Origin of the sequence: Spirillospora sp. NPDC048911, assembly GCF_043198015.1 — a bacterium.
Lineage (GTDB): Bacteria > Actinomycetota > Actinomycetes > Streptosporangiales > Streptosporangiaceae > Spirillospora.
The window spans coordinates 112784-228126 of record NZ_JBICUD010000013.1; the positions used below are offsets into that span (position 1 = coordinate 112784).

Genomic DNA, 115343 nt, shown 5'->3' on the forward strand with positions numbered 1-115343 from the left:
CGCTGACAAGCCCATGGTGAACTGGGCAGCCGTCACGGCCGGGTACCTGACGCCTTGAGCCGACGCTCGATCCTACGGCGTAGGAGGCATTTCACCGTATCGTCGAACAAGCCCGGACTACCGGCTGGTTCATTCGCCGATCGGCCGGACACCAGACGCACCCACTATGCCAAAGACACCAGGACAGGAGCTAACTACGCCGAATGGCGGCAAACAACCCGGCTAGAGCATCGATGGAAACGGCGAGCACTGGGCCGCCGTCCGGAGTCTTGGAATCCTGGATATAAATGGTCGAGCCGACTGAAGCGAGCTCGACACAGCCTCCGCTTTCACTCGCCGAAGCCTTGATCCATGTGACCTCTTTCAGGTCACCGACGGAACGCAGGGCACCGGCTCTACGGATCGCAGTAGTACCGGATGGCTCTGTCGCAACCACCACGTCCCCCATCGGGCCCTGAGGCCTGCTCTCACACGGCTTTCCACCGACCACGGTCACAGTAGCTCGCATCTCCTGTGACCTAGCCTGCCCAGACGCGGCGACACGGAAAAGACGAGGGGCCTTTTTTACCATACCAAGACGGAGCAAGGGTAGTGGGAATTTGCACCCATTTGATGCCTATTGACCGAAATGGGCCACAAGGGTCCGTCTGCGGTAAGCAGGATGTCAGCGCCATGTCAGGTCGGCGCCGCGTCAGGCCATGGAACCGATGATGTCTTCGATGAAGGCGGTGGCTTCGCCCTCCGAGAGGACCAGGGCACGGAGATTCTCGAACGCGACCCGATAGTCGGTGATCCGAGAGTCACGATCAGTCACCGTGAGGTCGGACGTGCGGGCGTTTTCCAGGAAAAGAACGTCACCCAGCCTGCTGTCGGCGAACTCCAAAATCGTGAATTCCCCCATCATCCCGAAGTGGGCTCCGTTCTTGAACGGAATCACTTCGATCGAGATGTTCGCCTTGTCTGCCATGGTAATCATGTGCTGCAATTGCCGTGGCATGATGCTCGGGTCCACCTGCCCGCCGACCTGACGCCGCAGCGCCGCCTCGTCTATGACCATGATCACCGAGTCGGCCCGATCAAGGACCATCTCCTGGCGCTGCATGCGCACCTCGACCACGATGTCGCGCTGCGCGTGTGATCCGGAGACGAACTCGATGGTGAGCGCATTGGCATAGTCCTCCGTCTGCAGGAGGCCCGGGATCATCAGCGGCTGGAAACTGCGGATGGTCGAGGCGCCCGCCTCGTACCCGATGAACTCGGAATACTCAGATGAGATCTCGTTTCGGTAGAGCGCCCACCACCCTCGCTGCCGTCCGTCGCGGGCAAGCTCGGTCAGTTTGGCCACATGCGGATCAGATTCCTGCAAGCCGTAATAGCGCAGCAGTGCATGGAGATCGGTCGTAGAGATTCCGACCGTGCCGCCCTCGATACGGATGAGCTTGGACGGCGACCAGTCCAGGGCCGCCGCCACCTGGCCCTGGGTCGATCCGTTCGCCAGGCGCAGCCGCTGGAGCTCACTGGTCAGAATCGCACGCTGGACCACCGGACCCGGCCCGGAAGGCATGGCCATGCCAACCCCTTACTCGTCGAGTAAAGATCGAAATCGGCTCTACGGCAGACGGACACGTTGCCGTTAGCCGCCCTTCGAGATGCATTGATTAAATCAGCGAGATAGCAAGGTGCCAACACCCAACAGCAGGATCCGGCAGAATGCGAGCAGGACATGCACGTACGCCGGAACGCAAGATGGCAGATGGCCTGGACGCACCTGGTCACATTGTCTGATAACACCTTTACGCGCTGCCGCAACTCCAGCATCATCGGCCAGAGCAGGCTCTCTCGTTGCGACTACCCGTTGTGACTGGCGGCAGGGAGCCTGGTTTCACTGTGCCATGTATCGAGTTGGCAAAGGGTCAAAGGGAATTCATCTATCTGCGTGTCGGCAGATCAACGTCGGCGGAACGCCGTAAAAAGGTGCCGCATAATGTCAGGCAGACAAGAGAAGCGCCGGCGGGGCCCCCGCTGCCACGGGAACCCCGCCCCTGGAGACCGAAGAAACCCCCGCACAGGAAGGCTCTCGTTCCGTGCTGAGCATACGACTCAACGGTCATCAAAAACCACCCGTAGCAACGATCGGTACACTCTCGCAATCCCCCGACCCCGTCCCGGAGGTCCAGGTATTCGCACCTCGGAGTTACACTTCCCTGCTCGCCCTCGACATCATTTCGTTCGGTGCGGTTCATCGCGATGAGGGGATTCAGCGGCACCTGCGGCGCGTGATGTACGAGGCGATCCAGGAGGCGTTCTCCATCACGCGGCTGTCGTGGTCGGCCGCCCACCATGAGGATCGGGGGGACGGGATCCTGATCGTGCTGCCGCCGGTGGTGCCGACGTTCCTACTTCTCGATCCGCTGGCACACCATCTCAACGCGGTGCTGCGGCGGCACAATCTGATGCTCAGCGAGATGGCGCGGCTGCGGCTTCGGCTCGCGGGGCATGCGGGGTTCGTTTACGTGGATGAGTACGGCGTCGGGGGACGCGCGGTCAATCATCTCTTCCGGATGCTGGAGGCCTCGGATTTCAAGGAGGCGATCGAGCTCGCCGGGACGGATCTCGGCCTCATCGTCTCCGACGAGATGTACCGGGACGTCGCCGGCAATGGGGCCTACATCAACCCGGAGCGGTATCGGTCGCTGCGGGTGAAATGCAAGGAGACCGTGGCCGACGCGTGGCTCTGGCTGCCGTCTCCGGCCCGGTGCGGGTGTGGTTAGGCGACGGGGACGGGAGTGCCGTCGCTTCAGGTGACCGGGTTGAGGGACCAGGAGCTGCTGTGGGTGTCGGGGTCCATGAGGGCCGCGCGTGGGGGGTGGACGCGTTTGAAGCCTCTGGTCAGGACTAGGCCGCTGGTCGATGCGGCGGAAGCCAGGACGTATTCGCCGGGTTCCTGGGTGCTCGGGGTGAGGCGCCAGGGGTAGGGCTTGGCTGTGCCGAAGAGGTCTAGGAGCACCTCGTCGGGGTCGTTGTCGTCGCCTAGGTAGACGCCGGTCGCTACGTTGCGGAAGGTGTAGACGCCCGCGTCGTAGTAGACGTCCCACTGTTGGCGTGCGTCATCCTCGTTGGGGTCGATCAGCACTACGGCGTCCTTCATGGCCAGTGCGCCCGCGCCGACGACGGTGTAGCGGCCGTCAGGTACCAGTTGGTCGGTCATCGTTGCGTCCTTTCGCCTCCTGAAGCGTGCGCCCGGGTTTTCTTGACCGCCATCGGCGCGGCCGGAACAGGTCGTCTCAGGCGGGGACCAGGGTGCCGTCGCGGGCCACCAGGGTCGCGTAGTGGCCGTTCTGGGTCAGGAGGTCGTCGTGGGTGCCGCGTTCGATGATGTGGCCCTTGTCGAGGACGATGATCTGGTCGGCGTCCCGGACGGTGGAGAGGCGGTGCGCGATGGTGATGGTGGTGCGGCCTTCGGCTAGGTGGTCGATGGCCTCCTGGACGGCCTGTTCGGTCTGGGTGTCCAGGGCGCTGGTCGCCTCGTCCAGGACGAGGATCGGCGGGTTGCGCAGGATGGTGCGTGCGATCGCCAGGCGTTGCTTCTCGCCGCCAGAGAACCGGTAGCCGCGTTCACCGACCATCGTGTCGTAGCCGTCGGGGAGGCTGGAGATGTGGTCGTGGATCTGCGCGGCGCGGGCCGCGTTGTGCAGTTCGTCGTCGGTGGCGTCCGGCTTGGCGAAGCGCAGGTTGTCGGCGACGCTGGCGTGGAAGAGGTACGTCTCCTGGGACACCACGCCCACGGCATTGGAGAGGTCTTCGAACGACAGGTCACGGACGTCCACGCCGTCGATCGTGACCCGGCCGGTGGTGGCGTCGTAGAGGCGCGGCACCAGGTAGCCGAGGGTCGTCTTGCCTGAGCCGGTCTCACCTACGACGGCGAGGCTCGTGCCTTGGGGGATGACTATGTCGAGGTCTCGCAGGGCTGGGGTGTCGTCGTAGGAGAAGCTCACGTTCTCGAAGCGAACTTCGCCTTGGGCTTTGAGCGGGGTGGGCTTGGCGGGCTCTTCGATGTCGGGGCGCAGGTCGAGGTACTCGAAGATGCGGCTGAAGAGGGCGAGCGAGCTCTGCACCTCGACGCCGGTCTGCAGGAGGCTGACCATCGGGCGGAACAGGGTGGCCTGGAGCGTCGTGAACGCGACCAGGGTGCCGATGGAGATGAGCGGCCGGTTGCCCGCGGCGGTGAACCCGGCGGCCCAGTAGATGACGGCGGGCATCGCCGACATGACGATGCCGATGGTCGACTGCCGCCAGCGTCCGGCCATGCTCGACCGGATCTCCAGGTCGACCAGCTCGCGGGACTCGGCGGCGAAGTCGTCGGTCAGCGCGCGGGAGCGTCCCATCGTCCGGCCGAGCAGGATGCCGCTGACCGAGAGGGACTCCTCGACGATCGCCGACATCGCGGCGAGCTGTTTCTGGCGCTGGCCGGTGATCCGCTTGCGTTCCTTGCCGACGCGGCGGCTGATCCAGACGAAGAACGGCAGCATGGCCAGGGAGACCAGGGTGAGCCGCCATTCGAGGGCCGCCATGGCGATCACGGTCGCGATGACCGTGGTGAAGTTGGAGACCAGCGAGGTCGCGGTCGAGGTGACCGTCGACTGCATCCCGCCGATGTCGTTGGCGATCCGGGACTGGACCTCACCGGTCCGGGTCTTGGTGAAGAACGAGAGCGGCATCCGCTGCAGGTGCCCGTAGACCGCGGTGCGCAGGTCGTGCATGACCCGCTGGCCTACGCCGGTCGAGATGTAGGTCTGCAGGACGCCGAAGACGCTGGTGGCGATCGCGACGGCGACCATGCCGACGACGAGCAGGGTCAGCAGGCCGGTGCGGCCCTGCGGCAGCGCGACGTCCAGGATCTCGCGGAGCATGAACGGGGACGCCAGGGAGACCAGGGAGGACAGGCCGACGAAGAGGGCGACGACGGCCAGCCTTCCGCGATACGGACGGAACAGGCGGAGGATTCGGCGCTTCTGCGGTGGAGGGGATTCCATGGGCGGCTCCTCAGGTGGGGACGCCCGTATAACTGAGCCAAGCTCACAGTTATTCCGCTGAACAATGAGCTAGGCTCTCATATATGGAGAAAGACCTGGTGGAGCTGTTCGGCCAGGCCGCCCGCAGGATCCGCCGCAACCAGATGGAACGGCTGGCACCGCTGGGGCTCACGCCGTCCCTGTCGAGGGCGCTGCGGGTGATCACGAGCGCCGAGGAGCCGCTGCGCATGGCGGAGCTCGCTGAGCGGCTGGGCGTGGTGCCCCGTTCGGTCACCACCGTGGTGGACGCGCTCGAGAAGGCGGGGCTGGTCACCCGTGCCGCCGATCCCGGCAACCGCCGTTCGACCCTGGTGTCACCGACGGAGAAGGGCCGCGCGGTGCGGACGCGGATGGCCGAGGCCCGCCGCGAGGCCGCCGAGGAGCTCTTCCGGCCGCTGACCGCCGAGCAGCGCGAGCAGCTTCGCGCTCTGCTCGCGCTGCTCGACGAGCACGAGTGAGCTACGCCGGCCAGGCACCGGAGGCCGCGGCGGACTTGACGTAGTCCGCGAAGGGGCGGGGTTCGCGGCCCAGCGCGCGCTGGACGCCGTCGCTCACGTGGTCGCCTGTGCCGTGGCTGATTCCGTCCAGGAGGCCGGCCAGGAATTCGGCGGCCTCGCCAGGGAGACCCACGGACGTGAGGGTCGCGACGAAGTCCGGGACCTGGACGGGGGTGTAGCGGATCTCCCGGCCGGAGGCTTCGGCGATCATCTCGACGGCGGTACGGAACGACAGGGGCTCGGGGCCGGAGAGCTCGTAGATCTGGCCCGTGTGGCCCTCCCCGGTGAGCGCGGCGGCCGCGACGTCGGCGATGTCCTCGGCGTCGATGAACGGCTCGCGCCCCTCGCCCGCCGGGATCGCCAGCTCGCCCGAGAGGAGGGGATCGAGGAAGAAGTCCTCGCTGAAGTTCTGAGCGAACCAGGCCGGGCGGAGGATCGTCCAGGCGACTCCGGACTCGCGCACGGCGCGTTCGGCCTGTTCCTGAGCGGGCTGCACCTCGCCGGCCACGCCTCGGGCGGAGAGAAGAACGATGCGCCGCACGCCGGCCTCGGCCGCCGCGTCGACGAACTCGGCGACGACGGACTGGTCCACCTGCTCGTTCATCGGGACGAGATAGACGGCGGCCGCGCCTTCGAGGGCGGCGTTCCAGGTGGCGCGGTCGGCCAGGTCGAAGCCGGTGGTGCGCGAGGCCGCGCGCACGGTGCGGCCGAGGTCGCCGAGGCGGGCGACGACGCGGCGGCCGGTCTTGCCGCGGGCGCCGAGCACGAGAATGGTCGATTCGGTCATGGCGCCCATGAGATCAGCGGGCCCCGAGACGATCCATGGGCGTCCGTCTCGGTTCCATGTGCGATCGTCCCGAAGATCAGCCTTGGGGATGACGCGTCGTCCGGCCGGCGCCGCTACCTTGCCACCGGGCGATGCAACGGGTTGGACGAGGTGGTCCCATGCACGAGAAGCAGTGGAGCCGTCGGCGCGCGCTCACGCTCGGCGGACGGGCGGCCGCGACGGTCGCTCTGGGCTCACTCATCACCGGCACGCGGGCCGCGGACGCGCTCGCCGCGGACGCCTCCGTGGCCAGGCGGTTCGATATCGCGGCCACCTCCCACTCGCTGCTGTGGAACGAGACGATCCATCCGGGCACCGTGATGCAGTCGTTCGGCTTCGACGACCTGCGAGGCCACCTCTATTTCGTCCAGGTCCTCGACGAGGTCGACGCGGGACCCGCGGGCAGGCTGCGCGTCACCAGGACGAACCTCGCCGGTGACGTGCTCGGCGAGATGATCCTGCGCGACGGCGCGGGCACGGGGTGGGGCCACGGGATGTCGGTCGCCGTCGAGTCGACCCCCGTCGACGTCCGCCTGTGGGTCGAGGTGGACGGCGCGGTGCGGGAGGACGGCCTGGACTGCACCGGCCGGGCGCTCGCCAGGATCCCCTTCGTCGACGGCGCCACGTTGACCCCGTTCTCGGCGGGCGTCGAGAAGCACCGGCTGATCCGGGGCGCGACCGACGTCACCTGCGCGCTCGACCCGGTCAACAACCGGCTGGTGCAGCGGTACGTCGTGGCCGGGACGGCGCGCTACGCCGTCTACTCGCTGGACGACGTGGTCGCGCGCAGGTACCACCCGGTCGCCTGGTTCGCGGAGCCGTCGCTCGCCCGGGACGGCCGCCCGTCCACCGTGTCGTCCGCCTGGCCGAGGCCGACCGCGAGGCCGGCGACGGCGGCAGGACTGATCGTGGAGATCCAGGGGCATGCCGTCTACGACCGGCACCTGTACATCCTCGCCGCGAACCTCCGGGACGAGGCCCACCTCATCGCCGTCGACCTCAGGACCGGACGCGTCGTCCAGCGGCGGAACCTCGATCCCGGCGCCTACCCGCAGGTCCTCCAGAAAGCCGAGGGGATGGCGGTCCAGCGGGCCGGCGGCCCGGCGCGGCTCTGCTACGGCTTCGCCGGCGGCGAACTCGGCGCCCGCACCACGACGATCTCGTATGTGGAATCCGTCATCTGATGTGAGATCGTCTCACCATGGACCTCCTCGACGACCTCCTGTCCGGAGTGCGGGCGCGCGGCGCGACGTTCTGCCGGTCGGTCGCCGAGCCGCCCTGGGCGGTGCACTTCGCCTCGCCGACCCCGCTGGCCCTCGGCACGATGCTCAGCGGGAACGCCTGGATCACGCCGGTCGGCGGGGAGCCGGTGGAGGCGAGGGAGGGCGACATCGTCCTGGTGCGGGGCAATGGCTCGTTCACCGTGGGAGACAGCCCGGGCACCCCGGCCCAGGTGGTCGTCGAGGGCGCCGAACGGTGCTGGCTGACGGCCGAGGGGCCGGGCACGGCGGCGCACAACCTCGCCCTCGGGCCGCGGACGTACGGATTGACGGCCGACGGCTCGGATCTCTTCGTCACGGCCGAGTACGCGATGCGCGGGGACGTCTGCGAGCGGCTGCTCAGGGCACTGCCGGAGCTCGTCGTCGTCCCGTGGGCGCCCGAGTTCGCGCCTTTGCTCGATCTGCTCGCCACGGAGATCGCCCGTGACGACCCCGGCCAGCAGGTCATCCTCGACCGGCTGCTCGACATGCTGCTCGTCCGGGTGCTGCGCTCGTGGTTCGCCCGGCCCGACGCCGAGCCGCCCGCGGGGTATCGCGCCCTCGGCGACCCGCGGATCGGGCGGGCGCTCCGGCTGCTCCACGACGAGCCCGCCCGGCCCTGGACGGTGGCCGGGCTGGCCGGCGAGATCGGCATGTCGCGGGCCGTCTTCGCCCGGCGGTTCAGCGAGCTCGTCGGCCAGCCGCCGCTGACCTACCTGACCGAGTGGCGGATGGCGGTGGCGGCCGATCTGCTGCGCGAGCCGGGTTCGAGCGTCGCGGCGGTGGCGCGCAAGGTCGGCTACTCGGACGGGTTCGCCTTCAGCAACGCGTTCAAGCGCGTACGAGGCGAGAACCCCAGCACAGTGCTACGCGCCACCGCCGGCGCCGGTGGTCAGCCGGCGCCGTAGACGGGCTCAGGTGCTGGTGAACGGGTCAGGAGGTCGGTGACGACCGGGGTGAGCTCGGCGGGATCCCAGCGGGCGCCCTTGTCGATGGTGGGGCCGTGCCGGAAGGCGTCCATCACGCAGATCCTGCCGCCCTCGGCCTCGAACACCCGGCCGGTGATGCCGCGCGACTCCGCCGATCCCAGCCACACGACCAGCGGCGAGACGTTCTCGGGCGCCATCGCGTCGAACTCGCCCTCGGCGGGAGCGGCCATGGTCTGCGCGAAGACCTCCTCGGTCATGCGCGTGCGGGCGGCGGGGGCGATCGCGTTGACCGTCACGCCGTAGCGGCCCAGCTCCGCCGACGCGACCAGGGTCAGCCCGACGATGCCGGCTTTCGCGGCCGAGTAGTTGCCCTGGCCGACGCTGCCCAGCAGACCCGCGCCGGACGAGGTGTTGATGACGCGCGCGTCGACCGGCCGCCCGGCCTTGCTCTCGCCGCGCCAGTACTGCCCGGCGTGCTTGAGCGGCAGGAAGTGGCCCTTGAGATGGACGCGCATCACCGCGTCCCACTCGTCCTCGGACAGGTTGATCAGCATGCGGTCGCGCAGGAAACCCGCGTTGTTGACCAGGACGTCGAGGCGGCCGAAGGCATCGATCGCGGTGGCGACCAGCGCGGCGGCGCCCTCGTCCGTGGCGATGTCGTGAGGGCTGGCGACGGCCTCCCCGCCCAGCTGCTCGATCTCCTTGACCACCTCGTGGGCGGGGCCTTCGGAGGCGTCGCCGGTGCCGTCACGCGCGACGCCGAGGTCGTTGACGACGACCCGGGCGCCCTGCCGGGCGAACTCCAGCGCGTGCGCCCGGCCGAGCCCGCGGCCCGCTCCGGTGACGACGACGACGCGGTCCTTGCAGATCATCGAGTCCTCCCTCTCATGCGGTGCTCCCTCTCGATTCAGTCCTGCTTCGTGTTGACGTTGGCTGCGTCCAGGAAGGCGGGGCGTTCGCCACCGCCGTGCAGCAGCAGCGCGGACCCGCTGATGTAGGCCGCGAGGTCGGAGGCGAGGAACGCGCAGGCCGCGCCGATGTCGTACGGGTCGGCGAGGCGGCCCAGCGGCACCGTGCGGGCCACGGCGGCGATGCCCTCCTCGTCGCCGTAGTGCAAGTGCGACTGCTCGGTGCGGACCATGCCGAGCGTGAGCGAGTTGACCCGGACGCGCGGGGCCCATTCGACGGCCAGCGAGGTGGCGAGGTTGTCCAGGCCCGCCTTGGCGGCGCCGTACGCGGCGGACCCGGGCGAGGGCCGCGTGCCGCTGACGCTGCTGATCATGATGATCGAGCCGCCGCCGTCCTGGACCTGCATGCGCTCGTTGGCGGCCCGCGACATGATCATCGCCGACGTGAGGTTCAGCTCGATGATCTTGGCGTGGGTGCGGATCTCGCCCTCGGCCAGCGGCAGGAACGGGGTGCCGCCCGCGTTGTTGACCAGGACGTCGACCCGGTCGAGACCGTCGAAGAAGGCCTGCGCCGCCGCCGCGTCGCGCACGTCGAACGAGGCGAAGCGGGCCGTGCGGCCACCGGCCGACGGGAGCGACGCCGGCTCGCGCCGGGCGACGGCGACCACGTCGGCCCCGGCCTCCAGGAGGGCCCGGCTGATCCCCAGCCCGACCCCGCGCACGCCGCCGGTGACGACGGCGAGCCTGCCGGTCAGATCCAGCGAAAGAGACATCCGGCCCTCCTCTGCTACGGTCTGTTCTAACAAATGTTTGGTGGAAAGGTAGCGCATGGGAATCTCCACCACGACCCATGAGGGCGGGGTCGCCGAGATCGTCGTCGACGCCCCACCGGTCAACGCGCTGACCGTGCGGGGCTGGTTCGAGCTGGCCGACGCCGTGCTCGCGGCCGGGCGCGACCAGAAGGTCGGCGCCGTCGTGCTCCGCGCCGAGGGCCGCGGCTTCAACGCGGGCGTCGACATCAAGGAGATGCAGAACACCGAGGGCCACAGCGCGCTGGTCGGTGCCAACCGGGGCTGCTACGCGGCCTTCGCCGCCGTCTACGAGTGCGAGGTCCCTGTCGTCGCCGCGGTCAACGGCTTCTGCCTCGGCGGCGGCGTCGGCCTCGCCGGCAACGCGGACATCATCGTCGCCGCCGAGGACGCCTACTTCGGCCTCCCCGAGGTCGACCGGGGAGCGCTCGGCGCCGCAACCCACCTGGCGCGCCTCGTCCCGCAGCACCTCATGCGCGCGATGGTCTACACGTGCCGCAACGTGACAGCGGAAGAGCTGCACCGGCACGGATCGGTGCTGGAGGTCGTCCCGGCCGCGGACCTGCGCGCGAAGGCCCTCGAGGTCGCCGGGAACATCGCCGCCAAGGACCCGTACGTCATCCGGCGTGCCAAGGAGTCCCTCAACGGCATCGACCCGATCGACGTGAAGCGCAGCTACCGCTACGAACAGGGCTTCACCTTCGAGCTCAACCTGGTCGGCGCCGGTGACGCCCACCGCGACGCCTTCGTGCGCAAGGAGGACCGGTGAGCAAGGTCAGCACGATCGACGAGATCGTCTCGTCGCTGGAGAGCGGCATGACGATCGGGATCGGCGGCTGGGGATCGCGCCGCAAGCCGATGGCGCTGGTGCGCGCCATCTGCAACTCCCCGGTGACCGACCTGACGGTCATCGCCTACGGCGGGCCCGACGTCGGCCTGCTCTGCGCGTACGGCAAGGTGCGCAGGCTGGTCACCGCGTTCGTCACCCTCGACTCGATCCCGCTGGAGCCGCACTTCCGGCAGGCGCGCCAGAACGGCGACATCGAGCTGAGCGAGTACGACGAGGGCATGTTCATGTTCGGGCTGTACGCGGCGGCGCACCGGCTGCCGTTCATGCCGACCCCGGCGGGCCTCGGCTCGGACGTCCTCAGGGTCAACCCCGAGCTGAGGACGATCCGCTCGCCGTACGAGGACGGGCAGGAGCTGGTCGCGGTCCCGGCCCTCACGATGGACGTGGCGTTCGTCCACATGAACCGCGCCGACGCACGCGGCAACGCGCAATATCTCGGACCCGACCCGTACATGGACGACCTCTTCGCCAAGGCCGCCGACCGCACCTACGTCTCGTGCGAACGGCTCGTCGACACCGGCGATCTCCTCAAGGAGGGGCCGCTCCAGTCGCTGCTCATCAGCCGTGCGCAGGTCACAGGGGTCGTCGAGACGCCGAATGGGGCGCACTTCACGGCCTGCGAGCCCGACCACGACCGGGACGAGGCGTTCCAGAAGCTCTACGCGAAGGCCGCCGCCGACCCCGAGGCCTGGGCCGCGTTCCGCGCCCGCTTCCTGGCCGGGGACGAGGCCGCCTACCAGGACGCCGTACGCACATGGCAGGAGGAATCATGACCGCGACACGGGCCGAGATCTGCGCCGTGGCCTGCGCCGAACTGTTCCGTGGCGACGGCGAGATCGTGGCCGCGGCGGTCGCGGGCTTCGTCCCGATGCTCGGCTCCCGCCTGGCTCGCGCGACGTTCGAGCCAGACCTCCTGACCACCGACGGAGGCCCGGCGCTGAGCGCGGAGCCCGTCCCGCTCGGCCGCCAGGCCACCGACATCGAGGGCTGGCTTCCCTTCCGCGACCACCTCTGGCTGGTCTTGAACGGACGCCGCCACGTCGTCATGGGTCCCGTCCAGATCGACGCGTTCGGCAATACCAACATCTCGTGCATCGGCGATTGGAAGCAGCCGACCCGTCAGCTCCTAGGAGTACGCGGCGGCCCAGGCAACACCCTCCTCAATACAACGAGCTACTGGGTGCCCAGGCACTCCACCCGGGTCTTCACCGAGAAGGTCGACTTCGTGAGCGGCGTCGGCCACGACCGCGGGGCGCACGAGATCCGCGCCGTCGTCACCAACCTCGCCGTCCTCGACTTCGCCACGCCCACCCGCCGCATGCGGCTCCGCTCGGTCCACCCGGGCGTCTCGATCTCGGACGTGGTCGGCAACACCGGCTTCGAACTCGACATCCCCGCCGACGTCCCCGAGACGCGCCTCCCGACCTCCGACGAGCTGCACGTCATGCGCGAGGTCCTCGACCCCAAGGGCCTGCGTGAACGCGAGGTCCCTTCATGATCGACCAAGTGCTCGACACGCCCCTCACCCGCCTGACCGGCGTACGGCACCCCATCGTCCAGACCGGCATGGGCTGGGTGGCCGGACCGCGCCTGGTCTCTGCCGTGGCCAACGCGGGGGCCCTCGGCATCCTCGCCTCGGCCACCATGACCCTCGATCAGCTGGCCCAGGCGATCCACGAGGTCAAGGAACGCACCGACGCCCCGTTCGGCGTCAACCTCCGCGCCGACGCGACCGACGCGGGCGACCGCATCGACCTGCTCATCAAACAAGAGGTACGCGTCGCGTCGTTCGCCCTGGCCCCCAAACAACAACTGATCGCCAAGCTCAAGGACGCGGGCATCGTCGTGATCCCCTCGGTCGGTGCCCGCCGCCACGCCGAGAAGGTGGCCGCCTGGGGTGCGGACGCGGTGCTCGTCCAGGGCGGCGAAGGCGGCGGCCACACCGGCCCCGTCGCCACCACGCTCCTGCTCCCCCAGGTCGTGGACGCCGTCGACATCCCGGTCATCGCGGCCGGCGGCTTCTTCGACGGCCGTGGTCTCGCCGCCGCGCTCGCGTACGGCGCGGCGGGCGTGGCCATGGGCACGCGCTTCCTGCTGACCGCCGACAGCTCGGTGCCGGACGACGTCAAGAAGGTCTACCTGGACACCGCTGAAACGGTCGTCACCCGCCAGGTGGACGGCATGCCGCACCGTGTTCTGCGCAGCGACCTGGTCGACACCCTCGAACGCTCGAACCGCCTGACCGGCCTGGTCCGCGCCCTGCGCAACGGCGCCCGCTTCAAGAAGATCTCCGGCATGTCCTGGCGCGCCATGATCGCCGACGGCAAGGCCATGAAGCACGGCAAGGACCTCTCCTGGTCGCAGGTGCTCATGGCGGCCAACACCCCCATGCTGCTGAAGGCCGCCATGGTGGATGGCCGTCCCGACCTGGGGGTCATGGCCTCAGGCCAGGTAGTGGCGGTCATCGACGAACTCCCCACCTGCGAGGCCCTCATCGACGCAATCGTCCAGGACGCGGCCAAAGCCATAGCAGCCCAGCAAACCCACCTGCTCCACCCGTAAAGGCATCGCCCTCGTTAACGCTCGGACTGCCTCAATGGGGCTCCGCCCCAACACCCCCACCCCTTCAGTGGTGCGACTCTTCAGCAACCCCTGTGGGCCACCGTCCCGCTACATCCGTTCAGATACAGCAGACCTCGGCATGGGGATGCCGGGGCTCCTTTGAGCCTCTTACAGGTCCAGCTCAGCTCGCTTCACTCGGGTCACAAGCTCGGCGAAGGTCTCAAGTGGCAGGACGAGATGTCCAGCGTCGGGGGCCTTGGAGTCGCGCAGGCCGATCACATGACCGAACCGTGCCAGCTCTACGCAGTCGCTGTTGTCGATCCCGCCGCTGTAGCTGGACTTACGCCACTCGGTCATGAGTTGATCTCCAACTTCCTGGTGATGAGACTTCGGGACGAGCATTCCGGGAGGGCCTTTGCCCCGATTCGGTCATACCACTCCTCGAAGACGCCCACCTCGGAGGCTCCTTGTACCAGTCTTCCACCGCCCATGGCTTCCGTGTATGCGAGGTTTGCCCCAGCAACCTTCATGATCTTGAAGGCTCCGCTGAGCCCGAGATGCGCGCCCGCGGACTTGGGTACCACGCGAAGGACGACGTTGGGCCGCTCGGTGATCTGCAACAGCCGGGCAAGTTGCTTTCGCAGGACGTCCGCCCCTCCGACTTCCCAGTCCAGAACCGGTTCGGCCAGCAGAATCCACAGCAGCGGCGGATCCTCCTTCGTGAGGAGTCGCTGGCGCTCCATCCGCTTGGCCACCTGCCCGTCCACGTCCTTTGATCCTGCCGCCACGAAGAGCGCACGGGCGTACTCCTCGATCTGAAGGAGACCCGGCATCACGCCAAGTTCGTAGATCCTGAGAGCTGATGCTCTGGCCTCGAACTCCAGATGTGCCCGAAACCAGTCGGGATCATGGCCGGTCTTGGCGTGATGAAGGATGAAGCCCAGAAGCCCGCCTGTCCCGTATCGCTGATCCAATGCCTCCACTTGATCTTCGGAAGGCTTCAAGCGACCGGATTCCCAATGAGAGACAGTCTGTCTTGCCGCGCCCGCGACCTCTCCTACCTTGGCGCAGGAGAGCTTGTGCTTTGTCCTCAGAAAGTGCAGGTAGACAGCCAGAAGGTCCCACATTGAGGCATTCGGATCCAGCAACTCCCTGCGTATCATCCGCGACCATCCAGCATTTGATGTTGTCTCCAATGACTCCAGAGCCATGGTCAAGCTAACCCGTAGCCGTCACGCTCGTCAGTGGATGACGGAAATCCACAATCGACAGGTGACGGGGGTTCACTCGATGACCATGGACAAGCCACGGATTAACGACAATTCTCCGGTGCCTCTATCGCCACAGGAGATCACGGAGGCGCTTCGGCGCAAATACCAGGGCACATGGATGATCATGTGGTCGGATTGGGAGAAGCGGTTCCTCGCGTATCCCACCTGGATCGGCGGGGGTGGCTACACGACGAAGGCTGCTTCGGAGGTGGAGCTTGAGCGAAAGATGGCCGAAATCGAACAGTTGTCACGACCTACACAGTCCGGTGATATAAGTCCATTTCATCAGCAGCCCTTCGGGCGGCAGGCGTGATCGTGGAGTGACGGTGATGGCGGGAGAGGCATCGCAGCGGACCATGTTGCTGCTGGCCGTGGAGGTGGTCCGGGCCGCTTATGAGGAGGCTCTCCTCAAGCACGGCCTGCTGCCGTCCACGGTGGCCCTGATCCATTCCTATGCGGAGGAGAATCTCGCCGCGCTGGACGAGCCGACAACCGTCTCGTCGGGCGCCGCGGTGGTCCCCGTCAAGGACGGTCACGAAATCTAGGAGCGTTCATCCGCTTCCTCCGAGTGGGGAAGGCGCGGCCGTCAGGCGAGTGGCGCCCCGGCTCGAAGCAGGGATCGTGCGCTTGCGGATTGTGGTCACCGGGGAAGGCTGGGCCCTGGGTTCGAGAGGAATCGGGCCGCTCCTGTCAGCTCGGCGGTGTCGCCGAGCTGTCCGAGGGTGAAGGTCAATGCCTGGAAGGTCCCGGTGGGCATGTGCCGGCGCAGCTCGTCGCGCAGTCCGTCGATGAGGCTGGCGGCGGCCGGGCCGAGGTTTCCGTCGATGACGACCATCTCCGGGTTGAGCATGACGCAGGCGGGGGCGAGGCTGGTCGCGACGAGGCGGCCGACGTCCTCGAGAACGCGCCGGACGGCCGTGTCTCCCTGTGCGGCCAGGCCGAGAACGTCGTAGATGCTCACTCCCGGCCCGTACAGCGGGCGGGCGGCGTCGAGGATGTGGTCGGCGGTGGCCACGGTCCCGAGACAGCCGCGGGCACCGCAGGCGCACATGGGCCCTGCCGGGTCGACGTGCAGGTGGGAGAGTTCGCCTGCCAGGCCGCTCGCCCCGTGCACGAGCTCACCGTTGACGACCAGGCCGGCGCCCATGCCGATGACGAGATGCAGGTAGATCATGTGCCGGCGCCCTCGGGCCGCGCCGAACGCCAGCTCGCCGAGCGCGCCGAGATTGCACACGTTCTCGACGGTCGCGGGCACGCCGAAGGCCGCGGCCAGTTGCGGCGCGATGTCCTGGAACAGCCAGCGCGTGGCGGGAACGCTCTCCCGTGGGGCACCGTCCGGCGGTTCCTCCAGCAGGGAGATGCCCGAGCCTGCTTTGAGAGGCACCGGGAGGCCGACCACGATGCGCTCGAGCGGGGTCGTGTCGCCGGCGCGCCGCCGTGCCTCGGCGATGAGCCGGCGGCATTCGGCGACGATGTCCGGGCACTGCAGCCAGGCCATGGGCTCTTCCACCCGGCCGGACAGCCTGCCGTCGGCGCTGACGAGCGCCGCGCGGGCGACGCGGTGAGTGATCACCACAGCGCCAGCGAGCGATTTCCGCGGGGTGAGCCGGAGTGCGCTCGCGGGGCGTCCGGGGCGATGCGGAACCGAGGGAGCATCGCGCACTTCTTCGACAACACCTCGCGCGCGAAGCCGCGCCGCGGCTCCCGTGACGGTCGTCAGCGGCAGGCCGCTGTGCCTGGCCAGATCCCGGCGTGTCAGCACTCCGTGCCGGGCGAGCAGTTCGGCGATCTGCCGCTCCGCGCCCCGCAGCGTCCCGGGCGGACCTCCGTTCATGCGAGGCATGATAGCCGCATTTAAACCAAATCGGTTGATATGTGATCGACCTGGGACTGTTAAAACGTTGTTTCGGGGTCGGAGGCGTCCCTACAGTCAGCGGGCAGATTCTCCCGGTTCTCGCCCAAGGAGGGGCCGATGTCTGACTCGCCCGAAAGTGCTGGAGTGAGCCGCCGCCAGGTGCTGATCGCCGGTGCGACCGCCGCGGGAACCGCGGCCGGCACGGCCTTCCTCGGCGCTTCTCCGGCCGCGGCCTCGCCAGCGTCCAGCGGCCCGCACGTCGCGGTGGACCTCACGCGGCCCACTTCGCCCTTCCCTCACACGTGGGAACGCGTGGCCGCCGGCGACTGGGCGAAGCAGGCGCTACGCCGTGACTACCAGGACCAGCTCTTCGAGAGCCACGACGAGCTCGGCATCCAGTCGTTGCGCTTCCACGGCGTGCTCAACACGTCGATGAGCACCTACTTCCCGAAGGTCAACGGCCGGCCGCGCAACCCGGCGCTCTCGGACGACGACTACTCGTTCTTCAACACCTTCCAGGTCTATGACGCACTCGTCGAGCGCGGCATGCACCCCTTCGTCGAGCTGTCCAGCATGCCCGCGAGTCTGCAGGCCGCGCCGCCGCCGTTCAGCGTCCTCCTCTACGACTTCAACCAGATGGAGCCCGGCGACTACGCGCGGTGGGGCAAGGTCGTCGGTGATTTCGCCCGGCACATGGTGGACCGGTACGGTCTCCGCGAAGTCCGCCGGTGGCCGTTCGAAGTGTGGAACGAGCCCAACCTGTTCGTCTTCTTCAACGGGGATCAGCAGGCGTACTTCAAGCTCTACCGGTACGCCGCCGAGGCGATCAAAAATGTCGACGCGAGCCTGCTGGTCGGCGGCCCCGCCACCTCGGCCGGACAGATCAGCTTCGGCCCGCCGCGGGTCCCCGGGGTGCAGTACTACCGCGAGTTCATGCAGTGGGCGACCAGCAACGACGTCCCGGTCGACTTCGGATCGGCCCACGGCTACGAGACCGACATCGGGACGGGTCCGAAGGGCCCGTCGTCGTTCTTCAAGCAGAACCGCGCCGACACCCCCGACGGCCTCCCGCTCTACATCACCGAGACCAACGTCTCGTCGGACCTCGGCGACACGATGCTCGACACCTCCGCCGCCGCCGCGAGCTTCCTGCGCACCATCATCGAGAGCACCGGTGTCGCCGACGCGCTGGCCTTCTGGACGTTCACCGACGTCTACGAGGAAATGGGCCAGGGGGACAAGCCGTTCCACGGCGGCTTCGGCCTGCAGACCATTCACGGCGTCAAGAAGCCCGCCTACCGGCTGCTGCAGATCCTGCACGGGCTCGGCGACCGGCGGGCGATGATGACGCTGTCCGGCCTCCCGGCGACCGTGGGCGGTGTCGCGGTGACCGGCGGCCGGCGCGGCGGCGTCGACCTGCTCTTCTACAACCACGCGCTCGCCACGGGCGACGGCAGCGACCCGAAGCCCGCGCAGCCGGCGACGTTCACCGTCGCCGTGTCGGGCCTGTCCGGCGGGTCGCGCGCCCGGATCCAGCGAATCGACGATGACCACGCCAATCCGCGGCGTGCGTGGACCGAGCTGGGGTCCCCGGAATATCCGACCCGCCGACAGCTACGCCGGATCGCGGCGTCCAGCGAGCTCGAGGCCCAGGCACTCAGCCTCCGGACGGACCGCGGCAGCAAGACCGGCACCTTCACGCTCACACTGCCCGCCGAAGCGGTGGCCGCAGTGCACATCACCTGAGGCCCTGCCCACCTCACGCTGCCGAGGCAGTGGAACACCCGGGTCGCACCACCCCTGAACCGGTGGTGCGGCCCCGCGCTTTCGGTTTTAGAGCTCTTTAGGCGGGGTCATTCTCGGCGGCCTAGGGCGGCGGCGGGGCGGTAGCGCATGACCATGGCGGCGGGGAGAACGCTGACCAGGAGGGTCAGTGCTGCCACGGCTATCAGAATGATGGCGAGGCGGGACGCGGACGGGTGGAGGCTCATGGTGCCGGTGAGGGCGCCGCTTGCGCCTGCCAGGGCCACCAGGCCTATGGCCGCGCCGATGATGGTCCCGATGACCGATGCGATGGCCGTTTCCATGCAGATCGTGCGGACGACCTGGCCGCGTGAGGCGCCTACAAGGCGGAGCAGGGCGAACTCTCTGGCCCGTTCGGCCGTGCCCATGACACAGGTGTTGACGATGGAGATCGCGGTGAATGCCACCAGGAGGCCTAGCACGATGTAGACGTTCGTCGTGCTCTGGGAGAGGCCGCTGCGTGAGAGTTGTGCGTAGGCGGGCGCGTTCAGGGTTTTGACGGTCGGTATGCCTAGGGTGCTCAGGTCTCGGTCGAGGTTGGGCGTGCGGGCTTTGATGAGCACTGCGTCGTCCAGGTTGTCGTGCAGGTGGCCGGTGAGGGCTGAGCGGGCTAGCAGGAAGTCTCCCAGGCCCAGTGAGCGGTCATAGATCGCCACCACTCGGAGGGTCATGGGGGTTCCGTCGCCGAGTGTGCCGTTGATGCGGCTGCCCACCGACCAGCCTCGTTCGCGGGCGTGGGTGCGGCTGACGGCGACGGTGCCCGGCTGGGCGAGAGCTTTCAGGGAACCCGCGCGGATGCCGGGGGCCAGGACTTCGTCGATCGATTCTGGTGCTACGCCCTGCGCGACCATTGATTCCGGGGCGCCCAGGACAGTGGAGATGAATGTGGTCGAGCGCAGGGCCGAGACCGCTTTCACGCTGGGGAGGCGGGCTGCTGTTGATGCCACTGATGCGGGGAGTCCTGATGCGTTGTGGGGTGTCAGGATCCGGTCGGCGACGACGCGTTGGCCGCTCTGCTCGATGGCGGTGGACTCGATCGAGGCGCCCACCAGCAACGCCGTGCTCCCCAGTGCGGTGCTCAGCATCACCGCGGAAGCGGCCGAGGCGACGCGGCGTGGCGCGGTCCGGGAGCCTGCGGCGGCGAGCCACCCCGTGGTCGCGGGGGTGACCGCCGCGCCTACCACGGGGGTGAGCAGCCGGGTCAGCAGGGGTGCCAGGGCCACGGCGGCGATCATGAGGATCATGACGGTGAGGTACTGGAACGCGACGCCGACCTCCCCGCCCACGCGCTGCGAGAGAAGGTGGATCGGGATCGCCCCGGCCAGTGCGGCCAGGCCTAGGAGCAGGCGGGGCAGTGGCATCAGGCGGCGGGGCGCGGCGGCCTCGCGGAGCGCCTCGGTGGCGCGCACACGGGCTGCGTGGTGGGCCGAGAGAGTGACCGCGAGGAGGCTCACGAGCAGGCCGGCGCCGGTCGCCACGAAGAAGGGGAGCGTGCTGACCTGGATCTCGAAGTCGGTCGTCGCGATGTCATTGGCGATCATCAACCGGAGCACGAGGTGCGCCAGCGGCACACCCAGCAGGCAGCCGGGCACGGCCGCGACCAGTGCGACGGAGCAGGCCTCGGCCAGCAGCATCCGCCGGACCTGCCCGGGGGTGGCGCCGATCGCCCGCAGCAGGGCGATCTCCCGGCCGCGCTGGAGGATCGACAGGCCGAACGTGCCCGCGATCACGAAGATCGCGAGGAAGAGGCCGATCCCGCCCATCGGGCCCAGGAACAACGTCGCGTACTCCAGTTGATCGCCGATCTCGGGCGAGCCCGCCCGCGCGGCGTCCCGGCCTGTGAGCACCTCGGCGCCAGTGGGACGCAGTCGCGCCGCCAAGGGCGTTCCGGGCTCGGCCACCACCCCAAGGAATTGGGGCCGTCCGTCGGCAGGGCGGGCGAAGAACAGCGTGGCCTGGCGCGGCAGCCCGGTCCGCCCGCGCGGGGCGGCGACCCCGCTGACACGCATGGTCTGGACGCCCACGTCGGTGACGACGCGCAGCGTGGACCCTGGCCCGGCTTCGGCTCGGCGGGCGAGGTCCGCGTCGAGCACGACCTCGTCCGGGCTCGCGGGTGCCCGTCCGGTCCGCAGGGTGAACGGTGTGAGGGCGGCGGCCGCCCAGCCGTGCCCGACCGAGGGGCCGTCGCCAGGGCCCGCCAGCGGGACGCCCTTCTTGCTGATGACCTGCGCGTAGAACGGCGTGTCCGGGATGACGGCCGTCACGCCCTCGATCGCCCGGACGCGCTCGGCGAACTCCGCGGGCAGGCGCGGCGGCTGGTCGAGGGGAACCTTCTCCTCGTCCTCCGGGCCGGTGCGCACGGTCAGCGCCGGATCCATCCGGACGACCGCCGTGACCGCGCCGAAGCGATCGACGGCCGGGGCGGCGCCCAGCCCGGAGAGCAGCAGGGTGAACCACGCGCACACCAGTGCCACCGCGAGCGTCACCGCGACGAAGGAGCCCGCGAACCCGAACCTGCGGTTGCGGACGGTGCTCAGAGCGAGGCGCAGCACCGGTCACGCCCCCAGCTTCGTCATGCGGCCGGCGATGTCGGCGACACCCGGCCGGTCCATCGCGTCGACGACGCGCCCGTCGGCGAGGAAGAGCACCTGGTCGGCGTACGCGGCGGCGGCCGGGTCGTGCGTGACCATCACCAGGGTCTGCCGCCAGGCGTCGACGGTGGCGCGGAGCAGGGCGAGGATGTCGCGGCCGGTGGACAGGTCGAGGGCGCCCGTCGGCTCGTCCGCGAACACCACCGCGGGCTTGGCGGCCAGCGCCCGCGCGATCGCGACGCGCTGCTGCTGGCCGCCCGACAGCTCGCCGGGACGGTGGTCCAGGCGCCCGGCCAGCCCGACGCGCTCGACGACCTCGGCGACCCACGCCTTGTCCGCGCGCCGCCGCGCGAGCCGGTGCGGCAGCACGATGTTCTGGTGCGCGGTGAGGGAGGGAACGAGGTTGAACGACTGGAACACGAAACCGATCCGGTCGCGGCGCAGCCGGGTCAGCCCTGTCTCGCGCACGCCCGAGAGGTCGGTGCCTTCGAGGAGGACACGCCCGGACGTGGGCCGGTCCAGCCCCGCCGCGCAGTGCAGGAACGTGCTCTTGCCCGACCCTGACGGCCCCATGACCGCGGTGAAGGAACCCGCGCGCAGCTCGACCGACACCCCGCGCAACGCCTCCACGGCCGACTTGCCGCGCCCGTAGCGTTTGGTCACCTCGTCCAGGCGGACGGCCGCCGGACTCTCGATTCCGTGCATGTCCCAACGCTCCCGCCCCCGCCAGACCATGATCAACAGGGCTTGCCCCGAACCCGCTCAGGGTCAGCCCTGAGCGTTAGTCTCTGCGGGATGCGGGTGATGCTGGCCGAGGACGGCGCCCTCTTCCGGCAGGGGCTGACGAGGTTGCTGGAGGAGGCCGGGTTCACCGTCTCGGCGGCGGTGGGCGACGCTCCGGCCCTGCTCGCCGCCGTGAAGGCCGAACCGCCCGACATCGCGATCGTGGACGTGCGGATGCCGCCCGGCTACCGGCTGGAGGGCCTCGACGCCGCGGTGCGCCTGCGGGCCGATCATCCGGACGTGGGCGTGCTCGTGCTCTCCCACCACATCGAGGCCCAGCACGCGGTACGCCTGCTCGGCACCGATCCGCGCGGCGTCGGCTACCTCCTCAAGGACCGCGTCGCCGAGATGCCGGAGCTGAGCGGCGCGCTGGCGCGGATCGCGGCGGGCGGCGCCGTGGTCGACCCGGCCCTCGTCGCGCCGCTGATGGGTCGGCGCGCCGCGGGCGGGCCGCTCGCGCGGCTCAGCGACCGGGAGCTGGAGGTGCTGGCGCTGATGGCCGAGGGCCGCACCAACCAGGCGATCTGCCGGACGCTGACGCTGAGCCCCAAGACGGTGGAGACGCACGTCCGCAACATCTTCCGGCGTCTCCGCCTCCCGGACGGCTCCGACGACCACCGCCGCGTCCTCGCCGTCCTCAGCTACCTGCGCTCCTGAGCGGTAGTTCCGTTGTGACTCGTGTGCCCTCGCCTGGCGGGCTTTCGATGGTCAGGCGGCCGCCTAGGGCGGCTGCGCGGTCGGCTAGGCCTAGTAGGCCTGTTCCGCGTGTCGGGTCGGCGCCGCCCTTGCCATCGTCGGCGACCGCCAACCACAGGAGACCGTCCCGAAACGTGATGTCGATGGTGATCCGCTCGGCGGCGGCGTGCTTGAGCGCGTTGGCCACCGCCTCGGCCGCCACGAAATAGGCCGCCTGCTCCACCGATTCGGAGATCCGCTCGTCCACCGCGCTCCGTACCGTCAGCGGCACCGGGGAGCGGTCGGCGAGCGAGACGAGGGCGGCGGCCAGCCCGGCCTCGCGGAGGATCGGGGGGTGCAGCCCGCGGGCGAGCTCGCGGACCTCGTCGATGACGGCGCGCAGCTCGGCCGACGCCTCGTCGAGGCCGGCGGCCAGCTCGGGGCCCGCGCGGGACCGGACGCGGCCCAGGATGAAGGCGAGGCCGACCAGGCGCTGCTGCGCGCCGTCGTGCAGGTTGCGTTCGATCCGGCTGCGTTCGGCGTCGGCGGCCGCGACGATCCGCGCCCGCGAGGCGCGCACCTCGGCGAGCTGCCCGGCGAGTTCGGCGCGCATGTGCTCGTTCTCGATCGCCAGCCGGGCGACCGCCGCCGCCGACCGGATCAGCTCCGGCTCGGACATGAGCGCGGCGTCGTGCACGAGGGCCGCGGCGGGGCCCGCGCCGGTCTCCAGCCGGGTGACCACCTGCCCGGAGCCCGGCAGCGGCAGGCCGACCCGCCGGCCGTCGCCGTCGACGAACTCCTCCGTCCCGTAGACCAGGCGCAGGCTCGGGTCGTGCAGCACCACGCCCAGCGCGCTCTCCAGTGAGCGCGCCGACGGGCCGATACGGGCTGCGAGCCCGCCGACGGCGGCCTGGTCGAGCCGGGCGCGGACGGATCCGGCGATGAGGCCGAGCGGCCAGAGGACCATCAGGAACAGCGCCGCCGTTCCCAGGATGCTCTGGGCCGGCTCGTGCGGGGCCATGGCGAATCCCTCTCTCGCTCCCATGACCAGGACCGCGGGCACTCCCCCGTACATCACCGGCGCGAAGAGGTGGCGGCGCGGGCCGGGCACTCCCGACAGCCAGCGCCGGACGAGGGTCGAGGCGAGGACGAGGGCGTACGCCCACAGGGCGATCGCTCCAGCCATGAGCAGCGGCTGTCCTTCGCGCAGCGGGAGGACGGTCAGGCAGACGCACTGGCCTTCGTCGGTGCGGCCGAACTGCAGCCAGACGAGGAGCACCAAGGCATGGATCACGTAGGCCAGCACCACGAGAACACGTGACGTCCGCGTGCGGGCCGTGCCTTCCGGGGCGACGAGCACCAGGTGCGCCAGGACGGCGAGCGTCGCCACCCCGAAGGCGTTGCCGACGCCGAGCGCGAGCCTGCCGCCGAGGTACTGGAGCCCTGAGAGGAGGAGCAACATGCCGATGACGACCACGAGCCGTCCGGTCGGGTCGGCTGGACGCGATCTCCAGGCGAGCAGCCCGGCGCCGACGAAGCCGCCCCCGCTCATCAGCCCGACGAGGAGGAGGGTGACCCCCTCGGCGGGCTGGAGGTCCGGGTTCAGGAACAGCCCGAGGCTCGGCGGGACGGCGAGGAGCACGGCCAGCACGATGATGCCCACGCTGGTCCCCGGCCGCATGCCCAAATGATCACATAGCGGCGTCGATGCCGTTCAGGAGGAGGGCCAGGCGCGCGCCGACGGACGCCGCCCGGCCCTTCGAGGGACCCGGCTGCGCCCGGCTGCGCGGCACGGCGTGGCTCGTGCGGGCCGTCAGACCTTGAGCACCAGCTTGCCGGTGGTGGAGCCCGACTCGATGCGGCGGTGCGCCTCGACGGCCTGTTCCAGGGTCAGTTCCTCGACTTGGACGCGCAGGTCGCCGGTCGCCGCGGCCGAGATCGCGCGGCGCAGGGCGCGGCCCGCCTCGGCCGGGAAGGCGCCCGAGAACGTGGCGAGGTTGAAGCCGGACACCGTCTTGTTGGTGAACCACAGCTCGTTGGCCGGGATGCCGAAGTCGTCGCCGCCGGAGGCGTTGCCCATGACGACCATGCGGCCCATCGGCGCGAGCGCGTCCAGGCTGGCGCGGCGGGCGGGCCCGCCGACCATGTCGACGACGATGTCGAAGTCACCGGCGCCCGCGAAGTCGTCGCGGAGGATCACCTCGTCGTAGCCGAACGACTTGGCGGCCTCGACCTTGGCGGGGCTGCCGACCGTTCCGACGACGCGGGCGGCGCCGAGGAGGCGGGCCGCCTGGCCCAGCTGGCTGCCGACTCCCCCGGCGGCGGCGTGGACCAGGACGGACTCGCCGGGCTCGATGCGCGCCACGCGGTCGAGGACCAGGAACGCGGTGGTGCTGTTGGAGGGCACCGCCGCGGCGACGTCCAGGCCGAGCGCCCGGCCGTCGAGGGGGGCGACCAGATCGGCGGACGTGACCACGACCTCGGCGTAGCCGCCGCTGTCGACGATGGTCAGCGCGGCGACCGGCTGGCCGACGGTCAGTCCCTCGACCTCGGGACCGACGGCGCGGACGTGCCCGGCCACCTCGATGCCCGGGACGTACGGCAGGGGGACGTCCACGACACCCTGGCGGTAGAGCACCTCGGCGAAGTTCGCGCCCGCGTAGGTGACGTCGATCGCGACCTGGCCGGGGCCCGGTTCGGGCGTCTTCACGTCGGCGAGCGTCAGGACGCCCGCTTCGCCGAATTCGGGGATGGTGACGGCTTTCATCAGTATCGGTCTCCTACGGCGGCCGGGACGTCGTTCAGCTCGGCCAGGTCGGCCTCGGTGAGGTCGAGGTCGGCGGCGCCGGCGTTCTCGTTCAGGTACTTGGACTTCTTGGTGCCGGGGATCGGGATCACGTGGTCGCCCTGGGCGAGCGTCCAGGCGATGGCGACCTGGGCCGGGGTGGCGCCGTGGCGGGCCGCGACGGCCTTGACGACGTCGACGATCCGCAGGTTGGCCTTGAGCGCCTCCTCCTGGAAGCGCGGGTTGCGGCCACGGTAGTCGGAGCTCTCGAAGTCGGCGGCGGTGACGGCGCCGGTGAGGAACCCGCGGCCGAGGGGCGAGAACGGCACGAACGCCGCGCCGTTGTCCCTGCACCAGCCGACGACGTCGCCCGGCCCCTCACCCGACAGGGCGTCGCCGGAGAACCCGCCGGCGCTGCCGCCCGGGGCGTCCATCGGGTCGCGCGTCCACAGCGACAGCTCCGACTGGATCGCCGCGACCGGGTGGATGCCGTGCGCCTCCCGCGCCTGCGCGACGCTCACCTCGGACAGGCCCAGCCGCCGGACCTTGCCCTCGGCCACCAGTTCGGCCATCGCGCCCCAGGTCTCGGCCAGCGGCACGTCAGGGTCGATCCGGTGCAGGTAGTAGAGGTCGATGACGTCGACGTCCAGGCGGCGCAGGCTGTCCTCCACGGAACCCTTCACGAACTCGGGCGAGCCGTCGCGGGCCATGGAGGTGGTCGCGCGATCCGTGACGCGCAGGCCCGTCTTGGTGGCCAGGACGACCTCGTCACGGCGGCCGGCGAGGGCGCGGCCGACGAGGGCCTCGTTGTCGCCGTCGCCGTAGAGCTGGGCGGTGTCGAGGAAGGTGACGCCGAGGTCGATCGCCTCGTGGATCAGCGCGATCGACGCGGCGTCGTCCCGCTCGGACTCGCCGTAGGCCCAGCTCATGCCCATGCAGCCGAGCCCGACGGCGCCGACCTGCGTGCCTGCGAAGTTACGTGTCCTCATGATTCTCCCTTTCAGCTGGGGACGGCCGCGAGCAGGCCGCCGTCGATGACCAGGTCCTGGCCGTTGATGTACGAGGCTTCGGCGGAGGCCAGGAAGGCGACCGCGTCCGCGACGTCCTGCGAGGTCCCGAGCCGCCCGGCGACCACCTGGGCCACGTAGGCGGCCGCCTCCTGCTCGGTGGGCGCGGCGCCCCGGAACATCGGGGTGTCGATGAAGCCGGGGCTGACGGAGTTGACCCGGATGCGCCGCGGCGCCAGGTCGGCCGCGAGGGTCCGGGCCAGGTTGTGCACGGCCGCCTTGGTCGCCGAGTACACCGAGGCGACCGGCAGGCCGCGGTGCAGCGTCCAGGAGGCGTTGATCACGATGGCGCCGCCGTCGTTCAGCAGCGGCACGGCCTTCTGGACGGTGAAGTAGACGCCCTTGAAGTTGACCGCCACCGTCCGGTCGAAGTCGGCCTCGGTGATCTGGGCGCTCGGCTTGAACGTGCCGACGCCCGCGTTGGCGAAGACCACGTCGAGACGGCCGAGCCGCTCCCCGGCGGTCGCCATCAGGGCCTCCAGTTCGGCCAGGACGGCGGCGTCGGCGCGGACGGCCAGCACCCGGTCGCCCGCGTCCAGCTCCTTGACGGCGGCGTCCAGCCGGGTCTGGTCACGGCCGGTGATGACCACCTGTGCGCCCTCGGCGAGCAGGCGGGCGGCCGTGGCCAGGCCCATCCCGCTCGTACCCCCCGTGATCAGGGCGTTCTTGCCGGTGAAGCGTCCCTCGTTCCTCATGACACCGATCGTGCCGGACGTCCGGGAAGGCAAACAGAGGCGGTTTATCCTGGGTGTGCCACCACCAGGCTCCGGTCCGGAGGCTTCAGCTCGCCTGGACGAGGCGTACCCGGCGCATCAGGCGTTCGAGCCGTTCCTGCGTCTCGGTGCCGGGCACGGGGTTGTGCAAGACCAGATGGTGGCCCGGGATCTCCTCCAGCGGCATCGCCAGCGCCTCGAACGCCATCTCGCCGACCTCGGGATGATCGATGCTCTTGACCGCCGTGGTGTCGGCCGTGACCTCGTGCCGCGCCCAGATCTCGGCGAACTCGGGGCTGATCTCGCTCAGGCCGGCGGCGATCCGGCCGAACTCGGGATCGTCGGGATAGCGGGCGGCGTCGGCGCGGAACCGGCCCGCCACCTTGCCGGCCGCCGCGGCCCACTGGGTGTCGCGGGCCCGGTACCGCTCGTTGGTGAAGAACGTCACCACGCAGTTGTGATCATGAACGTCGTAGCCGAAGACGACCTGCGCGGCCTGGTTGATGGCCGCGAAGTTCCAGTAGCGGTCGCGGACGTAGGCGGGCCGGGGCGACCACGCGTCCAGCACCCGCTGCAACTCCGGGCTGATCTCGGCCGTCGCCGCCGCGTCCGCCTCGGCCGGGGGCGGATTGAGCCCCGCCAGGAGGTAGAGGTGCTGCCGTTCGGCCTCGTCCAGCCGCAGGGCGCGGGCGATGGCGTCGAGCACGTCCCCGGAGACCTTGATGTCGCGGCCCTGTTCGAGCCAGGTGTACCAGGACACCCCGACCCCGGCCAGGACGGCGACCTCCTCGCGCCGCAGGCCCGGCGTCCGGCGCCGGCCCGCCGCGGGCATGCCCACGTCCCGGGGGCCGAGCCGGGCGCGCCGCGTCCGCAGGAAATCCCGCAGCTCGTCGCGGCGGAGACCGTGCGAGGCGCCCTCTGGAACGTTCGCGCTGCTCATGATCCCACGATAACCGCCGGTCCGGCCCCGGCCCGAACCCGGACCTGGCGTTGATCTTCCGCGGCTCTAGGCTGTACCCGTGACCGGTACGGGTACGGCGATGCCGCGGTGCGCGCGGGGCGGCTTCCTCGCCGCCGCGTGCACGCTGCTTGCCCTCGCCGGGCACGCGCTGGCGGGCGGCGGAGCGTGCTGCCTGCCGCCCCTCCCGGCGCTGCTCGGGGTCGGCGCCGTCGTGGGTGTGCTCTGCGTCACGGTCGCGGCGCGGCTGCTCTCGTTCTGGAAGATCTTGGTCGTGGTCGGCTGGGCCCAGCTCGCCTTCCACTTCTCGTTCACGGCGACGGCCTCCGGTCCGGCCCACCACGCGGGGGCCGAACCGCTGCCGGCTCCGGCCGGGGCGGCGTTCGGGCCGTCGATGATCGCCGGTCACCTGGTGGCCGCGATCGCCGCCGCCGCGCTGATGGCCGGTGCCGACCGGGCCCTCTGGTGGCTGCTCACCGCCGTCTTCGCGATCGCGCTTGCCTACGCCTGGCCTATCCCGCGTCCAGTTGAGGCGCACCGCCCGCCGTGGGCCGTGCTGGTCGTCACCGACCCGGCGCCGCTCCTCGGCGTGCTGATCGCCCGTGCCGTGCGGCGTCGCGGGCCTCCGGTGGTCCTGCCGCGCGCCGCCACCTGATCCCATCGCTGCCCGGTGGGACGGGCGTGGCGTGCCTTCGTGCACCCCGACCACCACCGGAAGCAAGGAATCCCCCATGCACGTTCGTACGATGCTGCCCGCCTTCGCCGCCCTGGCCCTCGCGCTCGCGGCGACCGGATGCGGCGGCTCCTCATCTGGAGCCGACACGGTCTCGCCTGGCGCGAATGCCGCCCCGGCCAAGACCAGCTACCCGCTCACGTTCGACAACTGCGGGCAGAAGGTCACCTTCGCCAAGCCGCCGCAGCGCGTCCTCATCCTCAACGGGACGTCGGTCGCGGAGGTCGAGAGCGTCATCCTCCTGGGCCTGCAGAAGCACGTCCTCGCCAACGCCCAGTCGTACGGGGTGTCGGACGAGCCGTCGATGGTCCCGGCGATCAAGGCCCTCCCGACCGGCGGCCTCACGATGAACAAGAACTTCGAGGTGCCCGCCGAACAGGTCCTCGCGGCCAAGCCCGACCTGGTGATCTCGCACTGGTCGGGCGGCTTCGACGCGAAGAAGGGCATGGCGACGCGCGAGCAGCTCGCCGCCGCCGGCATCGCCACCCTCGTCAACCCGGTCAACTGCGCCTTCGGCAAGCCGGTCGCCACGGAGGCGGAGCGCAGGGCGTACAAGAACGCCTCCATCGAGTCGTCGCACGACTTCCTGCGGCTCCTCGGCCGCGTCTTCGACGTCCAGCACAAGGCCGCCCGGGTGAGCGGCGACCTGCGGCGCCGCGTCGAGGCCGTCCGCGCCCGGACCGCCGGGAAGACCCCCAAGAAGATGCTCATCGCCTATCCCGGCATGGCGATGATGAACGCGCACGGCCTCCCCGCCGTCTGGACCGGCGGCGTCGCCGACCAGGTGCTCCAGGCCGCCGGCGGCGTCAACTCCTTCGCGGGCCAGGCCCCCGAGGCGGTCTCGTCGATCAACAAGGAGCAGCTGGCCACCGCGCAGGTGGACGTGCTCATGGTGGGAGCCTTCCAGCCGACGGAGGACCCGGCGGCGGAGGCCCGCAAGCTCTTCGCGCAGTACCCGCAGTGGCAGGCGTCCAAGACCGGCTCGTTCGCGACGGTCGCCGACGGTGTCTTCGTGGGGCCCCTGAACGCCGTGGCCGCCGAGAAGCTCGCCAAGGCGGTGCACGGTGTCGGCTAAGACCTGCAACGGGCCGCATCTGGTCTCGGGGCGGATGATCGGCGTGCTCATCGCCGCGCTGGCCGCCGCCCTCGTCCTCATCACGGTCGCGGCGATCTCGATCGGCTCGGTGAACCTCCCGCTCGGCGCGGTCTGGAAGGTGATCGGCGCGCGCCTGACCGGCTCCGGCGCGGGCGACCCGCTGCGCGACCAGGTGGTCTGGGACATCCGGACGCCGCGCGTCCTGGTGGCCGCCCTCGTCGGCGCCGGGCTCAGCGTCGCCGGGGTGGCGCTCCAGGCCCTGGTCCGCAATCCGCTCGCCGACCCGTACATCCTCGGCATCTCGTCCGGGGCGTCGCTCGGCGCCGTCCTGGTCGTCGCGTTCGGGGCCTCGGCGGCAGGCGGGCTCGGGGTGACGGGCGCGGCGTTCGCCACGTCCATCCTGAGCGTGCTCGCGGTGTACGCGCTGTCGCAGCGCGGCGGGCGGCTGCTGGACTCCCGGCTGGTCCTGATCGGCGTCGCGGTGGGCTACCTGTGCTCGGCCGCGACCACGTACCTGCAACTGCAGGTCAACCCGACCGAGCTGCACGGCCTGATGTTCTGGCTGATGGGCAGCGTCGCGGGCGCCACCTGGTCCGATCTCGGGGTCCCCGCCGCGGTGATCGCCGCGTGCATGCTCTTCCTGCTGCTCCAGGCCCGCAATCTGAACGCGCTGATGGCCGGCGAGGACGCGGCGGCGGGCCTCGGCACCTCGGTGCGGACGCTCCGGATCGCGCTGCTGGTGATCGGCTCGCTGCTGACCGCGACCGCCGTGAGCGTGGTCGGCGGGATCGGGTTCGTCGGGCTGATGGTGCCGCACGCCGCCCGGTTCCTGGTGGGCGGCGACCACCGGCGCGTGCTGCCCGTGGCGCTGCTGATGGGCGCGGTGTTCCTGGTGGCCGTCGACATCGCCTGCCGCACGGTCGACCGGCCGAACGAGCTGCCCGTCGGCATCTTCACCACCGGGCTCGGGGTGCCGTTCTTCGTCTGGCTGCTGCTGCGCCGCCGTACGGGAGGTGCGTGAGAATGCGGCTGGTCATCGAGGGTGTCACGGCCGAGATCGACTCCGTCGCGATCGTGTCCGGTGTCGATCTCGTCGCCGAGCCGGGCCAGTTCGTCGGGCTGATCGGGCCGAACGGGAGCGGCAAGTCGACGCTGCTGCGCACCGTCTACCGGGCGCTCCGGCCCGCCACCGGCGTCGTGTCGCTGGACGGGGCGGACCTGTGGCGGATGCCCGCCAGGCGGGCCGCCCGGCGTCGCGCGGTGGTGACGCAGCACGGCGACCTGGCGGCGGAGTTCTCGGCCGCCGAGGTCGTCGCGATGGGCCGCGCCCCGCACAAGGGCCTGCTCGACCGCGAGGACGCCGCCGACCGCGCCGTGGTCGAGGAGTCGCTCAAGCGGGTGGAGATGGAGTGGGCCGCCGGCCGCCTGTTCTCGACGTTGTCGGGAGGCGAGCGGCAGCGGGTGCTGCTGGCCCGCGCGCTCGCCCAGGAGGCACCGCTCCTCGTGCTCGACGAGCCGACCAACCATCTGGACGTGCGGGCGCAGCTGGGCCTGCTCGACCTGATCCGCTCGCTCGGGCTCACCCTGCTCACGGCCCTGCACGATCTGGATCACGCGGCCGCGTACTGCGACCACGTGGTCGTGCTGAAGGACGGTGCCGTGCGGGCGGCGGGCCCGCCGCTGGAGGTGCTCACGCCGGAGTTCGTGGCGGAGGTGTTCGGGGTGCGGGCCCATGTCGGCCCGCACCCGATCACCGGCCGTCCGCACATCGCGGTCGCGTCGATATGAGTCGATATGATCCGTTCTTCCACGTCCGGCCCCGTGCCGCGAGAAGGAGACACCTGTGTCCCCTGACCCCCCGCCACCGCCATCGGCCCCGCTCCCCGCCGCCACGGCCCCGGTAGCCGCGGTGCCATCGGCCACGGCGCCGGCCACCACAGGGCGCCGCGCCCACGTGGTCATCGCGCTGCTGATGACGTTCATGGCGCTCAACTTCGCCGACAAGGCGGTGCTCGGGCTCCTCGCCGATCCCATCCGCGACGATCTCGATCTCACCGCCACCGAGTTCGGCGCCATCGCGAGCGCCTTCTACCTGCTGTTCAGCCTCTCGGCGGTGCTGGTGGGCTTCCTCGGCAACCGGCTGCGCGCCCGGCCGCTGCTGGCCGGGCTCGTGCTGGTCTGGTCCGTGGCGCAGCTTCCCATCCTGCTGCCCGTGGCCGGGTTCGCGGTGCTGCTGGGGACGCGCGTCCTGCTCGGCGCCGGGGAGGGGCCGAGCCTGCCGCTCGCCAACCACACCGCGTTCGGCTGGTTCCCGCAGGAGCGGCGGTCGCTGCCCGCGGCGCTCATCACGGTGGGCGGCGCGCTCGGCGCGGTCATCGGCGCGCCGCTGGTCCTCGTCATCAACGGCACCCTCGGCTGGCGCGGCTCGTTCGGCATCCTCGGCGCGCTGGGCCTGCTCTGGTTGCTGGCCTGGTGGCGGTGGGGCGGCGACGGCCCGTACGCGTCGTCGGCGGACGGGAAAGCCGAGGAGGCCGGGCCGCGGGTCCGCGTGCCCTACCGGAGCATCTTCCTCACCGGCACCTGGCTCGGCGGCACGTTCTCGATGTTCGCGGTCATGTGGTCGCTCGCGCTGGCCCTCACGTGGCTGCCCACGTGGCTGGAGGACCACGTCCACTTCAGCGACGCCCAGGTCAGCGGGGCCGTCGGGCTGCCCAGCGTGTCGGGGCTCGTCCTCGCGCTGGGCGCGGGCGTCCTCGCGCAGCGCCTCCTCAAACGGGGTGCCTCGGGACGGCTCGCGCAGGGCGTGGTCGGCGCCGTCGCCGCGCTGGCCGCCGGTGTCTGCCTGCTCGGGATGACCCGGGCCGGGCCGACCGCGCTGATGTTGCCGCTGATGGCGATCGGGTTCGCGGCGGGCAACGCGCAGACCCCGCTGACCAACGCGGCGATCGCCCGGATCTGCCCGGCCGGGCAGCGCGCCGCCGCGCTCGCCACCTCGTACGCGATCGCGGCGACGTCCAGCATCCTCGCGCCGTTCGTGTCGGGCCGCCTGATCGACACCGCCGCGAACGAGGCGGCGGGCTTCGACCACGCCTTCGACGTGGCGGGAGGCCTGCTGCTGGCGGGCGGCCTGATCGCGGTGCTGACGGTCCGGCCCGACCGGGACGCTCAGGCGATCGCGCCGGAAGACCGCCAACCGCCGATCGTCCCGGCGTCGTAGCCCAGCTCGGCGAGCACCGCGTCCGTGTGCTCGCCGAGCGCGGGGATCGGCCCCATCCGCGCCTCGGCGTCCGCGAACGTGATCGGCGGCAGGATCGCCCGCAGTTTCCCGACCGGCGAGCCGACCTCACGCCAGCGGTCGCGCTCGGCGAGCTGGGGATGGGCGAGCAGCCCGTGCGTGTCGTTGATGGAGGCGCTGGGCACGCCCGCCTCGTCCAGCCGCCGCACCAGCTCGTCGCGCGTCATCTCCGCGGTCGCCTCGGCGACGAGGGCGTCGACCTCGGCCCGGTTGCGGACGCGGGCCTGGTTCGTGGCGAACTCGGGATCGGACGCCAGGAACCCCCGGTCGAGGACGCGCGTCACCAAGGCCGCCCACTGCCGGTCGTTCTGCACACCGATGACGACGTCCTCGCCGTGCGCGGTCGGGTACGCGTCGTAGGGGCAGATGACCGGATGGCCGAGCGCCGACCGCGCCGGCACCTCCCCGGTGTGCCACGTGGTGTACATCGACTGGCTCATCCACTCGGCGACCGCGTCGAACATCGTGACCTCGACCGACGCGCCCTCGCCGGTGGTGGCCCGTCGCACGAGCGCGGCGAGCGCGCCGGAGAACGCGTACATCCCGGCGGCGATGTCGGCCAGCGGCGAGCCCGCCTTGACCGGCGTCTCGGGCGTGCCCGTCACCGAGACCAGGCCCGCCTCGGCCTGGACGAGCATGTCGTAGGCGCGCTTGTCGCGGTACGGGCCGCGCGAGCCGTACCCGGACATGTCGATCACGATGAGGCGCGGATGGCGGGCCCGCAGATCGGCGGCGCCGAAGCCGAGGCGGGCGGCGGCGCCCGGGGCGAGATTCTGCAGGAAGACGTCCGCCCTGGCGATCAGCCCGGCGAGGATCGCCGCGCCCTCCTCGCCCTTGACGTCGAGCGCGACCGACTCCTTCGACCGGTTGAGCCAGGCGAAGTGCGTGCCCAGCGCGCCGCGGATATTCGCGTCGTAGGCGCGGGCGAAGTCGCCCCCGTCCACCCGTTCCACCTTGATGACGCGGGCCCCGAGGTCTGCGAGCTGGCGGCTGGCGAATGGCGCGGCCACCGCCTGCTCCAGCGCGACGACCGTGATCCCTTCCAGCGGCAGCATCTACGACTCCGCCAGCAGCCGGCGGCCGATGATCATCTTCTGGATGTCGGCGGTGCCCTCGCCGATCAGCAGCATCGGCGCCTCCCGGTAGAGCCGTTCGATCTCGAACTCCTTGGAGTAGGCGTAGCCGCCGTGGATGCGGAACGAGTCCTCGACGACCTCCTTGCAGTACTCGCTGGCCAGGTACTTGGCCATTCCCGCCTCGAGGTCGTTGCGCTCGCCGGAGTCCTTGCGGCGCGCCGCCATGACCATCATCTGGTGCGCGGCCTCGACCTTGGTGGCCATCTCCGCGAGCCGGAACATGACCGCCTGGTGCTCGACGATCGGCTTGCCGAAGGTCTCGCGCTCCTTGGCGTAGGCGAGCGCCAGCTCGTACGCCCGCCGGGCCACCCCGCAGCCGCGCGCCGCCACGTTGACGCGGCCCACCTCGACGCCGTCCATCATCTGGTAGAAGCCCCGGCCCGGCTCGCCGCCGAGGATCTGCGCGGCCGGGACGCGGTACCCCTCGAAGAGCAGCTCGGTGGTGTCGACGCCCTTGTAGCCCATCTTCTCGATCTTGCCGGGCACGGTCAGGCCGGGCGCGACCTCACCGAAGCCGGGTTCCTTGTCGACGAGGAAGGTCGTCATGCCCTTGTGGCCCGCCGCCGGGTCGGTCTTGACGAGCGTGGCGACGAGGTTCGCGGTGGCGCCGTTGGTCAGCCACATCTTCTGGCCGGTGATCGAGTAGGCGCCGGCGCCGCCGGGCACCGCGCGGGTCCGGATCGCCGACACGTCCGAGCCGCAGCCGGGCTCCGACATGGAGAACGCGCCGCGGATCTCGCCGGTGGCCATCCGCGGCAGGTAGTGGGCCCGCTGCTCCGGGGTGCCGTGGTGAGCGATCATCCAGGCCACGATGAAGTGCGTGTTGACGATCCCGGAGACGCTCATCCAGCCGCGCGCCAGCTCCTCGACCACCAGGGCGTAGGTCAGCAGCGACTCGCCGAGGCCGCCGTGCTCCTCGCCGATCATGAGCCCGAAGATCCCGAGCTCCCGCATGCGGTCGACGATCGCCTGCGGATAGGCGTCGGCGTGCTCCAGCTCGGTCGCGACGGGAAGGATCTCCTTGTCGACGAACGCGCGGACGGTCGCCAGGATCTCTCGCTGCTCACCGGTCAGCCCGTATGTCTGCTGCAATCTGCCCACGCCCTGTGACCTCCCTATCGCCGTCCCCCCACCGTATTAGAACCACATTCTGGAAACGGCAGTCGGGGTGAAAGCGCGGAGATCGTCGGCGGGCATGGAAGGGCGCTGCCGGGTTTGACATGATCCGTTCGTGACACGGCCGCCGGCTCGCCTCGCCCGCCTTCCCCTCGCGGTACCGGCCATCGCGCTGGGCACCGCCGCCCTCCTCCTCGCCTTCTCCCCCAGGTACGGCTATCACCGGGACGAGCTCTACTTCCGGCTGCTCGGCACGCGGCCCGCCTGGGGCTACTTCGACACCCCTCCCCTGACGCCGCTGATCGCGCGCGCCTCGACGGAGGTGTTCGGGGACGGCGTGACCGCGATCCGGATCGTGCCCGCGCTGCTCGTCGCGGTCACCGTCGTCCTCGCCGCCCTGATCGCCCGGGAACTCGGGGGCGGGCGCGGCGCCCAGATCCTCGCCGCCGCCGGGGTCGCCACCGGCACGATCGTGCTCATCGGCGGCCACTCCCTCGTCACGCTCGGCGTCGACCTGCCGTTCTGGATGGCGGCGTTCCTGTTCGCCCTGCGCGCCGTCCGCCGGCCGGGCGGCGGCCGTAACTGGGTGTGGTTCGGCGTCACGGCGGGGCTGGCCACCTACAACCGGCTCCTGATCGCCATGCTGGTGATGGCGCTCTTCGCGGCCTTCCTGGTGGTCGGGCCGCGCGCCGTCTTCCGCGACAGATGGTTGTGGATCGGGGGCCTGGTCGCGCTCGCCCTCGCCGCCCCCAACCTCGTCTACCAGGCCACCCATGACTGGCCGCAAACGCAGATGGCGTCGGCCCTGCGGGAGGACGAGGGCGGGGAGAACCGCGCGCTCTTCGTGCCGATGCAGCTGGTGCTGCTGAGCCTGCTGCTGGTGCCGGTCCAGGTCGCCGGGTTCGTCCGGCTGTGGCGTTCACGCGACGTGCGGGCGTTCGCCCTCGCCTATCCGTTCGCCGCCGTCCTCACCCTCGCGAGCGGAGGACGGCCGGACTACACGGCCTACCTGCTCATCCTGCTGTTCGTCGCGGGCTGCGTGCCCACCGCCGCGTGGATGTCGTCGCGGACCCGTAAGGCTCTCGTCGGCGCCGCCGTCGCGGTCGGCGCGGCGTCCGCCATGCTCACGGCGCTGCCGGTTCTCCCGGAGTCCGAGCTGGACGGTTCACTCACGGCCGCGACGAACGAGGTCGTCCGGGAGTCGGTCGGCTGGCCCTCGTTCGTCCGCCAGGTCTCGGGGGCGGCGGTGCGGACGCCCGGCGCCGTGATCGTGACCGACAACTACGGCGAGGCGGGCGCGCTGGCCCGGTGGAAGGACGAGTACTCGCTGCCGCCGATCTACAGCCGCCACAACGAGCTCTGGTGGTGGGGCGGGCCGCCCGCGTCCACGCAGACCGTCACCTTCGTGGGGTTCGGCGAGGGTCTCGGCCGGTTCTTCACCCGCTGCGACACGGTGGCGCGGATCAGCGGCATGATCGGGGAGGAGGACGGCCGGGCCGTCGTCGTCTGCCGGGGGCCGCTCCAGCCCTGGCCTTCGTTCTGGCGAACGATCAGGAGCTACTCCTGAACGTGGGGCGAGTAGAGGACCGCGAGGAAGCGGACGAGCAGCACCTCGCGGGTGGCGGGCGGCAGCGCGTCGAGGATCGCGTTGACCATCGCCATCTCGGGATCGCCGGCGCTGCCGAGCGCGACGCCCACCGACGCGAGCAGCCCGGCGAACCCGGCGTCGTCGATCGTGTCCAGATCGAGCCCCGCCAGGGCGTCCACCAGCTCGGCGGGCACGTCGGGCGGCCCGGACACGCGGGCGGCCTCAGCTGATTCGCGCAGCACCGACACCATCTCCTCGGCCCGGGCGCCGCTCACGCCGGTCAGGGTCAGGTGCAGGTTGGCCGGGCTGCCGCCGGACGAGAGCTGCACCTGGAAGAACCAGCCGCGCATGCGGGCCTCGTCGGCGAGGGTGAAGACGCTCAGGGCGGGGTCGTCGGAGGCGATCGCGACGAGGGGCGCGTCCGGCTCGCCGAGCACGCGCAGCCCGGGCGTCCCGGCGACGCCCGCCACCAGCCGTTCGGTCGCGCGCATGGCGTCGGCGGCGAGGGCGCGGTACCCCTCCGCGCCGAGCGCCTGGAACGTCGCCCAGGCAGCGCCGAGCGGACCGGCGCCGCGGCTGCTCTGGACGGTCGTGTTGATCACCGGGTAGCCGGGCCAGCCCGCCGAGGCGAAGTAGGCGCGCCGCCGCATCGCCTCGTCGGCGAACAGCACGACGGACGCGCCCTTCGGGGCGTAGCCGTACTTGTGCAGGTCACAGGAGATCGACGTCACGCCTGGGACGGACAGGTCGAACGGGGGCACGTCCCGCCCGTTCTCCCGGAGCCACGGCAGCACCCAGCCGCCCACGCAGGCGTCCACGTGGCACGGCACGCCCGCGGCGGCGGCCAGCGCGGCGATGTCGGCGACCGGGTCGATGACGCCGTGCGGGTAGGAGGGGGCGGAGGCCACGACGAGGGCGGTACGCGGCGTCAGCGCGGACGCGATCGCCGCCGGATCGGCCCGGAACGTCACCGGGTCGACCGGCACGGACACCAGCTCCATGCCGAGGTAGTGGGCGGCCTTGGCGAACGCGGGATGCGCGGTCGCCGGAGCCACGACCTGGACGTCACGGGCTTGATGGGCGTCCCGGGCCGCCTTGACAGCCAGCATGATCGACTCGGTGCCGCCGCTGGTGAAGATGCCCGGCGTGCCCGCGTCCCCGCCCAGCCGGCCGGCGACCGCGCCGACGAGCCGCCGCTCCAGCGCGACGATGCTCGGGAACGCCGTCGGGTCCAGGCAGTTGACCTCCAGCATCTCCAGGTGCGCGCGGGCCGCCGCGTCGTGCACCTCGGCGCGGCCGGTGTCGTAGACGTAGGCGGTGACGTTGCCGCCGCGCACGGGCAGGTCGCCGTCCCGGAGGCGGGCCAGCTCGCCGAGCAGGTCCGCGACGGGACGGCCGGTCTCGGGCAGCCCGGCCGTGCGGGTCCGGTTCTCAAGCGGCGGCATGGTCTCCCTCTCTGAACGGTGAACTCGTCACGCGGTGGCGTCGGGCAGGCCGAGCATGTGCCTGACGAGCCCGTGCAGGTGCTTGCGGAACCGCGTCAGCTCTCGCGGATCGTTCACGCCGCCGCGCCGCCCGCCCGCGTCCAGCACGCCGCCGCGCCCGAAGCCGTGCGTGCACCAGATGACCGTCATCAGGGCGTATTCGAGGTCGACCCCGTCGCCGACGGCGGGCCGCACCGTCTCGGCGACCATGTCGAGCATGGGCCGGACGTAGAGGTTCTCCAGGTGGGCGACGTCGGCCGCGTCCGACAGCCAGCGGTGCATCCAGAGCGCGGGGACCTCCGGATGCTCGACGCAGAAGTCGATGTAGCCGTCCACGAGCCGGTGCACGCCCGCCGCGTCCGGGGTGAAGGTGGCGAGGACGGCCTCCAGGGCCGCGCGCTCGGCGCGGTGGGCGCGTTCCATGACGGCCAGGTACAGATCGCGTTTGCCGCCCACGTGGTAGGAGACCGTGGCGATGTTGAGCCCGACGGCCTCGGCGATCATGCGGGTCGAGGTCCCGTCATAGCCGAGCGCGGCGAACAACCGGGTCGCCACGTCCAGCACCCGCTCCGGGCCGGAATCGCTGGTCATGGCAGACACGTTAGGCAGCCCGGGCAGCGTCGGTCAATCGTTTGATGGAGAGCCTCGCCGCGCTCGTGGATCAGAGGCGCTCCAGGATGGTGACGTTGGCCTGGCCGCCTCCCTCGCACATGGTCTGCAGGCCGTAGCGGCCGCCGGTGCGCTCCAGTTCGTGCAGGAGCGTGGTCATGAGGCGGGCGCCGGTGGCGCCGAGCGGGTGGCCGAGCGCGATCGCACCGCCGTTCGGGTTGGTCTTGGCCGGGTCGGCGCCGGTCTCCTTGAGCCAGGCGAGCACGACCGACGCGAACGCCTCGTTGATCTCGATGGCGTCGATGTCGGCCATCGTCATGCCGGTCTTCTTGAACGCGTGGGCCGTGGCGGGGATGGGCGCGGAGAGCATGCGGATCGGGTCCTCGCCGCGCGCGGAGAGGTGGTGGATCCGGGCGCGCGGGGTGAGGCCGTGGTCGCGGACGGCCTGCTCGGACGCGATGAGCAGGGCGGCGGCGCCGTCGGAGATCTGGGAGGAGAGCGCGGCGGTGAGGCGGCCGCCCTCGACCAGCGTCCTGAGCCCGGCCATCTTCTCCCGGGTGGTGTCGCGCCGCGGCCCCTCGTCGGTGGTGACGCCCTCGTACGGGGCGATCTCGCGTTCGAACCGGCCCTCGTCGATGGCGCGGATCGCGCGCTGGTGCGACTCATAGGCGAACGCCTCCATGTCGTCGCGGGAGATGTCCCAGTCGCGGGCGATCTGCTCGGCGCCCGCGAACTGCGAGACCTCGCGGTCGCCGTAGCGGCGCACCCAGCCCTTGGAGCCGGCGAACGGGCCCCTGTCGAAGCCGAGCGGCTCGGCCGCGGTCATCGCGTAGGCGATCGGGATCTGCGACATGTTCTGCACGCCGCCCGCGACCACCAGGTCCGAGGTGCCGGAGAGCACCGCCTGCGCGGCGAAGTGCACGGCCTGCTGGGAGGAGCCGCACTGGCGGTCGACGGTGACGCCGGGGACCTCCTCGGGCAGCCCGGCCGCCAGCCAGCAGGTCCGGGCGATGTCGCCGGCCTGCGGGCCGACGTTGTCGACGCAGCCGAAGACCACGTCCTCGACGGCCGCGGGGTCGGCCTCAGCGCGGTCCATCAGCGTCGACAGGACGTGGGCGCCCAGGTCGGCCGGATGCGCTCTGGCGAACCCGCCGCCGCGGCGCCCGACCGGCGCGCGGACCGCCTCGACGATGTAGGCCTCGGCCATGACGTGTCTCCTAACAGCGAGGGGGACGGCGAAGGTGACTCAGCTCGCCTGGATCCCTTCCAGGACCATGGCGAGGTACTGCTTGGCGATCTCCTCGGCGGACAGCCGCCCGCCCGTGTGGTACCAGGTCGCCGCGACCCACACGGTGTCGCGGATGAACCGGTAGACCAGGGACCGGTCGAGGTCGGGCCGGAACACGCCCTCCTCGATGCCCCGGTCGAGCAGCGCCAGCCACATCTCCTCGAACCGGCGGCGCGATTCGAGCAGGTAGTGGAACCGTTCGCTGGACGCCAGGTGCTTGGACTCGTTCTGGTAGACGACGACGGCGGGCCGGTGCCGGTCGATCGAGCGGAACGACTCGACGACGAGGGCCTCCAGCGTCTCGCGGGCACCGAGCCCGGCGGCGAGGACGCGATCGTAGGCGGCCCACATCTCGTCGAGGAACGTCGACAGGATCTCGTCGGCCATCGACTCCTTGGAGTCGAAGTGGTAGTACAGGCTGCCGCCGAGGATCCCGGCGGCGTCGGCCACCTTGCGGACCGTGGTGGCGCTGTACCCCTGCTCGGCGAACACCTCGGCCGCGGTGGCGAGCAGCTCGGCCCGCCGTTCCGCCCGCGCCGCGGCGGTGCCCTCGGCGTCGCGCCGTCGTGGACTCATGATCGCTGGATACTCATGATCGCTGGATTCCCTAGGGATGTTGAGAGGACACGGAGACGACCTCGCCCGTCATGTAGGACGAATAGTCGCTGGCCAGGAAGACGATAACGTTGGCCACCTCCCAGGGCTCGGCGTAGCGGCCGAAGGCCTCGCGCCGTGTCAGGTCCTCCAGCAGCTCCTCCGACGTGACCTTGACCAGGTGCGGATGCATGGCGAGGGACGGCGACACCGCGTTGATCCGCACACCGAAGCCGGCGGCCTCCAGCGCGGCGCAGCGGGTGAGCGCCATGACCCCGGCCTTGGCGGCGGCGTAGTGCGACTGGCCCTTCTGCGCCCGCCACCCGATGACTGAGGCGTTGTTGACGATGACGCCGGAGCCCTGGTCGCGCATGCGGCGGAGGGCTGCCCGGGTGCAGCGCATGGTGCCGTTGAGCGTGATGTCGAGCACGCGGTCCCACTGGTCGTCCTGCATGTCGACCAGGTCGGCGGTGCCGCCCAGACCGGCGTTGTTGACCGCGACGTCGATACGGCCGAAGCGTTCGACGGCCAGGGCGTAGAGCGCCTGGACCTGCTCCTCGGACGTCACGTCGCAGGACAGGGCCGCGACCCTGTCGGCGCCGAACTCCTTCTCCAGCTCGGCGAGCGACTGCCCGAGCCGCCGCTCGTGCGCGTCGGAGATCAGGACACGGGCGCCCTCCTCCAGGCAGCGCCGCGCGGTCGCGCCGCCGATGCCGGCGCCCGCGGCGGCCGTGATCACCACCGCGCGGCCGGTGAGGAGCCCGTGTCCGGGAACGTAGTCGGGTGGCGTCATGGGCGTGCCTTTCTCGTCTCGGGCCCGGCGGCCTGGGGCGCGGGAGTCCTGGGCTCGGCGATCCGGGGCTCGCGCGGCAGGCCGAGGACGCGCTCGGCGATGATGTTGCGCTGGATCTCGTTCGACCCGGCGTAGATGGTGTCGGACCGGGAGAAGAGGAACAGCCGCTGCCAGTCGTTCAGGTCGTAGGGGGCGGCGTCGGCCACCAGCCCAGCGGCTCCGAGCACGTCCATGGCCAGCTCGCCGAGATCGCGATGCCAGGTGCCCCACACCAGCTTGGAGATCGACGATTCGGGGCCGGGCGCGCCGGACGCGACGCCCGCCATCGTGCGCATCGCGTTCAGGCGCATGATCTCCAGGCCCATCCAGGCCCGGGTGAGGCGGTCGCGCAGCAGCGGATCGTCGATGGCGCCGGTGCGGCGGGCCAGCTCGATGACCCCGTCCAGCTCGCGGCGGAAGCCGACCTGCTGGCCGAGCGTGGCGACGCCGCGCTCGAAGCCGAGCGTGGCCATCGCGATCTTCCAGCCGTCGCCGGGCGCGCCCACGATGTTGCCCGCGTCCGTACGGGCGTTGTCGAAGAACACCTCGTTGAACTCCGAGGTGCCGGTGAGCTGCACGATGGGCCGGACGTCGACGCCGGTCTGCTTCATCGGGACCAGCAGATAGGACAGCCCGTTGTGCCGCACGGAGCCGGGCTCGGTACGGCAGACGACGAAGCACCAGTCGGACTCCATCGCGAGCGAGGTCCACACCTTCTGCCCGTCGATCCGCCAGCCCTCGTCCTCCAGGATCGCGCGGGTCTGGACGTTGGCCAGGTCGGAGCCCGCGTTGGGCTCGGAGTAGCCCTGGCACCAGAGCTCCTCGACCGCGACGATCGGCGGGAGGAACCGGGCGCGCTGCTCGTCGGTGCCGAACGCGATGATCGTCGGCCCGAGGAGGTTCTCGCCGATGTGGTTCACGCGGGCGGGCGCGTCGGCGAGGGCGTACTCCTCGTTGAAGATCACCTGCTGCTCGACGGTCGCCCCGCGCCCGCCGTACTCCTCGGGCCAGCCCACGCACGTCCAGCCCGCCGCGGCCATGTGCCGCTCCCAGGCCAGCCGTTCGGCGAACGCCTCGTGCTCGCGGCCGGGCCCGCCCAGGCCGCGGGCATGCGCGAAGTCACCCGACAGGTGGTGCTCCAGCCAGCCGCGGACCTCGGCCCGGAACGCCCGGTCCGCGGGGGTCTCGTTCTGGTTCACGACCAGAACTCTACCAAACAGTTGTTAGAAAGAATCGGTCCGGCCGGGTGACCGTGCGGTGAGGCGTCAGGTCATGATCGGTACCTCTGCCGTATCGCGGTGGAGGAGGGAGAACAGGCGTTCCCACCGGTCGAGCACCGCGTCCGGGTGGAAGCGCAGCACCGAGTCGCGGGCGCGGGCCCCCATCGCGCGGCGCAGCGCGGCGTCCTCCATCAGCGCGCCGAGCGCCGCGGCGAAGGCCCCGGTGTCCCCCGGGGCGACCAGCGTGCCGTCCACGCCGTCGGTGATCAGCTCGCGGACGCCGGGCGCGCAGTCGAAGGCGACCGTGGGCAGGCCGTACGCCATGGACTCCAGCACCGACATGGGGAAACCCTCGTCCCGGGACGGCAGCGCGAAGATCGACGCCTGCGTGAGCGCCGTCTCGATGTCGCCGGTGACGCCGCGGAACTCGACCGAACCGGTGTTCCCTGCCCGTTCCCGCAGCTCGGCCTCCTGCGGGCCGGCGCCGTACAGCCGCAGCCGCCACCCGGGATGCCGCGGCGCCATCTCCTCCCACGCCTCCAGCATCATGTCCAGGCCCTTCTCGTACGAGAGCCGCCCGGCACAGGCGACGACCGGCTCGTCCAGCGTGGGGAACCGGCCCGGCGACGCGTGGAGGGGATTGGGCATGTGGTCGGCGTTGGTCATGCCGTCCCTGGCCCACGCGTCGGCGTCCTCGGGCGTGAGCGCGAGCATCCTGTCGACGCCGGCGAAGTGCTCCTTGACCCGCGCGTACCGGGACGAGCGCCGGGTCGCCGCGAACGACTCGTGGCTCATCCCGATGACCTTCAGGCCGCGGGTGTCGGCGCGCGCGACCCACTCCATCGCCCAGATCTGCGCGGCGATCACCACGGCTCCCGGACGGGCCTCGGCGAACAACTCCGACAGCCGGTCGGCGCCTCTTTGCAGTTCGGTGTTTCGCCGGCGTTCTCGTCTGTGCGCGGCGACGTTGAGGCGCTGGGGCAACGTCCGCGGGCGCCATTTCAGCGTGGGCGGCCGCCATTCGTCGTGCAGGAGGTCCACGCGGTACGAGCCGTCCAGGCCGTAGTCGTGGGGCTCCGGCGCGCGGGTGATGCCGACGAGGGTGACGAGATGCCCCCGTGCCGTCAGCAGGTGCGCCATATGATGCGCCCACTGCTGGAGACCGCCCATGGCGTCGGTGTTGTTGCAGACGATGAACACGTCACGCGGCTCGGCCACGCGGGCTCCCTTCCCTGAAGAAACGGTCTACTACGGCTCGGGCGGCGGTGCCTTGGTCGTGCTCGCCGAACCGTTGGGCGAAGGCCCTGCGACGGGTGGCGCCCGGGTCGCCGCCTGCGGCGAGCGTGCTCAGCTCGGCGACCAGTTCTCGCTCGGTGCGCGTGATGGGGCCCGGCGCGTGTTTCGTCAGGTCGACGTAGCCGCGCCCGAACTCCACGTCCTCGGGGAGGTGGACGATCATCGGCCGGTCGAGCAGGGCGTAGTCGAACATGATCGAGGACTGGTCGGTGACGAGGGCGTCCGCGAGCAGCAACAGCAGCGTCACGTCGGGGACGTTGCCCACGTTCCGCATCGAGCCCTGAACCGCCGGCGGCAGGTGCACGGTGCTGAGGTAGTGGGGGCGGACGAGCAGCAGGAGGTCTTCGCCCAGCTCCTGGACGAACCGGTCGGGGGCGATGGGCGGGTCGAGGTCGCGGACGGCGCGGCCGTCCGGATTCGAGCGGAACGTCGGCGCGTACAGCACGACCTTGCGCCCGTCGTCGTCCAGGCCGAGCCGGTCGCGCAGCTTGGCGAGCTCGGTGGCGAGTTCGGGGTCGTCCTGCGCCTTGGTGACGAGCGGGTCGTTGCGCGGGTACCCGACGGGCAGGAGCTCTGAGGACACGCCCAGTCCTCTGACGAGGGTGTCGACGTCGTGCTGCGAACGCACCAGAAAGCAGTCGTAGCGCTTCACCATGCGCTGGAGTCGTTCCCGTTGGGCGAGCGTGCCGCTCTTGATGCTGGGCTGGTCGAAGCCCATGGTTTTCAGGGCCGACCCGTGCCAGGTCTGGATGTAGGTGGTCTGCGGGCGTTTCCGGATGCCGTCCGGGAAGCCCTGGTTGTCGACCCAGTACTCGGCCCTGGCGAGTGCAAGGAAATAGCTCCACGAGCCACGCTTGACGAGCGTCGCGTCAGAGGGAAAGCCGCACGTGGACGACTCGTACGACCACACGGCGCGGACGGGGATGCCGGACCGGCGCAGCTCGCGGTAGATGTACTTGGGGTTGTCGGAGTACTGCTTGCCCAGGTGGCTCTCGAAGACCACGGTCCCGGTCCGCACCGGCAGCTTGCTGAGCACGCGGTTGAAGACGGCGATCTTGGACTTGCGGGCGGTGAGCGTACGCAGAACGGATCGTTCGATCCTGCGCACGTGCGCCCAGGCGCCGCGTCCGGCGGAGGTGGCCGCGGCCCGGTGGACCACCGCCATGGTCGCCCGCGTCAGCCTGCCGGAACCTTCCAGCTTGAACGCCAGATGGCCAGAATCCGTGACGTACGAGCGCATTCCGTCGGCGGCGAGCCGGGTCAGGCGCGGCCGTACGGGCAGGACGACCCCGTCGAACGTCTCGCCGTCGCCTTCGCCCTCGTTTCTTCCCTGGTTGATCCCTTCGCCGGGCCGGGTCATGATCTCCTCGCCGTCGACGTCGAGACGGAACCGCACGTCCCAGACGGGATCGGCGAACCCGAACGGGCGCAGCGTCCGCGCCGGATCGAAGTCGGCCTGCCAGCGGAGGCGGGCGCCGTCGTGGACCACGGCGGCGGGGACGCGGCGCACGCGGGTCGGGCGGCGGCGGTCGTTGAGTTCGAGGGTGCCGGTGAGTTCGGCCCTGGCGGAGATGCGGTCCAGCACGTTCAGGACGTGGCCTTCGAGGTGCGCGTGGTCGCCTCGCATGGCCAGGCTCGTGACGGTGTTGGCGGGCGACAGCTCGCGGAGCGGGCGCTGATGGAGGCCGAGCCCGGTGACGTCGAGAACGCTGCGGGCCAGGGCACTGTCGGCGCGCCGCGTCCCCCAGAAGACGCGGCCGTCCTGCTCCCGCAGCTCGTTGCGCAGCTCCGGCCGCCTGCGCCGCCCGTACTCCGCCGCGGCGAGCGCGCCGGGCAGGTCACGTTCGCGGAGCAGGAACGCGGCGATCGCGGGGACCGGATTGGCCTCGGTGAAGACCCGGGGGTCCAGCTCCGCGAGGTAGGCGGCCGCCAGCTCCAGGAAGCCCGCGCGGTAGACGGGGTCGCGGTCGCGCAGCTCGCGCAGGTAGAGGAGCAGGTCGTGGTTGACGAACTTGGCGTCCTTGACGCGCTTCAGGTCGTACGCCCCGCGCAGCCGGAACGTCGCGTCGATCCGGCGGTGGATCTCCAGGCGGTCGGAGAAATTGGCCAGCTCGGCGCGCCGGTTGGAGATCGACGGTGCTGTGGTGGCTGTCGCTGTGGTGGCTGTCGCTGTGGTGGTCGTCGTTGTTGTCGTGGTCGTCGCCGTTTTCGGCTCGACGAACCAGTTGTAGACGCGGTGCGGGATGAGGGCGGTCCTGCCGGCGGCGAGGTACGCCTCGGCGGAGAACAGCAGGTCCTCGTAGTGGAGGCGCTCGACGAAGCGCAGGCCGTGCTCTTCGAGGAAGTCGCGGCGGTAGGCCTTGTTGGTGGCCAGGGTGTCGTAGAGGAGATCGGGCTTGTCACTGAGAGATCCGAAGACCGCTCGGCGGGTGTAGAGCCACGGATACCAACTGCGCTCCTTGAAGGAGTTGGCACCGAGGAGGACGCGCATGCAGAGGCCGGACACCAGGTCGGCCCCCGTCTCCTCCGCCGTGGCGATGAGATTGAGGCAGGCGTGCCGGTCGAGGAGATCGTCGCTGTCCAGGTACATCACGTACCGGCCGCGTGCCTGCTCCGTCCCGGCGTTGCGCGGACGACCGCAGCCACCCGAGTTCTCGGGGAGGCGGACGGACCGGACCCGGTCCGGGTGCTCGGCCGCCAGCCGGTCGGCCACCTCTCCGGTCCCGTCCGTGCTGGCGTCGTCGACCACCACCGCCTCGACCCCGCCGAGCGACTGGCCCAGCACGGAGCCGACGGCGCGCGGCAGCCGCGCGGCGTCGTTGTATCCGATCACGACGACACTGACATCCGGCCGTCCCGGCATGGATGCTCCCCCGTTCCGTCCCATGTGCCGTGTTCCTTTCCAGAAACCTCGGACATGGAGCTAAGTGGGGGCAAAGCGTCTGAATGATTCGCATTACCCCGAGGTCGCGTGAAATGCCGGAAGGCGCCCGGCCGGAGCCGGACGCCTTCAGGGCAGGGAGTTGGGGGCCGTAGGGGGCGGGGGCCCGCGTCAGAGGTGGGGGTGCGTCAGCCGTTCTTTCCGGCTTCCCTCTTGTAGTCGGCGTAGTCGGGGTAGCCGTAGCCGACGACGGACGACTTCGGCCGGACCTTCGCGACCACGGAGCTGCTGATGTTGCCCTCGACCGTGGAGATGGTGCCGTCGCCGTTGTCCTTGACGACCATGCCGACGTGGTCGATGCCCTGGATGCCGCCGGCCGAGCCGTTCTGCCAGTCGAAGAAGACGAGGGCTCCCGGCTTGGCCACCTGGCCCCACCGCTTGCTCTTCTGGAGCCACGCGGCGTGCCGGACGGTGTAGGCGTCCCAGCCCATGCCCTTGACGCCGGTCTGCGCGCCGACCCAGGACACGAACATGTTGCACCAGGCAGCGCCGTTGTACTCGGCGATGTCGCCCCCGTCACGCCTGGCGGTGAGCTTGGCCTCGTTGGTCTTGACGTACCAGTCGTGGAACTTGGTCTGGCCCTTCGGGCCTTCCGTGATGCCGACCTGCTTCATGGCCACCTGGATCGCCTGGGCCGAGCTGACGGCGTGGGCGGCGGTGACCTTCTCGGCCCGCTCGCCCCTGCCGGTGTTCTCGGCCTTCTTGGCGGCCGTGGCCTTCCTGGCCGCCTTGAGGGCCTGAGCGGAGCCGGCCGCGTGGGCGTCGGCGCGGGTCTCGGCGGTGGCGTCATTGCCGAAGGGGTTGATGACGGCGAGCCCGAGGGCGCCGATCATGACGGCGCTGAGGGCGACGCCGACGGCGGTGGCCGGGTCGTCGGACGCCGGCTTCACGATGGTGCGAACGTTGCGAACGAGCATGAAAGAGAACTCCCTGACTCCCATGTCGCCTACCGGGTTAGCTGACGGATTCGGGCATGGAAGAGCCCTACGGCGCCCGCGGTGGAACGCCGATTCACCCCTGGAGAGTGGGTCCCCGGCTCCGCATCCGATGGAGGGGGATGCGGACTCGGCCTGGGGCACCGCCGATGCGGCACCCGGCTATTCGGATGGATCTCGCGATCTCGGAACGAGGGGGCGGAACACACGGCCCGCGAGATTGGACAGAAGGTATCAAACCCTCACGAAATGGCAAATCCCTACCAAGGATTCCCCTACGAAGGTACAGAGAAGCCCAACAGGCGGAGCCTTCCGGACATTCCCGAACGCCCATCTCGTGGTCAAGTCGGCTGTCAGGAACGTCCCACCGTGATGCTCCTCACACGGGCCGCGGCGCCGGCGCCGTTCGATCCGGGCCGACCGCACCGCTGATGCCCCAGGTCATGGGAGGCTTGACCCATGATCGAAGGATGCGGACGGTGAAGCGCACCGTCACCCGGCTGGCCGACGGCCGCGAACTGATCTACTTCGACCGGCGGGACGACGCCGACCGGAGCGCCGTCGACCAGCGGCCGCTGCCCGGCCGCGCCGCGGCGTCGGAGCTCCGGCACGACCCGCTGCTCGACGAATGGGTGGCCGTCGCCGCGCACCGCCAGACCCGGACGTTCCTGCCCTCGGCGGACGACTGCCCCCTCTGTCCCTCCGCGCCGGGGCGGCCGACCGAGATCCCGGCGCCGGACTACGAGGTCGCGGTCTTCGAGAACCGCTTCCCCTCGTACGGCGACGGCACGTCCGGCGGGCGCTGCGAAGTGGTGTGCTTCACGTCCGAGCACGGCAGATCGTTCGCCGAGCTGCCGCCCGAGCAGGTGCAGACCGTGATCGAGGCGTGGGCCGACCGCACCGCCGAGTTGTCGACGTTCCCCGGCGTCGAGCAGGTCTTCTGCTTCGAGAACCGCGGCGAGGCGATCGGCGTCACCCTGCACCACCCGCACGGGCAGATCTACGGCTACCCGTTCGTGCCCCCGCGCACCCGGCGCATGCTGGACGTCGCGCGCCGCCACCCCGGCGATCTCTTCGCGGAGGTGCTGGCGGCCGAACGCGAGGAGGGCGTGCGCGTCGTCACGGCCAACGACCTCTGGACGGCGTTCGTGCCCAAGGCGGCGCGGTACCCGTACGAGGTGCACGTCTATCCGCACCGCCGCGTGCCCGACCTGCCCGCCCTCGACAGCGCCGAGCGCGAGGCCCTCGGCGCGCTCTACCTCGACGTGCTGGGACGGCTCGACCGGCTCTTCGGCTTCCCGCTGCCCTACGTCTCGGCGTGGCACCAGGCCCCCGTCCGTGCGGACCGCGACCTGGCGTGGCTGCACCTGGAGCTCTTCTCGATCCAGCGCGCACCCGGCAAGCTCAAATTTCTGGCGGGTTCTGAGTCGGCCATGGGCGCATTCGTGAACGACGTATCCCCGGAAGACGCGGCCCGCAGCCTTCGCGAAGCCTGAACCCATAGCCTCCGCGAAGCCTGAATCCAGACCACTTCCCAATATTGGACCGCGACACGGTACAAGCACGTTCTCTAGCGTTCATAAGGCGCCCCTCCCGACCCTTAGGAGACCGTCATGGACGCCCGCCTGGCCGAAGACATGGCCCGGATGCCCGAACTGCTAGAGAACGTGCGGGCCCGTGCCGCCGCCCTCCTTTCCGGGCTGAACGACCGTCCCGCCGCGGTTCCCCCTGCCCCGGCCAAGCCGCTTCCCCTCCCACCCGCCGGAATCGGCCTGGACGATGCCCTGGCCGACTTCGCCGAACGCTGGGAACCCGGCTTCTCAGGCAGCGCAGGCCCCCGATACCTCGGCTTCGTCACCGGAGGCGCGACCCCGGCATCCGTAGCCGGAGACTGGCTGACCAGCGTTCTCGACCAGAACGCAGCCCCCGGCCTGGACTCATCCGCACCCGACCTGGAACGGGAGACGATCGCTTGGCTTCGCGAGCTTTTCGGCATCGGCGATGAGCACACCGGCTCGTTCGTCTCAGGCGCGACGATGTCGAACACCGTGGGTCTGGCCTTGGCACGCGAATGGCTAGGCGAACAACAAGGCATCTCAATCGCTGACGCAGGCGTCGGTGCCCTAGCAAACGTGACGGTGCTCTCCGGAACACCGCACTCAAGCATCTACAAGGCCCTTTCCATCCTTGGCATGGGCCGCGACCGCCTCCGCACCATCCCGACCCTCCCTGGCCGCGAAGCCGTAGACGTGGACGCCCTAGCCTCCGCCCTGGCCGACCTACCTGGCCCCGCCATAGTCGTCGCGAACGCAGGCACGGTGAACACGGTCGACTTCGACGATCTGGAAGCCATCGCCGCCCTCCGCGAGCGCCACCCGTTCTGGCTCCACGTCGACGCCGCGTTCGGCGCGTTCGCCGCCCTCTCCCCCGGCCACGCGCATCTCGTCGCCGGCCTCACCCTCGCCGACTCGATCTGCGTGGACCTGCACAAGTGGCTGAACGTCCCGTACGACTCGGCGATCCAGCTCACCCGGCGCCAGGACCTCCAGGTGCGTGTCTTCCAGAACGCGGCCGCCTACCTGGGCCTCCCCACGTCCACCCCGGACTTCGTGCACCTGACCCCGGAGAACTCCAGGCGCCTGCGCGCCCTCCCGGCCTGGTTCACGCTCCGCGCATACGGCCGCGAGGGCCACCGTTCGATCGTCGAACGCAACATCGCCCAGGCCGAGCTCCTGGGCGAGGCGATATCCGCATCATCCTCCTGGCGCCTGCTCGCCCCCGTCCACCTGAACGTGGCGTGCTTCACCCTCGCGGACGACCCCACCCCCGCGGCCATCAACAAGATCACCCAGGACCTGGCCGCCGCCGGCACGACGTTCCTGACCCCCACCGTCTACGCAGGAACCCCGGCCCTCCGCGCCGCGTTCAGCAACTGGCGCACCACCGACGCCGACGTGGAACGGATCGCGAAGGAGCTCGATGCGGGAAACCGTCACCTACCTGGAAATGACCAGCCCTGACGACCTCGACCCGGCCAACGAAATCCCCACCGTCACCCTGGCGCCCGCCACTCCCGAGATTCACCGAGCCCTCAACATCAGGATCGGCGAAAAGTACCTCTGGGAAAGCGTCACCTTCACAGAAGCCCAATGGGCGGAATATCTGACCGACCCCAACACACAAACATGGGTCATCAGGTTCGACCAGCAGAACGCAGGCCTAGCCCGCTACGCCATCACCCCACCCGAAGTGGAGATAACCACATTCGGCCTGGCCCCAGAGTTCGTAGGCCGAGGCATAGGCGCCTACGCCCTCACCCTGACTCTCCAGAAAGCCTGGGAACTCTCCACCACCCGCGTGTGGCTGCACACGTCCACACTCGACCACCCGAACGCGTTGCCGAACTACCAGAAGCGAGGCCTGCGCCCCTTCCGCGTCAGCGCGAAGCCCGATAAAGATCCCGGGTCAGCCGAGTAACCCGCTCACTCGCGGCCTTGAAAGAACTCCCCGCCGGCTGCAGCGTCAGGACCACGAAGATCTTCTGACCGACGATCCCCGTGGTATGCAACACGGGCCGCCCAAGCCCGAGATCAGGCCCGACCACCGGCCGGAACGTCCCTTCCCGGCACCGCACGGCGGGCACGTCCCCGAACCCGGACCACCCCTGCTTGATCGCCCAGGGCTTGGGCACCGCCCGGGGAATCCCGAAGAACTGGTCGAACCCATCGCTTCCACACTGAGTAGCGCGCCCCAACTGCCCGAGAACAAACTCCCGATGCCCCTGAGGAGCCCTCTCCAACAGATACCGATAGGTCTTGAGCACGTCCCCAGCGCTCAGGGCCGTATACCCCCAGAACCCAGGCTTGTCTCCCGGCGGCCCCACCGTCTCCGTCAACCCGGCCTTCCGCGCCATCCGCTGGATGATCTTCCCCTGGCCACCCCGCCGCCAGAAGTACGTGGCCGCCTTGTCGTCGCTGGACCGGAGCATCTTCCCCATCAGCGCCCGGTCCCCACCCCGCTCCAGCTGGTCGAGCGCGATAAGGACCTTCACCACCGAGGCCGACCGCACCGTCTGCCGCACCCGATGCTGCAGCAAGACCTTCCCGCTCCGCCGATCAAAAACGACATAACCAGCGCGAACCCCCGCCGGCACCTTCACAACAGAAGGAGCCTTCGTAGCCCGCCCAGAAGCCCGAACCGGCGCACCACCACTGTCAACGGCCTTCGGGGGCTCCTCACCCGCACACCCACAGACCCCGGCCGCGACCGCCAGCCCCCCGCACACCATCAACGACTTCACCCGGCATGCCTACCAGACATCCGTCCCGCCCTAACTCGGTACGCAGGAGTGCGCAGACTGCGCTAGAGTAATCACGCCCGCTCAGCCGGGCACCGGGACGTAGCGCAGTTTGGCAGCGCACTTGACTGGGGGTCAAGGGGTCGTGGGTTCAAATCCCGCCGTCCCGACACAGAAGTAGCAGGTCACAGGCCGGTTCTCCATCACGGAGCACCGGCCTTTTGATCGTTTGTTAGCCATTCGTTAGTGGACCAGACCCCCTCGCACGACCCTCAGATGGTTCACACGGCACCACGACGGACTCCAGCACGACACTGTGAACCCGAAGCTGTTCACTCAAGCCGATCCGCGTTCGACTTCATTTAGCATTGGCCTGACTTCATGGCCGCGATGTCGGCATCCGACAGTCCTCTGCGACCGAGACTCGCAGCCGGCAGGAAGTTGGGCACGCCACCAGAACTTCCAAACTGGCTACGCGGGTTCGATTCCCGTCGCCCGCTCCACAACCCTCCAGCTCAGAGCCATGATCACCCGTAGATGATCAGGACTCATGATCATTTGCCAGTCATTTGCCATCGGGATCCGACGTGATCAGGTGGACATCCCTGTGACTCGGTCACCCCTCACGGCATCCTCCGGCACCCCGGGATTGGACACTCTTCCAGTCCGCGCGGCGCATCTTCCGATCAGCTTGAAGGTCGAACGGGCGCTATCTTGCTCGCTGCCGTTGATGACCTCGCTCGTCGTCCGTGGCGCGGAAGGAGACGGGACGGCCGCGCCACACCAGTTCGCACTACCTGTCCACGACGGCTGGAACCTGTCCGGCTCGCAGGCCAGCGTCGCCGTTCGTGGTAGTACTGACGCCCGTTGTCCTCGTCCGGCCCCAAAGCACAGGTTGCTCCCCGCACACGGTGGGGCGCTACTGGTCAGGCGACTTCATTCGTGTCCGTATCGCGCGGTCGTAGTCAGCATGCGGGCCGAGGCCGACTTGTGCTCGGCGTGCGTCGAGCCGGTCGGGGTCCTTGATCGGTTCTGGCCCGTCCGAGCTGTCTTGCGTTCCGCACAGTTAGGATCGTCCATCGGGCGACCCGGCACCGGTCGGTGAGGTAGGCCAGTTGCGTGGCGTCGGCTTGGCCGGCGTCGACCGCCGCTTCCACCAGATTGAGGCAGCACCGTTGGAACGCGAGGTCGTGGTCGGCCTGCTGGGCGAGTAGCCAAGCGACGTAGGCGCCGTCGGCGCCGACCAGGTCCCGTCCAGGCGAGCCGTGGGTCTCGATCACCTGTTTAAGAACACCAGGTTGTCGGCATCGACGTGCCGGCACTGCCACACCAGTTCATTGGATCACGGTTGGCTCGATGCTGCTGCTGATCATAAGCCCTGGTCGAGTCCATGCGGCGCAGCAACTCGCCGCGGAGTGCGCTGTCGATCAGTTTTTCCCTTTGCAGGTCGGTATCGGACACCGATATCGCACGGCTCGAGCACGAAGCCAGCCGCGGGTCAGGGTGAGTCCTTGACGACGATGAGGTACACACCGTGCTTGTTGGGGAGTGGGGGGCGCCCCTGAGCCTCGATCATCTTCTAGTCCACACGGCACGAGTCCGGCAGTGAAGACGCGGTGACGTGGCTTTGATCTGCACTGTCATACCGGGTGGGGTGTCGGGGACAGGAGTGCGGGGCCCCAAACGCATAGAAGGGCGTCGCCAGAGAGGCCTTGCCGGGTCAGGTACCGGCCCTGCCAGTGGATCTTCCCGGTGTTATGGATCTCCCAGATTTTTCGAATCTCTGCTGGACGGTCACCGGCCTGCCGTCTGAGAGGGGCACGTCTCGGATGAAGTTACTCTGGGAATTCCCGCAACGGCACCATCGGGAAAACGGTGCAGACCGGGTCGGGTCGTTCGAGCCGGGTGCTGGTGCCCAATCGGGCCGGGCGGGTGTCGGGCGGCTTGGACGACATGGTCATCATTCTGTATGCGCACGGTATGAGCGTCCAGGAGATCGTCCATCACCTCGAGCAGGCGTACGGGACCAGCTGTCGGCGGAGACCGTCTCGCGGATCACCGAGCAGGTGATGGAGGAGGTCCAGGCCTGGCAGCGCCGCCCGCTCGACCCGATCTATGCGGTGGTGTTCCTGGACGCACTGGTGGTGAAGGTCCACGACAACCACCTCGTGCACAACAAGCCCGCCTATCTGACGGTCGGGATCGGCACCGACGGCGGCAAGCACGTGCTGGGCATCTGGGTGCCCAAGGCCGCCGACGGCCCGGTCGGCGAAGGCGCCGGGTTCTGGCACGACGTGGTCACCGACCTGCGCAACCGGGGTGTCACCGACATCCTGATCGCCTGCACCGACGGGCTGGCCGGCTTCGAGGACGCCATTCACCAGGCGTTTCCAGCGACCACGGTTCAGGCCCGCGTGGTGCATCGGACTTGTAAGGAAACAACACAGTGCTTCTTGGTTTCCGGTTCGATGAGCCGGTATGGCCATCCCGGGAGAGATCCGCGATCAGCTGGCGTCGCGGTTCGCGGTGTTGTTGCCGCATCTGAACGAGCGTCAACGGCGTCTGGCGTTGGCGACCGAGGCCCGGCTGCTGGGTCATGGGGGTGTTCGGCTGGTCGCGCGGGTGGCCGGGGTCAGCGAGACCACCGTCCGCAAGGGCGTGTTCGAACTCGAAGCTGGGGCTGATCCGCTGCCCGATGGGCGAGTCCGGCGAACGGGCGGGGGCCAGTTGCGGGCCGAGCGCTTCTGCTGCCAGCGTTGATGGCGCTGGTCGAGCCGGACGAACGCGGAGATCCTGAATCGCCGCTGCGGTGGACGACGAAGTCGCTGCGGCATCTGGCCGCCGAACTCACGCGCCAGGGGCATCGGGTGGCCGCGCAGACGGTGGGCTGGCTCCTGAAAGACAGCGGGTTCAGCTTGCAGGGCACCGCCAAGGTTCTGGAAGGCGATCAGCATCCTGATCGAGACGCGCAGTTCCGCTATATCAACGCGCAGGTCACCTAGCATCAAGCGGCGGGCGAGCCGGTGATCAGCGTGGACGCCAAGAAGAAGGAGCAGCTCGGGCTGCTGCCCATGAACGGGTGAGAATGGCAACCACGCGGCCAGCCGGTGCAGGTCGAGGACCACAGCTTCTCGCCCGGCCAGACGAGACCGTGGTCCCCTACGGGATCTACGACATGGCCTCCAACACCGGCTGGGTGAACGTCGGGTCGACCACGACACCGCGGCGTTCGCCGCCGCCTCGATCCGCCACTGGTGGCAGACACGCGGTCGCCTGGACTACCCGAACACGTACCGCCTACTGATCACCGCGGACGCGGGCGGGTCCAACAGCTACCGCTACCGGCTCTGGAAGGCCGAACTGGCCGCGTTCGCTGCCGAGACCGGATTGACGGTCACGGTCTGCCATTTCCCACCGGGCACCTCGAAATGGAACAAGATCGAGCACCGGCTGTTCTCCCACCACCATGAACTGGCGCGGCCGGCCGTTGACCAGCCGTCAGGTCGTCCTCAACTCGATCGCGGCGACCACAACTGAAGGTCCAAGCCGTCCTGGACCCGGGCTCCTACCCGACTGGGATCGCAGTCAGCCGCGACCAGCTCCAGGCGCTGCCGATCACTGCGCATACCCAGCACCGAGCCTGGAACTACAGCATCGCCCCGATCGGTGGCATCGCTGCCCCACCGCGCGCCGACCAGCGAGCCGCGGCCCGCGCCCAAACCCTGGTGATGCTCGCTGACCCCCGCCTGACCGGCATCAGCGGCGACGAGCTCGACGTGCTGCTCTCACGGTTCGCCCCGGCCCAGCAGGCGCGGGGCGAGCAACACCGCTACGTACTGCGCGGCGGCCGACGCGTCGCCACCACCGGCCGCAGCCGAGCCCTGCCCTTCAACTCCGACGAGGCCCTGATCACCGTCATCCACCGGTGATCCGCCGAGTAGATCGCGGTGTATGAGCCGGATCTGTTTCGTGCCGATGGTGACGAATAGTGCTGTGGCCCGTATGACTGAGCTGCTTGGACGGCATCTGTTCAAGCAGAACGCCGCCAGTACACCGATTCAGGATCAATGCGAACAATAGTGTCCTCGATACTATTTCGCTTGCGGAAGTCAGTGACGGCTTTCCGACACGAACCGATGGAATAGTCATCGATGATGACGTAGCCGCCGACTGACAATTTGTGGTAAAGATGGTTCAGCGCGTCCATCGTGGAGTCATATAGGTCTCCGTCCAGCCGCATGATCGCAAGCTTCTCGATCGGCGCGTCGGGCAGCGAGTCGCGGAACCAGCCGGGCAGGAAGGCCACTTGCTCATCGAGTAGTTCGTAGCGGGCAAAGTTGGCACGGACCGTCTCCTCCGCTACACCCAGCACGTCGTTGAAGGAGTCGAGCCCCATCCAGCGGTCAAGAGAGTTACTAACTTCGGCCGTCGGTGGAATGCCCTGGAACGAGTCCGCGACCCAGACTCGGCGGTCGTGAGCCTGGTGGGCAGCGAGCACACCGCGCATAAAGATACACGCGCCGCCACGCCACACCCCCGTCTCGATGAAGTCGCCAGGCACTTCATCGAGGAGCACACTTTCGACGCAGTGTTGAAGGTTTTCCAGTCGCGTCATACCGATCATCGTGTGCGCCCGGGTAGGCCAGTCGGTGCCGCTGAGGCGTTTGGTCATGTCAAATTGCGACATTTCAGCCAAGGGGAACCTGAGATCCTGATCGTCCTCGTAGATTAGATTGATGAGGACCCTTTTCAGGAGATCGATGTATAGGTCGCGCGGGTGCTTGCTCACGGATTCCTCTCATGGGTTAAGAGCGTCGCCGCATAGTGGGACACGCTTTATTCATTCCAACCCGCGGTCACGCGGGGTCCGCCTCGCGGAAAGCCCCTTCAAACCAGGCGATGGTGCGTTTCAGGCCATGGGTCACATCGACGATCGGCTCCCAGCCGAGCAACGAGCGGGCGAGGCCGATGTCCGGCCGCCGCACCGCAGGATCGTCGGTCGGGCGGGGAACGAACTCGACCACCGACTCCGAACCAGTCAGCTCGATGACGAGGTAGGCGAGGTCCCGGATAGACGTCTCTCGGGGACCGCCGATGTTCACCGGTCCCGGCGCGTCGTGCTCGGCGAGCCGGATGATTCCCTCGACGGTGTCGTCCACATAGCAGAGCGAGCGGGTCTGCAAGCCGTCCCCGGTGACCGGCAGCGGGGCTCCGGCCAGGGCCTTTCTGACGAACGTCGGGATGGCTCGCCCGTCGTCCAAGCGCATACGTGGGCCGAAAGTATTGAAGACACGGGCGACTGCGGTACTCATTCCGTGGCTATTGCGATAGGCGAACGTGAGGGCTTCGGCGAACCGTTTCGCCTCATCGTAGACGCTGCGCGGGCCAACCGGATTGACATGGCCCCAATAGTCCTCCCGTTGGGGGTGAACCTGCGGGTCCCCGTACACCTCCGATGTCGAGGTGAGGACGTAGCGGGCGTTCCGTTCGCGGGCGAGGTCGAGCGTCCGCAGGGTGCCGAGCGAGCCGGCCTTGAGGGTCTCAACGGGGAATCTCAGGTAGTCGGCCGGTGAGGCTGGCGAAGCCAGGTGCAGGACAAGGTCCACACGCCCGTTCACTTGCATGTATTCGGTAACATCGCACCGTACGAAATGGAACGGACCGATCTCGGCGAGGCCTGACATGTTAGACCGCCTTCCGGTGAGGAAGTTATCCAGGCACAGCACTTCGTACCCGCGGATCAGTAGCTGCTCACAAAGGTGCGAGCCGAGAAATCCAGCACCACCCGCCACGACAGCACGCCCTACTGTCATACTGTGTCCACCTCGAGCCCTCGGCATATATCAGGTCCGCCACCCTAAGCGAATTTCGCAGCAAGCCAGGGCGGCCATATACTTACGCCACGAAAGGTTCTCACCTATAGCGACCACAGGTGGTGAAAGTGATCGAGTCTTTTAGACAAAAGCCATGATATGTGTCACGTTGACTGCTAACATCTACTATCGATCTCACATCCTTCCCAGGACCTGCACCACCAACCGGCTCGCAGCCGCCCTGCGACGCGGCGGGGATTTCTCCCGAAGTACTGCTGGTATCGCGGACGGCCTTATCTCGTTATCTCGTTCATGGCGCGACTACTGGACGGCTTTGCCTGGAGTTTGAGGGCTGCTGGTGCCCCGGGTTTCCAGGCGGCCGCCTATTTGTAGTTCTACGTTTATGTCGAGACTCCGCCGGGCCGGGGCTGCCTTCAGGACCGGCACGACGGGCACCTGCTGACCGTGATCCATACGACTGGTCCGAGACTGGAGGTCTTCCCGGGCCAGAACTTTCCAGTGCCAGCGCGGGCTCCTACCGACCGGGTGCTGGGCATGCCGACGTCCGTGTTCAGCGATCTCACCAACGGGGCGGCTAGGGCTTCGGATCACTAGGTCCGCAATCTCGCGGTGCCCGAGCGCATAGCGCTGATCAACTTCGTCGATCCGGAAATATCCGAGCCGCTGCATCCCTGGACAGGCGACCAGTCCGTCGATCTGCGCGACAAGCCCGAGACCGATCCGGCCGCTTTCGGGCTTCCCGAGATGCCGCTGCTCTGAGCCCCAGTTCATGCGGGCCCAACAGCATCGGCGTTGGAGTAGCCCCCCATGAAGTAGTTGAGGGTTGCGCGCCGGGACGGTACAACGTCAATCCCACAGCGGTACAGCGCCTGCGCGTACGCTACGTCCTCGGTGATCTCCAGCCGCCGCTTGGCAGCGGAGAAGTGCTCCGGGAACGGCACGTCCTCGAACACGATCCGCCGTACCAGGAACTCGCTGGTGTCGACCCGGGCGACGAGCCTGCCCGTCGCTACGAACGCGTCACGGACGACATTCGAGCCCGATTTGAAGACACCATGTGCGCGGAGCTGGGAGAACGAGAGAGCTCTGCGGTCTGGATCTGGATGCCATGGGTCCTCGTCAGTGAGGAGGTAGGGCGTCCCGTCAGCGTTCCAGAGGCGCCGCCAGCTAAAGGCCGCACCCGCATCAGGGTTGTCCCTCAAGACGGCGACCAGGCTCGCGAGATGGTCGGGCTCGTAGGTGTTGTCATCGTCGAGCTGTGCGATGAACTCGCCACTCCCGAGCCGAGCGCCCTTGTTACGCAGGTAGGCGAGCCGAGCGGGCCGGTAGTCCATCGGCAGGCCCGGATCACTCTCCAGTGTGACGTTTTTGGTCAGCGCATTGGGAAATCGCTTCGCCAGATCGACCCTCAGCGCGTCCAACTCCGGGCAGCGGTCTCCGAGCACGACGTGCTCGACGTGCACGTGCCGTTGCGTCGCTACGGATTCCATGGCTCGCACAAGGAGGTCCACCCTGTCTCGGGTGGGCGTCACCACAGTCACGGTCGGCAGGGGCTCGGGCTCTCGGGACTCGCTCATCCGTGCTCTCTTTCCTATCGGCGGGTACGCACCAGAGCAGCGCTGTTGCCCGTGAATTCGAAGCTGCCAATCAGTACAGAACTCACCTCGCACACGGCGGCCGGCTCAGCAAGCGCAGTCGCGTCGGTTCGGGATCGCCGCGCTGCAGTCGCATGTCCTCGGCCCGGCGCGCGATGACCGAACGTCGCCGTCAAGATGATCAGGAGCACCGGCAGAACAGCTCAGGTGGATGGAGTTCAGCTTCCTTTTCGGGCGCCAGGACTGTCGGCCCACCCTCGGCTTCGGCGTCAACCACGCCGTCACGGCTAATGCCACCGCAACTCTCGCGCACAAAGTCGGCGGCCGCCTCCATGGCATCGGGGTGAATCAGCGGCGCTGAACGTGGTTCGCGGAGCGGCGCTCACCCACGCGCTTCCTGTCCAGAACGGTGGCGATCTCGTCTGCCAATCGTCGGCAACGTTCGTATGGGCGAAATTCAGGTACGGGCCACAGGCAGACCTGGCCGGTGAAGGTGACGATATCTGGGTCCCGAGTCGGCTCAACCAAGCGCTGCTGTGTGCCTGGAAGCAAGGCGAGCCGCCAGGGAGCAGTTCGGACATCTCCTGGTGGACCACTTCGGCAGCCGCCCGCGATTCCAAGCGCGCTCCCGCGAGAGCGGCGATGCACCTTGTCGATCGCCGCCTAGCCGTCACCGTCCTGGTCAGCGAGTTCACCAAGTGATTGCGGTGTACGGCCAAAGGATGCGCATTGTCAAGTGATATTACTGTTACCTCGTCCGAGGACATCATTGCTTTCACGTCCACTCCTGTCGACGACGCTATTAGGCTGCTGCTCAGGAAGCTGCCCCTCTGCCATCGCACACGCAGCGCTTTCAATCTGTGCCTGGCACGCACGTAAGATAAAATATGAATACCCTTGCAAAATATCGCAACGTGACATACATCACATGATCGACTCCGGTTCGGGTTGCTACTGTACTGAGACGTGGCCAGTGATTCCGATAAGGCTTCAACCTCCTCCTACAGCGGCCCTGTCTCACCCCGGCTTAGCACCCACACGGGGATCATTGGAGGCACCAGCTGTGCGCTTTTGACAAATGTGGTCACTGGGCAACGCATTGTGGCGCCAGACCAGGTCGCTCAGGCGCTGAAGGCGTTCGCCGACGACGTGGCACCCCGACGCGGCAAGCGGGTACACCAGCCGGGGCCGTGTCGACATCTCCGGTGTGCTGAGGACTCTCGGCCACATCGATGCGCTCGCGGCCGGTGGGGCAACAGACCGTATAATCCTCGTACGAGGAACCCCGCCATCCGTGCTAGTGCGGCGCATCTGCTCAACCGCACGACGCTCCCTGTTGCGCACCATGGCAGAATGGTGGAGCCGGAGATCGGCAAGGTACTTCAATTGCCAGGGATTGGGTCGCCTGCAGGCAGCGGGCCGTCTCGGCTACTGACAAATCGACTGGCATCGGCCGTATCAAAAGCGTCGCCGTGAACCTAAACGACAGGCTGTGGCCTGGAGTTCTTGCCGACGAGGAGCGAGGGTGACCTATTTCCGACGGAACGGACCGCTATATGCGTCCCGGTCCGCATCTGGCTCCAAGCCTGGTGGAGGTTGTTGCCAACCGCACCGGGTTCTCGAAGCCATCCAGGCCATCAGGAAAGTAGCCGTCGGTGCGTAAGCGTGAGCCGTTTGTGCTGGCCATCGATGCGGCGCGGATGGCCTTCACCGACCGCTACGCCGGGATCAGCCTCACCCCAGAGGAGGTTGAACGGTTCGGTCCGCGGACAGCCGCTCTGATCCGCAAGGACGCACGAGCCAGGACAGCCGCCGCATTCGGGCTGGAGAGCGGCAAAGTGGTCTACATGCGCCAGACACACGGAACGGACGTGCAGCACGTCACCGGGCCGTTGAGTGCCGAGGCATTGCCCTTGGACGGCGTGTGCACCACCGACACCTCGCTGGCGCTGGCCGTCCTGGTGGCCGACTGCGCGCCCGTCCTGCTGGCCGATCCGGCAGGCGGCGTCGTCGGCGCCGCGCACGCAGGACGGGTCGGGTTGGCAGGGGGGATCGTTCTGCGGCTCCTGGAGTTGATGATCGCACACGGGGCCCAACCATCGCGCATGACCACGCTCGTCGGTCCCACAGTATGCGAGCTGTGCTACGAGGTGTCACCGCGCCTGCGTGAGGAGACCGCCGCGGTCGCGCCGGGCGCATGGGCCACGACCATGCAGGGAGCTCCGTCCGTCAATCTGCGCTTCGCGATCGAGACTCAGCTGCGCTCAGCGGGTGTATCCGACGTCCGCCACGACCGGCGCTGCACGTTCGAATCACCGGAATTGTTCTCCTTCCGGCGCGAAGGGCCAACTGGTGACTTCGCCGGCTACGTATGGCTCGAACCCTGAGCGTTGCGTTTTCAACGCGCCGTGTTCGGCGCTGGCATCACCCATGGCGCGTTGGTGCGCGATGATTGGCGTGCGGTAATCCGGCCGGGTGCTTCAGTGTCTGGGGACCGAGCTGTGAGTGTCGTCGGGTTCAGGTGCACAGCCGGAATCGGCAGTGCCTGGCCGGCTCTGCGGTGAGCTGGCAACGCGCGGCCGGTGTGCTGCAGGTTCGGTGGGCTGTTCCGCGACAAATCAGGTTTGAATAACGACGGCTGTTGTTTCGTGCCTTCGGCGAGATGCGCACCAACTGCCAAGGCCACAAACAACCCAGCTGGATCACCGCAGCCCAGGGCCCGAATTCCCGGGGTTGAGTCATCCGAGCGGCGCCTACCGCCAGTGCTTACTGATCAGGTCTGGACGGCTTCCAGCCGCAAGTGTTTGATGAGTTCAAGGAAGCCCGTGTAGTTGGCGACCACATCCAGGATTCCCGGCGAGGCCAGCTCACAAGCCTCGCGCAGCGACGAGACGAGCCTGAAACTCACTCCATTCATCTCCAACCTCGCCGCCATATCGAGGTGACGTTCGCCTGCGAGGAACAACTCTGCCCGGTTGAGCGCGCCGAAATCCACGTCCCAGATCCAAGAGGTGTCCCGGCCATCAAGCTCCCGCGCATTCAATACGAGCAGCACCGCGCTGGTGCCATCGAGCACTGAGAACGTCTCCGCCCAACTGGCGGGGTTCTTGGCCAACAGCAACCGTACCCGTCGCCCCCAGACCTCGAAGATCTCGTATCGCCCTGCGACGGATGCAACGTCTCGCAACCGGCTGGAGCCCACGGATGGCAACACCCCTAGGGATGCCCCTGTGACCAGGGCCATGGCCGCATTGGACATGTTGATCCTACCAGGTAGGGCAAGACTGATCTTGGTGGCTTCCATCGTCCGGGCGCATATCAGCTGATCTCCACACAAGACCCAATCGGGTACCGGCCGCTTCAGTTCGCAGTAGGCGCAGTTCCAGACGCCGCCCTGTGCCTGAGTCAGCAGCCCGCGACACGAAGGGCACCACCTCGAATCTCCCTTCCACTCACCCTCAACAGCAACCCACACCACCCGCCGCGCCGCTGAGGCGGCCCAGCAAACCTGGGGGTCATTGCAGTTGGCCACCACCGTCGTTCGAGAGGCGCGTTCCAGGGCGTCCCGCCACTGTCTGGCGAGGAGAAAAGTCTCCGGGTTGCGATCCAGTTGGTCCCTGCTCAGATTGAGCAGCACAACGGTTTCTGCGCTGATTCCGTCGTTCAGGCTCGGCAGATATCGTTCGTCGACCTCGAGCACGCTGTAGCGAGCCCTGCCACGCTCCGCTAGGGCATTCACGATGCCAGCGGGCATGTTGGCCCCTGTCCCGTTGCTGACCGCACCGCCTTCGCCTGAGAGAATCGCAGCGATGAACCGGGTCGTGGTGGTCTTTCCGTTTGTGCCGCTGACAAGCACTACCCTTAGCGATTCGCTCAGCTTCCGAAGCACATCGGGCGCCAGTGCCAGAGCCACCCTACCCCTGACGGTCCCACTTCCCTGGCGGGACGTCCTGCGGTAGACGTGACTCACCAAGTTCCCGATGAGCAAAACCAGATTCGTCCGTACACCGAATCGAGGCATCGCCGTTTTCTCCATTGGAAACCGGCGACCGGACGTCGGCGGAGTCGCGTCGATGTCAGTTCGCCTGTTCCTGTGGTGTGTGGGCGATCGGCAGCGTGGTGGGATTCAGGAAGAGCCTGCCCAGCATAATGATCGGAGCGGCCATGGCGACGCAGATCACGAGCGCCGCCCAGGGCAGCCCTGCCAGCACAACCGCTCCTCCTACCACCGATCCCAAGAGCATGCACGCGTCGGTCAAAGGCAGCAGCATTGCGTAGTAGCGGCCGCCGAAGGAGGCCGGCAGGCGGATCTGGACCTCTGCGAAGAACACCACTGTGGCGGCAGATTCCAGCACTCCCGCCAGCACCATGAGCGCGCTCGCAACGGCGAAACTCGGAACGAACGGGAGCATCAGCCAGCACACGCCCTCAAGAATGTTTCCCGCAAAGTAGAGCCAGCAGGGGTGGACCCGTTTGAGCCGGGGTGCGGCAATGCCGCCGATTACCCCACCAAAGGCCATGGCAGCCATCAGATACCCGAGCGCCCCGTCAATAGAGGGGAAGTGTTTGATCGAGTATTCAGAGAGAAAGATCCGTCCAACCCCCAAAGCGAAGACATAAGTGAATCCGGTGATGGTGAGCGCAGTAAGCGTGCCATCCATACGGACCACTTCGGCCAGGCTTCGCGCGTTGTCGGTAAAAAGTCGTCCAATGAGACGGCGAAGTCCGCTCACCTCCGCCGCTTTGGTCGGTGACTCACGAGAAGCAGTCGGCTGCCGGGGGAAGCTTCCCAGCCCGAGCAACGGAACACAGGCCAGGACCGTGAGCAGCCCGCCCATGAAGAAAAGCCAATCCAGGCTGCCCATCAGCAGCAATGGACCGACCATAGCCGGCCCGAGTACATCGGGAACCCGCTCGGCGGTCACAATGGCGCCGTTGCCATCCATCTCCCGCCCCTCGGGGATCAGCCAGCTGCGCAGCGCCATCCTGGCAGGCCCGGTGAACATAGACGTCAGCCCAAGGGCCAGGGCGAGCAGACACAGCTGCCACAATGCCGTCGTCAGAGGCACGAGCACGGTGAAGGCGGCGCTCGCCACTGATGCGATCACCGCGACCCGCAGAGGATCACGTGAGTCGATGATGCCGCCGACGGAGGGGCCAAGGAGAAAGTTCGGCAGGATCCGCAGGGCGATCACCAAACCCAGCCCGAAGCCGGTGCTGTACTCCTTCAGGACGAGCAAAGGCAGACCAACAAGAACCAGGCCGGTGCCTATGCCGAGAATGAAGATCGATGCGGCCAGTCTCATGATGGGCGCCGCGGCCCAGGAACGGACCTTCATCACTCGGCTCTGACCAGATGAGCTTCGCGAGATCCAAGAGGGAGCCAGCTTCACTGCTTCGCTCCGACAAATTGGACGTCGTGCGGTGTCATACCTGGACGCGGCACGGCTTCAGGGTCAGCGAGAACGAAGCGGCCAGGGTCCTCGGACCGGAATCCGGCCCGGAGAAACACATCACGCGCCGGAGTGTTCCGCGAAGTGGGCACCAACAGGCCAACAGTGCCCGCAACAACCAGATCTGCTAGTTCGAGAACCGCTGCAAGGAAGATAGTACCGACGTCCAGTCCGATGACGCGACAGCTCACCGCCAGCGCCATGACCGTGTTCCCGTCCACAACGCAAGCGCACGCCAGCCCATAGTCCGCGAAACGATCGCGCACGCGTCCGACATAAAGATGGCAGCCGCGCGTTGACATCGCGAGCAGCTCCGCCTCGTCCACTCGCAGACCTGTGGTCGAGAATTGCGTCGTGCGAGAGAGGAGCTCGGCGACCCGGCCCAGTTCCTCTTCGGACGGACTGCCTACCTCAATCACCACCTCCAGGTTCGTCAGGAATTCTTCGGGACTCGCGCTGTCCGACCGTTCGTCCCGGGCAAGCATGGCGCGCGTCGTCTCGGTGCGGGTCTTGGCCTCCTGTGTCGAACTGCGTGGCTCGCATCCCGGCATGGCCAGCAGGCGCGCACGGAACTCATGCACGGGAGAATCGACGAGCTGGATTCCCGGCAGGTGCCGACGCACCTCGGCTCGTTCGACGGGGTTGTCGTCAAGAAAGAGAACCTGATCGGCGGAGAAGCCGAGGCGAGAGCAGAGCATCCGGAGGTTCTTCGATTTGGCATCCCAGTTGATCTGATGGGTCACGAAATCGTCCGGACGCAGGATGAGAGGGTGCCGAAGCGCCTCCCATGCCCGGAGGGTCGCATGCTCATCGCCTCTGCTGCAGGTGCTCAACAGCGCACCGCGCTCCTTGAGGAGGCGAAGCGCTTGATGAAGTCCGAGATGGGTCCAACGGCTGGTCGTATCGACATCGAGCCAGCCGGGACCCTCGTCGGCGAGTATTCCGGGCCAGAGAGTGCCATCGAGGTCCACTGCCACACACTTGACCCGACCGATACCACGGTGGATCTCCCAGCAGCTGAGGTATTCGTCGGCCAGGATCCTTCCAAGCCGCGGCAACTGGTGAACGTCGTCGATCTCGGGATCGACCATTCCGCCATGGTGCCCGAAGGGGAACACGGTGTCGTCGAAGAGGTATGCGGCTCCCTCTCGAACGGCGAGGCGCTCCTCGTCTATGACCATGATGTTCCCCGACGGAGCCTCACCCGCGAGCGCGTCTATATGGCCGTTGAGATCGGCCAGGATACGCCGGAAGTTCACCGGCTGCCGAAAGTCTGAGCGGCCGAAGGGAGAGAACGCGGGGGGCGCGACGTTGTGCACCAACGCGAGCCGTCCCTCCGCCACATTATTGAGCTCCTTGATTCTTCCTGCAATGGAACGTTTGAGCGCCTCCAGACGCCGCGCCCTTACCTCAGGCGCTACGAGCGCACCGTAGTCCCATAGGCGAGATAGATACATTTCACCGGGAAACTGCAGGACGACTATATCCGGGTCATAATCCCCCACGTCACGCTCCAGAATACCGGGCTCGGAGGGCCAGCGGTGCGTCACCTGGACGTCCAGCCCGCGACGCAGACCAGCCCGTTTCAAGCTCTCAATCGTGAACTGGCCAACGCATCCGCCGATGATGAGGACACTCAGCACCGAGAGCGAAACGTCATCTCCGAGGTCCTCCACCCCGATGGGATCAGGCTGCCAATAGGGCCGCTCCCGCCAGCCCGCGGGCCCGTGGCCGACGGTCAGGTCATCCTGGCGGGCCACGCTGACGAGCCTGGCAGCGGCCCGCTCTGTGAGGGCATCCTCACTCTCACTCGCAAGCATGCCACGCGCCGCCAAAGCCCCGAGTAGGGCGGAGGGGCCGACATCGTCCCGGGCCACATCCCGCAGAGCATCGGCCGTGACTGGCCCATCACCGAGCGTCTCCAAGAGTTCGGCGACCTGGGGATTTACCACCAGTCGTTCACCAGTAATCAAGTTTGTCAGAATCCCACAATCGGCGACACGTATCAACTTCGCATACTTACTAAGTCGGCGGGGGGGCTGGCGGTTGCCCGAGTAAGCAAGCGGCGCGCCAGAATCACTAGCCACGGGTCGGCAGGATAGCAACGCACCCCCCGGGAAATCTGCGTGATGTAGATCACATTGCCAATCGGACTTGTCTTGATCATATTTGGGATTGTGTGCATCCCAGCACGGCGAAGGACATCCCTAAGCAGCAGCCGATGAATGCCATCGGCAGGAGCGTGCATGAGACTGACCATGTCACCGGACCTGGTAACCACAATCTCGCTTGACGCCGCACAGACATTGGCTGCTGATCGCAATCGTCTGATCAGCCTGCTGACCTCGATCGCTACCGTGGATGCGGCAACCGATGAGGTCCATCGCTCTATCTCTGCCCTTGCGGGCGCCCGATGGGAACTGTGTGTTCACGCCCCGCAGCAGCTCGGCACTGTTGCCACCTTCTTGCCGTCTAACAACGTGTTGTACTCGTATGTCCTCTACGGGCTTATCCCTGCTTTCTACTCCGAGCAGGTCGTTCTCCGACCATCCGCTCGCAGTTCTGCTGCCACCGAGGCAATCCATCGTGAGATGTCCGACCTGCTACCAGAGTCACTGTCAGACCGAGTCACATTGCTTCCGACCACGCAGCAACGACTAATCGATCTGGCACGGGACGCAGACATTGTCGTTTTTACTGGTCAGTACGAAAACGGACTCTCAGTCGCTGACCGAATCGGCGGGCGGCCACGCATGTTGCTGTTCGGCTCCGGACCCAACCCCGTCGTTGTCGGGCCGGCCGCCGAGCTGGTCGGCGCGGCGAGGGACATTCTGCGCGCACGCCTCTACAACTCGGGCCAAGACTGCCTCTGCCCCGACCTGATCTTCGCTCACGTGTCAGTGGCAGAACGGCTGGTGAGAGAGATCGCCAACGGCCTGGCCGGAACGCGTGTGGGAGAACGCGACGATCCGCGTACTACCGTCGCCCCTCTAGTCTATCCCGACGCCGTCGAAACTGCGGCGGCCTTCCTCCACGAGCACCGACACAACATCCGCCATGGCGGCGCAGTCGAGACCGGGTCGGGCGTGGTCGAGCCCAGCGTCGTCGTCTTCGATGAGGACGCCGAACTGCATCCACCCGAGCTGTTCTCCCCGGTGTTCGCGATCGTCCCGTACAGCGATGCCCAGGTGATCACTCGCTGGGCTGCGGACAGACGCGAATATCAGCGAGGGATGTACCTCTCGAACTACGGTGAGCCCGCTCTGCCGCACGATGTTGTCGGTTCTGCGGTCGTGTGTCACAGCGCCACGGCCTTCGACATCGAGAACGGCAACCGACCGTTCGGAGGGCATGGCGTCGCCGCCAGCAGCGTCCATTACGACGGCCAGGTGTGGACCGGTCCGCTGCTGCTTTCCGAACAGGCCGCACGGCTGAACCGACCAGCAGACATCCGCGAACGCGCCATAGGCGCTCTGGGGGCCCCGGCCCCACCCGCAGTAGAGAACCTGCAAGCCGCCACGGCCCGCCGTATGAGGGGGCCGCGGTGACTGACCTCTGGACAGCGCTAGCAGCCGCATTCGCCGACGCGGGTGTTGCGGCGGTCTTTGGGCTCCCACCCGACGCAGCCGGGCTTCTCGACGCTGCCGACGCAGAGGGGCGGCTCCGGGCGATCCCAGTTCGTGATCAGCGTGCGGGGGCATGCCATGCCATCGGGTACGCGCAGGTATCCGGACAGCCCGTCGTGCTCGAACTCTCATCGGGCCCGGCGTTCCTCAACGCCCTCGTCGGCGTTTCCGAGGCCGCATCGGTAGGAGCACCGGTCATCGTGGTCACGACCCGGTCACCCGGAAATGGACTCGGACGAGGCGGCTTCCAGGAACTCGACCAGCAGGGGATCGGTGGCCCTCTCGTAGGCTGGTCCTACCGGGTCGAACGCCCAGAGATGCTCGCTTGGGCGGCTCGGCGGGCGACTGCCCTCGCCATGCAATCTCGTCCGTCCGTCACTCTCCTGGAGATCACGAGCGAGCTCGCCGGCGAAGAGATACCGCAGTCCATCGGCGAGCCGAACCGGCTGGCTCGCTGCCTACCACTTGACAGCGATCTTGAACGAGCCGAACAGATGATGAGGCGCGCACGAAGGCCGTTGATTCTGGTAGGTGGAGGCGCAAGGCACGGGGGCTGTAGAGCCGCCCTCGAACGGTTGGCTGAAGTGTGGCAAGCCGCACTCGCCACCACGGCATCAGGCAGAGGAACTGTCGACGAGCACCATGCGCTGGCTTGTGGTCTGGTCGGCCTCTATGCAACGCCGCCGCTCAACGGCGTGTTCGACAACACCGACGTCATCCTCGCAGTGGGAACGCGCTGGGAGGAAACGGCGAGGATGAACTGGCCTGGGTTGACGGCCGCCTCGATCATCCACGTTGATCGCGATGTCACCGCCTTCGGCCAGGCGGTGCCCGCTGACGTGCCGCTCCTCGGGGATGCTGGCGCCACCGTACGGACGCTGTTGAGTCGCATCTCGCGTCCTATGCCGGATGATGCGGAACCTTCGCGACGCGATTGGCTTGACGCGGTTGTGACCGCTCAAGCGAAGGCTCAGGAGATCAGCTGGGGAGACTTCGAGATCAGCCCGTCCAGCGCCGCGATTCGTCGCGTTGGCGAAAGACTCGGCGATTCATTCGTCTTCGTACAGGACAACGGGATCCACGATATCTGGGGATACCACTTTCCGCTCCTGCGGATTGGCCCGTCTAGCACCGCCATCGTGCCAGGGGAGCAAACGATGATGGGATACGGGTTGGGGGCGGCCGTAGGAGCCGCTCTGGCAGAGCGCACGCGGCCGGTCCTCGCCACCTGTGGCGACGGTGCCTTTTCGATGAGCCTTCCTGCCTTGCTCACCGCCGCAGAGCATCGTTGCCGGGTCGTGATCATCGTCTTTGATAACCAGGGGTTTGGGTGGCCCCGGGTGGTGCGCAGGGAGGAGGGGAGAGGCGAGGAGCGCGTCACCCGTTTCGCCGCTCCCCTCTCCGTCGTGGAACTCGCTCGGGCGCATGGTGCGACAGCGGCAACCGTCCGTTCGGCGGCAGAGCTCGATCTGTTCCTGAACGAGGCGCTCCCCCTTGTCCACGACGGCACGGCCGCAGTAGTGCATGTGCCCACCCGCGACACTGACATTCCGCCCGGAGTTCAACGCCACTTCATCGAGGCAAGGAGGAACGGTGACGCAGACTGAGATCGTCCAGGAACTTGCGCGAATAGCCCATGAGGTCGCCGAGGTGGACATCGAGGCGGCGACTTCCGACAAGTCATTGATCACAGATCTCCTCGTCGACTCACTTTCCGTGGTCGAGATCTACTTGACCGCAGAGGACACATTCGGTGTGCGGATACCAGAGGAGGACCTCGTGGACTTTCGCACCCTTGGTGACGCCGCCGAGTACATCCGCCGCGCTCTGGCCGGATGATGGAGAATTGCGAAAGCGCTCGAAGTGCGGCTCTGACCTGGGGACAGATGAGCCCGTGGCGCCTCGACGCCGCAAACGCGATCGTCGCCCCCGAGCTGCTGAACCGCAACAATCTGAGCTATCACTGGGTCCTGACTGCGCCGGTCCGACTGGAGACCTGTCTTCAGGCGATCAAGCAGCTCGCCGAGAGACATGAGGCGCTGCGCACGAGCTATCCGATCTCACCTCTGACTGGCGAACCCCACCAGTCAATCCAGCAGGAAGCGGAACCCGCGGTCGAGGTCCTTGACCGAAGGCACCTGCTCAACAGGTTCGGCTCTCTGGCCTCCTACATCGACCGAACCGGCGACGTACCGTTCGAGCTCGCTGAGCGGCCGCCCGTACGGTTCACGCTCATACGGGATAACGAGCTTGTGCAGGACGTGGCCTTCTTCGTACACCACATCGTGGTGGACGATTGGGGGGTCCAGTTTCTCTGGGACGACCTGACATCGATCCTCGAAATGGAAACCCGAACGCGCACGCTGGGCACCGCGACCCGAGTCGAACAGCCTGTCGACCGGGCCCGATACGAGTCCTCCGCCGCAGGCGCCGAACGCAATATCCGAAGCCTGCGGCACTGGGACGCGACGCTGGAACGCTGCCCACCGACGGCTCTGCCTTTCTCTCCGATGCCGTTCCCGGAGGGTGAGAACTGCACGGCAGAGATCAAGTCGCATCTCCTCGGTCCGGCGCTCGCCCGGTTGTCGCGCCTCGCCCGTGCACCAGAATCTCAGCTTTGCCTCGCCCTTACGGCGCTGCTGTACACCTCGTTCACCCGAACAAGGCGCTGCGTGGTCCACTGTTTGGTTTCCAACCGATTCACAGCGCCCCCATCGGTGTCATGCGCGTTCCAAATCCTTCCGGTGGCCCTCAACCTCAGCGAGGTAATCGACCTTGAAGAACTCCTTGAGCTGACCCGCAGGGAGTCCAAGGCGCTCCTACTACACGGCAGGTACAACCTCATCGACCGTTTGGAGCTCGCCCTCCGCAAGCAGGCGACCACATCACACAACTTGTTCCACCGGATCGAATTCAACTACGTCGTACCCAGCCGCAACACCTCCGAGCCGTCACGGGAGGTAGTGCCGGAGCATAGAGCCGCGGCCCAGACGCCTGAAACTCGGTTCCGCTGGGAACTCAGCCAGGAGGATCCACTTCCAGACCTGTTCAGTGTGCGGGTGGTCAACCACAAGGTCGATGGCGTGGTCGAAATTCGCCTCGGCACCAACACGGCCATCTGTGACCAACAGAGATGCCTGGAACTGCTTACATGGTTCGAGACTACGGTGCTCGACCTTGCCGAGTCGCATGACTTCGACATCGGCACAAAGCTTGGCCGACTTGTCGAAGGCATCCCTCTGATCGAAACGTCAGCAGACGCCGAGCCGATGCTCTATCAGGGCCAGCCGGTGGACCGAACGGCGATCAGGCGGACGCTGGCCAGGGCAGCGCCGTCGGCAACCCGGACCGAGGTCCTGCTGGGCCGATCGCACTCTGGCGGAGACCATCTCGTAGCGTGCCTTGCCGCCGAACTCGATGGCGTCACCGTACAGAACCTGCGCCGGAGGCTGATCACAGCGATGGAAGCGGACCCATCGTTCGTCATGCCCGACCGCTTCATCGTGTGTCCTGAACCACCTGACGATCCCGAAAGGCTGGAGAGCTGGGCAACTGCGGCTGGCCGCTCTGAGCGCGGGTACGACGCCGATGGTCGAGCGGGATCGGTTCAGCCGCCGCAGACGGCTGCTGAAATGGTGCTCGCCGACGCGATCAGGCGGCTCCCGGGCGAGGCCACGCTCGATTTTGCCCTTTCCTATGTGGAGTGCTCCGGCCGACTCTCCCGGGCTGGCGAGATCGTGCGACGGGTGCACGAAGAAGGCTTCTCAGGAATTACCCATCTCGATTTCGCCACCCTGACGCCCCTCACTGATATAGCCGCCGCCATGTGCCACAGATGAATCCTTCCCAGCGACCAAGGAGCCATCGATGGTAGGAACGCCTCTCTCGCGCGAGACCCGCTCCGCCCATCTGTCCAAAGCACTCCGCGAGTCGATTCGCGCTCAAAGGTTCGAGGAGATCATCGACTTCGGGTCGGACGAGATCGAGTATCCAGTCCAAGGCGCACCGATCCGGACCATGCCCTTTCTCGACCTGGCTGTTATCGAACTCAATGCCGACGATAGGCCTGTGGCCGCTGCCAACGCCCTGCTCTCTCCCGATTACCCCGACCCCGTCGAGGTGGAACTCGATGAGGACTGGGGTACGTCGGCCGTCCGATGGGTCCGTTGGGACGCGGCGGCGTGGGAGGCAGGTACCTGTGGAACTGAGGAAGCCGCCGGCAGCACGGCCACGGCTCCCTACAGGTTCATGTCTCCTTATCCAGCGTGCATCCACAAACTGATGGTGGCCTTTCGTGTGCTGCGCCTCGTAGACGAGGGAATTCTCGATCTTGAAGCGACCTACTCCTATCAACCGGAAGCGGATGATCGGCCACGCGGCTCCTGTCGGCCCGGCACACGCACGCTTCATGAATGGCTCGACCGAATGATCACCATCTCCGAGAATCAGGCGGGTTGCGCTCTGATCAAGTTGCTCCACGATCGTGGAGAGATCGAGGCCATGCACGCTGAGCTGCACGACCTCGGCCTGCGGACCCTCCGCCTCGATGGGACCAATCCCCGCAGCGGTGGGCGGTGGCAGGAGGGCCAGATCACGATGACCGCACTGGATACCGCTCGCCTTCTGGTGATCATCAATGGTGCGCCAGGGACTCTCTGGCGCAGGACTTCTGGCGGGACCGTTGACGGTGAGCTCCTCTCCGCCGACTCACGTCGGCTCCTCGTTGGGCTGCTCCTCGACCAGGGTTACAACGAGGTTCTTTCCACGTCGAACTGGTTCGGGGCCGACTACCCGTCACAGGGGATCCCGCATGCCGTGTCGCGCAGATGGATCGCGCCAGAGGACGGAACCGTCACCATGCCTGACCTTGCGTATGGACGAGACGTACGTTCTGGACTGAAGACAGCCGAAGTCACATTCGCTCATAAGATCGGCCAGACGTTCAACACAGGCGCCGATGCGGGAATTGTGAAGTCGCTGCCAGGAAAGCCAGAGCGGCGTTACGTCGTGGCTGTGTTCTCCAACCTAGGCATCAGATTCGCAGATCCAAGGTTCGCCGGTTTCACAAAACTGCCGGCAGCCTTCCCTGGGCAGGTTCAGTTCACCGAGAAATTCGCCGGGCTGGGTCGTTCAATCGACAAGGCGCTAGTGGCGATGTCTGACCGATAGGGAGGATCTGTGACCGACTTCCCTTGGAGAGGTGCAGAGTATGGACGGCTTCGCGATTTTCTTGATAGCAAAAACCTGGAAACACCCTATCTCGTGACGGATCCCGCAATCGCGGCCGACAGATACCACCGTATTCGTAGCGCTTTTCCGAAAGCACACCTCTTCTACGCGGTGAAGGCGAATCCCGAACCCGTACTCCTACGGGCGCTCGCCGAACTGGGGGGATCGTTCGACGTCGCAAGTCCACAAGAAATCGATATGTGTTTGGGTGCGGGCATCCCCGCATCGGCTCTGTGCTATGGCAGCACCATCAAAAAACCGACAGATATATGCCACGCTTATGATCACGGCATACGCCTCTTTGCCTTTGACAGTGTCGGTGAACTTCGAAAACTTGCGATGTACGCTCCAGGGGCGTCCGTCTTCTGTCGACTTCTCGTAGACAATACCGGTGCGCAGTGGCCCCTCGGTCGCAAGTTCGGCTGTCCTCCGGAGATGGCCGTGGAGCTGTTGGACGACGCCCGGCAAAGCGGGCTGACCGCCGTTGGCGTGTCCTTCCATGTCGGTTCACAGCAGCTAGATCCGTCGAGCTGGGATCGAGGGATCCAGCTAGCTGCCAAGACGTTCTACGAATCCGCCCGTAACGGCCTGCATCTGGAGCTACTCAATCTGGGCGGCGGATTCCCGGCCCGGTACACGAGGGCGGTGCCATCGATCGACTACTACGCGAACCGCATACAGAGATCTTTGCGGCTGCATTTCGGTGATGCCATGCCGACCGTGATGCTGGAACCAGGTAGGTACATCTCTGCGGAGGCAGGGGTCATCCGTTCCCAGGTGGTGCTCGTGACCCGCAGGACGCCGGCAGATGATCGCCGCTGGGTGTACCTGGACATCGGTCGTTTCGGTGGCCTCCCCGAAACGGAGGGGGAAGCAATCCGCTACCCGCTTGTGACCCGGCACGACGGGTGTCCCGCCGGGCCGGTGATCCTCGCCGGGCCGACCTGTGATAGCGCCGACGTACTTTACGACAAAGCAGGATACGCACTGCCACTGGCACTGAGAGAAGGCGACCACGTTGACATTATCTCGGCTGGAGCATATACCGCAACGTATTCATCCTCGGGATTCAACGGTTTCCCGCCATTGAAGTCGTACACTCTTGAACGCTCGACTGCAATACACATAGGCCTGCAGCCACCTGGGAACAGCAGAACATGAGCACCCCTATGCATGCTCACCCGTCTGATGGAGGGATTCCGAGCGGCAGCATCAGAACAGAAAAACTACGGCGAATTAGAGTCCCAGACTGGCGCACTGACTTCACACATCTCTCCGCCCGAATTGAGCACGAGGAACCGGTCGAAATCAGCTGCGAACCAGCGGTCGTGTGTCACGCAGAGCACGGTCCCCGTGTACTCACTGAGCCCGATCTGAAGGGCTTCCGCGCTCGCCAGGTCGAGATTGTCCGTCGGCTCGTCCAGCAACAGCAAGGTCGCTCCGGACAGTTCGAGCAGAAGAATCTGCAAGCGGGCCTGTTGCCCGCCCGACACTGCCTCGAAGCGATGGTCCCCCACCACGGCGAGCTCGTATCGCGAGAGTGCGGACATGGCCTCGTCGCGCGCGCAGGCGCCCTCGCCCATAGCGATCTCCACCAGCGATCGCCCGTGCAGATCCGAACGCGCATGGACCTGGCTGAAGTGACCGACTGTAACGCGGGACCCGAATCGATACGACCCGGTATGTGCGATCTCCTCGCCGGCCAACAGGCGCAGCAGATGCGACTTTCCCGTCCCGTTCCCGCCGAGAAGGGCCACGCGCTCGCCGTACCGAACCTCCAGATCAAACGGCGCGACCAATCCGGCGAGCTGAAGTCCCTCGCAGACCAGCACACGTTTTCCGGTGCGGCCACCGCGCAGCCGCACCTTGACCGTCTGCTCCTTGGGTGCGATCTCGGGCGCCCCCGCTTCCTCGAAGCGACGCAACCGGCTCCGTGCCGCCTGGTACGAAGGGGCCATCGCGCTGTTGTAACTCGCTTTATGTCGCATTGCGCTGGCAAGCCTCTTGAGCTTGGCGTGTTCCTCGTCCCATCGGCGGCGAACCTCGTCAAGCCGCTCGTTGCGGAGCCTTCGGGCCTGCCCGTAGCCGGCGTACCCACCGCCGTGCACCCAGACCTGACCTTGCTCCACCGTAATGATCTTGTCGGCCACGGCGGCGATGAGATGCCGGTCGTGGGACACCATCAGCACCGTCTTGGTCGAACCTCGAAGCCTGTTCTCCAACCATTGCTTCGTCGGCACGTCCAGGTAGTTGTCCGGCTCGTCGAGCAACAGGACTTCCTCGGGACCGCCCAGCAGTGCCTCCAGAACCAGGCGCTTCTGTTCGCCACCGGACAGGTCACCAACCTTTCGATCACACACCTGGTCGTAGCCGAGCCCAAGTGCGGCGGTCGCGCAGCCGTCCCAAGTCACCTCCATCTCGTAGCCACCCGCGTCCGCGTAGAAGTTGATCGCGTGCGCGTAGCGCATCTGGGCCGCCTCGTCGTCACGTTGCCGCATGTCACGCTCGGCGGCGTCCAGAGCCGTAACCGCCTCGCGGATCGGGCGCGGCGCGACAGAGACCAGCAGATCTCGTACCGTCTGGTTCGCGGAGGAGCCTTCTGTCTCCCCACCGACGAACTGCCGCATGACACCGATCTCGCCCGAGACCGCCACCGCCCCCCCATCCGGCTGGACGGCCCCGGCGACAATGCGCAGCAGGGTCGACTTTCCCGCTCCGTTCGGCCCTACGAGCACTCCTTTGGCTCCTTCGCCGAGTTGAAACGAGATCTCATCGAGCAGACGCCGTCCGTCCGGCAGGTGGTAGGAGACGTGGCTCGCATCGATGTGGCCCATACCTCAATCTTCCTTGCGGGTCTCGGACGGCGGGCGAATGCTCATGGGCACCTCCCGGCATCGGGTAAGCAAGTGGCCGACAGCCGCCTCTTCGAATCCGATGTCATGGAGTCGCCGCCGCGCCAGCCGTCTGAGTCGTTCGGCGGTTTGATCAGACGAGGGCGGTGGAGTTGTGCCCCTTGCGCCAGGGACCACGCTGTCATCCTCGGTTCGATGAACGTACTCGTCCTGATAATCGATGTGCACAGCCAGCGGAAGAACCTGTTCCAGAATCTCGAATATCTCATCGTGGTACCCGTCGGCAAGCCCTCTCCGCAACGCATGTATTCCATAACCTACGTGGCGGGACTCGTCTCTCAGCATCGCGGTGAAACCCGTCTTGATGCCCTGCAGGAAAGATACTCGGCCAAGCCCTTGCACAAGCGTGCGCTGGCCGTCGAGCGCAAGAAGCCCTTCCGTGACAAAATGAAACAGCGTGACCGCTCGGAGCCAGCACCCATGGTCACGTGGGTGCCGTGCGAGGTCCTTGATGATGTCAGCCTCCACAATGCTGATCAGGCGATAAGCGGGCGGCAGGCTGGACCATGCACCGGGCAACTGATCTGCCAGGGCACCGCTTACCCCGAGCACCTCCTCCGTGATTCTTGCCATCATCATCGTGTGCCGAGACTCGTCTGCGATCTGAGTGCCGAGAAAGAGGAGGTCATCCTCGCCAGGACACGCGGCCAGGATTGGCCCGAGCAACTCCAGCCCAGTGTACTCGCCAACTAGGAACGTGTTCATGACCTGTGTCAGTCGGTCGCGCGTGACTGCAGGGATTCGACGCGTCCAATCCTGGCGGTCGAGTCCGAGCTCCACTTCTTGCGCAGACCACTGCTGGCGCTCCCAACGCCCGTACAGGCCACGCGCGTCAAGCTGTCTGGCTATCACAGCATCGGCATGACCAGCGGTTTCTGCCGTCGTAAGGAGCGGCATCGCGTCAAGTTGCGCCTCATCTAGCAGGAAAGTACTCCATCGCCCCATGGAAACTCCTTCGGGATGTAGACCCATAGTATCCCAACAGTTATGATCTTCGGAAGGAGAATGTTCGAGGCGTCTCGTGATCACCGGAGGGCAGATGGCCGCGAGATCGGATTCGTCATTGGCAGAGTATGCAGAGGTTCCTCTCATAGAGGGAAGGTCGAGCGAGCAAAAGCTGATCGCCACCATTGCCACAGAGCTGTCAATCCTGCTTGAGAGGCGCTATCGCGATTGTGCCGATATGGAGCCCGAACAGATACCTATCGTCATGGTCGTTGGCTCTTATGTGATGACACAAGTAAAATCGTTCATCGCTGCCGCGGAGTCGCGTGGGGTCAGGATGCTTCCATCCACGTCGCTAGGCCTTGAGCCCGTGCGGCTTCTCCAGCCGTTCGTCGCCCGTACCGGGTGGTGTGGCCCGTGCTACGCGATCAGCACGCCCGAGGCGGACGGACGCCAGGCAGCACGGTGGGCAGCAGCCATCGGAACGTCCGCTTTCGTCGTCACCGTACGACCCGTTGTCGGTCGGTACATGTTGTCTGTGTCGATGGCTAGGCCGGCATGACCCGTGGTTACGGCACGCTGACAATCGACCGAGAGCCTGTCGATTCAGTGATGTTGCGGAGGCTTGTCGACGACGCGACAGCGGCCGTCCCGAAAATGGGCGACGGCGAATGCCTTGCCTGCGCCTCCGACGACCCGCTCTCCGTCCTGGTGACCGTGCTGGCCGCCCGGAATCTGGCCCTGCCCGCTGTACTCGGCGACCGACCTTTCGACAGTGCACAAGCCACCCCGAAGGTCGGGACGAGACTGCTCGTTCGGTCGGGAGCTGTAGAGGCTTGCCGAACGCCAGATCCAAAAGGCCTCCCAGTCCCAGCCGACACCGCGGTCGTGTTCTGGACCTCAGGGACCTCCGGTGAACCCAAAGCCGTGTTGCACGGTGCAGAGGCCATGGAATACCAAGCGTCGGCCACCGCCGAGCAGCTGCACATCGGCAATAAAGACAGTCTCCTGTTGCCGTTGCCTCTCACCCATTCCTACGGGCACAGCGTGATGTCGACATGGCTACTCACAGGCGCCGCCCTTCATATCCAGCACGGTTTCCGAGCGGAGCCCATCGCTCGTGCCCTGACGACGGATCGAATGACCACCCTTGATGGCGTGCCGACCAGCTACTTACTACTCCTGCGAATGGCTCGCTCCGATCCTGGTCTGCGACGGGCGCTCGCATCGTTGAGGGTCCGCGGATGCGGAGGGGATCTTCTTCCGAGGTCGTTGGCTGAACGGTTCATTCTGGAGGTCGGTGTCCCCCTACATGACGGCTATGGGCTAACAGAAGCGGGCCCCAACGTGGCGATCGGCTCGCCCTCGCAACACAGACTCGGAACGGTCGGGAAACCCCTATCGGGCACTGAGGTGCGGATCGACCCTCAAGCTGGCGAGCTGCTGGTGCGGAGCCCCAGCCTCATGCTGGGTTACTTGGGCTCCCCGGGGGCCGGATTCACTGACGACGGCTGGCTGCTAACCGGAGACGCGGGTGCCATCGACTCAGACGGCTTCGTTCAGATCCTCGGCAGACGGAAGGAAACGATCATTGTTCACGGCGAGACCTTCCCTCCAGAGACACTCGAAGAGGCCATCGCTTCGTGTCCCGGCGTCGAGGCGTCGGGAGTAGTTGGCCTGCCAAGCGGACAGCCGAGGGGCGACCAGGTCATCGCCTTCGTGGAGGTTAACCCGACGTCACCAGCCTCCGAAGCCGCCAGGGCCTCTTCGGAAAGGGGCACCCGCACAGCGGCTCAACGTATCCGCGAAGCCTGCGCGACCGTTTTGCCGCCGCAGTTCGTACCTCGTCACGTCGTGGTGGTCTCAAAGATTCCTCGACTTCAGTCGCAGAAGGTGGACAGGCGTGCGCTGCGCAGGATGGCCCAAAAGATCGACAAGGGAGCTCTGACATGAGCGTCCGCCTTACCGGAATCGGCCTTGTCACCGGTTTTGGTCAGGGGGCCCACCGCTTCTGGAACGGCCTTCTGGAGACAGCCACCCTGCCAGTGCACGATGAACCCGACGTGGGCCCGTTCCCCATTCGAGGCATCAGGTACACGACACCGACCTCCCCCAAACGGCTGGTCATGCTCGATCTCGCACTCCGTGAAGCCCTCGCTGACGCCTCATTGGAAGCTGTGCCAGAGGACGCGCTTGTGATGCGGGTAGGCCAGGGACCGGAACCGGGATCGCCACCGAACGCCGCCGCTGCAGAGATGCTCGACATGTGGCCATGGCGGCATCCGCTGCTGCCCGCGTCGTGCGAGCAGATCCACCTCTCCCATGCATGCGCGTCCGCCGCCGTTGCTGTCGGATTCGCTCGCGACTGGCTTGCGGCTGACCTGGCCGAGATCGTGGTGGTGGCCGGAGTCTCCGCACTCAACGGCTACGAGAACCTCGGCATGCACGTCAGCCGTGCGCTGACAGCGGGATCGCCCTTGCCCTTCGACCGCGCGCGCTCGGGGATCGTACTTGGGGACGGCGCGGGCGTTCTCATTCTAGAAACAGTCCCGCACGCCGCACATAGGGGTGCGACATCAGACATCGAGGTGGCTGGGGCCGTCTCTCGGGTGGCCGCTGGCGATGCCTCCTCATCTGACCCCGATGTGGTCACTGACTGCACGCTCCGTGCCGTCCGACAGGCCGACCTCGCAACGGGGCCGGCCGGAACGCCGTACATCCATGCCCACGCAACCGGGACCGTCCAGGGCGATGCCGCAGAGATTGCGGGCCTGGAGGATCTAGCTGCTCGAATGGACTGGGACAATGTCCCAGTCAGTTCCCATAAGGGAGCGATTGGCCATCTAATGCATGCCTCGGCCTTTCCCGCCGTGGCAGCGGGCGTCTACACGATGCGCGAACGGCTGGCGCCCGGGACCTCCCGCCTCTCTGATCCTGAAAACACCCACCGACTACATCTGCTGGCCGATGCCGTTCCATGCAACGCGAGGTCAGTGCTGGTCACAAGTTTCGGGTTCGCCGGCAACAGCGCTGCACTGGTGCTCACACACCGACCTGAAGAGCAGCCCGGATGAGCCAGCCTCTCTCCGCCTCCGGTCGGCTGAGTTTCAGCCAACTCCTACGTCATCGTGGAGTGAGTCTTTTGCTTTCACACCGCGCCACTCCCGGATACGGCATACGGGGTGCTCCGATGGCGACGCCCTTGCCATCGAATGAACACAGGTCACAGGACAGGCACCTCGGGCAATCCAAAGACGGCCGGGTTGGTCTTAGCTTTTTCACGGAGATCGACGCTCGAGTCACCGACCCAAGGATGGAGCGGCCCGAAGAGTTCTGGATTCACGAAGTACATCAACGCCATACGCTCGGAAAGCCGATGATTTCGCACCTGGTGATCGAGAGCATTTATCGCTCCACCTGTGAGATCCGCGAGAACGGACGCCGGCATGACAAGCACCTTGCCCGGAGGTGTTTCCACCGGCACCGGAGAATCTTGGCCCGGGAATATCTCCAACCCTGGTCCGGTCGTATAGATCACGGTGAGCAGATGTCCATCCTCATGTCGATCCTGAAGAAGGTCACGATCCGACGATGCCATGTAATTGTTGAGCTGAAGGTAGGAAGCGGCCTTGAACGTGGGCGTGGCATCACTCCCAAAATGCCGTGCGAGGCCGTGGAACAGTTTCTCAAGGAAAGGGATGAGAACATCCCTCCAGCTAAGAAGTGCGCCCGTGAGAGGCATGATCTCGGCAGAGTTAGGGATGGTTCCCACACGATCCGACCAGAGCGCGAACCGCTCATTCAGATCGGGCCTTTCCGGAGATATCGAATACTCCTTCCCCATCGGGAGATATCCGAAATTCGGGTCCTCCGCAGAATACCGTGACTTAGCTTCGAGTGAGCGAGAGAAAAAGCTCCTTCCTTGCCGAAGCACTTCCGACAGAATGGCGGCGCCACTTGCGTCAAGGTCTAGCATTGAATAGCCGGACTCGATCAGGTCACGGCAAGCTTCATCTGCAGTCGTGGACACGAACACACACCCCTTAAGCTCGTTACCATAGCCCGTGCGGGACTGACGCGATAAGATATTAGTGATCAACGACGGGAAGGTCAATAGCATCTACCAAAGCCGCATGAGCGGCACGAGATAACATGGATGATACCTTAGGTCAAGAACTTTCTTTCGCCAACACAACCAGCATCTTAACCTGGACGATAAATGACTTTTCTGTGCCCTTTTTCAAGTAAGCAGTTCTTTGTGTACTCCTGCATGAGGTATCGCAGTGGGAATAAAAGATACGCTCGCGCTCCCGATCGAGACACTCGAGGTGAGCGCAAGTTCGTGGTCGGCCGCCCTCAGCCAGTGGACGGCCCATCGGATGCGGCGGTCGACATCGAACTCGCCCTCTAGTTGATTGGCCGAGAAGGACGACTATCGCTTTCATTTATGGCCTGAATTTAGACTTACCCAAAGGGGTCATGCGCGAATCGAGCAAGCACTCTACTGCGGATCCCCTGAAATACCTTCCGCCGAATACGCTGCACATCGGGCTGATCCCATATAATTTCATGTTGAACCTTGCGCGCCACGCCAGACCAATGCAAACTGGCCGCATAGGCTAGATCTTCACTGCCATCACACCAAGTACCAAACAAAAGAGGAGCATCATGTTCGCCGACATGGGACGACTCGTAATTTACGCAGAAGACAACCTTTCACCCGACGGAAAACTTCCATGGGCTCTCGTTCGCTACCGATCCTCTGACGTAGTCGCGGTTATCGACAGCACTCGAGCGGGAATGGACGTGGCCGACGCGCTCAAGATAGAGACCGATTACCGACTGGCCACATCACGCAACCTTTCCGAGGCATTGAATCGACAACCCAACACCTTCGTTATCGGATACTCACCGCTTCGCTCTGTCTTTCCAGATGAATGGCGCAAGGTCACTCTGGAAGCGATATCGGCAAGACTAAACATAGCCAATCCCCTACCTTACTACTTGACTAACGACAAGGAGATATCCGAAGCCGCAAGGGCCGCCGGTGTTCGGATTTGGGATGTCCGCAAGCCCCCTGGAGAAGAATACCTACCAACATATCAACCACACCGAACCGGCAGTCATGTTGTCCTAACGGTGGGATCAGACCAGACAGTCGGGAAAATGACTGCCGGTATCGAGCTGAATCAGCGCGCCATTGGTCGCCACCTCAATAGCGCTTTCCTGGCCACTGGTCAGACCGGCATGCTGGTGTCCGGCGATGGCCTGCCGGCGGACCAGGTAGTCACCGACTACCTGACTGGGCACGTCGAAAGATGGGTGCTGCAATACGTCCGGCAACATGACTTGATTTTCGTGGAAGGCCAAGGGGCTCTCAATGACCTGGCCACCAGTTCACTGAACTTGGGAATGATCCACGGAACTCTTCCCGATTCTATGATTTTCTGTCACCGCGCCGGCGCTACTGCGCCGCGACAGTATCCGCAGTGCAAGTTTCCTCCGCTCCGAGAACTCTTGGAAATGAACGAAACTGCAGCAAACTGGTTCCATCACACAAAATCCAGCAAAGTGGTCGGCATAACAGTGAACACTCAGGGCCTGTCACTGGATGAGGCGAAAGCCGAACTGGCACGCATCGAGGACGAAGTTGGGCTTCCGGCAACCGACGTAATTAGATTCGGCAGCACCTCGCTTCTCGACGCGGTCTTGGATAACGCCGCGGCGACTACAGGGACGCTGCGGGCGGCGGGCGGCGGAGCGTCGGCGTAGGCGGCCCCGAGCAGGGATGCAGGCAAGCGGCTGGCTCGGCGATGTCGGCGACGAGAGCCGTGAGCGGGGGCTGGTTGTGGCATCTGATCGCCGCGTCGATGAGAGGCCACACCGTTATCGCGGGATCAGCGTGGCCGACAGGATCCGGTATTTGCTCTGGTCGTCGATCGAGGCGTCGAGGGCAGTGGAGCACAGCAAGTAGCGATCTCTAGACTCGGCTGCCCGGGTCGTCAGGGTCAGCGAGTCCAGTTTGTCACCGGCTGCATTGAGGAGGCCTCCGGCACGGGTCGGTGGTGGCAACTGGTGGGAACTTGTGCTCTCCGCGTTGAAGCCGATTCGGTCGTCGGCGCTGACCAGCACGGTGAACATTGTGGACATCTCCGCGTGACCTGCGCTGCGTTTGGCCACGGTCGCGATGCGCTGTCGGGCGTCTTCTAGAGCGCTGTGCATCGCGGCTGTGAGGTCGTCGGGTGGCGTTGGGGGTGTCGAGGCCGGCGAGCGTGTCGCCTACGATCGCGGCCGCGAGTTCGCCGCCGATGGTAATGCCGGCTCGTTCGGCGACGGCGGTGAGCCAGGTTCCTGCGTGCATGGCGTCGGAGGCTGTCGGGTCAGCACCGGGATCGGTATGGACGGCGAAGGTGAAGGCCAATCTCAGTATGACGCTCCGGGTGGGATGAGCGATCGGGTCAGCGGTGTGGTTCTCGTTCTGGGCGCGGGTCGACCTGGGGTCTCGGTCTGCCTGACGAAGTCGGGCACAACATCTGAGCCAGGGGCGCGGCGTGAAATCGTGAGCCTGGGGAAGCCAAGGTCGTTCCGAGGGCGACCGACTCTTGGCAGTGGTCAGAGGTTTTGCCGTCAACCTCCCCGACGGCGTCATTTTGGTCGCCGGCCAGCGGCTCATGCCGGCCGTAGCACAAGAGCCCTGATCATCTGCCGATGATCAGGGCTCGAGATCATCTGCCGCTCATCTGCCATCGGGATCTAACGTGAGCAGGTGGACATCCCTGTAGGCGGTGTCCCCTGGCTGCGCTCCGCAGCACCCAGGGACGCCGCCCTGAGTCCGGCGATCACGTCTCGATCAGCCTGGAGGGTCGGCTGCCCGACTGGCTTCCCGGGTCGCGCCGAGCAGCTTGAGCAGGTCTGCGGTGGGCACTCGGTAGCAGGTACCGATGCGGAGGACCCGGCAGGGGAACTGGTCACGGCGGGCGAGGTCGTAGGCGTAGGTCCGTGAGAGGCCGAGGGCGCGGGCGGCGGTCATGATGTCGACGACGGTGGGGAGCTCGGGCAGATCCTTGTACTTGAGGGTTTCCACAGTGAACCTCCGGTAGGTGGAGTGGGCAGGGTGGCGGTGCCGAGCGCGACGGTCAGGTGAAGCACCAGCCGCCGTCGCAGGACGCGTCAGAGTCGTCGATGGGAAGCGGGTCTTCGAGTGGGACCACGGCGGAGAGCGGCGCGTTGTAGCGGGTCAGCCAGACAGGGTCGCGTTCCAGCATGCGGCGGCGGGCGTTGAGGGTGTCTTCCAGGTGGCACGCCTTGGCAAACAGGTCAGGCTGGTCGCGGCGCATGTCCTTCCATGTGTTCAGCCGGTGGAATGGGCACGTTATTGCGAATATGGAGTAACGATCTTGTTTGCTCGCCGGTGATTTGACCCGTCTGTTGGGCGTTTCGGCTGGTCGGGCATGATGTGGCTGTGTCTGAGATCGAGGATGGGCAGTGGATCGATCGGTTGTCGGCTCAACTGGTGGATGCTGAGCGGCCGGCCGAGGTCCTTCGCGTGGCAGGGGCCTGGCTGGCGGCGCGGATGGCGGCCGAGGGCTTCGCGTGGTTGAGGTCGCGGGGCACCCTGCAGCGCGTCGAGGGTGACCGGATGGAACAGATTCACCTGCAGAACTCGCGATCGAACCGAGCAGGTGAGCAAGTGATGTTCAACGTGGTGTTGAACGTCCGGGATCGGCGGCTGGCGGCTTGGCGCGGCGCCCATCCCGACTCTGCGTTGCGTGAGGGCAGCGATGACTGGGTGTGCGGTCACCCGCTCGGGTCGCTGGTGGATTCGATGTTCGGTGGTCACCTCGGCCTGACGCATCCCGTGCAGCGGCTGGAGCGGATGGAGGCGTTCGTCGGCAGGCTCCGGCAGGTGGCCATGCCGTGGTTCGACAGCACCGCCGACCCAAGTCGGCTGGTCACCGATGTTCCGGACCTGACGCTGGGCTTTGACACCTCCGACCTGCTCGAATGGTTGATCAGCCGTGATGAGCAGGGTCAGGCTCGTGCGCTCTTGGAACGCTGGATGGCTCTTTATCCGTCCAATCCGGCCGATTTCGAAGCGGGCTGTGAGCTCGCCCGCCGTGATGGAGAGCGGCCGCCTCCAGGGTGTGGCGAAGCTCCCGGCTGGACGGCGGTCAGGCTGGGCCTGCTGTAAGCCAGGTTCCTGGGCCAGGCGATAGGTAAAGGTGCCTGTCATGGCGTGCCTCCGGACAGGCTGTCGCGCAGTGTGGTGAGGGAGATGAAGGCGCTGTTGTTGCCGAGTTCGCTGGGCGTTGGGCCGCGGGAGTACGAACGTCGGCGAGGCGTTCGGCGAGGGCGCCGACTGCGTCGCGGTCGCCTTCGAGTGCCTGGCGCTCTTCGTCGGTGAGGTCGAGTTGTTCGAGCATCCCTTCGATGCCGTCCTTGACCGCTAGGAGTTGCCCGGCGTGGGACTGTTTGGGCAGGTAGAAGGGGCAACGGGCGCAGGCCAGGCGGTGCGGGCACTTGGCGAAGAAGTCGTAGGTGCAGTAGCCGTCGCCCAGGTCGTAGTACTTCCAGGGCTGTCCGTTGGCGGCAGCGCCGGACAGGATGGTGTCGCGGTCGATGAGGACTTCGATGGTGCGAACGTTGCGGGCGAAGTAGTCGGCCTTTCTGTAGGCGCTGGCGAGGGTGCGCTGCAGGATCGCGGCATAGTGGCGGGTGCTGGAGGGATGTTTGTGGCCGAGCCATTGCTGCAGGTCGGCGAGGGAGAGCGGTTCGCGGGCGTTGAGCAGCTGGGTGGCGATGGTGGCGCGGGCCCGGTGGCTGGTGAGCGCCCCGCGTGAATCGCTCTCGGGGATCCCGGCTTTGCGGCAGAGCGCGGGCAGCACTCGATCGTTGAGGTAGCTGGAGCCGATGAGCTGGCCGCGATGGCAGAACAGGTGCTGGCGGCGCTGACCGGTCTTGCGGTCGGCGATGTCAGGTTGGGGCGGACGGACGAGTTTCCAGGCTTCGATGACCTGGCCGACGACCGGGTCGACGGGCTTGGTGAATGGTCCGGAGGTCTTGTTGGCCGGTATGCGCAGCAGGCAGATCGGATAGGTCTCGCCGGTCTGGTCGTCGGTGCTCTCATCCCAGATGATGCAGTCGAGTTCCAGTCGGCGGATCTCGTCGATGCGGCAGCCTGCGAACAGCCAGACGCCGACCAGGGCACGCATCATTTCGATCGGGTAGTAGGTGGCCCGCCAGCCGGCCGATTTGGCTGCGGGGGTGCCGTAGGGCTTGAGATCTTCGCTGTTGAGGGTGAGGCCGGCGGCCATGAGCTTGGCCCAGGCGGCGTCGTCGATGATCCTGGGGTTCGGGCCGATCTGGGCGCGGCGGGACAGTGGCAGGCTGATCACCCGGCGGGGGTCGAACCTGGGGTGGATCCACTCCCACTCGATGAGGTCGCAGAAGAAACCCCGCAGGCTGTCGATCCGGTTGGCCATTCCCGAGACGCTGATCGGCTCGCCGAAGCGTAGTTTGTTGCGGTTGTGGCCAGCCCATTGTCCGATGGTGGCTTGGAGGGTGTCGGCGACGTACTCGGCGGCGATGTCGCGGGTCCAGGCGTCGGGGCTGAGCGCCTCGGGGTGTTTTTCGGCGGCCCAGCGACCGGCGATGAGCAGGACCGAGAACATCGTGCGGACCGTGCCGGGTTCGTGAGTGCAGAGCTTGCGCCAGCGTTGTGCCCATTCCAGCCATTCGGCCGGAACCGTGGCCAGCGTCTCCGGCTTGGGGCCGCGGTTGTGGTGATTGCTGGTGAGAGGGGCGCGGATGATGCCCCGGTCGGCCAGCACCCGTGAGATCTTGAACAGGCCGTGGCGACGGGATTTCTGATCGGTCCGGTAGTCGGCGATCAGTTCCCCCAGTTGCTCTTCGGTGATGTCGCTCAGATGCGGGCTTCTGCAGCTCAGCAGCAGGTCCATCAGCGCGTTGATGAGTCCCCGGGACAAGGAGTTCTCCGAGGACTTCCAGGTCAGCAGTGTCGACTGGACCTCTTCCAAGGCCGTGTCGACGGCGCCGGGACCGAACACCGTGTCCGCGAGTTTGCCCACGTGGGCGATCCCGGCGCGGCGGTGGAGCCGGTGGTGGCCGCCCAGCAGGTGGCCGTAGGCAACGATCTCGAATCGGCTCTGCTTGGCGGCAGGTCGGTCGCTGCAGGCCAGGTCGATCCAGACCTGCTCGTCCCATCCCCAGTAGGCGCGCTGTTGCCGATGGGTTTCGACCAGCACCAGGTTGCGCGCGATCACGGCGGTCTTCGGTGACCAGCCGGTGAACGCCTCCTCCAGCGGGTCGATCAGCCGTCGCAGTGGGATGCGGTCCTCGGCGGGCAGATGGATGTGGGCCAGGCCCGCGATTCGCTTCAAGGCCTGGCGTTCGGCGGCGGTCAGCTCGGCGGGCAGCCCGGTGACGTTCGTGCGGATCTGAGCGATCGACTCGGCGGTGACGGTCATGACTCCACCACCAATGCGGCCAGGAGCCTCTCGCGGTCGGCCTGGATCGACTTGCTGGCCTTTCGCAGCTTGGCGGCCAGTTCTCTGCCGCTCAGATGGATGTATCGGAGTGTCGTGGAAAGATCCCGATGCCCTGCGTACTGAGCGACCTGATCGATGGTCCAGTCCGCGCGGGCCAGGTCGGTGAGCCGCAGATGCCGGAAGGTATGCGTGGACAACCGTGGCACTCCGGCCGTCTTGGCAATGCCGGTCACGATCTTCGACCAGCTTGACGCACCCAGCGGCGCCCCGAAGTTGCGCCGTGACGCGCTCAGCAGCAGCCGACCATCGACCCGCCCCGCGATCAGGCGGCGCTCGGCGAGGTAGGCCATGAACATGCGCGAGCTGGCAGCGCCGAAACTGACCTCGCGGGAGCGCTTGGACTTGGTGGTCTCTGCGCGCAGGTGGATCAGCAAGTAGGCGGGCTCGAAATCGCCGATCTCCAGCTGGACGAGCTCTTCGCGACGCAGCGCGCCGTCATAGGCCAGTCCCACCATGAGCCGATTCCGCAGTGGCTGCGACTTCACAGCGCTCAGGATCTTCTGCCAGTCCCATTCATTGGGGATCCACGGTGCCTGCTCCACCCGGCGCACGAGCCCCTGCTTAGGGCGTCGTCCACGTCGGCCGGACTGGCCACGGCGGACCGGGTTGCGTTCCCGCAGCTCGTCCTCGACCAGGAACTCATAGAACGAGCGGACCGCGATCACACGCTGCTGAATCGTCGCGTTCGACAGCCCAGAGCCGGAGTCGAAGTGCACGAGCTTGGCCGCCCGCGGATTGGGCCGTTCGTGCATGTCTCCGACCCACGCCGCCACGACATCCGCGCGGACCGTCAACGGATCCGCGCCCACCAGGGCACAGAACCGCAGATGATCCTCGACCGCCCGCCCGTACGCCTCGACCGTGTTCGGCGCCCGCCCGATGTTCGCGGTGAACTGCAGCCACCGCCGAGCATGCTCATGCCCGGCCGCCAGGGGGAACTTGTCCCAGTTGATCGATGTCATGGGCGAAGAACTTAGATCACCCAGATTCCAAATAAGACAGAACCAGCAGGCGCTCTTGGGAGGTACCGGGAGGCCGGCTGACCGGATGATGCGGGGGCAGTCGGTACGGCGGATGCCCAGGTCGAGGAGCGGGTAGACGATCTGTTCGTAGGGTTCGCAGCGGCGATTGTTGGCGCGGTGGATCTCATCGACACTGATGCCGATGCCGATGGTGGCCGGGTTGGTGGCGCTGGCACCGTGGGCTTTGAGGTAGCGGCCGATGACTCGGATCTTGAAGTCGGCGGTGCAGCTGCGGGTGCCGGGTGCGCCGTTGCTCATGCGGACGGGGACGGGGATGGATCGCGAGCCTTCGCGCATGAGGCGGCCGTAGAGGGTTTCGGTGCTGCCATCGCGCTTGATCCGCGGTAGCAGGTGCAGGTCGATGTTGTGTTGGTGGGCGAATGGGAGTGCGTGGTCGTGGAGGTATTGGAGGGTGGCGGGGTGTTCGCTGTCGTCGCCGACGTTGGCGAACAGGAAGAGGTTGAAGTCGAGCTTGCCTTGGGCGGCGAGGACGAGGGCCGCGGTTGATTGCCAGCCGCCGCCGTAACTGAAGGCGCGGATCGGGCCGCACGAGATCGGGACTCTGGGAGGTTTCGGTCGGGCGTGGCGGGTCGGGTGGTGGTGGCGGGCTGCGGGGCGGTGGGCGTGGCGAGGAGGCTTGGCCGGGTTTTTGCTGTTGGTCATGGGAGCGCCTCGGGGTTATTGGTGCCGGTTGCGTGGGGTTGGGCGGGTGGCGCCGACGTATTGCCGTTGGCGGTAGGCGCTGCGGGCGAATTCGGCTTCGCGGACGACGTCGCCGGTCTGGGGTGCGTGGACCATGCGGCCGCGGCCGAGGTAGATGCCGACGTGGTGGATGGTGCGCGGGTTGCGCGGGTTGGTGGCGAAGAACAGCAGGTCGCCGGAGGCCAAGGCGTGGCGGGGTATGTGAGGGCCGTCGTCGTATTGGTCGGCGGCGACGCGGGCGATCATCACGCCGGCTTTGGCCCAGGCGTATTGGGTCAGGCCCGAGCAGTCGAAGCCTTTGATGTTCGCGCCGTGCTCGATGCCGTAGGTGGGTCCTGATGGACCACCGCCGCCCCAGGAATAGGGGGTGCCGCGCCATCTGAGAGCGGCACGGACGGCGACGGCACCGCGGCCGCTGGAGGTGGGGGCGGCGTAGCGGCCAGCTTGGGCCAGGACTTTGCGGACGTACCAGTCGGCGTGGTTGTAGCGCCAGATCGCTTGGTGGAGGTGCTTGCCGCCTTGACTTGCGTGGTTGGCGCATAGGTAGTTGGCGGCGCCGTGGATGGCGTCGGCTGGGTTGTAGCGGTTCTTGTGGCTGTCGTGGTTGCCGTCGGCTCCGTAGGCGGCCCAGGTGGCGGCCAGGAATTGCATGGGGCCGCCGGCTCCGGCGTGGTTTTCACCGGAGCGGATGCCGGGGAGTGGGGAGCGTCCGTGGTCGGACTCCACTTTGCCGATCGCGGCGAGTACCGCCCAGGGCAGGCTGGGGCAGGTCTGTGCGGCGTCGGTATACCAGCGCAGGTAGTCGGGCGGGATGTCGTCGCGGGCGTAGGCGGTGGGCGCGCCCGCGGATGTCGCGTCGGCGCTGGCGGTGTGGTTACCGCCTGCCAGCAGGGTGGCGAGGGCGAGGGGGTAGGCGAGCAGGCCGGCGGCGGCGACGCAGGCGGCGGCCTTCACCGGGGTTGATGCAGGGCCGCCGCCAGGCGATGGGGTGTGGGTCTGGTTCGGGGCGGTGGGCTAGTCGGCCGACGGGCTTGGTTGTTGGGCTCCGGTGCGGGCGCGGCGTTGGGCTCGGTAGCCGGCGCCCTTCTTTGTCGCTGGCTCTTCGGGCCGGTCGTTGGGTTGATCATCGGCGGTTACCCCTGGTTCTCGGTGGGGCTGCCGCAGCACCTGGCGGACCGCTTCCCAGGAGTACCGGAAGTCCTTGCCGGTCTTGAGCGCCGGGATCTGTCCCGCGTTGGCCATCCGGCGGACGGTCTGAGCGGACAGGCCGAGCTTGGCGGCGAGTTCGGCGGTGGTGAGCACGTCGGGGTCGCGGCCGGACTGCTCGGGCGTCGACTCGTCGGTCATGGCGGTGGCTCCTGGTGTGTGGTTCACGGTTCGCCTTCCCAGTGTGGTGGATGGGTGCTGCGGAAGCACGTTCTTCGGATGTGTGGATCCTGTTGAAGCTCTTTGACACTGCTTGCGCTCTGTAATTCTGCCACGTACCGTAAGCATCTCGCCACCCAGTGAGACGAAATCGGGGGATGATGGTGATTCAAGCTGGGAACATGCGGCTCCAGGCCCTGGTTGCGCGCCCGCGGGGTCGGCACACGCTGGTTCATTGCGCGAGTCAGGCGGACGCGCCCACCTCGATCCCTGCTCCGGTCGTCGTGGAGCTCGTGGTGATGGGTGCCCACGGCGGAGCCGGCACCACCACGCTGGCAAGGCTGCTGGGCCCGTCTTGGGACATGGGTTCCATCACGCGGCGACAGCCTGATCGCGCACCCTTCGTGACCCGAGGGCGCCCGTTGGTGCTGGCGTGCCGCAATACGCCAGCGGCAGCACGCGCTGCGACGGCGGCGATCGCGGCTCTTCGCCATGGCGGCCAGGAGGTGGCCGTCCTGGTCGTCGTGGGCGACGGCGGCCCCGAGCCTCGTGATGCAACGGCACGGTTCGCCTTGCTGGCCGACCGGACCGGAGGCCTGGTGCGAATGCCGTTCGTGACCTCGCTACGCCTCGTCGACGACCCCGTATCCGTTCGTCTCCCGGCGAAAGCACAAGCAGCCCTTGCCGCCGTCCATGACCTGACTCGTGGCCAGCTCAGGCCCTGATTCCAGACCCTTCAGCCACGCAACCACGCTCCTGGAGACCTCATGCCATTCCAGCCCTACGGCCTGCTCTTGCTCGTATTCGATCGTCTGCATCTGGAGCATGCAACGAAGCCGTCGGGGCAAGGCCCGGACGGACGGCGCATTCACGTCCTTGAGACTTCCCCTCCGTCCACGAGACCGGGCATCAAGATCCCTGACCCGCCTCCCAAGGCGCCGCCCGGCCTGGATCAGAAGATGGAGCTGCTGCTGAGCTGGGGCAAATACGCGGTTCTGATCTGCGGGCTGGCGGGGCTGTTCATCTGTTCCGCACAGATGGCCATCGGCCGCAAGAACCGCTCCACGTTCGCCGCCGACGGCGCGACCGGAGTCCCCTGGGTGCTGGGCGGGTTGAGTCTCGCCGTGACGGCTGCCTCAATCGTGGGGGTGTTCTTCAACCAATGAACCGGTACCGAACACCCCCAGGCGTCTCGCCTACCGGCTCCTCTGTTGTCCCTCTCCCCCGTCATCGGCGGCGACGCGCGTGTGCCACCCTCGCCGCTGCGACCGCGGTGTGTGGGGTCGTGGTGTACGCCGCGCTTCCCGACGGCGACCCTCCGTCGGAATCCGATCAGGTCCGGCCCGGCAATGCGGAACGCGCCGTGGCCGCGCGGCTGCAGATCGAGCCGCAGATCACGGTGGCCGACCTGGCTTGGCATGACTTCCATGGCATCGCTCTCCCCTCGTCCGCCGCTGACGGTCCACGGGAAAACAGCGGCGAGTTGGCCGCCGGTTTCTCCCAGACGCCGCGCGGAGCCTTGCTGGCCGCGGTCCACATCACCGGTCGCGCCAATTCGGTGTGGGGACCTCACGTCTTCGAGACGACGATCGCCCGCCAGATCGCCGGTCCAGACGCCGAAGCTCTCACCGAGTTGACTCGGCGAGCGCATCAGGAGGAAACCCGCCGCCGTGGTCTGCGTTACACGCAAGCGCTGCCGGCCATAGCGACCATCGAGGGATTCCGTTGGCTCGGCTACACGCCCGACGTCGCCGGCCTGGATCTGCTGTCGTCCACGCCGGGAGACAGCGATTCCAAGGTCAGAGCATCCACCAGGATCTGGTTGCGATGGCAGGCAACCGATAAGGGTGGCGACTGGAGCGTGATCGCACCGCCGAAGGGTGACTGGAGTCTCGCTGCCGTGCCGGTCACCTCGTCCGCCGGCTACACCACATTCGCGGCGAACGGGTGATCGCCGTGATGCTTCATCTCCCGCAGCGGCCGCCCTGTCCAGGCACGGCCGTTCTCGATCCGGCTTGTGTGCAGACCGTGGAAGGTGATGACGACGGCGGTCACCCGTTCGGCCCGCCGATGCCCGATCTACCGGCCGAGATCGGCGGCAATGTCCTGGAGGAGCTGGCCAAAGCCTTCCGCGACGCGGTCGGCTGGATGGTCTCCAAGACTGCATCCTGGTGGGTCCAGACTCCCCCGCCGGATCTGGAGCACGAGCCCGCTATCGGTCTGCTCCAGCACCTGACCCAGCCAATCACGATCGCGGTGGCGATGGCGGCAATGCTCATCGTCGCCGGGAAGATGACACTGACCCGCAAGGCCAATCCCTTGATCGACGCCGGACGTGGCCTGGTGGTCTTGGCGGTGGTGACGGCCATCGGCGCGGTCCTTCCCAACCAGCTGCTCCAATGGGGAGATCAATGGAGCCGATGGGTACTGGAGGCCTCAGCCGAAGGCGGCTTCGCCACCAAGATGGCCCTCATCACGGCACTGCCCGGCCAGATACCGGCCGTTCTGGTCATCTTGTTGAGTCTCGTCGCGCTCGTCGTCGGGATCATCCAGGCGTTCCTGATGCTCTTCCGCGGCGCCGCGCTCATCATCCTTGCCGGGGTACTGCCGCTGGCCGCCGCGGGCATGATCACTCCGGCGACCCAGCCGTGGTTCAAGAAGGTCACCGGATGGGGGCTGGCGCTGATCTTCTACCAACCGGCGGCGGCCGCGGTGTACGCGACCGCGTTCATCTTGATCGGCGATGGCCAGGGCATCCACTCGACGCTCATGGGATTCACCATGATGCTCGTCAGCCTGATCGCGTTCCCCGTCCTGTTGAAGTTCTTCACCTGGACCACGAGCCAAGCCGAGTCCGGTGGCTCCAACGGCATCTTGGGGACCGTGCTCAGCGGAGCCATGACGCTCGGCGCGCTGCGTTCCTATACCGCGTATGGCGGCTCCAACAACAGCCAGGACACCTCGGCCAGCGAGCATGCCAGCTATCTGCGTCAACAGCTCGGGGAGCAGCCTGGCGAGCAGCCATCAGCAGAGAACCCGCCCCACCTGCCCAACGGACAGGAAGAGCAGCAGTCAACAGTCCACTCCAACGACCAGGCCCCGAGCGCGGCGCAGTCGCAACCCACGGCGGAACCCACAGGAAGCGCCTTCGAGACGTCGGGCAACGGTGCACCGGGCGACCATGACGGCGGCCTTGGACAGTCATCGAGCGACCCAGCAGGCGAGCCGGTGGGGCCCACAGCCGCCAGTGCTTGGGATCACGAACGCCGTGAAGCATCACAACGCCCAGTCCGCTGGCTGGGCCAACCATCCGGATCGAACGACGGTGCAGGTGGCCCGACTGGCGCGGCCGGCGCTGAAGGAGGTGGCGGCGGTGGCGCATGAGAACCGAACATACGAGGTCCGCACGTACGGCGGATGGCGACGCCGCCGCGGCATCGGGCTGCTCGGCATGGACACGACCGCCACATTCGTCGCCCTTGGCGGCGCGATGTCGGTGATCCTGCTCGGGGCCTTCATTCCTGTGGCCTTGCTGGTGATCGGGCCACCGCTCATGGTCGCCGGAGCACTCTGCATGGTGCGGGTGTCTGGAGTGCCGATCGGACGTCTGGCTCTGGCCCGCTGCCGCTGGTGGTGGGGATCGATGCGGGGACGGACGCGCTACAGCGCCGGGGTGGTTGTCGACCATCCCAGAGCGTTCCAGTTGCCTGGCATCCTGGCTCCGTTGACGCTGCTGAGCGCCGAGGACGGTGCCGGTGGCAGGTACGGGATTGTGTGGGATCGCCGGACCGGGCGCCTCACCGCCACGTTGCGAGTGGTGCCGGCATCGACCTGGCTCGCGGACCGGACTGACGCCGACACATGGGTGGCCGCCTGGGGCCAATGGCTGGCCAGGCTCGGGCATCTCCCGGCCGTGTGCTGGGTGAGCGTGACGGTCGAGACCGCCCCCGAACCAGGCTCCACACTTGCCGACAACGTGAACCGTTCGATCGCGCCCGACGCACCGGCCACCGCCAAACACATTCTGAACGAACTGGTGTCCAGCGCTCCAGGAGCCGCCGCGGACGTGGACACCCGGGTTTCGATTACCTTCGATCCTCAGGCGTTTCCCACTTCACCACGTGACCTGACGATGGCGGCCGCAGAGGTCGGCCGTGCGCTGGACGGGCTGTCGTCCGCGCTGGGCGGCTGTGGGGTGAGCGTGCTCGGCCGGGCGAGCGCCGCAGAGATCGCCGGTACGGTCAGGACCGCGTTCGATCCGCCCGCCCGGGGCGAGGTCAACCGGCTGCTCAGCCGCGCCGGCGATACCGGCGAACTGCTCGCCTGGAGCGACGCCGGCCCCGTACACGCGATCGAGCACACCGGTCATTACGAGCACGACGGCGCCGTCAGTGTCTCGTGGGCCTGGCAGGAGCCGCCTCGTCAGAACGTGCACTCCGACGTCCTTGCGCGCCTGGTGAGCCCAGGCCCGTTTCCCAAACGGATCACGCTGCAGTACCAGGCGCTGCCGGCCGCAGCAGCAAGCCGAGTGCTCCAGCAGGAGGTGAACGCGGCGGCGTTCCGTGCTCAGTTCCGCCGCCGCACAGGCCGAGACGAAACTGCTCGCGACTCCTGGGACACCGCTCGCGCGCGCCAAGCAGCAGCCGAGGAAGCAATGGGTGCAGGCGTGTGTCTGGTGTCGCTCTACGCGACCGTCACCGTCACCGCCCCTGACGACCTCAGACGCGCAATCGCACACGTGGAAGCCGCCGCCGATACATCCCGGATCCGCCTACGCCGCCTTTGGGGCAGCCAAGCCGCAGGGTTCGCCACCACCCTGCCGTGCGGGATCTGTCCACCTGACCTGTCACGACGTGCCATTCACTGACGGAGCTCACCCCATGCCCCCAACTCGTCTTCCACTCAGCACCCGCTCAGCCTCGAAATCAATCGACGGAATCCGCGCCCAACCGCGTTCAAAAAGGGAGATCGCCGCTCGGCTCCAGTCAGTGGAGAACGAGGTGATGGCCCAGCCGCTGGCGCCTGCCCGGGGCTGGAAGCACCGCGGGGCAGGCCGTTCTGTGCACATTGAGCCAGCGCCGCAGTTTCAGGCCACCACCAGCCAGGCCTGCGGGCTCTATCCGTTCACCGCCGGATCGGGCACGCCCTCCGTGGGAACGCCGATCGGACGCCATCAACTGTGGGGCGAGGTCGTCTGCCTGGATCCCCTCGCATGGCTGCGCGCCGGCCTGGTCACCAACCCCGGCATGTTCGTCCTCGGCCAGCCCGGCACAGGCAAATCCACCCTGGTCAAACGGCTCGTCACCGGGGCCGTCGCAACGGGAACCACCCCGATCATCCTCGGGGACAGCAAACCCGACTACACCATGCTCGTTCAGCACCTCGGCGGCCAGGTCATCCGCGTCGGCCGCGGCCTGGACCGCATCAACCCGCTCGACTCAGGCCCGCTCGCCGCAGCACTCCGGCATCTCACCGGAGGTGAAGGAACCACACTGCGCTGGGAGGTCAGATCTCGGCGACTGTCGCTGCTGATGGCTCTGGCCACCCTCATCCGCGAAGCGCGCATCACCAACGCCGAAGAAGTCGTGCTCGGCCGCGCCATCGACCTCCTCGACGACCGCCTAAATCGCGATCCCACCATCCCCGACGTACTGCAGGTGCTGGAGGAAGGACCCAGCGAGCTCCGGACAGCAGCCCGCACCGACAACGACGACGCCTACCGGCGGCAGACCCGTGAACTCGTCTTCACCCTCGACCTACTGCTGACAGGGTCCCTGGCCGGAGTGTTCGACTCCCCCACCAGCCGCCCCCTTGAGCTGGATGCGCCCGCGATCAGTGTCGACATCTCGACCGTCGGCGCAGCCGGAGACAAGCTGCTGACAGCGGCCATGTTGTGCACCTGGGCGTACGCGTTCGCGATGGTCGACGCCTCCGCCGCCCTCGCCGACCTAGGAACAGGCCCACGCCGTTCCTACCTCGGAGTCATGGACGAACTCTGGCGAGCACTCCGCGGAGCCCCCGGCCTCGTCGAACACGCCGATGCCCTCACCCGGCTCAACCGCGCCAAGGGCATGGCGTCCATCATGATCACCCATTCGCTCGCCGACCTGGACGCCCTGGCCACCGAGGAAGACCGGGCCAAGGCCCGCGGATTCGCCGAACGCTCAGCGATCACCGTCCTGGCCGGGCTCCCGCCCCGGGAGCTGGCCCGCATCGGCGAGATCGTCCCGCTCACCGGCCCCGAAAAGCACCTGGTCACCTCCTGGTCCGCGCCGGACTCATGGCAACCCGACGCCCGCCATCCCGGCCGCGGCAAGTACCTGATCAAGACCGGCGAACGCCTCGGGATCCCCGTAGAGCTATCCCTCGTCGGGGTTGAGACAACTCTCTACGACACCGACCAAGCCATCCGCGCCCTGTAGACGAGCTCGCATCCCCGCGAGCCCATCACATCCGCATCAGATCATCGACCAGTCACATCCGGCTCCAAGAAAGGACGCGTCCATGAACGACCACGTCAACGCCTGGAGGAACCATGTCCACGTCCCGCAGCCTGACCGCGCCCGGCGCGACCCTTACGACCACGAGCGCCGGGGCCCACGGTCCTCGTCCCGAGCATGACTCCCTCACCGCCGAGCCCTCCGAAGGTCAGCGCCCCCTGCGACCGAGCCCGAGCTATGAGTCGCACCGGGTGACCAGTCGATCCGGCGTCTCATGGATCCGCTGCCGCTTCGGCCTCGGGCAGGGGACGGCCGACGGCCGGAACGCCAAGGGACGGTCATGACCAGAGCTTTGGGGCCACGTGCATCGATCTGGCATACCGGTGCCGCCGGAGGCTGGATGATCCTGACGAGCTGCTGGGCACCTGTCGGCGGTCTGTGGCTGGTCTGGGCCGCCGCGAGGCTCGCCGCTGCATTGACCGGTGGGCGCGTCATGCCGTTCGGCGCACGGTTCGCAGTCGCAGCGGGACGAGGCGAGACCGAACTCCTATGGCCAGGCACACCGACCCCGCTCGTCCTATTCATCGTGGCGGTAGTCGTGACAGCCGCTGCGGTGGCGGTCTGGCTGGTGTGGCAGCGCGTTGTCCGACGGCTCCTGCGGCCGGGAGATCCTGTGGCCGCGCTCGCTCACAACCCGTCCCTGGCCTCACTGCACCACCAGTCGACAGCCAAGCGCGCGCGGGCGCTACGCCCCTCCCTCGCCGAGCGCGCTACCGCCGAAAGGCTGCCCGATGCAGAGGTGGGTCTGGTGCTCGGGGATGCTCTGGAACGAGGTGGACGTACGGGGAAGACGCTGTTCACGTCCTGGGAGGACACGGTCGTCGCGTTCATGGCGCCCCGTTCCGGCAAGACCACAACTCAGTCGATTCCGCACGTGCTTTCGGCGCCTGGTCCGGTCATCGCCACCAGCAACAAGGCCGATCTGTGGGCTGCGATCTCCGCTCTCCGCGCGTCCAAGACCGGCGGAAGGATCTGGCTCTTCGACCCCCAGCACATCACCTATCAGCTGCAGGAATGGTGGTGGAACCCGCTCGGACGCCTGACCACCGTCGAAGACGCTCATCGCCTCGCCGGCCACTTCGTCCTCACCGTCGACGACGGACAGAAGAAGGACCTCTGGGGCCCGGCAGCACAAGATCTACTCTGTGCGCTCTTCCTGGCCGCCGCTGCGTCCGGGCGGACTCTGCACCACGTCGCTCACTGGCTGGACGAACCGGCCGTTCCCACTCCGATCGAGCTGCTCGAACAGGCGGGCTTCACGCTGATGGCGTCCTCGCTCAAGGGCACGCAGAACGGCGCGGTGGAAACACGTGACGGCATCTACCAAACGGCTCGTACCGCAGCCAAGTGCCTCCGAGACGAGGAGATCCTGGCCTGGGTCACTCCCCACACCGGCCTCCGGTCGTTCGACCCGGACGAGTTCGCTGGCTCGCTCGACACGCTCTATCTGCTCTCCAAGTCGTTGTCGGCCGCCGCTCCGCTCATCGCGGCGCTCACCGACACGACGATGCGGGCCGCTGAACGTCGAGCCGAGCAACATGGCGGTCGCCTCGATCCGCCCCTCGTGGTGGCTCTCGACGAGGCCGCCAACATCTGTCGCATCGCCGATCTCCCGCAGCTCTACAGTCATCTGGGGTCACGCGGCATTGTCCCGGTAACGATCTTGCAGTCCTACGAACAAGGCGTGACCGTGTGGGGCGAGCCCGGGATGGCAGCGCTCTGGGGCGCAGCGACCCGGAAGGTCATCGGAGCCGGCATCGACTCACCGCGCCTCGTCCGCGACCTGGCCACCCTGGTCGGACAGCACGACGTTCCCGTCCGGTCCATCACCTACGGCGACGGGCGGGCCACCGAACAGATCTCCCTCCGTCGCCAAGAGGTTCTCGAAGCCGCCGATATCCGCGCCCTTCCCGCAGGCACCGCTCTGCTGCTCGCCACCGGTACCAAGCCCGCGCTCATCCGCCTCAAACCTTGGTACCTGGGACCGCACGCCGACATGATCACGGCCGCCGCCAAGGCCGCCGGTACCGCCATAGCCGAAGCTGCTCGACGCCGCCGCGACCGCGGCCAGGAGATCGACGGCCTGGACGAAGGCGACAGCGGCCTTTGGCAGGACTATCGCCTCTGAGTTGGCGTCTACCCGACGCCACCAGCCAACCGACGTAATCACCCCACCGTGCCGTTCACAAGAAGGGACGCCCCAGACCATGAACGTCTCATCAGTGGAGATCCAGCCTCATGTCTCAGCCCACATCCCGTCACGCCTCGAAGCCCACCGTCACCGACGACATCGACTCCATCGCTGCTGAGCGACCAAAAGCCGACATCACCAGCACGAGCGTCTCGGGTAGCTCCGTCGCCGTCATCGGCACCAGCGCATCCCGCGATGAGGTTCAGGACGCTCCGGAGGAGGCCCCCGACGAGCCCCAGCCCTGCTTCCCCTCAGTCGAAGCCTGGGTGACCGGCCACTTCGTGCTGATGTATCGCCGCACGTTGGGCGGCGAGTTCCGCTGGTGCAGCCAGTGGTGGCAGCACGCCGAAGCGATCTCCCGTCTAACAGCGCTCTGGTACGCGTGGGAGGCCATGCGTCTCCAGGGCGCCACCGGCATAGGCCTCTGGCACCGCGACCATCTGGACCACCAGCTTCCCATCCTCCTTGGCGCCCGCGGTCCCTTCTACCAGTGCACGGAACACCAGCACCTAGAACCGCATCAGGCCATCACCCAGCCCGCCCCGCCTGGCTGGTGGAGCGACGGCCCACACAGCGATCTCGCGAACGCACCCATGGACCACAACAGCGGCAAGCCATCACAGGCGGCCGCAGATCATGCGGCATGTCGTCCTAATCCTCCGGCGCCTACCAACACGGTCCAAGGCTCGAGTGACGACCAGTAGCAACACCTCGCGGCGCTAGTCCTGCACTCCCTCTGCGCGCCCCCATGGGCTCGCGGGCACCCGATCCCAGCTTTCCTTCGCTCCTTCATGGAGGGCGCATGCCTGATGACGATGACGCGATCTTCACCGATCCGGCGGTGCTGGCGAGCCACGGTGCCGCCGTCATGGACCACTACCAGCGGAACTACGACGATCTCGACCATCGCACCAGCACCGACGACGCGAGCGAAGGACTCTCGTTCCTGCTCGCCGACCTGATGCACTACGCCGAGAGCCGGGGCGTTGACTTCGAGGGTGCACTCAAGGACGCCCGGCTCGGATACGCCGACGAACGCCTCGGACCCGGCGAGTTCGTGATCTCGTCCACCGTCCAAGTCACCGGAACGCGCGCAGCCGAACGTGAGGCGACAGGCCGAGCGACAAAGGGACAGGTAACCGGCTACCTCACGCAGCCTGAAGGCGGCCAGACGATCTATCACGTGGCGTTCCTAGGCGAGGTGAACAGCCACCAGATCCCCCCCGATGCGCTGCGGTCGGCACCACCATTCCCTCAGGTGCCGACTCTCGCTGGCCCCGTCACCACCATGCTCGATGCCGAGGCCGCCTTGGTGGACACGACCTTGCGCATCGAGCTGAGCGACGCGCCAGGCTCGACGCTCCGACTCCAGGACATCCGCGACCATCGAGTCCTGATCACCGCTCTCTGCGACTGGACCGGCCTCGGCCCCGCCCAGATCTCCAGGCTGCTACGGCCACGCGTGAACGCCAAGCTCCGTGCGTCCGGTCCAGACCCAGAGATGCCAACGACCTCACAGGACGCCACTGCTCCGGCCCAGCTCGCGGCCAAGGACTTCCCGGTGTCTCTGCACACTGCCGGTGCTGCCGAACCTCATAACGCCAACCATCCGGCCGCCCCATCACCATCTCGCGATCGACCTGCCGCAAACCCCAAGAACCACCGCTGACGGCTGGCATTCAGCGCGAAGCGTCACCGCTTCCTGCACGACCCTCATCCCACAATTCAGGAGAACCATGCTGCCGGAGACCATCGACCGCACCATCGAGGACCTCTCCGCCCCCGTGTCGATGCCATGGCGGCTCGCTCTCATCGATCACGCCCTGCAAGTAACGGACGCAGGTCTTCGCGAACTGGCGTTACTGCAACTGCTGGACCCTTCACCGGACTGGACCGCCATCCGCCGTCACTGCGGCACAACGCGCAAGCTGCTGGCCCGCGCTCCCTCGCGTCAGCCCGTGGTGTGGTCCCCACCGGCACGCGATCTAGAGCTGCCGTCTCCGGCGGTCTCTTGCACCATCGACATGCTCACCGAGCTGTCGAGCGCCTTGGCGCTGGCCCTGGTGAGCACAGCCGAAGACGCCACGAACCCGGTCGACGAGATCTGCTGCCGCTCCGCAGCCCTGACCGGGGCAGCTCTGCACACAGCCCTGCTCAACTTGCCCAAGGCGTCCGTTCGATCACACGACTCCTGAGCACTCGAAAACAGTCAGCTCGAAGTTTGTTGCTTTTAGTTGACGGCCTGCTCTTCGGCAATCAGACTAGGAGTCAGCAACTTTAGTAGATGGCAACGACCGAAGTTGCTCAAGACTCCGAGGATGCCTTCCCCCTCCCTAAGGAGGTCGCCCTTGTTCGACTACATCGCGTACGTGACACGGCAGATCCAATCCGCCAACCGGATACCCGCGCTGATCACCGCAGCGTTCGTCGGCCTAGAACTGACCGAACGAGCTGCCACCGTCCTGCTGGAGAACGCGCCTGAGGAAGCCGTCGATGCCTATCGGTCCGCGCTCACCGAAGCCACACACGCGTGGTGGGCACTGTCACATGCGCCCTCGCTGGCCTGGCCGGACGACCCAGACGCCGACTATGTCGCACCCCACGAACTGGCCGTCGCACTACGCGACCTGGTCCATGTCGTGACCGACGCTCTTCACGGGGTCGCAGCTCAGTCCATCGCGCAGGCCGACCGCACCGCCTGCCTGATCGCCGCCTCCCACGCAGTACGCATCCACGAAGCACTGTCGCGGCCGAACGGACTGGGCTCCAGCAGCAAGGAGTCCGACGCGTGACCAACAGCGAGGCCACCGATCCGGCCACCATCCGCCGCGTCACCAATGCGGCGAGGGCCATTGCCATCTACGAACTGGTCACCTTCCCAGGCCAGCCCTCCAATCTCTCCGGCGACAGCGAAGACGCCAAAGCGCTGCTCGGTTCCCTCCTTTGCGACCTCGAGCATTACGCCGACGCACTCGGCATCGACTTCACCGAAGCAGCGAAGGCAGGCCGAGCCGCACACGCCGACGAGATCGCCGAAACTCAACGGTTCCATCCAGGCGACGAGGTCAAGCTGCGCCGACCAGGCGGCGCATGCGGCACCATTACCGGCTTTCAGTGCGAACCTGGTGACGAGCCGACCTTCATCGTCGAGATCCCTGGCCGCGCGTACCTCCTGATGGAACAGAGCGTCCACCTCGAGCCGGCACCACCGTTCCCAACCGTGACAACGCGGCTGGGCGAGGTGATGCGCGCCGACCAAGCGGACAAGATGCTTCTCAAGCTGGCGATCCGTAGCCCCCGCACCGGAGCCGACGCCATCACCCGGCAGGAGTGCGGCAAACTCCTGGACGCCCTGAGCTCCTGGAGCGGAACTCCCAGGCATCAACTCCTGGCAGTCCTCGGCCCCGGCCTGGCAGACCGCATCGCCACAGAGCCCTGGGCAGACACCACAAGCCAGGGGGCACGAGCGAACATCCACAACAACGACGTCGCAGCGGCCCTCTCACCATCAACGAACGACTCCACCAAGACGTCCTCACGGCTGGCCGCACTCGACTTCCCTCACGACATCGCCGAGGTCGTTTCAAGCTCCCCCAAGCCCGACGCCCTCCCCCGACTTCACGCCACAGAGAACCGAGCCCCATCACGAGCAATAACAACATCCCAGCATGCCTGATCAGGAGGGCAGCACATGACCCGCCAACGCACATTCAGACAGCCCCAGATCGCCGACCTACTCGAAACGGCGCACCGCGACCTCACCCAAGCCGTCTCAGCGATCTCCCCACTGCTCGCCTCCGCCGAGGGCTACCTGAGCTGGGGATCTGCCCAATGCGAGGCAACACTGGCCCGCGACGCCGTCCGCAGAGCCCCCTCGTTGCCCGCCGAATCCTCAGTGCCCCAAGACGACCAATCGACCACGAGCCCGGCCACCGGATCGTTGGCAATGCGCCTGCGCTCGGTGGCCACCACCACCGAGCGAACCCTCTTGCGGGCGGCTGACATCGCAAGCGACGTCGATGACACACTCGCCTGCCTGACCGCCGCGCTGCACTGCGCCCGGCTCCGCGACGCCCTGCGGTAACCGCCCCGTGGCCACCTTCGGGGACCTGCTCTCAGTGGCGGACGCTCACCGAGACCGCCTGCTGAAGATGCTGAACGAGCCGGGCATCGCCCAAGCCGCACAACACCCGACCACGCTCCTACAACTCCACCGCCTGACCCGCGTTCTCCTGCGCTACACCGACCAGGCCGCCACCGGATTCCACACCCGCGATGACCAGCCCGGCCTCCGGACCGCCACCCGACACACGAGCGACCTCCTCAACCAGGCACAACAACACCTGAGCTCCCATCTCCAGGACCACCCCGACCGCACAGCGGAACCCGACCATCCGAGCCTCGCCGACTGCGTCCGCGCCACGACCCTGGCCCTGGGCTGCGGCCTCGACCTACTCACCTCCCACATCCCTGAATCACCGAAGAACTCCCCCACCACGACCGACAACGCCTCGGTCGTAGCTGCAGGCGATACTGCCCGCTGGCTGATGCACACGACCAGTACGCATGCCGCTGCGGCAGGTCATCTCGCCCTGCGAGCCGGACCAGCTCAACACCCAGCCGGACGAGCACTCCTGAAGGCCGCACTCATCTCTCAAGTGTTCGGGAACGCCAACGCCACACCAGCCAGCGCACTAGCCCTGAACCGGGTACCAGATCGGCTGGGGCCCACGGGCTGCGAAACCCTCACCGAGACTGCTGCTGGCATCGACGCCAGCACGCGCCGACTGCGCGCCGCCGAAGCCACGCAAACCGTCACCACCTGGCGCTATCTGACCCACACAGCCGCCATCACCTGCCACATCAGCGATCGCCTGGCTCACCGACTCGCACTCCGCCTCAACGAGCTCGGCGAAACCGAAGCCGCCATAAAACTGCAAGCCGCGACCAAGCCCCTCAGCAACTTGACCCAGTACTGGCGGCCCACAGTCCGCACATGGGCCGAACTCAGCCCCCACGCCGACCCGCCTTCCACCGGCCCAGCCGTCGACGCGAGCGACCTGATCATCAGAATCGGACGACTCACCTTCGACGACTCCGAATGGACACCCGGACACAGATCGACCAGGCGAGTCCGCCCACTTCACCGACTGGCCGCCGACCCCACCGAGGCAAGCCTGACTGGCACGGCGCTACTGAAGGCCGTAGAAGCAAGCCTGATCATCACCGACCAACACTACGCAGCGGTCAACGACATCGCCGCGCTCGGCAGCCTGCGTTCACGCGCGCGCGGCTCGCCAGCCCACAACCACCGCACCCCTGTCGTCGCACACCAGCTACTCGCCCGCTACGAGCAACTCCAACATCTCGGCCGAACCGCCGTCATGGAACTCGGAGCCGCCCTCCTCCAGATCACCGCCCAGACACCAGCCACCACAGCCGGGATCTCCTTGATCGTGCGCCGCTCCGCCAGTTCCTCCCGGCCCACCGCACACACCATCAGCGACTTCCCATGCTCCATCAAAGAACTGCTCTCGGACGGCCGATCCATCAGATCACCAACCCCACGACATGGCCTCTCACCTGCCCCGGCTCCACTACGCAGAGCCCAACCCTGACCACGACCGGGAAGAAAGGTCGCCAACCACGTGAACCACGACGACCAGACAGAGGATGACCTCAACCTCTCCCAGCACCTAGAACGCGACATCAACGGTCTCAGCCAGATCTTCACCGCCATGCGCGCACTGGAGCTCACCCACGTCATCGACCCTCGAGACCGAGATCCGGCCGACTACAAGATGCTCGTGGACGACATGACAGCAACCCTGCGGCACCTGACTCGAACCCTGCTCGCCGCGAAGCACCAGGGCAGTCACCCCGTCGTCGTCTCCACCCACGACTTCCCTCCCGACGGCGCCATCCCGATCGGCGAGGTCACGCCCAGGCAAACGATCAAGCATCCCTCCACCGCTCCCGCCCCTGGCACTCGACAACAAGGCACCAAGCCACCGACCTAAGTTGGCCAGTGAGCGCTCAAGACGGCTGATTGGGAGACCCTCGCAGATGTCGTCGAAGAACGACATCTCTGGACCAGGGTGTAGCGGTACCGCGGTGGCGGATCGCTGGTCACGCGAGGGTGACGTGCATGCGGCCCTTAGCCAGAACATCGAGGACCTCGACGAACACGTCGAAGGGCCAGCCCTCGGGCTCAGGGCTTTGGACAGGTGCTCGCGTGCGGTCTCCGCGTCCCGCCAGAGCAGAGTTGCGGGGCCGGTGTAGCCGAACGAGCCGCCCAGGCAGTCGTCGAGGGCGTCCAGGTCGGCGCCGAAGTAGCCGCTCGGCCCGTTCACCGCCTCAGCAAGCGCCAGGTAGAGGCCCGGCTCGTCATTGTTGGACCGACCGTCGAGTTCGTAGGCATGCCCAGTCGGCCGGGCTCGGTGGGTGCGCCAGCAGCCTCGCTCTCGGACGAGGTCGAGCCAGACTTTGCGATGCCGGGTGTCGAGGCCGGCCCAGGTGCCCAGGGTGTCCGGCGGACCGGTGAACCAGCGCTCCCAGATCGACCGCGCGTGTTCGGGGACGGGTTCGAACTGGCCCCGGTCAAGCTCAAGGTCGATCAGCCCTGCCCCGGGCCAGGCACTGACCTTGGTCCACCACCAACGAACGGTGAGCAACTCGCCCCGGTGATCCCATATCTTCAGTGCGACCTCCTCCAAATCCAGCGCCCGCCGGGTGCCCTTCATCAGCGCCGCCCACAACCGATCACTCTGGGCGAACCCCCGCAGAACGAGCGGGCGTGCCACCCGCTCGGGTGGCACGATGCGGGTGAACTCCCGGCAGGACCCAGCCACCGGTGCCCGTCGTGCACCCGGACGGAACCGCAATGCCCCTCGGGCGGCTCCAGATAACCGTCCAGGCCGGTGAGCACGAGACCAGTTGCCCCAGGGAGATTCCGAGCCCTCCACGTCCTCCAGCAACCACGCCTCAGCCTCGCCCTGCCGGGCGGCCGCTTTACTCCTGGCCGTCGTTGGTCAGGGCCGCGGCCAGTTGAGTTTGAGGGTCTGAGTGGGAGACTCCCCAAAGCGCTGGCGGTAGTGTGCGCCGAAGCGGCTCAGGTGCAGGTAGCCGGCCTCGGCGGCGATGCGGCTGATGGTGTCCGGGCCTGGGCGTGCCTGCCGCAGGGCGTCGCGCGCATGGTCGAGGCGGACTCCGCGCAGGAGTTGGGTTGGAGTCACGCCCCATCGGTCGCGGCAGATGACTTGGAGTTGGCGGATGCCGATGCCGGCGGCCGCAGCCATGTCGCTGACACCGATTGGCCGGTGATAGTTGGCATCGACCCAGTCGCGGATGATATCCGCCAGGTGATGTGGGGCGCGGCGCGGTGCTCGGGCGAGCTGACCTGTGGCGGTGTGCGGTAGGCAGAGCAGGATGGCGGTGAGCAGGGATTCTTCCAGGCTGCGGGCTGCCAGCGGGTGGAGGGCGCCGGTTGCGGCTTGATCGAGTACGCCGCAGACATGCCGCCAGGTTTGTTCGACGATCCGCGACGGCGCCAGACCTGGCTGGCCCGAGCTGTGAAAACGCAGAGGCTGGCCGGGCTCATCTTCCAGATAGGCGGTGAGGTAGTCCGACAGACGTCCGGTGCTGGTAGCGATGACCAGGCACCCGTGCTCCGGATGTGGTGTCATGCGCATCGCCTCGTCGTGGGAAAGGACCAGGCTGATGTCAGCGACGTCGTGGGTTTTGCGGCGTCGATACTCGACTCCCATTGGCGCCATCGGTGCGCACATGGCGAACTCGCCCTCGGTCGGCGGGGTGTCCACGATGACGCCGCCCCCTCCGTAGCGCACCCACACCAGACTGACCGCGCCGACGGTAGCGGCATTGACAATGCCGTCCAACGGTGCTTGAGGCTCCAGAGGCTGGAGGTCGTGGCCAACGGCGAAGGGTTCCACCTCATCGTGGAGTTCGGTGATGTCCGTGCTAGCGATTCGACGATGATTCGACAACGGCGGGATCGGCGTTGGTGCTGGTGAGCCCAGCAGGCCCGCCGTGCTCAGCTGGGCTGCGGGGGCGGCCTGGATGCCTTCGGACACTTCGCTGCTGTGAGATCGAGTCATGGTGATGAGGCGATGTCAGGGCCGGTGTGGATACGGCGGGTTTGGAGTCTGGGCATGACCTCGGCCGCGAAGTAGCCGAGGTCGTCGGTGTAGTTCAGAAAGGACAGGGCGATGCCGTCGAAACCGGCGGCGGCGAAGGCCGCGATCTGGTCAGCGACGTCGTCGGGGTCACCGACCAGAGGGCAGCTGCCGTGTCCGGCGGCGAAGCGGCCTCGGTAGGTCTGCAACATCTGGGGAGTGAACGATTGTGCGTGCAGGCCTTGGAGCCGCATCACCTCGTCGACGGCCGGCCAGTCGGCGTGCTCATCGGAGTAGTAGGCCAGGAACTCCTCAGCCTGTCGGCGGGTGGGACGGCAGACCACGTGGCCCAGGGTGTACACGCCGACCGTCCGTCCTTGGGTGGCGGCCTCTTCACGGATTGCGGTAACGACAGCGGCACCGTCTTGAGGGCCGCCGACGACGGTGAAGGCGCGGTCGGCGTTGCGGGCGGCGAAGGAACGCCCTTGAGGGGAGGACCCGGCGTTAATGATGGGGATACTGTGGCCGTTATAGGGTTTGGGATTTCCGATCACGCGTTTGAGCTGGAAGAAGCGGCCGTCGTGATCGAAGGGTTCAGCGCTGGACCAGATCCGTTTGACGATGTCCCACCATTCCTGTGCCAGAGCATAGCGGCTGTCGTGATCGTCGGGCAGGGAAAGACCGAGCATCTGATACTCAGGTGCGTGCCAGCCTGCGACGATGTTGAGGCCGACTCGTCCGCCGCTGACGTGGTCGGCGGTGGCCAATTGCTTGGCTGCGACCACGGGGTGGTGGAAGGCGGTGTGCACGGTGGTGAAGATCCGAAGCCGGCGTGTATGGGCCAGCAGTCCGGTAGCCCATGTCAGCGGGTCTAGAACACTGTGGTGGAAGTCGGTGTGCGGGCCCCAATCGGTCCACCGAGCGACAGGCAACAGGAAGTCGATGCCGACCTCATCGGCCAACCGTCCCAGACGCAGATTGTTGTCCCAGGTCGCTCGCCACCGTTCGGGCACGGTGGTGATCGCCAGGCCGGATTCGGTGTTGGGAGAGAACAAACCTAGCTGAAATACCATTGCCGTCCTCGCCTTCATCCACACTGCCCGCATGCCGAAGCCTATGGCTCCAGTATCGGTGGGTATAGCTGCCGAGGGCAATCGGTCACAAGTCGCAGAAGGGCTCGTCCCTAGCTTCGGGGAACGTTGAGCGGGACTGCGTTGACATGGGTTGCGGCCATGGCACCGGCAACGACGCTGCGATCGGATGGTCACCGCTCAACTTCCAACTATCAGTAAAGATCCGAGGTGGTGGCGTGGCGATGGACTGTCTGAACGATCTCCATCCGGTGCATGGCTTGGAGATACGGCGTAAATACTGATCCGGTTCTGCGAGCCGTCGGCCGATGCGATCTGGCGGGCGAGCAGCAGTGTGACCTCGGCGAGGTGGACCCCGCACGATTGCTCGCCCTCTCCTCGGCCGGTCAGCCCAAGTTCTTGATTCGGTTCTATCCGTAATTCGAATGTCGGCCAGCGGTGACAATCTGGTGCGGCACATGTGCAGCGCGGGATCTGCACTTGGACGGAGTAGCCTAGGTGTATCATGTGTCATTCCCTAAGGTCAGCCATGAACGGTACCGGTTCTCGCCGCCGGAGGGTTGCGACGGCCCAAGCGAAGTCAGGTCGAGGATCGACGAGATCTTGTAGGTGCGATGTGCCTGGGCTTTGAAGCTGGACAAAGCCCAGACACATCGCACCTTTTCGGCTCGGCGTCAGCTATCGTTGACCGCCCGCGCGCCTCCGTTCCGTCCTGCTCGTCGGTTCATCCGGTTGCGCCCGCGACGAAGGGGCTTGCGGTCCTCGCCGCCAGGGCAGCGCCTCCAGCAGCAACTCCGAAAATCGCACGTTGTCGTTGAGGCGGCTTTGATTGCGGTGTGCGCGCCATGCATCCACGACCGCTCTGGCGAGGTGTACGGCGATCATGACGCCCACGACCAAGGCACTGACTCCAGCGACAAATCCTGCGATATTGCCGATGGCGTTGGCACCTGCGTCAGCGGCGACATTGCCGATTCCGGCCGCAGTCGACGGCCGGAGAGTTGCGGTTGCGCAGGCGATCTCGCAGTTCCGGCCGCTGATTCCTGTCAAGCCCATAGAGCCGACGGCGTCGCTCAACGCCGCAAGTACCACCCTCGATGGGGGCCAGGCGCTACCGGCGGGTATGATGGAGCCAGCAGCCGCGCCTTGTTGAGTACAGTCATACATGCTGTTGCTCGGCATTCCTTTCATGGAAGTGAGCGGACAGGAGGCGGCCGTCTCCCCGTGAACTGTTTCCCCAGTGCTGGGAGGCGGCCTCTTTCCTATTCGCGAGGCTCGCACAGTGATTCATCTCGAGATGCCCCGCACTCCAAGCGGTGGCCTGGCATCGCGATCAGTCATCGGCGATCGAGGTAACGCTTCAGGCGTCTGGCGATCCCTGCCGCCGTAGACGACTCGGATCACAGCGCATGCGTCCTTGGCGGGTACCACAGAGGTGGGGGCGAAGCTGACTCAGCTCGATCCATCGATCCAACGACCGCAGTCGACCTTCCGGGCCTCTCTTTCCGTGGCATAGTTCGCGCGGCCGGATGCGTCCGTTCGCGGAACCTCCTTGCCGAAGATCGTGACGGCCGCATGTCGCCTCTCTCGTGAACGCGGGCAGAAAGGGCTCCCGACTGGTCGGCGGGTGGGGGATGCCCCCTCAAGACAATCGATGACACCTGTGTCTCGCAGTGGCAACCTGGGCACGTCGCCTCACTGCGGGATCCACAACTATGCCGTACCGACCGAAGTCCGGCAATGCGTAATCCAGATACTCAGGTTCGTTCTTGATGCCGGGCGAAAATCTATGCAACCCGGGAGAAGGTTGACAACCTCACCCCTATCGATGCATGTCGAGAACATTTTTATAATTTGTCCACTTTGTCGGACCTTGTCCGGTGGGCGCGAGGCCCGGATGGTGCCACCGGAATACGGCAGAACGGGTCACAGGCTGAGGTAGTTGCTGGTCAGCGTCGTTAGCGGCGGCGAGCGCGAATCGACCAGTTGCCAGGCGGAGGCTGTTCGGCCAGGGTGATGCGGGTGGCATACACGCAGTGAGCCTTTTTCGCTTGCGGCGGGGAGGCCGCTGATCACGCCGTGATCGCGGGCGGTGTGTCATGCCTGAACATGGCGAAGCCCCTGGTAGGAGAGGTGATCACCACAACCTCCACCCCGACCAGAGGCTTCGCATGCTGTTGTATCGTGCTTCGCTGCCGTTGTCGCGTTCGACCCTGAAGTACGTGACCGGAGTGGTCCGCCGGCACCGCACCGGCCTGGGCGGCAAGGCCAGGGCGCTGCCGCCGGGCAGCCAGGCGCTGATGGTGCTGGTCTACCTGCGCAAAGGTGAGACGTTCGCCGAGCTCGGTGCCGGGTTCGGGGTGTCGACCACGACGGCCTGGCGGTATGTCAACGAGACCGTCGAGCTGCTGGCCGCACGCTCGCCCAAGCTCGCCCAGGCGCTGCGCAAGGCCACCGAGGACGGGCTGCTTTACCTGGTGCTGGACGGCACCCTCATTCCGATCGACCGGGTTGCCGCCGACCGGCCGTTCTACTCCGGAAAGCACAAGAAGCACGGCATGAATCTGCAGGTCATAGCGGCCCCGGACGGGACCGTCGTGTGGGTGTCGGGCGCGCTGCCCGGCGCTACCCACGATCTGAAGGCCGCGCGCATCTGGGGCATCTTGCGCGCGCTGGAGACCGCTGGGCTGCTGGTACTGGCCGATAAGGGCTACAACGGCGCGGACGAACCGCTGCTCACCCCGTACAAGGGCAAGGACAAGCCGGAGCCGCAGAAGGACGCCAACCGTTCCCACGCTCGCCTGCGCGGGCCCGGCGAACGCGCAAACGCGCAGCTCAAATGCTGGCGGATCCTGCGAAAACTCCGCTGCTGCCCGCACCGAGTCGGACACCTCGCCAAGGCAATCCACGTCCTACAGACCCGCGAAGCTCACGCCTCCTGAAAAAAGCTCAGTGTGTCTTGCGCGCGGCTGGGCCGACGGTGTCGGCAGCGAGGGTGGCACGGTTCCAGGTGGCGCGGTGCAGGAAGAGCCGAGCAGTGAGGCGGACCGAGTGGTGTTGGCTGCGGCGGATGGTCTGCTCAGCGGCGAGGGCCTGGCGAACGGCGCCGTCACCGACGGCATTCACGTGATCGGTGAGCAGGCTAAGGAGGTAGAGCATCACCTCTCGTCGAGTTCGGGGCAGGCACCTGGTTAGTCCCAGCGCTCTTCTCCGACCCCGTTGTCGGCGAACGCGCGGACGTTGTCGTTCACCTGAATCCGGTGGGCGATGTCGAGCCGGCTGGCGACAGAGGTGCTCGAACTCTTCGGCCGATAGAGTCTCGACGTTCACCGCCAACTCCGTGACGATGGCGTCCTGCTCGTCTTCGCTCAACGGTTGAGGGTGGTGGCCGGGCGCCAGTCAGTGAGGACATCCATGTGCTCGCGGGCACCTCACTAGATCATGTGAACCGTCCCGGTTTCGACGGAGGCGCTACATTATGGCTGTGACCTGTGGTTCTGTGTGGTTGTGGAAGTAGCTGGCCTCGTACTCATCAGGTGGGACGTGGCCGATCTCACCGTGCAGCCGGGTGGTGTCGTACCAGTCCACGTAATCGGCGGTGGCCAACTCGACGCCGGTGAGGTTCTTCCACGGCCCACGCGGTTTGATCAGCTCGGCCTTGTAGAGCCCGATCGCCGGTTCCATCAACGCGTTGTCGAGTGCGTCGCCGACGGTGCCGATGGAGGCGTCGATCCCGGTCTCGATCAGATGGGTGGTGAAGTGGAAACTGGTGTATTGCGCGAGTTCAACCTGTCGCTGCAACACTGGCTTGTTGGCTCGAGCGTAGCTGCTCCTCTAATACCTCGGCCGGGGTGCGCCAGCCGAGGATCTTGCGGGCTCCGTAGACTTGGTAGTTGTCGACGAAGATGCGAGTGATCTCGGTCTTGAGCCGCTCATCGCGGACCGCCCGGGCCGAGGCCGGACGCGACTTGACGGCGTAGTAGGTGGACGGTGCGATCTTGGTGCCGTGCTCGGTCAGCACCCGGCAGATCGGCTCGACCCCGAACACCTTGCGGAACGCGTCGATGAACGCGATCAGTACTTGTGTGGCCGGTCGAGCTCGGCCGCGAAGAAACCCGCTGCAGCCTTCAAGATCTCGTTTGCCCGTTTGAGTTCGGCGTTCTCCCGCTTGAGCCGCTTGAGCTCCGCCGACTCCTCGGTGGTCGCCCCCGGCCGGGCACCGGCGTCGACTTCGGCCTGGCGCACCCAGCTGCGTACCGTCTCGGCGTGCTTGATACCCAGCTTGGCCGCAACTGCCTTCATCGCCGACCACTCACTGGGATAGCCCGGACGCACTTCGGCGACCATCCGGACCGCCCGCCTGCGCAACTCAGGCGGATAGGGGGACTGACGTGCCATGACTCGATCCTCTCAGGGAAACGAGCCTCCATCCGAACCGGAGCGCTTCAATGATCCAGGTCGTACCGATCATGGGGCGCTGAGGCGCGAGCGAGCTGAAATGGCCTCTGTCGTCGTAAGGATCAATCGTCGCGGCGGGTTCCTGGCCGCAGGAAACGCCGTGTGGTCTGGCTCTGCAGTCACGGCCTTGACCAGGGAGATTCACCGCTGATCGCTGGCAACCGCGGCTGCGTTGAGGCACCGGTTCCCGGCCAGGACGAGGGAGCACGATTCGTCCCCCCAAGCCAGTGCGTACTTGCGGGTGAGGGGCTAGATCACCGGAAGCCGGGTGTACCAATGCTCACTCCCCTGCCTATCCTCAAGGAGGCGGCCAGCGGTGCTCGGGATTGATCCGGCCAGCTTTCACAACTCAAGCGTTAGATTCTCAACTCTCTTGAAAAGTCAGAGTCTCTCTTGAAAGGTCAGAGTCAAGATCGATTCCTGGGAGGACTGACAGGCATCGCAAAACCGTGCATCATGGGGTGATCCCGCACCGGCTCAGAGGTGAGGGTCTAGATGTCTCGGTCCGATCGCCAGTTCCTAGTGTCAATGTCGGCGCTGACACTCGCAGGCGTTGGCCTGGTGGTGGTGTTGGCCACGATCCGGGGGGCGGCTATGGCCTGGGTTCAAGTAGTAGTCGCGGTCTGCAGTGCCGTAATCACGGTCACCGGGTGGGCGTTGGCATCGCGATCGCAGCGAGACTCTGCTGGCGGGCCGGCGAGGCTCGGCTCCACTTCCCGCCATCTTGTCCGCCCCGTCGAACTTCCACCGTCCTCAGGGTACTTCTTGGGGAGGGACGCTGAACTCGCACATCTGAGTCAGACATTGACAAAGAGTCTCGGCTTGGAGGCGCCTTCGGCAGTAACGATCTCTGGCCCAGGCGGAATCGGAAAAACGACGCTGGCCGTGGAACTGGCGCGCCGACTCGCCGACAGGTTTCCCGATGGCCAGCTGTTCGCCCACTTGACCAGGCTTAGGGCGTCGCCCGGAGACCCAGACGCGATCGTCACACAAGCCTTGACGGACTTCGTTAACGCCCTCCAGTCTCAAGACAAGACCGTCCCC

At 67.1% G+C, this 115343-nt stretch carries 102 protein-coding genes, 1 tRNA gene, 3 pseudogenes, 1 riboswitch and 1 other annotated feature (1 of these 108 cut by a window edge); of the genes and pseudogenes, 54 read left to right on the forward strand and 52 right to left on the reverse strand.

Annotation, left to right across the window (positions count from 1 at the left end):
* Positions 1-190: 190 nt before the first annotated feature.
* Positions 191-571 carry a DUF397 domain-containing protein gene (locus ACGFNU_RS43705; protein WP_392602562.1) on the reverse strand — a complete coding sequence of 127 codons (381 nt, stop codon included), beginning with the start codon at positions 569-571 and terminating at the stop codon, positions 191-193.
* A gap of 120 nt (positions 572-691) precedes the next feature.
* A complete protein-coding gene (locus tag ACGFNU_RS43710; RefSeq protein ID WP_392602563.1) occupies positions 692-1570 on the reverse strand; it encodes a helix-turn-helix domain-containing protein in 879 nt (292 codons plus the stop codon).
* Positions 1571-2279: 709 nt separating this feature from the next.
* Between ACGFNU_RS43710 and ACGFNU_RS43715 the strand changes: the two genes are divergently transcribed.
* Complete coding sequence (locus tag ACGFNU_RS43715; protein ID WP_392602564.1) at positions 2280-2771, forward strand: hypothetical protein; 492 nt, start codon at positions 2280-2282, stop codon at positions 2769-2771.
* A 26-nt stretch (positions 2772-2797) separates the two neighbouring features.
* On the opposite strand, the gene ACGFNU_RS43720 is transcribed toward ACGFNU_RS43715, so the two are convergent.
* Together ACGFNU_RS43720 and ACGFNU_RS43725 are read right to left on the reverse strand one after the other, a co-directional pair.
* On the reverse strand, positions 2798-3208 hold the full coding sequence (locus tag ACGFNU_RS43720; protein WP_392602565.1) for an RICIN domain-containing protein: 411 nt from the start codon (positions 3206-3208) through the stop codon (positions 2798-2800).
* A 76-nt stretch (positions 3209-3284) separates the two neighbouring features.
* A complete protein-coding gene (locus tag ACGFNU_RS43725) occupies positions 3285-5033 on the reverse strand; it encodes an ABC transporter ATP-binding protein (RefSeq protein WP_392602566.1) in 1749 nt (582 codons plus the stop codon).
* An 83-nt stretch (positions 5034-5116) separates the two neighbouring features.
* On the opposite strand from ACGFNU_RS43725, the gene ACGFNU_RS43730 reads away from it, so the two are divergent.
* Positions 5117-5530 carry a MarR family winged helix-turn-helix transcriptional regulator gene (locus tag ACGFNU_RS43730; RefSeq protein ID WP_392602567.1) on the forward strand — a complete coding sequence of 138 codons (414 nt, stop codon included), beginning with the start codon at positions 5117-5119 and terminating at the stop codon, positions 5528-5530.
* Between the two features lies 1 nt (position 5531).
* Here ACGFNU_RS43730 and ACGFNU_RS43735 read toward each other — a convergent pair whose 3' ends face one another.
* The gene (locus tag ACGFNU_RS43735) at positions 5532-6356 is read right to left on the reverse strand and encodes an NAD(P)H-binding protein (RefSeq protein WP_392602568.1); all 825 of its coding nucleotides are present in this window, start codon (positions 6354-6356) and stop codon (positions 5532-5534) included.
* Positions 6357-6514: 158 nt separating this feature from the next.
* On the opposite strand from ACGFNU_RS43735, the gene ACGFNU_RS43740 reads away from it, so the two are divergent.
* Together ACGFNU_RS43740 and ACGFNU_RS43745 are read left to right on the forward strand one after the other, a co-directional pair.
* A complete protein-coding gene (locus ACGFNU_RS43740; RefSeq protein WP_392602569.1) occupies positions 6515-7579 on the forward strand; it encodes a hypothetical protein in 1065 nt (354 codons plus the stop codon).
* 17 nt (positions 7580-7596) lie between these two features.
* Entirely contained in the window at positions 7597-8562 is a 966-nt protein-coding gene (locus tag ACGFNU_RS43745; protein WP_392602570.1) for an AraC family transcriptional regulator, read from the forward strand.
* Here the strand turns inward: ACGFNU_RS43745 and ACGFNU_RS43750 are convergent.
* Positions 8547-9455 carry an SDR family oxidoreductase gene (locus ACGFNU_RS43750; protein WP_392602571.1) on the reverse strand — a complete coding sequence of 303 codons (909 nt, stop codon included), beginning with the start codon at positions 9453-9455 and terminating at the stop codon, positions 8547-8549. The two genes, ACGFNU_RS43745 and ACGFNU_RS43750, sit on opposite strands and share 16 nt — an antisense overlap.
* A gap of 35 nt (positions 9456-9490) precedes the next feature.
* Positions 9491-10264, reverse strand: coding sequence for an SDR family oxidoreductase (locus ACGFNU_RS43755; RefSeq protein ID WP_392602572.1), 774 nt, complete (start codon positions 10262-10264; stop codon positions 9491-9493).
* Positions 10265-10319: 55 nt separating this feature from the next.
* Here ACGFNU_RS43755 and ACGFNU_RS43760 point away from each other — a divergent pair, with 55 nt between their 5' ends.
* The 4 genes from ACGFNU_RS43760 to ACGFNU_RS43775 are packed head-to-tail and all read left to right on the forward strand — an operon-like array spanning position 10320 to position 13712.
* Positions 10320-11069, forward strand: a complete 750-nt coding sequence (locus ACGFNU_RS43760; RefSeq protein WP_392602573.1) for an enoyl-CoA hydratase family protein — start codon at positions 10320-10322, stop codon at positions 11067-11069.
* Positions 11066-11923, forward strand: coding sequence for a CoA transferase subunit A (locus ACGFNU_RS43765; protein WP_392602574.1), 858 nt, complete (start codon positions 11066-11068; stop codon positions 11921-11923). Before ACGFNU_RS43760 ends, ACGFNU_RS43765 begins: the two co-directional genes overlap by 4 nt.
* On the forward strand, positions 11920-12648 hold the full coding sequence (locus ACGFNU_RS43770; protein ID WP_392602575.1) for a CoA-transferase subunit beta: 729 nt from the start codon (positions 11920-11922) through the stop codon (positions 12646-12648). Before ACGFNU_RS43765 ends, ACGFNU_RS43770 begins: the two co-directional genes overlap by 4 nt.
* On the forward strand, positions 12645-13712 hold the full coding sequence (locus ACGFNU_RS43775) for an NAD(P)H-dependent flavin oxidoreductase (RefSeq protein WP_392602576.1): 1068 nt from the start codon (positions 12645-12647) through the stop codon (positions 13710-13712). The genes ACGFNU_RS43770 and ACGFNU_RS43775 overlap by 4 nt, the downstream gene beginning before the upstream one ends.
* A 168-nt stretch (positions 13713-13880) precedes the next feature.
* Here ACGFNU_RS43775 and ACGFNU_RS43780 read toward each other — a convergent pair whose 3' ends face one another.
* A complete protein-coding gene (locus tag ACGFNU_RS43780; protein WP_392602577.1) occupies positions 13881-14069 on the reverse strand; it encodes a DUF397 domain-containing protein in 189 nt (62 codons plus the stop codon).
* Positions 14066-14923: a helix-turn-helix transcriptional regulator gene (locus tag ACGFNU_RS43785; protein ID WP_392602578.1), complete on the reverse strand. Its 858-nt coding sequence runs from the start codon at positions 14921-14923 to the stop codon at positions 14066-14068. The genes ACGFNU_RS43780 and ACGFNU_RS43785 overlap by 4 nt, the downstream gene beginning before the upstream one ends.
* A gap of 79 nt (positions 14924-15002) precedes the next feature.
* Between ACGFNU_RS43785 and ACGFNU_RS43790 the strand changes: the two genes are divergently transcribed.
* Positions 15003-15296, forward strand: a complete 294-nt coding sequence (locus tag ACGFNU_RS43790; protein WP_392602579.1) for a hypothetical protein — start codon at positions 15003-15005, stop codon at positions 15294-15296.
* A gap of 16 nt (positions 15297-15312) precedes the next feature.
* The gene (locus ACGFNU_RS43795) at positions 15313-15528 is read left to right on the forward strand and encodes a hypothetical protein (RefSeq protein ID WP_392602580.1); all 216 of its coding nucleotides are present in this window, start codon (positions 15313-15315) and stop codon (positions 15526-15528) included.
* 95 nt (positions 15529-15623) lie between these two features.
* On the opposite strand, the gene ACGFNU_RS43800 is transcribed toward ACGFNU_RS43795, so the two are convergent.
* Complete coding sequence (locus tag ACGFNU_RS43800) at positions 15624-16817, reverse strand: ROK family transcriptional regulator (RefSeq protein ID WP_392602581.1); 1194 nt, start codon at positions 16815-16817, stop codon at positions 15624-15626.
* A gap of 138 nt (positions 16818-16955) precedes the next feature.
* Here ACGFNU_RS43800 and ACGFNU_RS43805 point away from each other — a divergent pair, with 138 nt between their 5' ends.
* On the forward strand, positions 16956-18584 hold the full coding sequence (locus ACGFNU_RS43805; protein ID WP_392602582.1) for a hypothetical protein: 1629 nt from the start codon (positions 16956-16958) through the stop codon (positions 18582-18584).
* A 107-nt stretch (positions 18585-18691) separates the two neighbouring features.
* Here the strand turns inward: ACGFNU_RS43805 and ACGFNU_RS43810 are convergent, their stop codons facing one another.
* The gene (locus tag ACGFNU_RS43810) at positions 18692-21193 is read right to left on the reverse strand and encodes an FtsX-like permease family protein (protein ID WP_392602583.1); all 2502 of its coding nucleotides are present in this window, start codon (positions 21191-21193) and stop codon (positions 18692-18694) included.
* A 3-nt stretch (positions 21194-21196) separates the two neighbouring features.
* The gene (locus ACGFNU_RS43815; protein WP_392602584.1) at positions 21197-21937 is read right to left on the reverse strand and encodes an ABC transporter ATP-binding protein; all 741 of its coding nucleotides are present in this window, start codon (positions 21935-21937) and stop codon (positions 21197-21199) included.
* A gap of 90 nt (positions 21938-22027) precedes the next feature.
* Between ACGFNU_RS43815 and ACGFNU_RS43820 the strand changes: the two genes are divergently transcribed.
* Positions 22028-22672, forward strand: coding sequence for a LuxR C-terminal-related transcriptional regulator (locus ACGFNU_RS43820; RefSeq protein WP_392602585.1), 645 nt, complete (start codon positions 22028-22030; stop codon positions 22670-22672).
* On the opposite strand, the gene ACGFNU_RS43825 is transcribed toward ACGFNU_RS43820, so the two are convergent.
* The 5 genes from ACGFNU_RS43825 to ACGFNU_RS43845 form a co-directional block, all read right to left on the reverse strand.
* A complete protein-coding gene (locus ACGFNU_RS43825) occupies positions 22653-24371 on the reverse strand; it encodes a sensor histidine kinase (RefSeq protein WP_392602586.1) in 1719 nt (572 codons plus the stop codon). The two genes, ACGFNU_RS43820 and ACGFNU_RS43825, sit on opposite strands and share 20 nt — an antisense overlap.
* Positions 24372-24503: 132 nt before the next feature.
* On the reverse strand, positions 24504-25457 hold the full coding sequence (locus ACGFNU_RS43830; RefSeq protein WP_392602587.1) for a zinc-binding alcohol dehydrogenase family protein: 954 nt from the start codon (positions 25455-25457) through the stop codon (positions 24504-24506).
* Positions 25457-26464 (reverse strand): aldo/keto reductase, encoded by a 1008-nt coding sequence (locus tag ACGFNU_RS43835; protein WP_392602588.1) that lies wholly within the window; start codon positions 26462-26464, stop codon positions 25457-25459. Before ACGFNU_RS43835 ends, ACGFNU_RS43830 begins: the two co-directional genes overlap by 1 nt.
* 11 nt (positions 26465-26475) lie before the next feature.
* Positions 26476-27237: an SDR family NAD(P)-dependent oxidoreductase gene (locus tag ACGFNU_RS43840; protein ID WP_392602589.1), complete on the reverse strand. Its 762-nt coding sequence runs from the start codon at positions 27235-27237 to the stop codon at positions 26476-26478.
* 85 nt (positions 27238-27322) lie between these two features.
* Positions 27323-28195, reverse strand: coding sequence for a helix-turn-helix transcriptional regulator (locus tag ACGFNU_RS43845; protein WP_392602590.1), 873 nt, complete (start codon positions 28193-28195; stop codon positions 27323-27325).
* Positions 28196-28274: 79 nt separating this feature from the next.
* On the opposite strand from ACGFNU_RS43845, the gene ACGFNU_RS43850 reads away from it, so the two are divergent.
* The 5 genes from ACGFNU_RS43850 (at position 28275) to ACGFNU_RS43870 (ending at position 33259) form a co-directional block, all read left to right on the forward strand.
* Complete coding sequence (locus tag ACGFNU_RS43850; protein ID WP_392602591.1) at positions 28275-28868, forward strand: hypothetical protein; 594 nt, start codon at positions 28275-28277, stop codon at positions 28866-28868.
* Between the two features lie 76 nt (positions 28869-28944).
* On the forward strand, positions 28945-30021 hold the full coding sequence (locus ACGFNU_RS43855; protein ID WP_392602592.1) for an ABC transporter substrate-binding protein: 1077 nt from the start codon (positions 28945-28947) through the stop codon (positions 30019-30021).
* Positions 30011-31063: a FecCD family ABC transporter permease gene (locus tag ACGFNU_RS43860; protein WP_392602593.1), complete on the forward strand. Its 1053-nt coding sequence runs from the start codon at positions 30011-30013 to the stop codon at positions 31061-31063. The genes ACGFNU_RS43855 and ACGFNU_RS43860 overlap by 11 nt, the downstream gene beginning before the upstream one ends.
* A gap of 2 nt (positions 31064-31065) precedes the next feature.
* Positions 31066-31830, forward strand: a complete 765-nt coding sequence (locus ACGFNU_RS43865) for an ABC transporter ATP-binding protein (protein WP_392602594.1) — start codon at positions 31066-31068, stop codon at positions 31828-31830.
* Between the two features lie 55 nt (positions 31831-31885).
* Positions 31886-33259: an MFS transporter gene (locus ACGFNU_RS43870; protein WP_392602595.1), complete on the forward strand. Its 1374-nt coding sequence runs from the start codon at positions 31886-31888 to the stop codon at positions 33257-33259.
* Here ACGFNU_RS43870 and ACGFNU_RS43875 read toward each other — a convergent pair.
* Together ACGFNU_RS43875 and ACGFNU_RS43880 are read right to left on the reverse strand one after the other, a co-directional pair.
* On the reverse strand, positions 33208-34392 hold the full coding sequence (locus ACGFNU_RS43875; RefSeq protein ID WP_392602596.1) for a CaiB/BaiF CoA transferase family protein: 1185 nt from the start codon (positions 34390-34392) through the stop codon (positions 33208-33210). The genes ACGFNU_RS43870 and ACGFNU_RS43875 overlap by 52 nt on opposite strands.
* Entirely contained in the window at positions 34393-35574 is a 1182-nt protein-coding gene (locus ACGFNU_RS43880; protein ID WP_392602597.1) for an acyl-CoA dehydrogenase family protein, read from the reverse strand.
* A 130-nt stretch (positions 35575-35704) separates the two neighbouring features.
* Here ACGFNU_RS43880 and ACGFNU_RS43885 point away from each other — a divergent pair, with 130 nt between their 5' ends.
* Positions 35705-37156, forward strand: coding sequence for a glycosyltransferase family 39 protein (locus tag ACGFNU_RS43885; protein WP_392602598.1), 1452 nt, complete (start codon positions 35705-35707; stop codon positions 37154-37156).
* Here the strand turns inward: ACGFNU_RS43885 and ACGFNU_RS43890 are convergent.
* The 9 genes from ACGFNU_RS43890 to ACGFNU_RS43930 form a co-directional block, all read right to left on the reverse strand.
* Positions 37147-38622, reverse strand: a complete 1476-nt coding sequence (locus ACGFNU_RS43890; RefSeq protein ID WP_392602599.1) for a pyridoxal phosphate-dependent decarboxylase family protein — start codon at positions 38620-38622, stop codon at positions 37147-37149. The two genes, ACGFNU_RS43885 and ACGFNU_RS43890, sit on opposite strands and share 10 nt — an antisense overlap.
* Positions 38623-38649: 27 nt before the next feature.
* Positions 38650-39252, reverse strand: a complete 603-nt coding sequence (locus tag ACGFNU_RS43895; RefSeq protein ID WP_392602600.1) for a TetR/AcrR family transcriptional regulator — start codon at positions 39250-39252, stop codon at positions 38650-38652.
* Between the two features lie 70 nt (positions 39253-39322).
* A complete protein-coding gene (locus tag ACGFNU_RS43900; RefSeq protein ID WP_392602601.1) occupies positions 39323-40477 on the reverse strand; it encodes an acetyl-CoA C-acetyltransferase in 1155 nt (384 codons plus the stop codon).
* A 39-nt stretch (positions 40478-40516) separates the two neighbouring features.
* The gene (locus tag ACGFNU_RS43905; protein WP_392602602.1) at positions 40517-41134 is read right to left on the reverse strand and encodes a TetR/AcrR family transcriptional regulator; all 618 of its coding nucleotides are present in this window, start codon (positions 41132-41134) and stop codon (positions 40517-40519) included.
* A gap of 31 nt (positions 41135-41165) precedes the next feature.
* A complete protein-coding gene (locus ACGFNU_RS43910) occupies positions 41166-41945 on the reverse strand; it encodes an SDR family oxidoreductase (protein ID WP_392602603.1) in 780 nt (259 codons plus the stop codon).
* Positions 41942-43183 (reverse strand): acyl-CoA dehydrogenase family protein, encoded by a 1242-nt coding sequence (locus ACGFNU_RS43915; protein ID WP_392602604.1) that lies wholly within the window; start codon positions 43181-43183, stop codon positions 41942-41944. Before ACGFNU_RS43915 ends, ACGFNU_RS43910 begins: the two co-directional genes overlap by 4 nt.
* 66 nt (positions 43184-43249) lie before the next feature.
* Positions 43250-44422 carry a glycosyltransferase gene (locus ACGFNU_RS43920; RefSeq protein ID WP_392602605.1) on the reverse strand — a complete coding sequence of 391 codons (1173 nt, stop codon included), beginning with the start codon at positions 44420-44422 and terminating at the stop codon, positions 43250-43252.
* On the reverse strand, positions 44406-47363 hold the full coding sequence (locus ACGFNU_RS43925) for a CDP-glycerol glycerophosphotransferase family protein (protein ID WP_392602606.1): 2958 nt from the start codon (positions 47361-47363) through the stop codon (positions 44406-44408). Before ACGFNU_RS43925 ends, ACGFNU_RS43920 begins: the two co-directional genes overlap by 17 nt.
* Before the next feature lie 206 nt (positions 47364-47569).
* Complete coding sequence (locus tag ACGFNU_RS43930; protein ID WP_392602607.1) at positions 47570-48358, reverse strand: CHAP domain-containing protein; 789 nt, start codon at positions 48356-48358, stop codon at positions 47570-47572.
* Between the two features lie 12 nt (positions 48359-48370).
* Positions 48371-48522, reverse strand: a riboswitch (cyclic di-AMP (ydaO/yuaA leader).
* A 333-nt stretch (positions 48523-48855) separates the two neighbouring features.
* Here ACGFNU_RS43930 and galT point away from each other — a divergent pair.
* From galT to ACGFNU_RS43945, 3 genes are all read left to right on the forward strand, one after another.
* Positions 48856-49872, forward strand: coding sequence for a galactose-1-phosphate uridylyltransferase (gene galT / locus ACGFNU_RS43935; protein WP_392602748.1), 1017 nt, complete (start codon positions 48856-48858; stop codon positions 49870-49872).
* 117 nt (positions 49873-49989) lie between these two features.
* Positions 49990-51396 (forward strand): pyridoxal phosphate-dependent decarboxylase family protein, encoded by a 1407-nt coding sequence (locus ACGFNU_RS43940; protein ID WP_392602608.1) that lies wholly within the window; start codon positions 49990-49992, stop codon positions 51394-51396.
* A complete protein-coding gene (locus ACGFNU_RS43945; RefSeq protein ID WP_392602609.1) occupies positions 51356-51853 on the forward strand; it encodes a GNAT family N-acetyltransferase in 498 nt (165 codons plus the stop codon). The genes ACGFNU_RS43940 and ACGFNU_RS43945 overlap by 41 nt, the downstream gene beginning before the upstream one ends.
* Here ACGFNU_RS43945 and ACGFNU_RS43950 read toward each other — a convergent pair.
* Positions 51813-52457, reverse strand: a complete 645-nt coding sequence (locus ACGFNU_RS43950) for a hypothetical protein (RefSeq protein ID WP_392602610.1) — start codon at positions 52455-52457, stop codon at positions 51813-51815. The genes ACGFNU_RS43945 and ACGFNU_RS43950 overlap by 41 nt on opposite strands.
* A gap of 312 nt (positions 52458-52769) precedes the next feature.
* Here ACGFNU_RS43950 and ACGFNU_RS43955 point away from each other — a divergent pair.
* The 3 genes and pseudogenes from ACGFNU_RS43955 to ACGFNU_RS43965 form a co-directional block, all read left to right on the forward strand.
* Positions 52770-52843: transfer RNA gene (locus ACGFNU_RS43955), tRNA-Pro, on the forward strand.
* Between the two features lie 1741 nt (positions 52844-54584).
* A pseudogene (locus ACGFNU_RS43960) lies at positions 54585-55039 on the forward strand (transposase); the annotation flags it as partial.
* Between the two features lie 112 nt (positions 55040-55151).
* Positions 55152-56596 (forward strand): annotated as a pseudogene (locus tag ACGFNU_RS43965) (ISAzo13 family transposase); the annotation flags it as partial.
* A 107-nt stretch (positions 56597-56703) separates the two neighbouring features.
* On the opposite strand, the gene ACGFNU_RS43970 reads toward ACGFNU_RS43965, so the two are convergent.
* Together ACGFNU_RS43970 and ACGFNU_RS43975 are read right to left on the reverse strand one after the other, a co-directional pair.
* Positions 56704-57462 carry a TylF/MycF/NovP-related O-methyltransferase gene (locus tag ACGFNU_RS43970; RefSeq protein ID WP_392602611.1) on the reverse strand — a complete coding sequence of 253 codons (759 nt, stop codon included), beginning with the start codon at positions 57460-57462 and terminating at the stop codon, positions 56704-56706.
* Between the two features lie 67 nt (positions 57463-57529).
* Complete coding sequence (locus ACGFNU_RS43975) at positions 57530-58486, reverse strand: UDP-glucuronic acid decarboxylase family protein (protein WP_392602612.1); 957 nt, start codon at positions 58484-58486, stop codon at positions 57530-57532.
* Positions 58487-59116: 630 nt separating this feature from the next.
* On the opposite strand from ACGFNU_RS43975, the gene ACGFNU_RS43980 reads away from it, so the two are divergent.
* On the forward strand, positions 59117-59266 hold the full coding sequence (locus ACGFNU_RS43980; protein WP_392602613.1) for a hypothetical protein: 150 nt from the start codon (positions 59117-59119) through the stop codon (positions 59264-59266).
* Between the two features lie 8 nt (positions 59267-59274).
* Here the strand turns inward: ACGFNU_RS43980 and ACGFNU_RS43985 are convergent, their stop codons facing one another.
* On the reverse strand, positions 59275-60084 hold the full coding sequence (locus tag ACGFNU_RS43985; protein ID WP_392602614.1) for a glycosyltransferase family 2 protein: 810 nt from the start codon (positions 60082-60084) through the stop codon (positions 59275-59277).
* 1673 nt (positions 60085-61757) lie between these two features.
* Between ACGFNU_RS43985 and pgeF the strand changes: the two genes are divergently transcribed.
* The gene (gene pgeF / locus ACGFNU_RS43990) at positions 61758-62489 is read left to right on the forward strand and encodes a peptidoglycan editing factor PgeF (RefSeq protein WP_392602615.1); all 732 of its coding nucleotides are present in this window, start codon (positions 61758-61760) and stop codon (positions 62487-62489) included.
* A 386-nt stretch (positions 62490-62875) separates the two neighbouring features.
* Here the strand turns inward: pgeF and ACGFNU_RS43995 are convergent, their stop codons facing one another.
* The 3 genes from ACGFNU_RS43995 to ACGFNU_RS44005 all read right to left on the reverse strand — a co-directional run bounded on the left by ACGFNU_RS43995 (position 62876) and on the right by ACGFNU_RS44005 (position 67315).
* Positions 62876-64015, reverse strand: a complete 1140-nt coding sequence (locus ACGFNU_RS43995) for a MurT ligase domain-containing protein (RefSeq protein ID WP_392602616.1) — start codon at positions 64013-64015, stop codon at positions 62876-62878.
* A 163-nt stretch (positions 64016-64178) separates the two neighbouring features.
* On the reverse strand, positions 64179-65441 hold the full coding sequence (locus ACGFNU_RS44000; RefSeq protein WP_392602617.1) for an MFS transporter: 1263 nt from the start codon (positions 65439-65441) through the stop codon (positions 64179-64181).
* Between the two features lie 50 nt (positions 65442-65491).
* Complete coding sequence (locus tag ACGFNU_RS44005) at positions 65492-67315, reverse strand: HAD-IIIC family phosphatase (protein WP_392602618.1); 1824 nt, start codon at positions 67313-67315, stop codon at positions 65492-65494.
* 486 nt (positions 67316-67801) lie between these two features.
* Here ACGFNU_RS44005 and ACGFNU_RS44010 point away from each other — a divergent pair, with 486 nt between their 5' ends.
* The 6 genes from ACGFNU_RS44010 to ACGFNU_RS44035 are packed head-to-tail and all read left to right on the forward strand — an operon-like array spanning position 67802 to position 75571.
* On the forward strand, positions 67802-69103 hold the full coding sequence (locus ACGFNU_RS44010; RefSeq protein ID WP_392602619.1) for an aldehyde dehydrogenase family protein: 1302 nt from the start codon (positions 67802-67804) through the stop codon (positions 69101-69103).
* Positions 69100-70788: a thiamine pyrophosphate-binding protein gene (locus tag ACGFNU_RS44015; protein WP_392602620.1), complete on the forward strand. Its 1689-nt coding sequence runs from the start codon at positions 69100-69102 to the stop codon at positions 70786-70788. The genes ACGFNU_RS44010 and ACGFNU_RS44015 overlap by 4 nt, the downstream gene beginning before the upstream one ends.
* A complete protein-coding gene (locus ACGFNU_RS44020) occupies positions 70775-71020 on the forward strand; it encodes an acyl carrier protein (RefSeq protein WP_392602621.1) in 246 nt (81 codons plus the stop codon). Before ACGFNU_RS44015 ends, ACGFNU_RS44020 begins: the two co-directional genes overlap by 14 nt.
* A gap of 47 nt (positions 71021-71067) precedes the next feature.
* On the forward strand, positions 71068-73020 hold the full coding sequence (locus tag ACGFNU_RS44025) for a condensation domain-containing protein (RefSeq protein ID WP_392602622.1): 1953 nt from the start codon (positions 71068-71070) through the stop codon (positions 73018-73020).
* A 28-nt stretch (positions 73021-73048) separates the two neighbouring features.
* Positions 73049-74350 carry a serine hydrolase gene (locus ACGFNU_RS44030; RefSeq protein WP_392602623.1) on the forward strand — a complete coding sequence of 434 codons (1302 nt, stop codon included), beginning with the start codon at positions 73049-73051 and terminating at the stop codon, positions 74348-74350.
* 9 nt (positions 74351-74359) lie between these two features.
* Positions 74360-75571: a type III PLP-dependent enzyme gene (locus tag ACGFNU_RS44035; protein WP_392602624.1), complete on the forward strand. Its 1212-nt coding sequence runs from the start codon at positions 74360-74362 to the stop codon at positions 75569-75571.
* Between the two features lie 65 nt (positions 75572-75636).
* Here ACGFNU_RS44035 and ACGFNU_RS44040 read toward each other — a convergent pair whose 3' ends face one another.
* Together ACGFNU_RS44040 and ACGFNU_RS44045 are read right to left on the reverse strand one after the other, a co-directional pair.
* Positions 75637-77244: an ABC-F family ATP-binding cassette domain-containing protein gene (locus tag ACGFNU_RS44040; RefSeq protein WP_392602625.1), complete on the reverse strand. Its 1608-nt coding sequence runs from the start codon at positions 77242-77244 to the stop codon at positions 75637-75639.
* A 3-nt stretch (positions 77245-77247) separates the two neighbouring features.
* A complete protein-coding gene (locus ACGFNU_RS44045) occupies positions 77248-78267 on the reverse strand; it encodes a hypothetical protein (protein WP_392602626.1) in 1020 nt (339 codons plus the stop codon).
* Between the two features lie 558 nt (positions 78268-78825).
* On the opposite strand from ACGFNU_RS44045, the gene ACGFNU_RS44050 reads away from it, so the two are divergent.
* Positions 78826-80220, forward strand: a complete 1395-nt coding sequence (locus ACGFNU_RS44050; RefSeq protein WP_392602627.1) for a class I adenylate-forming enzyme family protein — start codon at positions 78826-78828, stop codon at positions 80218-80220.
* Positions 80217-81341 carry a beta-ketoacyl synthase N-terminal-like domain-containing protein gene (locus ACGFNU_RS44055; protein WP_392602628.1) on the forward strand — a complete coding sequence of 375 codons (1125 nt, stop codon included), beginning with the start codon at positions 80217-80219 and terminating at the stop codon, positions 81339-81341. Before ACGFNU_RS44050 ends, ACGFNU_RS44055 begins: the two co-directional genes overlap by 4 nt.
* A 149-nt stretch (positions 81342-81490) precedes the next feature.
* Here ACGFNU_RS44055 and ACGFNU_RS44060 read toward each other — a convergent pair whose 3' ends face one another.
* Complete coding sequence (locus tag ACGFNU_RS44060) at positions 81491-82297, reverse strand: 2OG-Fe(II) oxygenase family protein (RefSeq protein WP_392602629.1); 807 nt, start codon at positions 82295-82297, stop codon at positions 81491-81493.
* Positions 82298-82935: 638 nt separating this feature from the next.
* On the opposite strand from ACGFNU_RS44060, the gene ACGFNU_RS44065 reads away from it, so the two are divergent.
* Positions 82936-84039: a DUF1611 domain-containing protein gene (locus ACGFNU_RS44065; protein WP_392602630.1), complete on the forward strand. Its 1104-nt coding sequence runs from the start codon at positions 82936-82938 to the stop codon at positions 84037-84039.
* A gap of 114 nt (positions 84040-84153) precedes the next feature.
* Here ACGFNU_RS44065 and ACGFNU_RS44070 read toward each other — a convergent pair whose 3' ends face one another.
* The 3 genes from ACGFNU_RS44070 to ACGFNU_RS44080 form a co-directional block, all read right to left on the reverse strand.
* Positions 84154-84408, reverse strand: coding sequence for a hypothetical protein (locus ACGFNU_RS44070; RefSeq protein WP_392602631.1), 255 nt, complete (start codon positions 84406-84408; stop codon positions 84154-84156).
* A gap of 709 nt (positions 84409-85117) precedes the next feature.
* Positions 85118-85351: a helix-turn-helix domain-containing protein gene (locus ACGFNU_RS44075; protein ID WP_392602632.1), complete on the reverse strand. Its 234-nt coding sequence runs from the start codon at positions 85349-85351 to the stop codon at positions 85118-85120.
* A gap of 52 nt (positions 85352-85403) precedes the next feature.
* Positions 85404-85604, reverse strand: a complete 201-nt coding sequence (locus tag ACGFNU_RS44080; RefSeq protein WP_392602633.1) for a hypothetical protein — start codon at positions 85602-85604, stop codon at positions 85404-85406.
* Between the two features lie 125 nt (positions 85605-85729).
* Here ACGFNU_RS44080 and ACGFNU_RS44085 point away from each other — a divergent pair, with 125 nt between their 5' ends.
* Positions 85730-86458 carry a hypothetical protein gene (locus ACGFNU_RS44085; protein WP_392602634.1) on the forward strand — a complete coding sequence of 243 codons (729 nt, stop codon included), beginning with the start codon at positions 85730-85732 and terminating at the stop codon, positions 86456-86458.
* On the opposite strand, the gene ACGFNU_RS44090 is transcribed toward ACGFNU_RS44085, so the two are convergent.
* Positions 86439-88754, reverse strand: a complete 2316-nt coding sequence (locus ACGFNU_RS44090; protein ID WP_392602635.1) for a tyrosine-type recombinase/integrase — start codon at positions 88752-88754, stop codon at positions 86439-86441. The genes ACGFNU_RS44085 and ACGFNU_RS44090 overlap by 20 nt on opposite strands.
* Entirely contained in the window at positions 88751-90154 is a 1404-nt protein-coding gene (locus tag ACGFNU_RS44095) for a tyrosine-type recombinase/integrase (RefSeq protein WP_392602636.1), read from the reverse strand. Before ACGFNU_RS44095 ends, ACGFNU_RS44090 begins: the two co-directional genes overlap by 4 nt.
* A gap of 75 nt (positions 90155-90229) precedes the next feature.
* On the opposite strand from ACGFNU_RS44095, the gene ACGFNU_RS44100 reads away from it, so the two are divergent.
* The gene (locus ACGFNU_RS44100; RefSeq protein WP_392602637.1) at positions 90230-90364 is read left to right on the forward strand and encodes a hypothetical protein; all 135 of its coding nucleotides are present in this window, start codon (positions 90230-90232) and stop codon (positions 90362-90364) included.
* 171 nt (positions 90365-90535) lie between these two features.
* Here ACGFNU_RS44100 and ACGFNU_RS44105 read toward each other — a convergent pair whose 3' ends face one another.
* Together ACGFNU_RS44105 and ACGFNU_RS44110 are read right to left on the reverse strand one after the other, a co-directional pair.
* Positions 90536-91513, reverse strand: coding sequence for an NlpC/P60 family protein (locus tag ACGFNU_RS44105; RefSeq protein ID WP_392602638.1), 978 nt, complete (start codon positions 91511-91513; stop codon positions 90536-90538).
* A 60-nt stretch (positions 91514-91573) separates the two neighbouring features.
* Positions 91574-91906 (reverse strand): helix-turn-helix domain-containing protein, encoded by a 333-nt coding sequence (locus ACGFNU_RS44110; RefSeq protein ID WP_392602639.1) that lies wholly within the window; start codon positions 91904-91906, stop codon positions 91574-91576.
* A gap of 200 nt (positions 91907-92106) precedes the next feature.
* Between ACGFNU_RS44110 and ACGFNU_RS44115 the strand changes: the two genes are divergently transcribed.
* The 15 genes from ACGFNU_RS44115 (at position 92107) to ACGFNU_RS44185 (ending at position 106635) form a co-directional block, all read left to right on the forward strand.
* Positions 92107-92649: a hypothetical protein gene (locus tag ACGFNU_RS44115; RefSeq protein ID WP_392602640.1), complete on the forward strand. Its 543-nt coding sequence runs from the start codon at positions 92107-92109 to the stop codon at positions 92647-92649.
* A gap of 42 nt (positions 92650-92691) precedes the next feature.
* The gene (locus ACGFNU_RS44120) at positions 92692-93090 is read left to right on the forward strand and encodes a hypothetical protein (RefSeq protein ID WP_392602641.1); all 399 of its coding nucleotides are present in this window, start codon (positions 92692-92694) and stop codon (positions 93088-93090) included.
* A 119-nt stretch (positions 93091-93209) separates the two neighbouring features.
* Complete coding sequence (locus ACGFNU_RS44125) at positions 93210-93875, forward strand: hypothetical protein (RefSeq protein ID WP_392602642.1); 666 nt, start codon at positions 93210-93212, stop codon at positions 93873-93875.
* Positions 93872-95308 (forward strand): hypothetical protein, encoded by a 1437-nt coding sequence (locus ACGFNU_RS44130; RefSeq protein WP_392602643.1) that lies wholly within the window; start codon positions 93872-93874, stop codon positions 95306-95308. The genes ACGFNU_RS44125 and ACGFNU_RS44130 overlap by 4 nt, the downstream gene beginning before the upstream one ends.
* Positions 95193-96791: an SCO6880 family protein gene (locus tag ACGFNU_RS44135; RefSeq protein ID WP_392602644.1), complete on the forward strand. Its 1599-nt coding sequence runs from the start codon at positions 95193-95195 to the stop codon at positions 96789-96791. Before ACGFNU_RS44130 ends, ACGFNU_RS44135 begins: the two co-directional genes overlap by 116 nt.
* Positions 96792-96984: 193 nt before the next feature.
* On the forward strand, positions 96985-98346 hold the full coding sequence (locus ACGFNU_RS44140; RefSeq protein WP_392602645.1) for a hypothetical protein: 1362 nt from the start codon (positions 96985-96987) through the stop codon (positions 98344-98346).
* 691 nt (positions 98347-99037) lie between these two features.
* The gene (locus ACGFNU_RS44145) at positions 99038-100552 is read left to right on the forward strand and encodes a type IV secretory system conjugative DNA transfer family protein (protein WP_392602646.1); all 1515 of its coding nucleotides are present in this window, start codon (positions 99038-99040) and stop codon (positions 100550-100552) included.
* Positions 100553-100662: 110 nt separating this feature from the next.
* Positions 100663-101319: a DUF4913 domain-containing protein gene (locus tag ACGFNU_RS44150; RefSeq protein ID WP_392602647.1), complete on the forward strand. Its 657-nt coding sequence runs from the start codon at positions 100663-100665 to the stop codon at positions 101317-101319.
* Positions 101320-101417: 98 nt separating this feature from the next.
* Positions 101418-102284, forward strand: coding sequence for a hypothetical protein (locus ACGFNU_RS44155; RefSeq protein WP_392602648.1), 867 nt, complete (start codon positions 101418-101420; stop codon positions 102282-102284).
* A 67-nt stretch (positions 102285-102351) separates the two neighbouring features.
* Positions 102352-102810 carry a hypothetical protein gene (locus ACGFNU_RS44160; protein ID WP_392602649.1) on the forward strand — a complete coding sequence of 153 codons (459 nt, stop codon included), beginning with the start codon at positions 102352-102354 and terminating at the stop codon, positions 102808-102810.
* Positions 102811-102963: 153 nt separating this feature from the next.
* Positions 102964-103407: a hypothetical protein gene (locus ACGFNU_RS44165; protein WP_392602650.1), complete on the forward strand. Its 444-nt coding sequence runs from the start codon at positions 102964-102966 to the stop codon at positions 103405-103407.
* Positions 103404-104291, forward strand: a complete 888-nt coding sequence (locus ACGFNU_RS44170) for a hypothetical protein (protein WP_392602651.1) — start codon at positions 103404-103406, stop codon at positions 104289-104291. Before ACGFNU_RS44165 ends, ACGFNU_RS44170 begins: the two co-directional genes overlap by 4 nt.
* Positions 104292-104306: 15 nt before the next feature.
* Positions 104307-104699, forward strand: coding sequence for a hypothetical protein (locus ACGFNU_RS44175; RefSeq protein WP_392602652.1), 393 nt, complete (start codon positions 104307-104309; stop codon positions 104697-104699).
* A gap of 7 nt (positions 104700-104706) precedes the next feature.
* Complete coding sequence (locus ACGFNU_RS44180; RefSeq protein WP_392602653.1) at positions 104707-106233, forward strand: hypothetical protein; 1527 nt, start codon at positions 104707-104709, stop codon at positions 106231-106233.
* A gap of 30 nt (positions 106234-106263) precedes the next feature.
* A complete protein-coding gene (locus tag ACGFNU_RS44185; protein WP_392602750.1) occupies positions 106264-106635 on the forward strand; it encodes a hypothetical protein in 372 nt (123 codons plus the stop codon).
* Between the two features lie 207 nt (positions 106636-106842).
* Here ACGFNU_RS44185 and ACGFNU_RS44190 read toward each other — a convergent pair.
* From ACGFNU_RS44190 to ACGFNU_RS44200, 3 genes and pseudogenes are all read right to left on the reverse strand, one after another.
* A pseudogene (locus ACGFNU_RS44190) lies at positions 106843-107358 on the reverse strand (barstar family protein); the annotation flags it as partial.
* Between the two features lie 288 nt (positions 107359-107646).
* Positions 107647-108708 carry an AraC family transcriptional regulator gene (locus tag ACGFNU_RS44195; RefSeq protein WP_392602654.1) on the reverse strand — a complete coding sequence of 354 codons (1062 nt, stop codon included), beginning with the start codon at positions 108706-108708 and terminating at the stop codon, positions 107647-107649.
* Positions 108709-108728: 20 nt separating this feature from the next.
* On the reverse strand, positions 108729-109841 hold the full coding sequence (locus ACGFNU_RS44200) for an LLM class flavin-dependent oxidoreductase (RefSeq protein WP_392602655.1): 1113 nt from the start codon (positions 109839-109841) through the stop codon (positions 108729-108731).
* 2171 nt (positions 109842-112012) lie between these two features.
* Here ACGFNU_RS44200 and ACGFNU_RS44205 point away from each other — a divergent pair.
* Complete coding sequence (locus tag ACGFNU_RS44205; protein WP_392602656.1) at positions 112013-112783, forward strand: transposase family protein; 771 nt, start codon at positions 112013-112015, stop codon at positions 112781-112783.
* A gap of 7 nt (positions 112784-112790) precedes the next feature.
* Here the strand turns inward: ACGFNU_RS44205 and ACGFNU_RS44210 are convergent, their stop codons facing one another.
* The 4 genes from ACGFNU_RS44210 to ACGFNU_RS44225 form a co-directional block, all read right to left on the reverse strand.
* Positions 112791-113000, reverse strand: a complete 210-nt coding sequence (locus ACGFNU_RS44210) for a hypothetical protein (protein WP_392602657.1) — start codon at positions 112998-113000, stop codon at positions 112791-112793.
* A gap of 312 nt (positions 113001-113312) precedes the next feature.
* The gene (locus tag ACGFNU_RS44215; RefSeq protein WP_392602658.1) at positions 113313-113642 is read right to left on the reverse strand and encodes an integrase core domain-containing protein; all 330 of its coding nucleotides are present in this window, start codon (positions 113640-113642) and stop codon (positions 113313-113315) included.
* On the reverse strand, positions 113626-113889 hold the full coding sequence (locus ACGFNU_RS44220) for a hypothetical protein (RefSeq protein WP_392602751.1): 264 nt from the start codon (positions 113887-113889) through the stop codon (positions 113626-113628). Before ACGFNU_RS44220 ends, ACGFNU_RS44215 begins: the two co-directional genes overlap by 17 nt.
* Positions 113830-113961 (reverse strand) — a sequence feature (AL1L pseudoknot). Its footprint overlaps the gene before it by 60 nt.
* Positions 113916-114239, reverse strand: a complete 324-nt coding sequence (locus ACGFNU_RS44225) for a transposase (RefSeq protein ID WP_392602659.1) — start codon at positions 114237-114239, stop codon at positions 113916-113918. Its footprint overlaps the feature before it by 46 nt.
* Positions 114240-114893: 654 nt before the next feature.
* Between ACGFNU_RS44225 and ACGFNU_RS44230 the strand changes: the two genes are divergently transcribed.
* Positions 114894-115343 carry the start of an NB-ARC domain-containing protein gene (locus tag ACGFNU_RS44230; RefSeq protein ID WP_392602749.1) on the forward strand. It continues 1824 nt past the right edge of the window, so the window shows 450 of its 2274 coding nt (coding positions 1-450); its start codon is at positions 114894-114896; its stop codon lies off the right edge, out of view.

Coding starts and splice junctions, on each gene's coding strand:
- ACGFNU_RS43705 (WP_392602562.1), bottom strand. CDS start 571: ATGGTAAAAAAGGCCCCTCGTCTTTTCCGTGTCGCCGCGTCTGGGCAG.
- ACGFNU_RS43710 (WP_392602563.1), bottom strand. CDS start 1,570: ATGGCCATGCCTTCCGGGCCGGGTCCGGTGGTCCAGCGTGCGATTCTG.
- ACGFNU_RS43715 (WP_392602564.1), top strand. CDS start 2,280: ATGTACGAGGCGATCCAGGAGGCGTTCTCCATCACGCGGCTGTCGTGG.
- ACGFNU_RS43720 (WP_392602565.1), bottom strand. CDS start 3,208: ATGACCGACCAACTGGTACCTGACGGCCGCTACACCGTCGTCGGCGCG.
- ACGFNU_RS43725 (WP_392602566.1), bottom strand. CDS start 5,033: ATGGAATCCCCTCCACCGCAGAAGCGCCGAATCCTCCGCCTGTTCCGT.
- ACGFNU_RS43730 (WP_392602567.1), top strand. CDS start 5,117: ATGGAGAAAGACCTGGTGGAGCTGTTCGGCCAGGCCGCCCGCAGGATC.
- ACGFNU_RS43735 (WP_392602568.1), bottom strand. CDS start 6,356: ATGACCGAATCGACCATTCTCGTGCTCGGCGCCCGCGGCAAGACCGGC.
- ACGFNU_RS43740 (WP_392602569.1), top strand. CDS start 6,515: ATGCACGAGAAGCAGTGGAGCCGTCGGCGCGCGCTCACGCTCGGCGGA.
- ACGFNU_RS43745 (WP_392602570.1), top strand. CDS start 7,597: ATGGACCTCCTCGACGACCTCCTGTCCGGAGTGCGGGCGCGCGGCGCG.
- ACGFNU_RS43750 (WP_392602571.1), bottom strand. CDS start 9,455: ATGATCTGCAAGGACCGCGTCGTCGTCGTCACCGGAGCGGGCCGCGGG.
- ACGFNU_RS43755 (WP_392602572.1), bottom strand. CDS start 10,264: ATGTCTCTTTCGCTGGATCTGACCGGCAGGCTCGCCGTCGTCACCGGC.
- ACGFNU_RS43760 (WP_392602573.1), top strand. CDS start 10,320: ATGGGAATCTCCACCACGACCCATGAGGGCGGGGTCGCCGAGATCGTC.
- ACGFNU_RS43770 (WP_392602575.1), top strand. CDS start 11,920: ATGACCGCGACACGGGCCGAGATCTGCGCCGTGGCCTGCGCCGAACTG.
- ACGFNU_RS43775 (WP_392602576.1), top strand. CDS start 12,645: ATGATCGACCAAGTGCTCGACACGCCCCTCACCCGCCTGACCGGCGTA.
- ACGFNU_RS43780 (WP_392602577.1), bottom strand. CDS start 14,069: ATGACCGAGTGGCGTAAGTCCAGCTACAGCGGCGGGATCGACAACAGC.
- ACGFNU_RS43785 (WP_392602578.1), bottom strand. CDS start 14,923: ATGGCTCTGGAGTCATTGGAGACAACATCAAATGCTGGATGGTCGCGG.
- ACGFNU_RS43790 (WP_392602579.1), top strand. CDS start 15,003: ATGACCATGGACAAGCCACGGATTAACGACAATTCTCCGGTGCCTCTA.
- ACGFNU_RS43795 (WP_392602580.1), top strand. CDS start 15,313: ATGGCGGGAGAGGCATCGCAGCGGACCATGTTGCTGCTGGCCGTGGAG.
- ACGFNU_RS43800 (WP_392602581.1), bottom strand. CDS start 16,817: ATGAACGGAGGTCCGCCCGGGACGCTGCGGGGCGCGGAGCGGCAGATC.
- ACGFNU_RS43805 (WP_392602582.1), top strand. CDS start 16,956: ATGTCTGACTCGCCCGAAAGTGCTGGAGTGAGCCGCCGCCAGGTGCTG.
- ACGFNU_RS43815 (WP_392602584.1), bottom strand. CDS start 21,937: ATGCACGGAATCGAGAGTCCGGCGGCCGTCCGCCTGGACGAGGTGACC.
- ACGFNU_RS43820 (WP_392602585.1), top strand. CDS start 22,028: ATGCGGGTGATGCTGGCCGAGGACGGCGCCCTCTTCCGGCAGGGGCTG.
- ACGFNU_RS43825 (WP_392602586.1), bottom strand. CDS start 24,371: ATGCGGCCGGGGACCAGCGTGGGCATCATCGTGCTGGCCGTGCTCCTC.
- ACGFNU_RS43830 (WP_392602587.1), bottom strand. CDS start 25,457: ATGAAAGCCGTCACCATCCCCGAATTCGGCGAAGCGGGCGTCCTGACG.
- ACGFNU_RS43835 (WP_392602588.1), bottom strand. CDS start 26,464: ATGAGGACACGTAACTTCGCAGGCACGCAGGTCGGCGCCGTCGGGCTC.
- ACGFNU_RS43840 (WP_392602589.1), bottom strand. CDS start 27,237: ATGAGGAACGAGGGACGCTTCACCGGCAAGAACGCCCTGATCACGGGG.
- ACGFNU_RS43845 (WP_392602590.1), bottom strand. CDS start 28,195: ATGAGCAGCGCGAACGTTCCAGAGGGCGCCTCGCACGGTCTCCGCCGC.
- ACGFNU_RS43855 (WP_392602592.1), top strand. CDS start 28,945: ATGCACGTTCGTACGATGCTGCCCGCCTTCGCCGCCCTGGCCCTCGCG.
- ACGFNU_RS43865 (WP_392602594.1), top strand. CDS start 31,066: ATGCGGCTGGTCATCGAGGGTGTCACGGCCGAGATCGACTCCGTCGCG.
- ACGFNU_RS43875 (WP_392602596.1), bottom strand. CDS start 34,392: ATGCTGCCGCTGGAAGGGATCACGGTCGTCGCGCTGGAGCAGGCGGTG.
- ACGFNU_RS43890 (WP_392602599.1), bottom strand. CDS start 38,622: ATGCCGCCGCTTGAGAACCGGACCCGCACGGCCGGGCTGCCCGAGACC.
- ACGFNU_RS43895 (WP_392602600.1), bottom strand. CDS start 39,252: ATGACCAGCGATTCCGGCCCGGAGCGGGTGCTGGACGTGGCGACCCGG.
- ACGFNU_RS43900 (WP_392602601.1), bottom strand. CDS start 40,477: ATGGCCGAGGCCTACATCGTCGAGGCGGTCCGCGCGCCGGTCGGGCGC.
- ACGFNU_RS43905 (WP_392602602.1), bottom strand. CDS start 41,134: ATGAGTCCACGACGGCGCGACGCCGAGGGCACCGCCGCGGCGCGGGCG.
- ACGFNU_RS43910 (WP_392602603.1), bottom strand. CDS start 41,945: ATGACGCCACCCGACTACGTTCCCGGACACGGGCTCCTCACCGGCCGC.
- ACGFNU_RS43925 (WP_392602606.1), bottom strand. CDS start 47,363: ATGCCGGGACGGCCGGATGTCAGTGTCGTCGTGATCGGATACAACGAC.
- ACGFNU_RS43930 (WP_392602607.1), bottom strand. CDS start 48,358: ATGCTCGTTCGCAACGTTCGCACCATCGTGAAGCCGGCGTCCGACGAC.
- ACGFNU_RS43940 (WP_392602608.1), top strand. CDS start 49,990: ATGGACGCCCGCCTGGCCGAAGACATGGCCCGGATGCCCGAACTGCTA.
- ACGFNU_RS43945 (WP_392602609.1), top strand. CDS start 51,356: ATGCGGGAAACCGTCACCTACCTGGAAATGACCAGCCCTGACGACCTC.
- ACGFNU_RS43975 (WP_392602612.1), bottom strand. CDS start 58,486: ATGACAGTAGGGCGTGCTGTCGTGGCGGGTGGTGCTGGATTTCTCGGC.
- ACGFNU_RS43985 (WP_392602614.1), bottom strand. CDS start 60,084: ATGAGCGAGTCCCGAGAGCCCGAGCCCCTGCCGACCGTGACTGTGGTG.
- ACGFNU_RS44000 (WP_392602617.1), bottom strand. CDS start 65,441: ATGAAGGTCCGTTCCTGGGCCGCGGCGCCCATCATGAGACTGGCCGCA.
- ACGFNU_RS44010 (WP_392602619.1), top strand. CDS start 67,802: ATGAGACTGACCATGTCACCGGACCTGGTAACCACAATCTCGCTTGAC.
- ACGFNU_RS44025 (WP_392602622.1), top strand. CDS start 71,068: ATGAGCCCGTGGCGCCTCGACGCCGCAAACGCGATCGTCGCCCCCGAG.
- ACGFNU_RS44030 (WP_392602623.1), top strand. CDS start 73,049: ATGGTAGGAACGCCTCTCTCGCGCGAGACCCGCTCCGCCCATCTGTCC.
- ACGFNU_RS44040 (WP_392602625.1), bottom strand. CDS start 77,244: ATGGGCCACATCGATGCGAGCCACGTCTCCTACCACCTGCCGGACGGA.
- ACGFNU_RS44045 (WP_392602626.1), bottom strand. CDS start 78,267: ATGGGGCGATGGAGTACTTTCCTGCTAGATGAGGCGCAACTTGACGCG.
- ACGFNU_RS44050 (WP_392602627.1), top strand. CDS start 78,826: ATGACCCGTGGTTACGGCACGCTGACAATCGACCGAGAGCCTGTCGAT.
- ACGFNU_RS44055 (WP_392602628.1), top strand. CDS start 80,217: ATGAGCGTCCGCCTTACCGGAATCGGCCTTGTCACCGGTTTTGGTCAG.
- ACGFNU_RS44065 (WP_392602630.1), top strand. CDS start 82,936: ATGTTCGCCGACATGGGACGACTCGTAATTTACGCAGAAGACAACCTT.
- ACGFNU_RS44070 (WP_392602631.1), bottom strand. CDS start 84,408: ATGTTCACCGTGCTGGTCAGCGCCGACGACCGAATCGGCTTCAACGCG.
- ACGFNU_RS44080 (WP_392602633.1), bottom strand. CDS start 85,604: ATGCGCCGCGACCAGCCTGACCTGTTTGCCAAGGCGTGCCACCTGGAA.
- ACGFNU_RS44090 (WP_392602635.1), bottom strand. CDS start 88,754: ATGACCGTCACCGCCGAGTCGATCGCTCAGATCCGCACGAACGTCACC.
- ACGFNU_RS44095 (WP_392602636.1), bottom strand. CDS start 90,154: ATGCGCGAAGGCTCGCGATCCATCCCCGTCCCCGTCCGCATGAGCAAC.
- ACGFNU_RS44110 (WP_392602639.1), bottom strand. CDS start 91,906: ATGACCGACGAGTCGACGCCCGAGCAGTCCGGCCGCGACCCCGACGTG.
- ACGFNU_RS44115 (WP_392602640.1), top strand. CDS start 92,107: ATGCGGCTCCAGGCCCTGGTTGCGCGCCCGCGGGGTCGGCACACGCTG.
- ACGFNU_RS44120 (WP_392602641.1), top strand. CDS start 92,692: ATGCCATTCCAGCCCTACGGCCTGCTCTTGCTCGTATTCGATCGTCTG.
- ACGFNU_RS44150 (WP_392602647.1), top strand. CDS start 100,663: ATGTCTCAGCCCACATCCCGTCACGCCTCGAAGCCCACCGTCACCGAC.
- ACGFNU_RS44155 (WP_392602648.1), top strand. CDS start 101,418: ATGCCTGATGACGATGACGCGATCTTCACCGATCCGGCGGTGCTGGCG.
- ACGFNU_RS44160 (WP_392602649.1), top strand. CDS start 102,352: ATGCTGCCGGAGACCATCGACCGCACCATCGAGGACCTCTCCGCCCCC.
- ACGFNU_RS44175 (WP_392602652.1), top strand. CDS start 104,307: ATGACCCGCCAACGCACATTCAGACAGCCCCAGATCGCCGACCTACTC.
- ACGFNU_RS44200 (WP_392602655.1), bottom strand. CDS start 109,841: ATGAAGGCGAGGACGGCAATGGTATTTCAGCTAGGTTTGTTCTCTCCC.
- ACGFNU_RS44205 (WP_392602656.1), top strand. CDS start 112,013: ATGCTGTTGTATCGTGCTTCGCTGCCGTTGTCGCGTTCGACCCTGAAG.
- ACGFNU_RS44210 (WP_392602657.1), bottom strand. CDS start 113,000: ATGCTCTACCTCCTTAGCCTGCTCACCGATCACGTGAATGCCGTCGGT.
- ACGFNU_RS44225 (WP_392602659.1), bottom strand. CDS start 114,239: ATGGCACGTCAGTCCCCCTATCCGCCTGAGTTGCGCAGGCGGGCGGTC.